General features: G+C 73.3%; 95 protein-coding genes and 5 pseudogenes (1 of these 100 only partly in view). 53 read left to right on the top strand and 47 right to left on the bottom strand.

The genetic code is table 11. The annotated features are described in order from the left end of the window. The 6 genes from ccrA to AB0G17_RS20040 all read right to left on the bottom strand — a co-directional run. Positions 1-1,104: the 5' portion of a crotonyl-CoA carboxylase/reductase gene (gene ccrA / locus AB0G17_RS20065; RefSeq protein WP_361384127.1), read on the bottom strand. Its footprint begins 228 nt before the window's first position; only the first 1,104 of its 1,332 coding nucleotides appear in the window; its start codon is at positions 1,102-1,104; its stop codon lies beyond the left edge, outside the window. Between the two features lie 172 nt (positions 1,105-1,276). Then, the gene (locus AB0G17_RS20060; protein ID WP_361384124.1) at positions 1,277-1,924 is read right to left on the bottom strand and encodes an NAD(P)-binding domain-containing protein; all 648 of its coding nucleotides are present in this window, start codon (positions 1,922-1,924) and stop codon (positions 1,277-1,279) included. A gap of 180 nt (positions 1,925-2,104) precedes the next feature. Next, on the bottom strand, positions 2,105-3,472 hold the full coding sequence (locus tag AB0G17_RS20055; RefSeq protein WP_361384121.1) for a replicative DNA helicase: 1,368 nt from the start codon (positions 3,470-3,472) through the stop codon (positions 2,105-2,107). Next, on the bottom strand, positions 3,469-4,938 hold the full coding sequence (locus AB0G17_RS20050; protein WP_361384118.1) for a hypothetical protein: 1,470 nt from the start codon (positions 4,936-4,938) through the stop codon (positions 3,469-3,471). The genes AB0G17_RS20055 and AB0G17_RS20050 overlap by 4 nt, the downstream gene beginning before the upstream one ends. 362 nt (positions 4,939-5,300) lie before the next feature. After that, positions 5,301-5,654 (bottom strand): helix-turn-helix domain-containing protein, encoded by a 354-nt coding sequence (locus tag AB0G17_RS20045; RefSeq protein WP_361384115.1) that lies wholly within the window; start codon positions 5,652-5,654, stop codon positions 5,301-5,303. 536 nt (positions 5,655-6,190) lie between these two features. Beyond that, positions 6,191-6,394 (bottom strand): hypothetical protein, encoded by a 204-nt coding sequence (locus tag AB0G17_RS20040; RefSeq protein WP_361384112.1) that lies wholly within the window; start codon positions 6,392-6,394, stop codon positions 6,191-6,193. 241 nt (positions 6,395-6,635) lie between these two features. On the opposite strand from AB0G17_RS20040, the gene AB0G17_RS20035 reads away from it, so the two are divergent. Beyond that, complete coding sequence (locus AB0G17_RS20035; protein WP_361384109.1) at positions 6,636-8,045, top strand: multicopper oxidase domain-containing protein; 1,410 nt, start codon at positions 6,636-6,638, stop codon at positions 8,043-8,045. A 184-nt stretch (positions 8,046-8,229) separates the two neighbouring features. Further along, positions 8,230-9,849, top strand: coding sequence for an FAD-dependent oxidoreductase (locus AB0G17_RS20030; protein WP_361384106.1), 1,620 nt, complete (start codon positions 8,230-8,232; stop codon positions 9,847-9,849). Here the strand turns inward: AB0G17_RS20030 and AB0G17_RS20025 are convergent. From AB0G17_RS20025 to AB0G17_RS19995, 7 genes are all read right to left on the bottom strand, one after another. Then, entirely contained in the window at positions 9,836-10,645 is an 810-nt protein-coding gene (locus AB0G17_RS20025) for a cyclase family protein (RefSeq protein ID WP_361384103.1), read from the bottom strand. The two genes, AB0G17_RS20030 and AB0G17_RS20025, sit on opposite strands and share 14 nt — an antisense overlap. Before the next feature lie 4 nt (positions 10,646-10,649). Then, entirely contained in the window at positions 10,650-11,903 is a 1,254-nt protein-coding gene (locus AB0G17_RS20020) for an FAD-dependent monooxygenase (RefSeq protein ID WP_361384100.1), read from the bottom strand. Between the two features lie 28 nt (positions 11,904-11,931). Continuing rightward, positions 11,932-13,170, bottom strand: a complete 1,239-nt coding sequence (locus tag AB0G17_RS20015; RefSeq protein ID WP_361384097.1) for a ketosynthase chain-length factor — start codon at positions 13,168-13,170, stop codon at positions 11,932-11,934. Beyond that, positions 13,167-14,432 (bottom strand): beta-ketoacyl-[acyl-carrier-protein] synthase family protein, encoded by a 1,266-nt coding sequence (locus tag AB0G17_RS20010; protein ID WP_361384094.1) that lies wholly within the window; start codon positions 14,430-14,432, stop codon positions 13,167-13,169. The genes AB0G17_RS20015 and AB0G17_RS20010 overlap by 4 nt, the downstream gene beginning before the upstream one ends. Beyond that, positions 14,429-15,190 carry an alpha/beta fold hydrolase gene (locus AB0G17_RS20005; RefSeq protein ID WP_361384091.1) on the bottom strand — a complete coding sequence of 254 codons (762 nt, stop codon included), beginning with the start codon at positions 15,188-15,190 and terminating at the stop codon, positions 14,429-14,431. The genes AB0G17_RS20010 and AB0G17_RS20005 overlap by 4 nt, the downstream gene beginning before the upstream one ends. 232 nt (positions 15,191-15,422) lie before the next feature. After that, complete coding sequence (gene rfbB, locus AB0G17_RS20000; protein WP_361384088.1) at positions 15,423-16,406, bottom strand: dTDP-glucose 4,6-dehydratase; 984 nt, start codon at positions 16,404-16,406, stop codon at positions 15,423-15,425. 116 nt (positions 16,407-16,522) lie between these two features. Then, entirely contained in the window at positions 16,523-17,326 is an 804-nt protein-coding gene (locus AB0G17_RS19995) for an AfsR/SARP family transcriptional regulator (protein ID WP_361384085.1), read from the bottom strand. A gap of 500 nt (positions 17,327-17,826) precedes the next feature. Between AB0G17_RS19995 and AB0G17_RS19990 the strand changes: the two genes are divergently transcribed. Further along, a complete protein-coding gene (locus AB0G17_RS19990; protein WP_361384082.1) occupies positions 17,827-19,332 on the top strand; it encodes a methyltransferase domain-containing protein in 1,506 nt (501 codons plus the stop codon). 183 nt (positions 19,333-19,515) lie between these two features. Here AB0G17_RS19990 and AB0G17_RS19985 read toward each other — a convergent pair whose 3' ends face one another. Both AB0G17_RS19985 and AB0G17_RS19980 read right to left on the bottom strand, forming a co-directional pair. Further along, entirely contained in the window at positions 19,516-22,725 is a 3,210-nt protein-coding gene (locus AB0G17_RS19985; protein WP_361384079.1) for an amino acid adenylation domain-containing protein, read from the bottom strand. Positions 22,726-22,804: 79 nt separating this feature from the next. Next, positions 22,805-23,263, bottom strand: coding sequence for a nuclear transport factor 2 family protein (locus AB0G17_RS19980; RefSeq protein ID WP_361384076.1), 459 nt, complete (start codon positions 23,261-23,263; stop codon positions 22,805-22,807). 190 nt (positions 23,264-23,453) lie between these two features. On the opposite strand from AB0G17_RS19980, the gene fabG reads away from it, so the two are divergent. Genes fabG through AB0G17_RS19960 form a run of 4 tightly spaced genes read left to right on the top strand, consistent with a single transcriptional unit; the run spans position 23,454 to position 27,839 of the window. Continuing rightward, positions 23,454-24,239: a 3-oxoacyl-ACP reductase FabG gene (gene fabG / locus AB0G17_RS19975; protein ID WP_361384073.1), complete on the top strand. Its 786-nt coding sequence runs from the start codon at positions 23,454-23,456 to the stop codon at positions 24,237-24,239. A gap of 60 nt (positions 24,240-24,299) precedes the next feature. Beyond that, a complete protein-coding gene (locus AB0G17_RS19970) occupies positions 24,300-25,247 on the top strand; it encodes an aromatase/cyclase (protein WP_361384070.1) in 948 nt (315 codons plus the stop codon). Then, positions 25,240-27,075 (top strand): AMP-binding protein, encoded by a 1,836-nt coding sequence (locus tag AB0G17_RS19965; RefSeq protein WP_361384067.1) that lies wholly within the window; start codon positions 25,240-25,242, stop codon positions 27,073-27,075. The genes AB0G17_RS19970 and AB0G17_RS19965 overlap by 8 nt, the downstream gene beginning before the upstream one ends. Continuing rightward, on the top strand, positions 27,072-27,839 hold the full coding sequence (locus tag AB0G17_RS19960; RefSeq protein WP_361384064.1) for an SDR family oxidoreductase: 768 nt from the start codon (positions 27,072-27,074) through the stop codon (positions 27,837-27,839). The genes AB0G17_RS19965 and AB0G17_RS19960 overlap by 4 nt, the downstream gene beginning before the upstream one ends. A gap of 76 nt (positions 27,840-27,915) precedes the next feature. Here the strand turns inward: AB0G17_RS19960 and rfbC are convergent, their stop codons facing one another. Next, positions 27,916-28,521, bottom strand: a complete 606-nt coding sequence (gene rfbC, locus AB0G17_RS19955) for a dTDP-4-dehydrorhamnose 3,5-epimerase (RefSeq protein ID WP_361384061.1) — start codon at positions 28,519-28,521, stop codon at positions 27,916-27,918. A gap of 104 nt (positions 28,522-28,625) precedes the next feature. Here rfbC and AB0G17_RS19950 point away from each other — a divergent pair, with 104 nt between their 5' ends. The 4 genes from AB0G17_RS19950 to AB0G17_RS19935 are packed head-to-tail and all read left to right on the top strand — an operon-like array spanning position 28,626 to position 32,896. Beyond that, positions 28,626-29,627, top strand: a complete 1,002-nt coding sequence (locus tag AB0G17_RS19950; RefSeq protein ID WP_361384057.1) for a Gfo/Idh/MocA family oxidoreductase — start codon at positions 28,626-28,628, stop codon at positions 29,625-29,627. 28 nt (positions 29,628-29,655) lie between these two features. Beyond that, on the top strand, positions 29,656-30,867 hold the full coding sequence (locus AB0G17_RS19945; protein WP_361384054.1) for a nucleotide disphospho-sugar-binding domain-containing protein: 1,212 nt from the start codon (positions 29,656-29,658) through the stop codon (positions 30,865-30,867). Next, positions 30,864-31,373, top strand: coding sequence for a PH domain-containing protein (locus tag AB0G17_RS19940; RefSeq protein ID WP_361384051.1), 510 nt, complete (start codon positions 30,864-30,866; stop codon positions 31,371-31,373). Before AB0G17_RS19945 ends, AB0G17_RS19940 begins: the two co-directional genes overlap by 4 nt. Further along, a complete protein-coding gene (locus AB0G17_RS19935) occupies positions 31,370-32,896 on the top strand; it encodes a PH domain-containing protein (RefSeq protein WP_361384048.1) in 1,527 nt (508 codons plus the stop codon). Before AB0G17_RS19940 ends, AB0G17_RS19935 begins: the two co-directional genes overlap by 4 nt. On the opposite strand, the gene AB0G17_RS19930 is transcribed toward AB0G17_RS19935, so the two are convergent. Then, positions 32,848-34,080, bottom strand: coding sequence for a nucleotide disphospho-sugar-binding domain-containing protein (locus AB0G17_RS19930; RefSeq protein ID WP_361384250.1), 1,233 nt, complete (start codon positions 34,078-34,080; stop codon positions 32,848-32,850). The genes AB0G17_RS19935 and AB0G17_RS19930 overlap by 49 nt on opposite strands. Positions 34,081-34,082: 2 nt before the next feature. Then, positions 34,083-35,261, bottom strand: coding sequence for a nucleotide disphospho-sugar-binding domain-containing protein (locus tag AB0G17_RS19925; protein ID WP_361384045.1), 1,179 nt, complete (start codon positions 35,259-35,261; stop codon positions 34,083-34,085). Positions 35,262-35,420: 159 nt separating this feature from the next. Here AB0G17_RS19925 and AB0G17_RS19920 point away from each other — a divergent pair, with 159 nt between their 5' ends. After that, on the top strand, positions 35,421-36,554 hold the full coding sequence (locus AB0G17_RS19920; RefSeq protein ID WP_361384042.1) for a polysaccharide pyruvyl transferase family protein: 1,134 nt from the start codon (positions 35,421-35,423) through the stop codon (positions 36,552-36,554). A gap of 60 nt (positions 36,555-36,614) precedes the next feature. Here AB0G17_RS19920 and AB0G17_RS19915 read toward each other — a convergent pair whose 3' ends face one another. From AB0G17_RS19915 to AB0G17_RS19900, 4 genes are read right to left on the bottom strand one after another with little or no spacing between them, the layout of a single operon-like run. Further along, positions 36,615-37,925 (bottom strand): nucleotide disphospho-sugar-binding domain-containing protein, encoded by a 1,311-nt coding sequence (locus tag AB0G17_RS19915; RefSeq protein WP_361384039.1) that lies wholly within the window; start codon positions 37,923-37,925, stop codon positions 36,615-36,617. Between the two features lie 41 nt (positions 37,926-37,966). After that, entirely contained in the window at positions 37,967-38,797 is an 831-nt protein-coding gene (locus tag AB0G17_RS19910) for an ABC transporter permease (protein WP_361384036.1), read from the bottom strand. Continuing rightward, positions 38,794-39,792, bottom strand: coding sequence for an ATP-binding cassette domain-containing protein (locus AB0G17_RS19905; RefSeq protein ID WP_361384033.1), 999 nt, complete (start codon positions 39,790-39,792; stop codon positions 38,794-38,796). The genes AB0G17_RS19910 and AB0G17_RS19905 overlap by 4 nt, the downstream gene beginning before the upstream one ends. Positions 39,793-39,838: 46 nt before the next feature. Further along, the gene (locus AB0G17_RS19900; RefSeq protein WP_361384030.1) at positions 39,839-41,617 is read right to left on the bottom strand and encodes an FAD-dependent monooxygenase; all 1,779 of its coding nucleotides are present in this window, start codon (positions 41,615-41,617) and stop codon (positions 39,839-39,841) included. Positions 41,618-41,731: 114 nt separating this feature from the next. Here AB0G17_RS19900 and AB0G17_RS19895 point away from each other — a divergent pair, with 114 nt between their 5' ends. From AB0G17_RS19895 to AB0G17_RS19885, 3 genes are read left to right on the top strand one after another with little or no spacing between them, the layout of a single operon-like run. Next, positions 41,732-42,763 carry a class I SAM-dependent methyltransferase gene (locus AB0G17_RS19895; protein ID WP_361384027.1) on the top strand — a complete coding sequence of 344 codons (1,032 nt, stop codon included), beginning with the start codon at positions 41,732-41,734 and terminating at the stop codon, positions 42,761-42,763. A 17-nt stretch (positions 42,764-42,780) separates the two neighbouring features. After that, the gene (locus tag AB0G17_RS19890; RefSeq protein WP_361384024.1) at positions 42,781-43,992 is read left to right on the top strand and encodes an acyl-CoA dehydrogenase family protein; all 1,212 of its coding nucleotides are present in this window, start codon (positions 42,781-42,783) and stop codon (positions 43,990-43,992) included. Beyond that, a complete protein-coding gene (locus AB0G17_RS19885; protein WP_361384021.1) occupies positions 43,985-45,034 on the top strand; it encodes a methyltransferase in 1,050 nt (349 codons plus the stop codon). The genes AB0G17_RS19890 and AB0G17_RS19885 overlap by 8 nt, the downstream gene beginning before the upstream one ends. Before the next feature lie 76 nt (positions 45,035-45,110). On the opposite strand, the gene AB0G17_RS19880 is transcribed toward AB0G17_RS19885, so the two are convergent. Further along, on the bottom strand, positions 45,111-48,356 hold the full coding sequence (locus AB0G17_RS19880) for a BTAD domain-containing putative transcriptional regulator (protein ID WP_361384018.1): 3,246 nt from the start codon (positions 48,354-48,356) through the stop codon (positions 45,111-45,113). Positions 48,357-48,509: 153 nt separating this feature from the next. On the opposite strand from AB0G17_RS19880, the gene AB0G17_RS19875 reads away from it, so the two are divergent. After that, the gene (locus tag AB0G17_RS19875; RefSeq protein WP_361384015.1) at positions 48,510-49,883 is read left to right on the top strand and encodes an NDP-hexose 2,3-dehydratase family protein; all 1,374 of its coding nucleotides are present in this window, start codon (positions 48,510-48,512) and stop codon (positions 49,881-49,883) included. A 41-nt stretch (positions 49,884-49,924) separates the two neighbouring features. Here the strand turns inward: AB0G17_RS19875 and AB0G17_RS19870 are convergent, their stop codons facing one another. After that, positions 49,925-53,041, bottom strand: coding sequence for an amino acid adenylation domain-containing protein (locus AB0G17_RS19870; protein ID WP_361384012.1), 3,117 nt, complete (start codon positions 53,039-53,041; stop codon positions 49,925-49,927). A gap of 180 nt (positions 53,042-53,221) precedes the next feature. Here AB0G17_RS19870 and AB0G17_RS19865 point away from each other — a divergent pair, with 180 nt between their 5' ends. The 6 genes from AB0G17_RS19865 to rfbH all read left to right on the top strand — a co-directional run bounded on the left by AB0G17_RS19865 (position 53,222) and on the right by rfbH (position 59,987). After that, positions 53,222-53,980, top strand: a complete 759-nt coding sequence (locus AB0G17_RS19865; protein WP_361384009.1) for an SDR family oxidoreductase — start codon at positions 53,222-53,224, stop codon at positions 53,978-53,980. Between the two features lie 37 nt (positions 53,981-54,017). After that, the gene (locus tag AB0G17_RS19860; RefSeq protein ID WP_361384006.1) at positions 54,018-55,061 is read left to right on the top strand and encodes a ketoacyl-ACP synthase III family protein; all 1,044 of its coding nucleotides are present in this window, start codon (positions 54,018-54,020) and stop codon (positions 55,059-55,061) included. 19 nt (positions 55,062-55,080) lie between these two features. Continuing rightward, positions 55,081-56,292, top strand: a complete 1,212-nt coding sequence (locus AB0G17_RS19855; RefSeq protein WP_361384003.1) for a nucleotide disphospho-sugar-binding domain-containing protein — start codon at positions 55,081-55,083, stop codon at positions 56,290-56,292. Between the two features lie 10 nt (positions 56,293-56,302). Then, positions 56,303-57,646 (top strand): NDP-hexose 2,3-dehydratase family protein, encoded by a 1,344-nt coding sequence (locus AB0G17_RS19850; protein WP_361384000.1) that lies wholly within the window; start codon positions 56,303-56,305, stop codon positions 57,644-57,646. Then, a complete protein-coding gene (locus tag AB0G17_RS19845; protein ID WP_361383997.1) occupies positions 57,646-58,563 on the top strand; it encodes an NAD(P)-dependent oxidoreductase in 918 nt (305 codons plus the stop codon). The genes AB0G17_RS19850 and AB0G17_RS19845 overlap by 1 nt, the downstream gene beginning before the upstream one ends. Positions 58,564-58,688: 125 nt before the next feature. After that, positions 58,689-59,987, top strand: a complete 1,299-nt coding sequence (gene rfbH / locus AB0G17_RS19840; RefSeq protein WP_361383994.1) for a lipopolysaccharide biosynthesis protein RfbH — start codon at positions 58,689-58,691, stop codon at positions 59,985-59,987. Positions 59,988-60,045: 58 nt separating this feature from the next. Here rfbH and AB0G17_RS19835 read toward each other — a convergent pair whose 3' ends face one another. Next, a complete protein-coding gene (locus AB0G17_RS19835) occupies positions 60,046-61,305 on the bottom strand; it encodes a nucleotide disphospho-sugar-binding domain-containing protein (protein WP_361383991.1) in 1,260 nt (419 codons plus the stop codon). A gap of 5 nt (positions 61,306-61,310) precedes the next feature. Further along, positions 61,311-62,573, bottom strand: coding sequence for a nucleotide disphospho-sugar-binding domain-containing protein (locus AB0G17_RS19830; protein ID WP_361383988.1), 1,263 nt, complete (start codon positions 62,571-62,573; stop codon positions 61,311-61,313). Positions 62,574-62,737: 164 nt separating this feature from the next. Here AB0G17_RS19830 and AB0G17_RS19825 point away from each other — a divergent pair, with 164 nt between their 5' ends. The 8 genes from AB0G17_RS19825 to AB0G17_RS19790 all read left to right on the top strand — a co-directional run bounded on the left by AB0G17_RS19825 (position 62,738) and on the right by AB0G17_RS19790 (position 69,271). Next, entirely contained in the window at positions 62,738-63,382 is a 645-nt protein-coding gene (locus AB0G17_RS19825; RefSeq protein ID WP_361383985.1) for an SDR family NAD(P)-dependent oxidoreductase, read from the top strand. 14 nt (positions 63,383-63,396) lie between these two features. Continuing rightward, positions 63,397-64,632 (top strand): nucleotide disphospho-sugar-binding domain-containing protein, encoded by a 1,236-nt coding sequence (locus tag AB0G17_RS19820; protein ID WP_361383982.1) that lies wholly within the window; start codon positions 63,397-63,399, stop codon positions 64,630-64,632. Between the two features lie 51 nt (positions 64,633-64,683). Then, entirely contained in the window at positions 64,684-65,364 is a 681-nt protein-coding gene (locus tag AB0G17_RS19815; protein WP_361383979.1) for a TylF/MycF/NovP-related O-methyltransferase, read from the top strand. Then, complete coding sequence (locus AB0G17_RS19810; protein WP_361383976.1) at positions 65,365-66,123, top strand: NAD-dependent epimerase/dehydratase family protein; 759 nt, start codon at positions 65,365-65,367, stop codon at positions 66,121-66,123. 21 nt (positions 66,124-66,144) lie between these two features. After that, complete coding sequence (locus tag AB0G17_RS19805; protein WP_361383973.1) at positions 66,145-67,617, top strand: FAD-dependent monooxygenase; 1,473 nt, start codon at positions 66,145-66,147, stop codon at positions 67,615-67,617. A 31-nt stretch (positions 67,618-67,648) separates the two neighbouring features. Continuing rightward, on the top strand, positions 67,649-68,716 hold the full coding sequence (locus tag AB0G17_RS19800) for a glucose-1-phosphate thymidylyltransferase (RefSeq protein ID WP_361383970.1): 1,068 nt from the start codon (positions 67,649-67,651) through the stop codon (positions 68,714-68,716). A 78-nt stretch (positions 68,717-68,794) separates the two neighbouring features. Further along, a complete protein-coding gene (locus tag AB0G17_RS19795; protein ID WP_361383967.1) occupies positions 68,795-69,052 on the top strand; it encodes an acyl carrier protein in 258 nt (85 codons plus the stop codon). A gap of 30 nt (positions 69,053-69,082) precedes the next feature. Then, on the top strand, positions 69,083-69,271 hold the full coding sequence (locus AB0G17_RS19790; protein WP_361383964.1) for a DUF6059 family protein: 189 nt from the start codon (positions 69,083-69,085) through the stop codon (positions 69,269-69,271). A 93-nt stretch (positions 69,272-69,364) separates the two neighbouring features. On the opposite strand, the gene AB0G17_RS19785 is transcribed toward AB0G17_RS19790, so the two are convergent. Then, on the bottom strand, positions 69,365-70,354 hold the full coding sequence (locus AB0G17_RS19785) for a helix-turn-helix domain-containing protein (protein ID WP_361383961.1): 990 nt from the start codon (positions 70,352-70,354) through the stop codon (positions 69,365-69,367). 238 nt (positions 70,355-70,592) lie between these two features. Here AB0G17_RS19785 and AB0G17_RS19780 point away from each other — a divergent pair, with 238 nt between their 5' ends. The 3 genes from AB0G17_RS19780 (at position 70,593) to AB0G17_RS19770 (ending at position 74,973) form a co-directional block, all read left to right on the top strand. Further along, the gene (locus AB0G17_RS19780) at positions 70,593-72,368 is read left to right on the top strand and encodes an alpha/beta fold hydrolase (protein WP_361383957.1); all 1,776 of its coding nucleotides are present in this window, start codon (positions 70,593-70,595) and stop codon (positions 72,366-72,368) included. 219 nt (positions 72,369-72,587) lie between these two features. Next, positions 72,588-73,775 carry an MBL fold metallo-hydrolase gene (locus AB0G17_RS19775; RefSeq protein WP_361383954.1) on the top strand — a complete coding sequence of 396 codons (1,188 nt, stop codon included), beginning with the start codon at positions 72,588-72,590 and terminating at the stop codon, positions 73,773-73,775. Positions 73,776-73,917: 142 nt separating this feature from the next. Next, entirely contained in the window at positions 73,918-74,973 is a 1,056-nt protein-coding gene (locus tag AB0G17_RS19770; protein WP_361383951.1) for a hypothetical protein, read from the top strand. A 37-nt stretch (positions 74,974-75,010) separates the two neighbouring features. Here the strand turns inward: AB0G17_RS19770 and AB0G17_RS19765 are convergent, their stop codons facing one another. The 3 genes and pseudogenes from AB0G17_RS19765 to AB0G17_RS19755 form a co-directional block, all read right to left on the bottom strand. Continuing rightward, positions 75,011-76,300 (bottom strand): ParB/RepB/Spo0J family partition protein, encoded by a 1,290-nt coding sequence (locus AB0G17_RS19765; RefSeq protein WP_361383948.1) that lies wholly within the window; start codon positions 76,298-76,300, stop codon positions 75,011-75,013. After that, the gene (locus tag AB0G17_RS19760; protein ID WP_361383945.1) at positions 76,297-77,595 is read right to left on the bottom strand and encodes a ParA family protein; all 1,299 of its coding nucleotides are present in this window, start codon (positions 77,593-77,595) and stop codon (positions 76,297-76,299) included. The genes AB0G17_RS19765 and AB0G17_RS19760 overlap by 4 nt, the downstream gene beginning before the upstream one ends. A 1,419-nt stretch (positions 77,596-79,014) precedes the next feature. Then, positions 79,015-79,110: pseudogene (locus AB0G17_RS19755) on the bottom strand (RNA polymerase subunit sigma-24); the annotation flags it as partial. 783 nt (positions 79,111-79,893) lie between these two features. Between AB0G17_RS19755 and AB0G17_RS19750 the strand changes: the two are divergent. The 4 genes from AB0G17_RS19750 to AB0G17_RS19735 all read left to right on the top strand — a co-directional run bounded on the left by AB0G17_RS19750 (position 79,894) and on the right by AB0G17_RS19735 (position 84,730). Next, positions 79,894-80,826: a DUF4344 domain-containing metallopeptidase gene (locus AB0G17_RS19750; RefSeq protein ID WP_361383941.1), complete on the top strand. Its 933-nt coding sequence runs from the start codon at positions 79,894-79,896 to the stop codon at positions 80,824-80,826. Positions 80,827-81,750: 924 nt separating this feature from the next. After that, a complete protein-coding gene (locus tag AB0G17_RS19745) occupies positions 81,751-82,791 on the top strand; it encodes a bifunctional DNA primase/polymerase (RefSeq protein WP_361383938.1) in 1,041 nt (346 codons plus the stop codon). Beyond that, positions 82,788-84,332, top strand: coding sequence for a phage/plasmid primase, P4 family (locus tag AB0G17_RS19740; RefSeq protein WP_361383935.1), 1,545 nt, complete (start codon positions 82,788-82,790; stop codon positions 84,330-84,332). The genes AB0G17_RS19745 and AB0G17_RS19740 overlap by 4 nt, the downstream gene beginning before the upstream one ends. Continuing rightward, complete coding sequence (locus AB0G17_RS19735) at positions 84,329-84,730, top strand: DUF6009 family protein (RefSeq protein ID WP_361383932.1); 402 nt, start codon at positions 84,329-84,331, stop codon at positions 84,728-84,730. The genes AB0G17_RS19740 and AB0G17_RS19735 overlap by 4 nt, the downstream gene beginning before the upstream one ends. Before the next feature lie 70 nt (positions 84,731-84,800). On the opposite strand, the gene AB0G17_RS19730 is transcribed toward AB0G17_RS19735, so the two are convergent. Further along, positions 84,801-85,280 (bottom strand): carboxymuconolactone decarboxylase family protein, encoded by a 480-nt coding sequence (locus AB0G17_RS19730; RefSeq protein WP_361383929.1) that lies wholly within the window; start codon positions 85,278-85,280, stop codon positions 84,801-84,803. 273 nt (positions 85,281-85,553) lie between these two features. On the opposite strand from AB0G17_RS19730, the gene AB0G17_RS19725 reads away from it, so the two are divergent. The 5 genes from AB0G17_RS19725 (at position 85,554) to AB0G17_RS19705 (ending at position 89,613) form a co-directional block, all read left to right on the top strand. Beyond that, positions 85,554-85,757 carry a hypothetical protein gene (locus tag AB0G17_RS19725; protein WP_361383926.1) on the top strand — a complete coding sequence of 68 codons (204 nt, stop codon included), beginning with the start codon at positions 85,554-85,556 and terminating at the stop codon, positions 85,755-85,757. A gap of 887 nt (positions 85,758-86,644) precedes the next feature. Then, positions 86,645-88,081, top strand: a complete 1,437-nt coding sequence (locus tag AB0G17_RS19720; protein WP_361383923.1) for a glycosyl hydrolase — start codon at positions 86,645-86,647, stop codon at positions 88,079-88,081. A 77-nt stretch (positions 88,082-88,158) separates the two neighbouring features. Continuing rightward, on the top strand, positions 88,159-88,338 hold the full coding sequence (locus AB0G17_RS19715; RefSeq protein WP_361383920.1) for a CopG family transcriptional regulator: 180 nt from the start codon (positions 88,159-88,161) through the stop codon (positions 88,336-88,338). 16 nt (positions 88,339-88,354) lie between these two features. Continuing rightward, complete coding sequence (locus AB0G17_RS19710; RefSeq protein WP_361384247.1) at positions 88,355-88,699, top strand: VOC family protein; 345 nt, start codon at positions 88,355-88,357, stop codon at positions 88,697-88,699. Positions 88,700-88,743: 44 nt separating this feature from the next. Then, positions 88,744-89,613: a class I SAM-dependent methyltransferase gene (locus AB0G17_RS19705; RefSeq protein ID WP_361383917.1), complete on the top strand. Its 870-nt coding sequence runs from the start codon at positions 88,744-88,746 to the stop codon at positions 89,611-89,613. 43 nt (positions 89,614-89,656) lie between these two features. On the opposite strand, the pseudogene AB0G17_RS19700 reads toward AB0G17_RS19705, so the two are convergent. The 9 genes and pseudogenes from AB0G17_RS19700 to AB0G17_RS19660 form a co-directional block, all read right to left on the bottom strand. Next, a pseudogene (locus tag AB0G17_RS19700) lies at positions 89,657-90,237 on the bottom strand (response regulator transcription factor); the annotation flags it as partial. 126 nt (positions 90,238-90,363) lie between these two features. Further along, complete coding sequence (locus AB0G17_RS19695; RefSeq protein ID WP_361383914.1) at positions 90,364-91,488, bottom strand: GNAT family N-acetyltransferase; 1,125 nt, start codon at positions 91,486-91,488, stop codon at positions 90,364-90,366. Next, complete coding sequence (locus AB0G17_RS19690; protein ID WP_361383911.1) at positions 91,485-92,129, bottom strand: lipopolysaccharide biosynthesis protein; 645 nt, start codon at positions 92,127-92,129, stop codon at positions 91,485-91,487. The genes AB0G17_RS19695 and AB0G17_RS19690 overlap by 4 nt, the downstream gene beginning before the upstream one ends. After that, a complete protein-coding gene (locus tag AB0G17_RS19685; protein WP_361383908.1) occupies positions 92,126-93,361 on the bottom strand; it encodes a glycosyltransferase in 1,236 nt (411 codons plus the stop codon). Before AB0G17_RS19685 ends, AB0G17_RS19690 begins: the two co-directional genes overlap by 4 nt. Positions 93,362-93,501: 140 nt before the next feature. Continuing rightward, a pseudogene (locus AB0G17_RS19680) lies at positions 93,502-94,176 on the bottom strand (polysaccharide deacetylase family protein); the annotation flags it as partial. A 22-nt stretch (positions 94,177-94,198) separates the two neighbouring features. Continuing rightward, positions 94,199-96,013: a lipid II flippase MurJ gene (locus AB0G17_RS19675; protein WP_361383905.1), complete on the bottom strand. Its 1,815-nt coding sequence runs from the start codon at positions 96,011-96,013 to the stop codon at positions 94,199-94,201. Then, positions 96,010-97,386 (bottom strand): O-antigen ligase family protein, encoded by a 1,377-nt coding sequence (locus tag AB0G17_RS19670; protein ID WP_361383902.1) that lies wholly within the window; start codon positions 97,384-97,386, stop codon positions 96,010-96,012. Before AB0G17_RS19670 ends, AB0G17_RS19675 begins: the two co-directional genes overlap by 4 nt. 2 nt (positions 97,387-97,388) lie before the next feature. Next, complete coding sequence (locus AB0G17_RS19665; protein WP_361383899.1) at positions 97,389-98,876, bottom strand: exopolysaccharide biosynthesis polyprenyl glycosylphosphotransferase; 1,488 nt, start codon at positions 98,874-98,876, stop codon at positions 97,389-97,391. Further along, a complete protein-coding gene (locus AB0G17_RS19660; protein ID WP_361383896.1) occupies positions 98,873-99,997 on the bottom strand; it encodes a glycosyltransferase family 4 protein in 1,125 nt (374 codons plus the stop codon). The genes AB0G17_RS19665 and AB0G17_RS19660 overlap by 4 nt, the downstream gene beginning before the upstream one ends. Positions 99,998-100,391: 394 nt before the next feature. On the opposite strand from AB0G17_RS19660, the gene AB0G17_RS19655 reads away from it, so the two are divergent. The 4 genes from AB0G17_RS19655 (at position 100,392) to AB0G17_RS19640 (ending at position 102,798) form a co-directional block, all read left to right on the top strand. Beyond that, entirely contained in the window at positions 100,392-100,604 is a 213-nt protein-coding gene (locus AB0G17_RS19655) for a chaplin (RefSeq protein WP_361383893.1), read from the top strand. 281 nt (positions 100,605-100,885) lie between these two features. Continuing rightward, a complete protein-coding gene (locus AB0G17_RS19650; protein ID WP_361383890.1) occupies positions 100,886-101,626 on the top strand; it encodes a hypothetical protein in 741 nt (246 codons plus the stop codon). Between the two features lie 292 nt (positions 101,627-101,918). Next, the gene (locus AB0G17_RS19645; protein ID WP_361383887.1) at positions 101,919-102,227 is read left to right on the top strand and encodes a hypothetical protein; all 309 of its coding nucleotides are present in this window, start codon (positions 101,919-101,921) and stop codon (positions 102,225-102,227) included. A 265-nt stretch (positions 102,228-102,492) separates the two neighbouring features. Continuing rightward, positions 102,493-102,798: a DUF5949 family protein gene (locus AB0G17_RS19640; RefSeq protein WP_361383884.1), complete on the top strand. Its 306-nt coding sequence runs from the start codon at positions 102,493-102,495 to the stop codon at positions 102,796-102,798. A gap of 94 nt (positions 102,799-102,892) precedes the next feature. Here the strand turns inward: AB0G17_RS19640 and AB0G17_RS19635 are convergent, their stop codons facing one another. Further along, a complete protein-coding gene (locus AB0G17_RS19635; protein ID WP_361383881.1) occupies positions 102,893-103,216 on the bottom strand; it encodes a hypothetical protein in 324 nt (107 codons plus the stop codon). Positions 103,217-103,639: 423 nt separating this feature from the next. Between AB0G17_RS19635 and AB0G17_RS19630 the strand changes: the two genes are divergently transcribed. Beyond that, a complete protein-coding gene (locus AB0G17_RS19630) occupies positions 103,640-104,281 on the top strand; it encodes a tyrosinase family oxidase copper chaperone (protein ID WP_361383878.1) in 642 nt (213 codons plus the stop codon). A 36-nt stretch (positions 104,282-104,317) separates the two neighbouring features. Continuing rightward, complete coding sequence (locus tag AB0G17_RS19625) at positions 104,318-105,196, top strand: tyrosinase family protein (RefSeq protein WP_361383875.1); 879 nt, start codon at positions 104,318-104,320, stop codon at positions 105,194-105,196. Between the two features lie 77 nt (positions 105,197-105,273). On the opposite strand, the gene AB0G17_RS19620 is transcribed toward AB0G17_RS19625, so the two are convergent. The 5 genes from AB0G17_RS19620 to AB0G17_RS19600 form a co-directional block, all read right to left on the bottom strand. Further along, complete coding sequence (locus AB0G17_RS19620; RefSeq protein ID WP_361384244.1) at positions 105,274-105,420, bottom strand: chaplin; 147 nt, start codon at positions 105,418-105,420, stop codon at positions 105,274-105,276. Between the two features lie 242 nt (positions 105,421-105,662). Beyond that, a complete protein-coding gene (locus AB0G17_RS19615) occupies positions 105,663-106,982 on the bottom strand; it encodes a hypothetical protein (protein ID WP_361383872.1) in 1,320 nt (439 codons plus the stop codon). 211 nt (positions 106,983-107,193) lie between these two features. Next, a complete protein-coding gene (locus tag AB0G17_RS19610; protein WP_361383869.1) occupies positions 107,194-108,468 on the bottom strand; it encodes a cytochrome P450 in 1,275 nt (424 codons plus the stop codon). 223 nt (positions 108,469-108,691) lie between these two features. Continuing rightward, complete coding sequence (locus AB0G17_RS19605; RefSeq protein ID WP_361383866.1) at positions 108,692-109,087, bottom strand: hypothetical protein; 396 nt, start codon at positions 109,085-109,087, stop codon at positions 108,692-108,694. A 140-nt stretch (positions 109,088-109,227) separates the two neighbouring features. After that, positions 109,228-110,157: a sigma-70 family RNA polymerase sigma factor gene (locus tag AB0G17_RS19600; protein ID WP_361383863.1), complete on the bottom strand. Its 930-nt coding sequence runs from the start codon at positions 110,155-110,157 to the stop codon at positions 109,228-109,230. Positions 110,158-110,295: 138 nt separating this feature from the next. Here AB0G17_RS19600 and AB0G17_RS19595 point away from each other — a divergent pair, with 138 nt between their 5' ends. From AB0G17_RS19595 to AB0G17_RS19575, 5 genes and pseudogenes are all read left to right on the top strand, one after another. Further along, the gene (locus AB0G17_RS19595; protein WP_361383860.1) at positions 110,296-111,078 is read left to right on the top strand and encodes an NAD(P)H-binding protein; all 783 of its coding nucleotides are present in this window, start codon (positions 110,296-110,298) and stop codon (positions 111,076-111,078) included. A 56-nt stretch (positions 111,079-111,134) separates the two neighbouring features. Then, positions 111,135-111,467: a helix-turn-helix transcriptional regulator gene (locus tag AB0G17_RS19590; protein ID WP_361383857.1), complete on the top strand. Its 333-nt coding sequence runs from the start codon at positions 111,135-111,137 to the stop codon at positions 111,465-111,467. Next, on the top strand, positions 111,464-113,062 hold the full coding sequence (locus AB0G17_RS19585) for a helix-turn-helix domain-containing protein (protein WP_361383854.1): 1,599 nt from the start codon (positions 111,464-111,466) through the stop codon (positions 113,060-113,062). The genes AB0G17_RS19590 and AB0G17_RS19585 overlap by 4 nt, the downstream gene beginning before the upstream one ends. Position 113,063: 1 nt before the next feature. Next, a complete protein-coding gene (locus tag AB0G17_RS19580) occupies positions 113,064-113,633 on the top strand; it encodes a transcriptional regulator (protein ID WP_361383851.1) in 570 nt (189 codons plus the stop codon). A gap of 183 nt (positions 113,634-113,816) precedes the next feature. After that, positions 113,817-114,026, top strand: a pseudogene (locus AB0G17_RS19575) (ISL3 family transposase); the annotation flags it as partial. A gap of 73 nt (positions 114,027-114,099) precedes the next feature. Here the strand turns inward: AB0G17_RS19575 and AB0G17_RS19570 are convergent. Continuing rightward, positions 114,100-114,948 (bottom strand): annotated as a pseudogene (locus AB0G17_RS19570) (hypothetical protein); the annotation flags it as partial.

The following is a 114,948-nucleotide window of genomic DNA, read 5'->3' as shown; positions in this document are numbered from 1 at the left end:
GCACTCCCACGCCTCCTGGTAGTTGGCGGCGTGCGAGCCGATGACCCGCTTGAGGTTCATCCACAGATAGCGGTTGTCGAAGTTGTGCCAGGACCCGGAGTCGGAGCCGCAGGTCACCACGGCCCCGCCGCGCCGCACGACGTACACCGAGATCCCGAACGTCTTCTCACCGGTGGCGTCGAACGCGATGTGCGGGTCCTCGCCGAACGCGTTCCTGATCAGCCGGCCCAGCCTGCGCCCCCGGTCGGCCGTGCTCAGCCCGGGGTCGTCCAGGCCCAGTTCGGTCCGGTCGATCACCAGGTCACAGCCCAGTCCGGCCAGCCGGCGCGCCTTGTCGGCGCCCGAGACCACACCGACCGCGATGCCGCCCGCGTTGCGTACGAGCTGGACGGCGAAGGAGCCGATGCCGCCCGCCGCGCCCCAGATCAGGACGATGTCGCCCTGCTTGACGCGGGCGCCGTGCTCCCCCACCAGCATCCGGTACGCGGTCGTGGCGCACAGGGTGCTGGAGGCCGCCTCCTCCCACGTCAGGTGCGGCGCCTTGGGCAGCACCTGGTCGGCGCGGGCGACCGAATAGTGGGCCAGGCCACCGTAGTTGGTCTCGGCGCCCCAGATCCGCTGCTCGCCGCCGATCATGCCGTCCGCGTGGGTGGCGGGCTCCTGGGAGTCGACCCACGCACCGGCCACCACCACGTGGTCGCCCACCTTCCAGCGGCGCACCGCCGACCCCACCCGCACCACGACCCCGGCCGCGTCCGAGCCGATCGCGTGGAAGGGCTGGTCGTGCCGCTGCTCAAAGCCGCCCTGCTCGCCCAGCTGGGCCAGGAAGTCGAACGCCGGGCGCGGTGTGAACGTCGCGGACGCCACCGTGTGGTGGTTGACGGAGCTGGCCATCGTGGCGATCAGGACCTCGTCCGGAGCCAGCTCCGGCATCGGCACCGGGCCCACGTGCAGCGACTCGCGCACGTCCCGGTCGGCCGCGCCGCCGAACACGTCCACCTCGTCCTTGCGCAGATGGGCCGCGGTGTACTCGTACGGCACCACAGCACGCTCCAGCTCGCCCGGCGGGGCTCCGGCGATCACCGCTTCGGCCAAAGCGTCCATGGCAGTTCCCTCTCCCTCGGTCACGGCACCCAGCGCCGACGACGTTACGGGCGGCTTCCGCACGGCCCAACCCTTAGCTTTCGCGAGCCACCCCTATCGCTGTGAGCAGGGGTTACGCCCGTCCGCGAGCCGACGTCACACGCCGGCTCGCGGCCCGGGCCGCACCCGCGGGTCAGGCGCGGGCGACCGACAGGTTGAACTCCGGGCTCTGGAACGTGGTGTAGAGGCGTACGAACAGCAGCAGCGCGGCCTCGGTGGCACGGGCGCTGACCACGTCGCCGATGTCGAGGATCTGGGCCTCGCCCCAGCCGAACGACTTCAGCAGGTCGGCGACCTCCGCCTTGGCGGCCGCGTCGTCACCGCTGAGGAAGACGGTGTGGTGGCCCGGGATGCGGCCGGGGTCGACCATGACCTGCCCGGCCATGGTGTTGAGCGCCTTCACGATCCTGGCCTCGGGGAAGGCCTTCTGGAGCTGCTCGGCGACGCTGGAGCCGTCGGCCTGGGTGACGACGCCCAGGACGCCGTCCTTGACCTCCGTGGCGTTGGAGACGTCCACGACGACCTTGCCGCGCAGGTTGTCGGCGCCGGCCGCGGTGAGGACGTCCAGCGAGGCGAGGCCGGGCGCGGTGTTCACCACGAACTCGGCGCCGGCCGCGGCCTCGGCTATGCCGGTGAGAGCAACGCCGTGGTCCCCGGCCCACTGCGCGCCCGCGGAGTTGCCGGGGTCACGCGAACCCAGCGTGACCTCGTGACCGAGGGAGACAAGCTTGGGGGCGAGGACCTTGGCGACGTTGCCGGTCCCGAGCAGGGCGATCTTCATCTGGATAAGCCGTTTCTCTGAAAGATTCTGAAAGATGACGGTGCACGTGCTCTCGCGCCAACCCACGCAGTCCTGTTGATCTTCCCGAACCGGTCGCCCGCCCGGTTTCGGGCGTACGTGTACGCGTACGTGTACGTGCCGGGCCGGGCCGGGCCGGGATGACAGCACGCGGAGGGCGACCTACGCGAACGCGTCCCGGCTGCCGTGGAGCGAGGTCAGCCGTCCGTAGTGCCCCTGGAACGCGAGGTCGACGACCCGGCCCGCGGCGCCGTTGCGGTTCTTGGCGACGATCGCCTCGACCGTCCCCGCCTTGGGGCCGGTGTCGCCGCCGTCCCCGTCGAGCTCACGGTGCAGCAGCACGATCACGTTCGAGTCCTGCTCGATCGCCGAGGACTCCTTGAAGTCGCTGACCAGCGGACGGCGGCCCACGGAGCCCCGGTTGAACTGGGCGAGCGCGACCACCGGCACCCCGAACTCCCCCGCCAGCAGCTTCAGTCCGCGCGAGATGTCCCCCACCTCCTGGGCCCGCGTGGTGGCCCGCCCGGACCGCTCCGGGGTCAGCAGCTGGAGGTAGTCGACGACGACGAGCGCGGGCGGCCGCCCCTGCGCGGCCATCCAGCGGATCCGCGAGCGCAGCGTGCCCACCGTCAGCGACGGGGAGTCGTCCAGGACCACCGGGGCCTGCTGCAGCATCCCGGCGACCGCCGCCATCCGCTCCCAGTCCCGGTCCTCGACCCGCCGGCGTACCAGCCGGTCCAGCGGCACCGTGGCCTCCGACGCGAACAGCCGGGCCACCAGCTCCTTGCTGCCCATCTCCAGCGACGCCATCAGGACCGGGCGCGCCCGCCGCAGCCCCACGTGCGCCACCAGGTTCATCGCGAACAGCGACTTGCCGCCGCCGGTCGCGGCGCCGACCGTGATCAGCTGGCCGGGCTTGAGTTCCACCACCGCGTTCAGGTCCGGCCACGGGGTGTCGAGGGCGTCGGGATCGCTGCCCGCCTCCAGCTCGTCCACGAACTGCGGCACCAGATCGCCGAGCCACAGCCCACGCTGCTCACCGCCGTTGCCGGCCAGCCGCCGCAACTCGGCCAGGGTGGCCTCCGCCGCCTCCTCGGGGCTGTTGTCGAGCAGCCGGGCCCGCTGCAGGCCCGCGGTGAGCGCACGGATCAGATCGCGCCGTCTGGCCGCCTCGGCGACCTTCTCGGCGTAGTGCTCGGCATTGGCTGCCGTCGGCACCGCCTGCACCAGGGTGTGCAGATAGGAGGCGCCGCCGACCCGTGCCAGCGAGCCGCGCCGGCCCAGCTCGGCGGCGACCGTGATCGGGTCGGCCCGCACCCCGGGCCGGTCGTGCACGGCGAGAACGGCCCGGTAGACCTCCTCGTGGGCCGCCTCGTAGAAGTCCGCGCCGGAGCGCAGGACCGAGACCACCGTGTCGACGGCACGCGGCACCAGCAACAGGGCTCCCAGGACCGCCTGTTCGGCCTCCCTGTCATACGGTTCTTCGCAGCTGTGCGCGCTGCCGGCCGCGCTGCTGTCCGTGCTGTTCATGAGACGGGGCTCCTGTCGTGCCGCAGGGACCGGCCGAACGCCCCGACCCGCGCGGTCGGACAGCACAGGGGGCACGGGGCCGAGCGCTGGAAGCCGTCCTCGTCGCGCACCGTGCGCAGCCGGCTGACCGGATCGCAGTCGGGGTGCTCGCACCACGCCGCCACCGGCCGGGCCCGGTCCGCACGTCCCCCGGTCGCCTTGCCCCCGCTCGCACCTCCTTCGGCCGCACCGGCCGCCGGGGCCGGCCGCCGGTGGGGCAGCCGCCCGACCCTCACGGTCTCCAGGGTGAGTTCGTAGTTGTTGATGCCGTCCGGGTTCGACATCAGCTGGGCCCGCAGCACCTGATCCAGCTCCCAGCCCCGCTCCTGGGCCCTGGCGGCGAGTACGGGAGCGATCCGGGCGGCGCTCTCGGGAGCCAGCACCCACGGCCCCGACAGGGTCAGCAGGAGCTCGCGCGCCCGCTCCACCTGTGCGTGCGTCACCACCGCACCGGCGAGGCCGGCGTCGGCGGTGCGGTGCGCGTCGGCGGGGTAGGCGCTGCGGCCCGGGTACGGCTCCGGTGCCGGGGCGCGGCGGCGCGCGCGAAAGCGCGGCAGGTCCTCGATCCGGTCCCGCAGTACCGCGGCCGCCGTACGCCGTCCCGAGGTGCGCCGGGTCAGCTCCTCCACCAGCTCCTCCCCCAGGGTCCAGCCCTGGCGGGCCGCCGTGCCCGCGAGCAGGGCCGCGAGAGCGGCGGCCGTCTTGCGCCCGCACGCCCACCGCCCCGGCAGCTCGGCGAGGAACTCCTCCGCCGCAAAGACCTCGGCGGCGGAGGGCGGCAAGGAGCCGTCGGAAGCGGAGGAGGGAAGGGAGGAGGAATCCTCCTCCTCCCTATAGGGGGGAGTGGGGGGCAGGACGGCGTAAGGCGACTTATCCGCATTCTGGCGCTGTCCAGGCGAAACGCGGGTTTGCCGATCGCTGGTTTGCCGACTTCCGGAGCCGGTCGGCGGGTTTTCCGCATTCCGGCCCTGACCAGGCGAAACGCGGGTTTCCAGACTCCCGGCGAAGCCCCCCTGCCCCGGACCGCTGTTTTCCCGCATTCCGCCCCCGGCCTGCAGGGATCCGGCGATGCCCAGGTCGACGTACTGCTGGTTGTTGGCGGGGTTGCGGAAGACCCGGGTGATCCAGGTGGGCCGCTGCGTCTCCTCGTCGAAGACGGGCAGATGGGCGATGTGGCCCGCCTTCTTCAGGCGCCCCACGACCCCCGCGAAGCGGTCCTTGCCCATCTTCCAGCCCGCCGCCTGAAGGTCCTTGCGGATCGCGTCCAGGGTCGAGGGCAGCCGCGGGTCGCGCAGCAACAGGGCGGCGAGGACGCCGAGGTCCTCGGGCTGGAATCCGGCGGTCTCCACCACCACCCGGGTCATGACGACCTCTTCGGGCAGCTCCCAGGCCCGTTCCAGGCGGCTGCTGCTCAGGTCCTCGCTCATCGGGCACCGCCGAGCTGGCGGCAGGGGTGTGGGAGGTATGGGGGGCGTGGGCGGTACGGGTGGTGCGGGCGGTGCATGGTGGTCGTGTCCCCGGATTCGGGGAGCCATGAGGGAGCGAGCTGTCGGCCGCATCGGACCGGAGGAAAACGTCGGACGCGGCGTACAAGATGACGACAGATATGGAATCCCGCGGGGCGGGACGCGTATTCTGGCCGTCGGTGACCATGTGGGCCGTAAGGACCCCCGGGCTTCACCCGGCAGGGAGGTCACCCTCACTGCTCACGACTCGAAGGCTTGCAGTGCGTTGAGTCGATCGCTGGGAAGCGGTCTCCGTTGTGGCGACGGGGGCCGCTTCGGCGTTTCTAAGGCGGTTCGGGTGCCGGCGTCACGGCCCCGGCCGGCCCGTCCGCTGCGCCCGCCTGGGGGGACGCCTGCCCGTCCGCTCGTCCGTCCACGCCGGGCCGGGGGCGCTGCTCCCCGGTGACCTCGGGGAACTTCTCCGCCAGCCCCTGCAACAGGCGTACGTACAGCCGCCGATGGGGCTGACGGGGCTCGGCTCTGCCCTTCTCCCACCGCACCACCTGGATGCGGTGCACCCCGAGCGCCTCCGCGACCTCGGCCTGCGTCAGACACCCGGCCTGGCGCAGACGGGCCCGTACCTGAGGAGGCGGCAGAGCCGCGGACCGCGCGATCAGCGCGTCGACACGCTCGGACACGTCTTGTGACACCCCCCGTCCCCTCCGAAGCTGCACGATCGTCACTTTCAAAGCTACAGAGAAGGCCTGCTGCGCACGAGCAGTGCGCCGGGTGCGAGGTAATCAGCCAGTAACTGGCCGCGGCGGCGTCGGGTTGCCCGCGCCGGACGGCACGAGCAACCGCCGTGCCCGGCGCGAGGAACCGGGGAGCCCGCGTATGCCCGGAGTCTGCCGGACCTGAAGCCCACCGAGGAGCGACTGCTGCGCAATCAGGTCGACCTGGGCAACGCGTTCAAGCCGTACTTCGGCGAGAGAGCCGGGAACCAGCTGACCGCGCTGCTGCGCCAGCACATCCTCGGCGCGGTCGACGTACTGGTGGCGGCCAAGGCGGGCGACAAGACCAAACTGGCAGCGGCTGTGGACGCCTGGTACGCCAACGGGCAGGAGATCGCCGACTTCCTCAGCGCGGCCAACCCGAGGTACTGGCCCAAGGACAAGACCCGCGCACTGATGCTTCCGACGAAGCGGCGGGCCCGGGCCACGTGGAGGCCGGCCGGTCAGCGCTTCGGGGGCCTGACCCGCCCCTTCGTCACCAGCAGGTCGCAGTGCCACTTCGCGCAGGAACGGCTCTCGCCGTGCTGCTTGGCGGCGTCCAGACACGCGGCGTACGAGAACGGTGGCTGTGCCCGATGGCTCGCGGTGGGCGCGGCCTGGGCCGCTGTCGTCGTGGCGCCGCTCACGGCGCCTACGGCCGCTGCCACGGCCAGTGACGGCAAGTCGTCGCACCTGATCTCCTTGTCCCGCGGTGCTGATACGCCTGACCAACGACTCCCGCCTTCCGCGGTGACGTCGACGTACCCCCGAGTGGCCGCACGGACGGCTTCTGCGGGTCGGCTCTCGAGGCGGATGCGAAGCCGGATGGGAAGACTTGGCGCCCTCGATCCGGTGTCGGGCGCCTTCGTGCCCTGTGCGCGGGCGCCCGGCCTTGTGCAAGGAGCCCCGATGCTGACCAGGCGTCAACTGTCCAAGCTGGGTGTGGCGGCCGCCGTCACAGCCGTGGCGACCGCGACCGGCGCGGCGAACCACCCCTCGCCCAAGGGCCCGTTCTCCGTCCCCCTGCCCGTGCCCTCCGTGCTGCGGCCCGAACTGCGCACCGCCACCCACGACATCTACCGCCTGGTGATGCGGGAGGCCCACACCCGGATCGCGTCGGGCGGCGACACCCGCATACGGGGGTTCAACGGCGCGTTCCCCGGCCCGACCATCAGGGCGAAGCGCGGCCGGCCCGTGATCGTCCAGCAGGTCAACCGGCTGGACACACCCGTCGCCGTACATCTGCACGGTGGCCATGTGCCGCAGCCGAGCGACGGGCACCCCATGGACCTGATCATGCCGGGCGCCTCACGGGCGTACCTCTACCCGAACGACCAGCCGGGCGCCACCCTCTGGTACCACGACCACGCCCACATGCTGGAGGCCGAGAACGTCTACCGGGGGCTGGCGGGCTGCTACATCCTCACGGACGAGGCGGAGGAGCGTCTGCCGCTGCCCAAGGGCCGGTACGACATTCCGCTGCTGCTGCGTGACGCCGCCCTCGCTGCCGACGGCTCCCTCGTGTACGACGTGCACGACATCGGCAAACGGTCGACGACCATGGTCAACGGCCGGGCCACGCCGTACCTTCGGGTGGCGGCCCGCAAGTACCGCTTCCGGCTGGTGAACGTCTCCAACGACCGGCCCTTCGCGCTCAAGCTCGGCGACGGCTCCCCGATCGTCCAGATCGCCTCGGACGGCGGCCTGCTGCCCGCGCCGGTCACTGTGGACAACGTCGTGGTGTGGCCGGCCGAACGGGCCGAGATCGTGGTCGACTTCTCCCGCCACCGGCCGGGAGAGAGCGTCACCCTGGACAACCTGGCCGCCTATCCGGGTGAGAATCCGCAGGTCATGCGCTTCGACGTGGACCGCACGGCCGTGGACCACAGCCGCGTGCCGGACCGGTTGCGGCCGCTTCCGGCGCTGCGCACACCCACGGTGGAGCGGGAGTTCGTGATGACCACCGACATGGCGCACGACCGCTATCTGATCAACGGCCGGCCCTTCGACATGGACCGGGTGGACTTCCGGGTGAAGGCGGGCGCGGAGGAGAGGTGGACCATCACCGTTCCTGAGGACACCTACGCGATGCCGCACACGTTCCATACGCATCTGGCCCAGTTCCGGGTGGTCGACCGCAATGGCAAGCCTCCGGCGCCCGAGGAGTCGGGGCTCAAGGACACCGTCGCGGTGCTGCCCGGTGAACGGGTCCGCGTCCAGCTGCGTTTCACCTCCTACACCGGGCGCTACCTCTACCACTGCCACATGATGGGGCACTCGGCGATGGGGATGATGGGCCAGTTCGAGGTGGTCCGCTAGGCGGGAAGGCGGGAAGGCGGGCCGGCACCAACGGGCGTCGAAGAGTACGCGAACGGCACGCGACGGCCTCGCCCGACCATGGGAGAGACCCTTGCAGGGGCCGATGACGCCGCCGCCCGAGCTTCCCCCGATCGGGCGGCGGCGTGTTTTGCGCCCCGCCCGATGACAGCCTTCGGAGCGCGACATGACGGACAGCCGGTCGGATCAGGTACTCGTGGTCGGGGCGGGCCCGGTGGGACTGGTCACCGCCCACGAACTCGCCCGGCGGGGCGTCGCGGTACGGGTGGTGGACGCCGCCGAGGGGCCGTCCGCGACCAGCCGGGCCATCGCCACCCACGCCCGCACCCTGGAGATCTACGACCAGATGGGCGTGGTCGAGGGCGTTCTGGCGCGCGGCCGGGAGCTGCGCGCCTTCACCATGCACCGGGGCGGCCGGCAGCTGGTGCGGATGGGCGCCGACTACAGCCGGCTGCCCACCCGGTACCCGTTCACCCTGATGATCCCCCAGGCCGCCACCGAGGAGGTGCTGCGCGAGGCGCTGGCCCGGCGGGGGGTGAAGGTCGAATGGGGCGTGCGGCTGGAGGAGTTCACGCACTCCGCCGAGGGGGTACGGGCAGTGCTCCGGCACGAGGGGCCACAGGCGGCGGCCGAGACCGTGGCGGTGGACTGGATGGTGGGCTGCGACGGCGGGCACAGCGTGGTCCGCAAGAACCTGGGCTTCCCCCTGATCGGTGACGCGAGCGAGACCTGGTTGATCGCCGATGCCGAGGTGGAGACCGAGGCCCGGCCCGACAGCATCCACTGGATCAGCGTCGGCGGCGGAACGGTGATGCTGGTGCCGTTTCCCGAAGAGGGGCGGTGGCGGCTGCTGGACACGGCCGACGCCGCCTACCGGGGGGACCCCGAAGAGGTGGCTCGGCGGTTCGCCGCCAAGCTGTCGGCGGGGCTCGGCACACCGGTGACGGTCCGCACCCCCGACTGGGTGTCCGTCTTCACCATCCAGCAGCGCATGGTGCCGTCGATGCGCGCCGGACGCGTCCTGGTCGCGGGCGACGCGGCGCATGTGCACAGCCCGGCGTCGGGGCAGGGCATGAACACCGGGGTGCAGGACGCCTTCAACCTCGCCTGGAAGCTGGCGATGGTGGTGCGCGGCGAGGCGGATGCCGCACTGCTCGACTCGTATCCGGCCGAGCGGGTTCCGGTGGGCGAGAAGCTGCTGGGCTCGACGGCCCGGGCCACCGCGCTGGTGGCGCTCAAGGGCCGGCTGCAGGATCTGCTGCTGCCCGTGGTGATGGGTGTCGTACGCAGGACGAAGCCGCTGAAGGGAAAGATCGAACGGAAGATCATGGCGGCGATGTCGGCGCTGGACCTGCGCTACCCCGACTCGCCGCTGACGCTGGCGGATCCGGCGGGCGGCGGACACGCGCCCCGGCCGGGCCAGCGGGTGGCGCTGGTGGACGGGGTGCGCGCCGCGGCCCCCGGCTGGTCGGCGTTCCTGGAGGAGCTGCGGGACCCGCGATGGACACTGCTGGTCGCGGGCGCCCCGGCCGACCGGGTGGCCGAGAGCTGCGGCGCCTGGCTGTCGGTCCGCGAGGTCGCCGACGCGGTGGCCGTTCCCGGTGGGCTGGCCGACCCCGGGCGGGCGCTGCGCGACGCCCTGGGGCTGTCCACCGGCGGCTGGCTGCTGGTCCGCCCCGACGGCTATCTGGCCGCCCGGGGCGGCGACTTCTCGGTGGCAGCCTTCGCGCGGGCGGCCGGGGCGCTGGGGCTGCCCGGCGCCGGGGGCGGCGTCACACCTCGATGACGGGGTGGGCGCCGGCCGGTTCGTCGACGAGGGCGACGGCCCGCGTCCAGCCCGCCCCCGCGCCGCGCAGCTTCGTCGGCAGGCAGGAGAGCCTGAAGCCGAACGGCGCGGGGAGGGCGTCCAGGTTGTGCAGGCGCTCGATCTGGCAGTACTCACGGCGGCGGCCGGCGAAGTGGGCGGGCCACAGGACGCCCCGGTCGCCGCTCTCGCGGAATCTGCTCAGCATGTCCCCGAACGGGGCGTCGAGGCTGAACGCGTCGGTGCCGATCACCTTGATGCCGAGGTCGAGCAGGTAGTCGACGGCCTCGCCGTCCAGGCCGGTGAAGTCCGTGAAGTAGCGCTGGGTGCCGGCGTAGCGCCAGGCCCCGGTGTGCAGGACCACGATGTCGAGCGGCTGCGGCTCGTACCCCACCTCGGCGATCTTCTTGCGCACCACGTCGGCGCCCGTGGCGCCGGTGGGCTGGTCCTGGAGGTCGAGGACGACGGCGGGCCTGAGGAACCAGTCCAGGGGCAGTTCGTCGATGGTGCGCGGTGTCCCGTACTCGGTCACGGCGGCGGAGCCGTAGTGGGCGGGCGCGTCGACGTGCGTTCCGGTGTGGCTGGTGAGCGTGAAGGTGTCGAGGGAGAGCAGTTCGCCGCCCGGCAGTTCGGCGGGGTCGAAGTCGATGCCGAAGTGCTCCTTCATCTCGGACGCCATGTGGTGGGCGCCCTCGGCGGGGCTGAGCACGTGGTGGACCACCGGGTCCGGTTCCCAGGCGGTGGCGTCGACGGGGCTGGAGAGATCGATGATGCGCATGGGCTCAGGCCCTCGCCTTCGGACTGTGGGGTGTGGTGAACAGATCGGTGCGTACGCGCACCGGGGCGCGGCCGTGGGCGATACGGCGGGTGAGGACGCCGCCCAGCGGGCTGCGGGTGACCAGGCCGGCCAGGAGGGGCCGCACGGTGTCGGCGACGGGGTTCGGCCGGGCGAGCATGACCTTGGACTGGATGGTCTGGAAGCGGAAGACGGCGTCGATGGCGCTACTCCGCAGGGCGGTGTACCCCTCCAGGGTCCGCGTCCCGCTCCCCGCGTCCTGGAGGGCGTCGAGGAGCACCGGGTGGAGCACCGCCGCGTCCTGGAGGGCGAGGTTGATGCCCTGGGCGCCGAGCGGGCTGTGGGTGTGGGCGGCGTCTCCGATCAGGACGAGTCCGTCGCGTACCCACTCGGCGGCGCGGCCCGCGAAGACGTCGAGGAGCTTGAGGTCGGCGAGCGAGCCGAGCTGGTCCTCGATCAGGTCGGCGAACTCGGGCAGGGCCGACGTGAGCCGTGCCTTGATGGCGGGAAGCCCCCGCGCCGCCAGCTCGTTCCAGCTGCGGTGCGGCACCGTCCAGCCGATCTGGAGCCGGTCGGGGTAGGAGCTGTGGACGAGGACGGCCTGGCCGGCCGCGCGGTGCACCCTGACCCGGTCGACGGTTCTGCCCGGGGCGTCCACCTTGAACCAGACGACGTCCTGGTCGAAGAGGTCCATGCGCCCGGCGTCGATCCCGGCCAGGCGCCGGGTGCGCGAGTACCGGCCGTCGGCGCCCACCACGAAGGAAGCCCGCACGGCGGCGGTCGCGCCGCGGGGGCCGTCGGCGACGACTGCGGTGAACCGCCCGCCCTCCCGCACCAGTTCGTTCACCCGGTGGCCGCCGAGGTAGGTGAAGGAGGCGTGCCGGCGGCAGGCCGTCAGCAGTTCCTCCAGGATGTGCTGCTGGCCGATCGCCAGCAGATGGGCGTGCGGGCCGCCGAGCCGCTGGTAGTCGATGTCGAGGAGCGTTCTGCGGCCGTCGATGAGCTGGAAGCCCCGGTGCGGCCGGGAGCCGCGGTCCCGGGCGGCACCGAGCACGCCGAGCTCGTCGAGGACGTCCATGCCGCCGGGCTGGAGGATCTCCCCGCGGAACTCGCGCCTGAACCCGGCGGCACGCTCGATCAGCGTGACCCGCACGCCGGAGCGCACCAGCATGAGGGACAGGGCGAGTCCGGCCGGTCCGGCTCCGACGACGCAGACGTCGGTGGTGTGGTGTTCGGTCATCGCTGGCTCCAGATCTCGGCGGGCCCGGTCAGTCGAGGGCGCTGACGACGACGGCGGAGTTGAATCCCCCGCGCCCGCGCGCCAGGACGAGGATGTGGCGCAGCCCGGTCCGCAGCGGCTTGCCGCAGACCAGGTCCAGCGTGTGGTGGGGGGCGGCGGCGGTGTGCACGGTGGGCGGCAGCACCTGGTGGCGCAGGGCGAACAGGGCGGCGGCCAGGTCGAGCGAGGCGCCGCCCGCCCCGAGGCGGCCGGTCATGGTCTTGGGCGCGGTCACCGGCACGCAGTACGGGCCGAAGATCCGGCGGATGGTGTCGGCCTCCTCCCGGTCCGCGGCGGGATCGCCGGCCGCGTCGGCGAAGACGGCGTCGATGTCCTCCGGTTCGATACCGGCATCGGCGAGAGCGCCTTCGGCGGCCCGGCCCAGGCCCCCGGAGGCACCGGCGCCGGGGGCGGGGTCGAAGGCGGTCGCGTACCCGGTGATCGCGCCGTAGCCGACGGCGCCCCGTTCCCGGGCACTGGCGGCGTCCTCCAGGACCAGCAGCGCCCCGCCCTCGCCCGCGACATGCCCGCGGGCGTCGGCGGAGAACGGCAGGTAGGCGGCCTCGGGCCGGTCCTCGTCGCTGAGCCGGCCGTCGGCCAGCCGGGCCGTCCAGCCCCAGGGGCAGAGCGCGGAGTCCACACCGCCGGTGAGCATGAGCGGGGTGCCGGTGCGCAGCCGGCGACGGGCCATGGCCACCGCGTCGAGCCCGCCGGCGTCGTCGCTGACGACGACGCTGCCGGGGCCGCGCAGCTGGTGGCGGATGGAGATCTGGCCGGTGTTCACCGCGTAGAACCAGGCGAACGACTGGTAGACGCTCACGTATTCGCCGCCCTGGCTCCACAGGGCCTGCAGCTCGCGCTGGCCGAACTCGAACCCGCCGGCGGAGCTCGCGGTGACCACGCCGACGCCGTACTCGGCCAGCTGGGCGGGGTCCGCTCCGGCGTCCTGGAACGCCTCGGCGGCGGCGTAGAGCGCGAGGCGGGTCATCCGGTCGGTCTGCGGCAGGAGGCGGCCCGGCAGGTGGTCGGCGGCGTCGAAGCCGGGCACTTCCCCGGCGAGCCGGGCCGGGTAGCCGTCGGCGTCGAAGAGGGTGATCGGGCGGATGCCGCTCTCGCCGCGCAGGGTGGCCTGCCACCACGCCTGGGTGCCCAGGCCGTTGGGCGCGGCCACGCCGACTCCGGTGACCACGGCGGTCGTCGTCCTGGCGGGGGCCGGGGCGGTGGTCATCGGTTGTCCTTTCCGGGGGAGGTGAGCACCATCGCGCTCTGGAAGCCGCCGAATCCGCTGCCGACGGTCAGAACGGTGTCGACGGTGCGCTCCCGGGCGACCAGCGGGGTGTAGTCGAGGTCGCACTCGGGGTCGGCTTCGTGGAGGTTGGCGGTCGGGGGGACCGTGTCGTGTTCGATGGCGAGGGCGCTGGCGGCGATCTCCAGTGAGCCGATCGCGCCCAGGGAGTGGCCGATCATCGACTTGATGGAGCTGATGGGGACGTCGTAGGCGTGGCTGCCCAGGCTCTGCTTGAACGCCGCGGTCTCGTGCCGGTCGTTCTGCTGGGTGCCCGAGCCGTGCGCGTTGACGTAGTCCACGGCGGTGGGGTCCAGGCGCGCCTCGTCGAGGGCCCACCGTATGGCTTCGGCCATCTCCTTGCCGTCGGGCCGCAGTCCGGTCATGTGGAACGCGTTGCAGCGGGTGGCGAAGCCGGAGATCTCCGCGTAGGCGCGGGCGCCGCGGCGGCGGGCGTGGCCGAGTTCCTCCAGGACGAACACGGCCGAGCCCTCGCCGAGGACGAACCCGTTGCGGGTGCGGTCGAAGGGGCGTGAGGCGGTCTCGGGCTCGTCGTTGCGCGGTGAGGTGGCCCGGATCGCGTCGAAGCAGGCCACGGTGATCGGGGATATCGGCGCGTCGGTGGCTCCGGCGACCATGACGTCGGCCGAGCCCTCGCGGATCAGCTCGGTGGCGTGGCCGACCGCGTCGAGTCCCGAGGTGCAGCCGGTGGAGACCATGGCCACCGGGCCCTGTGCCCCGGCCTGCCGGGCCACTTCGGCGGCCATGGAGCTGGGCACGAAGTAGTCGTACAGCCAGGGCACGGCCCGGGTGTGGTCGACCTCCCAGTTTCGGCCGAAATGGCTCACCCGTGCGTACTCGCGGTCCAGTCCGGTGGTGCAGCCGACCGCGCTGCCCAGGGTGACACCGGTGCGCGCCGGGTCGTACTCCCCGGCGATGCCGCTGTCGCGGACCGCCTCGTCGGCACAGGCCAGCGCGAACTGCACGGCCCGGTCCAGGCGTTGGGCCCGGTCGGCCGTGAGCCCGTGGGCCGCCGGGTCGAAGTCGCACTCGGCGGCGATCCTGGAGCGGAACGAGGAAGCGTCGAACAGCGAGATGGGGCGGGTGGCGGTGCGGCCCGCGGTCAGCAGCGACCAGAACTCCTTGACCCCGTTGCCGCCGGGGGCGATCACGCCCATGCCGGTGATGACGACCCGTCTGTTCACGATGCGGTCTCCCAACCGATGCTGCTGCTGTCATGTAGTGCCGATGCGGTGGCCCAGCCGGTGTTCAGGGGCTCCAGCACCTGGGTGAGGAGGTCCGTCAGCGGCTGGTCCCCCACGAAGTAGTGGTCGCCCGGGACGGTGCGCTCGGTGAGACCGGCGAGGGTCCACCGGGACCAGCCGGCCATCGTCGCCGCGTCGGCCAGCGGGTCCGCCTCCCCGCTGACGGCCAGCAGCGGCACGTCGGCGGGCCGGGCCGCGGCGCGCAGCGCCCGGGCGAGGGTGAGGTCGTCGCGGAGCACCGGGAGCACGTACCGGCGCAGCACGGCGTCGGGCAGCGTGCGGGCGCTGGAGTGGCTGATCAGTTCCAGCAGCGCCTCCTCCCGGGGTGCTCCGGTGCCGAGGACGGGCACCGGAGCGTCCGGGGGCTGCGAGGCGCCGATGACGGCCAGCCGCGGCGGCTCGGCGGCGAACCGCCGCCACTGCGCCGCGATGTGCTGGGCGATCAGGCCGCCCATGCTGTGCCCGTAGAGCGCGTACGGACGGCCGGGCCGGTGGTCGACGACGGTGCGCAGTTCGCTGTGGAGCGCGGCCACCTCGGTGATCCGCGGCTCCCCGAAGCGGGCGTCCCGGCCCGGCAGCGGCACGGCGACGACCTCGACGCGGGGGCCCAGCCTCTGCTGCCAGGCGCCGAACGCCAGGCTTCCCGCACCGGCGTGGTGGAAGCAGTACAGCCGCAGCCGCCCGTCGTCGTCAGTCACTTCGCGCCCCTCCCTCGCGGGCCCGGTGGGGCCCGACACGGACACCCTGCCCCGGGCCGTTCGAGCTCGCTTCGAGGGGTTTTGAGGTCATGGAGGGACGGTGAAGACGCGCGCGAGCGCGGTGCGGCAGGAGAGCGTGCGGCATACACTCACGCGCAGTGGTCCGGCGCGGGGGCCGGGCCTTCACACGGGGAACCTCATGACGCACGTCTCATGGACCGCGGCGGCCGGGTCAGCGCTGCGCGCCCGCCGATGTCCGCAGCTTCTCCCACCAGTCGGGATGGCTGCGGTACCACTCCACGGTCTCGGCCAGCCCCTGCTCGAACGGCACGCGCGGCCGGTAGCCGAGCTCGCGGCGGGCCTTGCTGTCGTCGAGCGCGTACCGCCGGTCGTGGCCGAGGCGGTCGGCGACCTGGTGCACGCTGCTCCAGTCCGCGCCGCACAGCCGCAGCAGCCGGTCGGTCATCTCCCGGTTGGTCAGGGCCGTTCCCGCGCCGATGTTGTAGACCTCGCCGGCCCGCCCCCTGGTGAGGGCGGCGTGGATGCCCTGGCAGTGGTCGTCGACGTGCACCCACTCGCGGACGTTGTTCCCGTCGCCGTACAGGGGGACGCTCTGCCCCGCCAGCAGCCGGGTGACGAAGAGCGGGATGAGCTTCTCGATGTGCTGGTACGGCCCGTAGTTGTTGCTGCATCGGGTGAGGCGTACGTCCATGCCGTGGGTGGCGGCGTAGGCCAGGGCGATCAGGTCGCCGCCCGCCTTGGCGGCGGCGTAGGGGGAGTTGGGCCGTAGCGGCCACTCCTCCGTCCAGACGCCGTCGTCGATCGATCCGTACACCTCGTCCGTCGACACCTGGAGGAACCGGGGCACCTTCGCGAGCAGGCAGGCGTCCAGGAGGCACTGGGTGCCGCCGACGTTGGTGCGGATGAACTCGGCGGCGCCGTACAGGGACCGGTCGACATGGGATTCCGCGGCGAAGTTGACCACGGCGTCCTGGTCCACGACGAGACTCCGGATCAGCTCCGTGTCACCAATGTCCCCCTCGACGAAACGCAGCCGGGGATGACCGACGGGAATGTTCGCCAGGTTTCCCGCATAGGTCAGTTTGTCGACGACGGTGACATACGCGTCCTCGTATCCCTCATATCCGCCTTCGAGCATCGTACGGACGTAGTGCGAGCCGATGAAGCCGGCTCCTCCGGTGATGAGAATCTTCACGCCGCCACCTTTCGAAAAAGTGTTATGCAGGGCTCTTCTATTTGCACTGCAGGGGAGCCGAAGCAAATACTCCGGAGCGACCGGCACGACGGTCGCTCCGGAGTGCTGGCCGCTATCTATGCGGTGGTGCCGAGCGTGAGCGCGTCGCGCTGAAGACGCTGGAGCTCGGGCGAGGGAGCGAGGCCCAGCTCGCGGTCGAGAATCCGGCGCAGCGATTCATAGGCCTGGAGGGACTCGCCGCGTCGGCCGGACCGGCTCAGGGAAAGAATCAGCTTGCCGTGGAACCATTCGTTGAGCGGATACAGGGTGACCAGCGACCGCAGCTCGGCGATGAGCGCGCGGTGCCGGCCCAGCTGCAGATCGGCCTCGATGCGCAGCTGGGTGGCGTGGATCCGCTCCTCCTCCAGGTGCGCGATGCTGCCTTCGAGCAGGCGGCCCGCGGGCACGTTGGCCAGTGCCGGTCCGCGCCACAGCTGCAGCGCCTGGCGGAGCACCTGGCCCGCCTCGGCGGGCTTGCCCGCGGCGAGCAGCGCGCGCCCGCGGCTGGTCAGCCGCTCGAAGTCATGGAGGTCGAGCTGGCCCTGGCCGATGTTGAGCAGGTAGCCCGGGGGCCGGGTGATGAAGAGCTCCTCGGCCCGGGGCCCCACCTCGCGGGCGAAGAGCTTGCGCAGGTGGTAGATGTACGTCTGCGCCGTGGTGACCGCGCTGCGCGGCGGCCTCTCACCCCACAGCTCCTCGATGAAGGAGGTCGTGTCCACCACGTGGTTGGCACGAAGGATCAGCAGGGCGAGAACGCCCCGGACCTTCGGGGCGGTGGGTGTGCAGCTGAGGTCGTCCTGGAGGACTTCCAGCGGTCCGAGCACTCTGAACTTGAGGTCGCGCGGCTGGATTTCCTGCACGACGGAACCCTTCATCGGCATGACGCCATTCCCCCATTCGTGAAGCTGGTCAAGCTTCCTTGCGGACCGGCCGCGGCTGGTTGGACCGCGAATCGCGAACCAGCATCCTTTCACCCTGGAGGACCTCTCCCCGCTCCAGAAAGCAACGTCGGGTTCGGCGACTTCCAGATTAGTTGAACAGAAACCGGCTGCTCGCCCGAGATTAGCCCAGCAAAAAATGGATGGCAAGCGATCTCTACAGCCTTTGGAGGCGGCTCCAAAGGCGTCCGAATCGACCGGTCCAGCGTGGGCAATTTTCCACTTTGCCCCGTTTGAAGAGACACGCTTCAGAGTCGACGGGTCACCGGTAGTGAGAAGGCCGGAGAGAGGGAACCCGGCTCGAATGCGGCACTAAGAGGGCTTTAAGCAGCCTCGAAAACCCTTAGGGATATTAAGACTCCGTTTTTACTCGGACCGGTTTGTGCGCAGCACGGGAAGGTGCTAATGAACCGGACCCGCGAGGCCCCTCGAGAGGTGGACCCATGACCGACACCGCGCCGCCCGCCCCGGTTCCGCAACCGGCCGCGGCACAGCCCCCGGACGCCGCGCTCGCCGCCGCCGTGCTCGCCCGGCATCCCGAGGTGGCCCAGGTCGCGGTGGTGCCCGGCGGGACCGACGCGCGGGACGGCACCGCCCCGACCCCGGCGACCGCCCTCGTGGTGCCGCGCCTGGACCGCGACCGGGCCCGCCAGGAACTGCGCCTGCTGTGGAACGCCGTCGCCGACAGCACCGCGGCCGGGGCCCCGGCCTTGGGGACGGACTTCGACACCAGCGGCTGGACCAGCAGTTACACCGGAGCGCCGATCCCCGAGCCGGAGATGCGCGAATGGGTGGCGCACTCGGTGGCCCTGCTGCGCGAGGCGGAACCCGCCACCGTGCTCGAACTCGGCTGCGGCACCGGCCTGCTGCTGCTCCGCATCGCCCCGGACACCCGCCGCTACGTCGCCCTCGACCTGTCGCGCCCCATCCTCGACGGCCTCGCCGTCGCCGTCGGGCGGGCCGGGCTGAGCCAGGTGGAGCTGCACCAGGGCGAGGCCACCGGGGCCGAGCGCTTCGCCGGGGCCGGATTCGACCTGGTGGTCTGCAACTCCGTCGTGCACTACTTCCCCGACGAGGAGTATCTGCGCACCACGGTGGCCGCCGCGGTACGGGCCGCCGGGCCCGGCGGCCGGGCGGTCGTCGGAGACGTACGGGACCACTCCCTGGCGAAGGCGTTCCACGCGTCCGTGGTCCTGGCGCAGGCCGAGGGCGGGGCGACGGGCGACGCGCTGCGGCAGGCGTGGCGCCGGCGGCTGCGCGAGGACCCCCAGATGTCCGTCGCGCCGCAGTGGTTCACCGCCCTGGCCGCGGGGGACGGCGAGGTGTCCTGCGCCGAGGTGCGGCCCCGGCGCGGGGCGGCCCGCAACGAGATGAACGGCTTCCGGTTCGACGCCGTGCTCCACCGGGAGGCGCGCCTGCTGGACATCGGCGACTGGCGCGAGTGGTCCGCCGCGTCCCTGACGGTGGACGCGGTGGACCGGCTCCTGGCCGGCCGGCCGCGCGCGCTCGGCCTGCTGGGGATCCCCAACGCCCGTACGGCGGGGGCCGCCGCGGTCGCCACCGCGCTCGCCGGCCCCGACATCCCCTCGGCCACGGAGCTGCGCCGCCTCTCGCGCTCGCACGACGGCGCGGGCGTCGACCCGGAGGCGCTGTTCGCGCTGGCGGCCCGCCGGGGATACCGGTGCCACCTCAGCCGGGCCCGGGGCGCGGCCGACGGCTCCTTCGACGCGGCCTTCCTGCCCGAGGGGGACGGCGTGCGGGGCCTGCTCCCCCGCTTCCCGCGCTCTTCCGGCGGCCCGGCCGGAGCGCAGGTGACCGAACCGGTGGTGCAGCGGGTGCTCGGGCTCGCGCGCAAACGGCTGGTGCCGCGGCTGCGCGCCCTGGCGGAGGCCGAACTGGCCCCCGCACAGCGCCCCGAGCGGTATGAGGTCGTGCCCGAGCTGCCCTGAGCTGCGGCCGGGCCGGTGCCGGGAGACCGAGTGGGGGGAGCGGCGGCGCCGCTCCCCCCACTCGGCCGTTCGGTCCCTTCGGTCCGTTCGGCCCATCCAGTTCGTTCGGTCCGTTCGGTCCGTTCAGTTCGTTCGGTCCGTTCGGTCCGTTCAGTTCGTTCGGTCCGTTCGGTCCTGCACCGGCTACCCCAGCGCCAGGCGCTCCAGAGCCGCGATGTCCGTCTTGCCGTTGTCCGTCACCGGCAGCCGGTCCACGACCGCCCACAGCGCGGGCACCGCGTGCGCGGGCAGCACCTGCGCCATGAACTGCCGCAGCTCGTCGACGAGTTGGTCCGCCGGATCGGCGACGACGGCGGCGAGCATGCGCCGGGACTGCGGCCCGTCGCCGACGGTGGCCACCAGCGAGTCGCGGACCGCCGGGTGCGCGGCGAGCCTGCCCCGTACCTCTTCGAGCTCGATCCGGTAGCCGCGGATCTTGACCTGGTGGTCGCGGCGGCCGAGGAAGCGCAGCCGGCCCTCCCCGTCCCAGCGCACCAGGTCGCCGGTGCGGTAGACGCGCCGGGTGTCGTCGGCCGGGACCGGCCCGAACGCGGCGCGGGTGCGCCGCTCGTCACCGAGGTAGCCGTGCGCGACCCCGTCGCCCAGCACGCACAACTCGCCCACCGCGCCGGGCGCGACCAGTTCGCCCCGGTCGTCCAGGACCAGTACCCCGGTGCCCGCGACGGGGCGCCCGATCGGCACCGGGGAGCCCGCCTCGCACACGTCGTCCATGTGGTGCACCGTGGTCAGCGTGGTGTTCTCGGTCGGCCCGTAGCCGTTGCTGACCCGCAGTCCCGGGTAGCGCTCCAGGAGCGTGCGCACCTGCTCCGGCGGTACGACGTCGCCGCCCGCCATGACCTGCCGTACGGCGGCGAAGGCATCGGGGCGGTGCTCGACCACCAGCCGGAACAGCCCCGCCGTCAGCAGGGCCACGGTGATGTGCCGCTCGGTGAGGAACTCCGCGAGCTCCGCGGCCGAGACCGGCCGCTCCGGGTAGGCCACGACGGTGGCGCCGGTGGCCAGCGGCACGAACAGCTCCACCGTGGAGACGTCGAACGACAGCGGGGCCAGCCGCAGAAAGCGCTCGCCCGGCCCGGTGCGCAGCGCCTGACGGTCCGCCAGCAGCCGTGCCACACCGCGCTGCGGGACCTGGACCGCCTTGGGCCGCCCGGTCGATCCGGAGGTGAAGGTGAGGTAGGCGACCCGCTCCGGGTCGGCCGCCGCGGCGGGCGGCGCCGCCGTGTCCGCGTGGGAGCCGGCCGGGTCCACCGGCTCGACGCGCGCACAGCCCTCGGGGGCGAGCGAGGCGAGCAGGCGGGCGTGGTCCCCGGAGCCGAGGACGGCCTTCGGCCCGCAGCCGGCGAGCATGTCCCGGAGGGTCTCCGGGGGGTACGCGGTGCCCAGCGCGGTATAGGCGGCGCCGAGCCGCAGGACGGCGAGCACGGCCACCGCCTCGGCGGCCGACCGCTCCACCGCCACCACCACGTGTTCCCCCTGCCCCACCCCGGCCTCGGCGAGGCGGGCGGACTGGGCGACGGCGGCCTCGTACAGCCGCCGGTAGGTGAGGCTGGTCCCCGAGGCGGGGTCCTCCACCGCGACGAGGTCCGCGTGGTCGGCCGCGGCACGCTCGAAGCTCTGCCAGATCCCCTGCGCCGAAGAGACCGGAGCCCCTTCGCCCAGCTCGCGGATCAGCTCGTGCTGACGATGCGTCAGGCCCCGTACCCGGGCCAGCGGGAGCCCGGGGTCTGCCGCGAGTTCGACGAGCGCTCCCCGGAAGGAGTCGGCGAGCTCGGTGGCCTCGGCGAGCGTGAGCACCGAGGTGGCGTACTCCAGGGCGACCCGGGGACTGGCGCCCCACCGCTGCACGTACAGGGAGACGTCGGCCGCGGTGCCGCCGCAGTGCCCCTCGTGGATCGCGATGTCGAGTTCCGCGGCGCGCAGGTGCAGCGGCACCAGGTCGTCGTGGGCCGAGAAGACCGCCTGGACCAGCGGGATCCGGCGGTCGTCGGGCATGCCGCCGAGACCGGCCACCAGGTCCTCGAAGGGAACGTCGGCGGCCTCCAGGGCCTCGGTCAGAGCGTGCGAGGTCGCGCGCAGGTAGTCGGTGACCGGGGCGTCGTCGGCGAGTTCGCAGCGTACGGGCAGCAGGGCGCTGCACGGTCCGAGCAGCCGCATGATCTCCGAGCCGGCGCGCTCGGCCGAGGAGATGCCGACCAGCAGGTCGCGGGTGCCGGCACGGCGCCCGAGAGCCAGTGCCCAGGCGGCGAGCAGCACGACCGTGCGGCTCAGGCCGGTGCGCGCGCACAGGTCCTCGCACGCCTGGCGGGCCGCCTCGCCGATGCCGAAGTACAGCCGCTTGCCGGTGAAGTCGAACGACGCCGGGCGTACGAGGTCGCTCGGCAGCTCCAGCACCTTCGGCGCGTCGGCCAGTTGGGCCGTGCGCCGCGCCAGGAGCTGCGCGGTGCGGCCGGAGGCGGCCGAGCGCTCGGCGCGGGTGACGAGGAGGTCGGGCGAGGGCGAGGGCACCTCGTCGATGTCCGCGCCTTCCCGAAGCGCCTGGTAGAGCTGCGCGAACTCGTTCCAGAAGACACCCACGCCCCAGCCGTCCGCGGCCACGGCGTGGTGCAGGAACGTCAGCAGGTGGTGCTCGGGGCCGAGCGCCGTCAGGACGAACGCCACCGGGGGACGGCGGGTGGGCTGGAGGAACTGCTCGCTCACGGAGGCCAGATGGGAGTGCACCACCTCGACCGCGTCGTCGCCGTCGGCGGCCGACAGCGTCAGCCGGGTCACCGGCACATGCCAGCGCGGCAGGACCCGCCGCAGGTGGCGGCCGTGCTCGGCCACGTACACGGTCCGCAGCTCCTCGTGGCGGGCCACCAGGTGGTCCAGGGCCGCGTGCAGGGCCGGGCCGTCCAGCGGGCCGGTGAGTTCGGCGGTGACCATCATGTGCAGCGCCGAACCGCCGATGAACTGCTGGGTGAGCAGCATGCTCTCCTGGCCCGGCAGCACCGGCCGCAGCTCGTCGGCGGGCCGGTGCCCGACCACCGCGTCCGGGCCGGCCGGCGCCGGGCCGCCCGCCTCGGCGGGGGCCGTCGCCAGCGCGGCGGTCAGGACCTCGGCCAGCGGGACCAGACCGAGCAGCCGGGCCAGGTCGACGCCGACGCCGAGCAGTTCCTCCGCCTGGGCCACGAACGCGACGGCGCCCAGGGAGTCACCTCCCAGCGCGATGAAGGACCGGTCGGCCGCCTCGGCGCGCCAGGCCGGTCCGGGCTGCGTGCCGAGCGTCTCGCAGACGAGCCGTTCCAGCCGCTCGGCGCGGGAGACCGCGCCCGTGGACAGTGCCGCTTGGGTCATTCCTCGTGAGCCTTTCCATCCGCCGCAAAGAAGTTCGGAGCGTGCCGCGTTGGTGCCGCCGGTGCCCCGGCGGGCCACGTCATGCCAGGTCGTCGCGGGTGACCCGGCGGTCCAGGACCAGCAGGTCGCCGTCCTCGCCCCGGACCAGCGTGTCCTCGCAGACCGTGCTGCGGTGCAGGGCCGGCTCACCGCCGAGCGGCACCTGGAGCACCACGGCGTACGACCGGGCGCGCACCGTCGTGTCGTCGACGCGCTCGACGGCGAGCATGCCGAGCCAGTGCCGGTGCACCAGGCCCTGCTCGGCCAGCCGGTCCTGGGCGGCCTGGGCCGCGGCGCCGATCGCGGCCCGGCCCTCGGCGGGGGCGGGCAGGCCGTTGGCGGCGAAGACGCCGTCCTCGGTGAAGGTGGCCGCCCATTCGGCGCACCGGCGGGTGTCCAGCAGCTGCATCTGGCGGGCGTAGAAGTGCTGTACCTCGACGTACAGCTCGACGTCGGCGGTCTGGGCGGGCACCGTCGAAGCGGTCAGCGGACCGGGCACGGCAGATCCTTTCCTGGGGTGCGGCCACCGCGGTCGTGGGGGCCGTCAGACTCTGTCCGGGCGCATCCTGCTGAGCCGCCTTGGAGCGCGCTTCGAGCTCCCGTCGACGCCCCTGGCCGCGCCGCCCGCCGCCCGTCCGGCTCGGTCCCGCGTCGAACCCCGCTCGAAGCGCCGTTGCCAGGCTCGGGCCATGACGAACGAACAGCGCCGTGTCGCCCTGGTCACCGGGGCGACGAGCGGTATCGGGCTCGCTGTCGCCGAGGCCCTGGCGGGCTCCGGTGCACGGGTGTTCATCTGCGCGCGCAGCGCCGACACGGTGGCCGCGACGGTGCAGGCCCTCACCGACCGGGGCCTGGAGGTGGCCGGGGCCGCCTGCGACGTACGGTCGCGCGAGGACGTGGCGCATCTGGTGCGCACGGTCGTGGACCGCTTCGGCACCATCGACATCCTGGTGAACAACGCCGGCCGCAACGGCGGCGGGGTGACCGCGGACCTCTCGGACGACGTCTGGTACGACGTCATCGACACCAACCTCAACAGCGTCTTCCTGGTCACCCGCGAGGTGCTGACCACCGGCGGGATGCGCGACAAGGCGTGGGGCCGGATCATCAACATCGCCTCCACCGGCGGCAAGCAGGGCGTCGTCCTGGGCGCGCCCTACTCGGCCTCCAAGCACGGGGTCGTCGGTTTCACCAAGGCGCTCGGCAACGAGCTGGCCAGGACCGGTGTCACGGTCAACGCGGTGTGCCCCGGGTATGTGGAGACGCCGATGGCGCAGCGGGTGCGCTCCGGCTACGCCGACCACTGGGGCGTCTCGGAGGGCGAGGTGCTGGACCGCTTCGAGGCGAAGATCCCGCTCGGCCGGTACAGCACCCCCGAGGAGGTCGCCGCGCTGGTCGGCTATCTGGCCACCGACGCCGCCGCCCCGATCACCTCCCAGGCCCTGAACGTCTGCGGCGGTCTCGGCAACTACTGAGCACGCGCCCGCCCGGACCCATCCGGCCGGCGCACCAGCCACAACGAGGAAGAGAGCGCGGTGTCACAGCCCACGACGCACTTCACGGAACATTCGGTCTCCATCGCCGCACCGGCCGACATCACCTACGCACTGATCGCGGACGTGACGGGCTGGCCCCGGCTGTTCGCCCCCACCGTGCACGCGGAGCGGGTCTCGGGCGACGACGAGCAGGAGGTCATCCGGCTCTGGGCCCTGGCCAACGGCGAGGTGCGTACCTGGACCTCGCGCCGCCTGCTGGACCCCCGGGCCCGCACGGTCGCCTTCCGCCAGGAGGTCTCGCAGCCCCCGGTCGCCGCCATGGGCGGCGAATGGCGGATCACGGCGCTGCCCGACGGGGGCTGCGCCGTCGACCTGCTCCACGACTACGCGGCCGTCGACGACGACCCGGACGGCCTGGACTGGATCGAGCGGGCCGTCGACCGCAACAGCAGGGCCGAACTCGCCGCGCTGAAGACGGCGGCCGAGCAGCACGAGCGGACCGGCGAGCTGGTGATGTCCTTCGAGGACAGCGTGGACATCGCGGCCTCCGCGGCCGAGGTGTACGCCTTCATCGACCGCAGCGACCTGTGGCCCGAGCGGCTTCCCCACGTCTCGCGCCTGGAGCTCACCGAAACCGTTCCCGGGCTCCAGCTGATGACCATGGACACCCGCTCCCCCGACGGCACCGTGCACACCACGGAATCGGCGCGGGTCTGCTTCGAGGACACCCGTATCGTCTACAAGCAGACGCGGGTGCCCGCCATCATGACGGCCCACACCGGGGAGTGGACGTTCAGGCCCACCGCCGACGGTGTACGCGCCACGTCCCGGCACACGGTGGCCATCAACCCCCACACGGTGCGCGACCTGCTGGGCGAGTCGGCGACCGTCGCCGACGCCCGTCAGGCCGTACGCAGCGCACTGGGCACCAACAGCCTGGCCACCTTGAACCTCGCCAAGACGCACGCGGAGTCGGACCGTGGCTGAGGACCGGGCGCCGTCCGGCACGGTCGACGGGCTGCTGGCACGGGCCGCGCGCCGCCATGGGGACCGCGTCGCCGTGCGCGGCACGGCGCCCGGCTCCCTCTCGCTGACCTTCGCCGAGCTCGACGCGGCGGCCGACCGGTGGGCCGCCGCCATCCAGGCGCTGATCGGGTCGGACGGGCAGAACGTGGCGCTGGCCTCGCCGCTGGACCCGGCCTTCGCCGCGGCCTTCCACGGCATCGTGCGCAGCGGCAACGTCGTCGTCCCCGTCAACCCGCTGCTGCGCGCCGGTGAGCTGCGCCATCTCCTGGGCACCACCCGGGCACGGCTGGCCGTCGTCACCGACGCGATCCGCGAGGAACTGCGCCCGCTGCGTGCGGAACTGCCGTATCTGGGCGACGTGGTGCTGCTCGGCGAGGAGTGGCCGCAGGGCCGCCCGGCCGCCGTCGCCCACCCGGCGGACACCGCCTGTCTGCATTTCACCAGCGGGACGACCGGACTGCCGAAGGCGGCGGTGCTCAGCCACGCGAACCTGCTCGTGAACGCCGGGCAGATCGCCCGCGCACACGCCCTGGACGACGGCTCGGTCACCGTCAACCACCTGCCCAAGTACCACCTGATGCACCTGAACTCCGCGTTGAGCGCGGGCGCCACCCAGGTGCTCTGCCCCGATCCCGACCCGGTGGCGGCGGTGCGGGCGGCGAACACGCACCGGGCGACGCACTACTACAGCATCCCCGTACGCCTGAACCGGCTCGCCGCCGACGCCCGTCTGCCGGAACTCGCCCTCGACACCGTGCGGCTGATCGCCTCGGGCGGCTCCGCGCTGGGCGCCGCGTCCGCCGCGGCCCTGCGCGACCACTTCCGCATCCCCGTGATCCAGGGCTACGGACTGGCGGAGACGTCACCGCTCACCCACAGCGACGGGCCGCGGTCGCCGCGGCCCGGTTCGGTGGGAACCGTGGTGGAGGGGACCGAGTGCCGGATCGTCGACCCGGAGACCGGCCGTGCGGTGCCGGTGGGCGAACGCGGCGAGGTCCAGGTGCGCGGCCCGCAGGTCATGCGCGGGTATCTGGAGGGGCCCTCGCCCCTCGACGCGGAGGGCTGGCTGGCCACCGGTGACATCGGCCGGGTGGACGAGGACGGCTATCTGTTCCTGGTCGACCGGATCAAGGACGTCTTCAAGTGTGACAACTACCTGGTCTCGCCGGCCGAGGTGGAGCGGGCCCTGAGCGCTCATCCCGCCGTCGCCGACTGCGCGGTGGTCGACCTGCCCGATCCCCTCAGTGGCGCGGTCGCGGCCGCGCTGGTCGTCCTGGCCGATCCCGCCGCCTCTCTCCCTGCCGTGGTGGCGGAGGTGAACGCGGCTCTCCCCTACTACCAGCACGTCCGGCACGCCGAGCCGGCGGACGCGGTTCCCCGGTCCGCGAACGGAAAGATCGAGCGCAGACAGCTGCGCGAGGAGCTCATGCAGCGGCGGGCACCCGTCCCGCCCCGTCCCGGAGGTAACGAAGTGTCAGATTCGCCCCAGCCGACCATCGCCGTCACGAAGTTCACGGTGAAGGCGGACACCGCCGAGTTCGAGCAGGCGTTCAAGGAGCACGCGGAGTTCATGCGCAGCCGCCCCGGCTTCCAGCGCGCCCACCTGGTCCGCTCGGCGCGCACGCCCGAGGTCTACGTCAACGTGGGGTACTGGGACGACACCGCCTCCTACCTCGCGGTGCTCCAGTCCGAGGAGTTCCGCTCCCACCTGGGGCTGTTCGCCCGCCTCGCCGACGTCGAGCCGTTCCAGGGGCCGGTGGTGTCCACCCTGGAGCCGGGCGCGGCATGAGCGAGCCGACGACCGGCAGCACCCTCGGCCTGGAAGGGCGCACCGCCGTGGTCACCGGCGGCACCCGGGGCCTGGGCCTGGCCATCGCGCGCAAACTGGTCGCGTGCGGCTGCGACGTGGTCCTGGGCTACGGCAGCAGCGACGAGGACGCGGCGCGTGCGCTGAGCAGCCTCGACGGCCTCAAGGGCGGCGCGACGGCGTTCCGGGCCGACCTGGGCGAACCGGACGCGGTGGACAGGCTGCTGGAAGCGGTACGGGAGCGCCACGGCCGCCTGGACGTCTTCGTCCACAACGCGGCGACCTGGACCCCGATGCCGGCGACGGCGGCCGACCACGCGGCCCTGCACACCGACATCGCCACGGCGGTGGACCCGCTGCTGCGCGCGGCGGCCCTGCTGCCCGGTCTGATGCCGCCCGGCGGGCGCATCGTCGCCGTCTCCAGCACCGGTGCGCGCCAGGTCGTGCCCGGATACGTGAGCCTCGGCCTCGCCAAGGCGGCGCTGGAGTCGCTGGTGGGCTATCTGGCGGTGGAGCTCAGCAAGCACGGCATCGCCGTCAACGCGGTCTCCACGGCCAAGCTCGACAAGGACCCCGGCGCGGCCAAGGGCCCCGTGGAGGCGGCCCTCGCCTCCCGGACCCCGGGCGGCAGGCTGACGGTGCCGTCCGACGTCGCCGACGTGGTCGCGCTGCTGTGCACGGACGAGGCGGCGTGGCTGCGCGGCCAGGTCGTCACGGCCGACGGAGGTCTGGGCCTGCGCCCCTGACCACGCCGGGTGCGGGTATGCCGCTGGGCCCCACCCCCCTCGCGGGGTGGGGCCCAGCGGCATACCCGGCACCCCGTCAGCCCTCGGTGCGCATCCGCTCGTACCAGGCGAGGCACTCCTCGTAGGTGGGCAGCAGGCCGGCCCGCGCGGCCTGCGCGACGGTCGGCGCCTCGGCGTCCTTGCGGGACATGACCGGGACACCGTCGGTGTCCCACGGCAGCGCCAGCTCGGGATCGAAGGGGTCGATCTCCAGCGGGGTGCCGGGCACATAGGCGGTGGAGCAGAGGTAGCCGACACAGGCGTCGTCGGTCAGCGCGACGAAGCCGTGCCCCACCCCCTCCGGAACGAACACGGAGGCACCCTCCTCGGCCCGCAGCACATTGACGTCGTGCACCCCGAAGGTGGGCGACCCCAGGCGGATGTCCACGACGATGTCCCTGACCGCACCGCGATGGCAGGTGACGACCTTCGCCTGCCCCGGCGGGAGCAGCACGCTGTGGATGCCCCGCAGCACCCCGCGGCGGGACACCGAGTAGTTGATCTGTCTGGGCGTGAAGGAGCGGCCGATCGCCTCGGGTACGTCCGAATCCTTGAACGCCTCGTAGAAGCTGCCGCGCTCGTCCAGCAGGAGGCGGGGACGCAGCAGATAGCACCCAGGCACGGTCAACGGGTGGATCTCCATGACCGGGAGGCTACGGACGTCCCCTTGAGGATCGGACAAGGCCGGTGCGTGCGGCACCCGTTCCTTGAGGACGGCTCGAAGCCGGCCGGGCAGCATCCGGTGCCATGACGGACAAGGACGACGACGAGCGGCGGCCGGTACGGCTGGGAGTGCTGGGCTGCGCGGACATCGCGTGGCGGCGCACCCTGCCGGCCGTGGTGGCACAGCCGCTGGTGGACCTGGTCGCGGTGGCCAGCCGCGACGCGGACAAGGCGGAGCGTTTCGCGGAGCGGTTCGGCTGCGCCGCGGTCACCGGGTACCAGGAGCTGCTGGAGCGGGACGACATCGACGCGGTGTACGTGCCGCTGCCCGCGGGGCTGCACGCACAGTGGATCGAGGCGGCCCTGCGGGCGGGCAGACACGTCCTGGCGGAGAAACCGCTGACCACGGACGCCGCCACGACCGCGCGTCTGGTGGACCTGGCGCGCGGACGCGGGCTGCTGCTCATGGAGAACTTCATGTTCACCTACCACGCGCAGCACGCCGAGGTGCGGCGGCTGGTCGCCGACGGCGCCATCGGCGAACTGCGGGCGTTCTCCGCCGCGTTCACCATCCCCGAGCTTGCCGACGACGACATCCGCCACCAGAGCGCGCTCGGCGGCGGCGCACTGCTCGACGTCGCCGGCTACCCGGTGCGGGCGGCCGAGCTGTTCCTCGGCGACGGGCTGGAGGTCGTCGGCTCCGTCCTGCGCCACTGCCCCCGGCGGGGCGTCGACATGGCGGGCGCCGCGCTGCTGCGCACCCCGTCCGGGATCACCGCCCAGCTCACCTTCGGCATGGAGAACGCCTACCGGTCGTCGTACGAACTGTGGGGCAGCACCGGGCGGATCACCGTGCCGCGCGCCTTCACCCCGCCCCCGGACCACCGCCCGGTGATCCGCGTCGAGCGGCAGGAGGGCACCCGGGAGATCACCCTGCCCGCCGACGACCAGTTCGCCAATGTCGTCCGGGCCTTCGCCCGCGGTGTCCTGGACGGCGGCACGCTGCCCCACGCGACCGGACACGGCCCGGACGCCGCCGTACGCCACGCCTGCCTGGTCGACGAGATCCGCCGGCTCGCCTCCTGACCCCCCCTGCGCCCCCAAGGACTTCGACATGCGCATTCTGTTCACCACGTACGCCGCCCGGCCGCACTTCTATCCGATGGTGCCGCTCGCCTGGGCCTGTCTCAACGCCGGCCACGAGGTACGGTTCGCCAGCACCCCGGAGCTGATGGACACCGTCCACGCCTCCGGCCTGCCCGGTGTGTCGGTCGGGGCCGACATCGACGCCGACTCCTGGTACCGGCGCGGCACGTTCGTCCCCAAGCCGGCCGCCGACGACGAGTCGGAGGTCGACGTCTGGATGCGGGTCACCGACCAGCTGGCCGAGAAGCAGTTCAGTGTCTGCGAGCACATGGCCGACGACCTGGTGGACTACTGCCGCCAGTGGCGCCCCGACCTGATCGTGCACGACCCGGTGACCTTCGCGGGCCCGGTGGCCGGACAGGTCCTCGGCATTCCCACGGTGAGTCATCTCTACGGCCTCGCCCGGCTGCTGCGGCTGGACATCAAGGACTGGGTGGGCACCGAGCACCGCCCCGGCTATCTGGACCTCTTCACGCGCCGGGGCGTCGAGCCGCTGCTGCACCCCGAGGCCTGGATCGACCCCTGCCCGCCGGGGCTGCGCTGGCCCGGGCAGCGCGAGATCGACCGCGTCCAGATGCGCTACATCCCCTACAACGGCCCGGGCGCCGAGCCGTCCTGGCTCTCCCGGCGGCCCTCGCGTCCTCGTGTCCTGGTCACCTGGGGGACCTCGCAGCAGAAGAAGCTGGGGGTGGGCATCATCGAGCTGTTCGCGGAGATCACCCGCAGCGCGGCCTCGCTGGACGCCGAGGTCGTCCTGACCGTCGGCGCCATGGAGCCCGAGCACCGCGCCCACCTCGGCGATCTGCCGGACAACGTGCGCACCGTCGACTGGATCCCGCTCGGCGCCCTCGTGCAGAGCTGCCAGGCCATCGTGCACACCGGCGGCACGGGCGTGATGATGACCGCCGCGGCCTACGGGGTGCCCCAGCTCGGCATCACCAAGATTCCCGAGGGACGGTTCAACGTGGAGCGTCTGGTCGCGGTGGGGGCGGGCCGCCATCTGCCGCAGGACGAGGTCGACACGGCCGGTGTGCGCTCGCACGTGTCGGCGCTGCTGGAGGACGCCTCCTACCGGGACGGCGCGGCCGCGCTGCGCCAGGAGATCGAGGAGCAGCCGGGGCCCGCGGCGGTCGTCCCCGCGCTGGAGCGGATCGTCGCCGAGGCGGGGGCCGCGCGGTGACGGCCGGCACGACCGCGGGCCCGGTGCTGCGCAGGCCCGGTAACCGGCTGGAGCGGCGCGCCGTCGGCTACTGGACCGTGCGCGCGGCCGCCGCCTGGCTGCTGCTGCTCGGGGCGCAGGGCCTGTGGTCGCTGTTCGGGCCCGACGGGCACGGCACGCTCCGCCAGGCCGCGCTCGCCGCGACCGCCGTGGCCGGCGCCGCGCACACCCTCGTGATGCCGTCCTGGCGCTATCGCGTGCACCGCTGGGAGGCGGCCCCCGAGGCGCTCTACACCCAGACCGGCTGGCTGGTGGAGGAGCGCCGGATCGCACCGGTCTCGCGCATCCAGACCGTCGACACCGCACGCGGCCCGCTGGAACAGCTCTTCGGCCTCACCAACGTCACGGTCACCACCGCCTCGGCGGCCGGTCCCCTGGTCATCCAGGGGCTCGGCCACACGGCGGCCATGGAGCTGGCGGCCTCGCTGACCCAGCGCGCCCAGCTGGCGAAGGACGATGCCACGTGAGCACCCCTCCCCCCGCTGATCCGACGCCTTGGCGGCGGCTGCACCCGAGGATGCTCGCGGTGCAGCCCCTGCACGAGTTCGTCCGCGCGCTGCCCGTCCTGATGGCGATGCTGGTCGTGGGCCTGAGCACCGGAAACGGCGAACAGTGGTCCCTGCTGGCCTCGGTGGCCACGATCCTGCTCGGCCCGGTGCGCTGGTACACCACCGCCTACCGGGTCACCGCGGACCAGGTGCAGCTGCGCCGCGGGCTGCTGCGCCGTGAGGTGACCTCGGTGCCGCGCGAACGGGTGCGCAGCGTCGACGTCACCGCCCACCCGCTCCACCGCATACTGGGCCTGGCCCGGGTCGAGATCGGCACCGGCAGCGCCGATCGCGGCGCCGAGCGGCGCCTGCGTCTGGACGCGCTGAGCGCCGCCGACGCGGACCGGCTGCGGGCCGAACTGTTCCGCGCGGGCTCCGCGCGGCCCGAGGCCGGGGCGCTGGTCGCCTTCCGGCCCGGGTGGCTGCGGTACGCGCCGCTCAACGTGGGCGGCCCCGTACTCCTCGCGCTGCTCGCCGCGCTGCTGCACGAGATGCGCCTCGACCCGTGGCACACGGCTCCCGCGCATGCTCTGGCGGACCGGCTGAGCGGCAGCCATCCGTGGAGCGGTGTGCTGGAGGCGGCGCTTTTGGCCATCGCGAGCACCATGGCCGCGTCCACGCTGTTCTACGCCGTGATGTTCGGCAACTTCCGGCTCTCCCGGCTGCCCGACGGCACCCTGCGGACCGCGCACGGCATGCTGACCACCCGGACCGTCACGGTCGAGGAGCGTCGCGTCCACGGCATCGAGATCGGCCGGACCCTGCCCGTACGCGCGCTGGGCGGGGCCAGGTGCGTGGCGATCACCACGGGGGTGCGCCCGGGCCGCGGCGGCGGCGCGCTGATGGTGCCGTCGGCACCGGTGGACGAGGTCCGCCGGGTGGCGCGCGCCGTGCTGGGCACGCCGGATCCCGTGGACTGCGCGCTGGCCCCGCGTCCGCGGCGGGCGCTGCGGCGCCGGCTGGTGCGGGCGCTGCTGCTGGGCGTGGCGGGGGCCGCGCTCTTCACGGCGGCCGTGCGGTGGTGCGCGGTGCCGGTGTGGCCGTGGCCGGCCGTGGCCCTGCTGCTGCCGCTCGGTGCGGCGGCGGCGCTCGACGGGTACCGGGCGCTGGGCCATGCCCTCACCGGCCCGTACGTGGTGGGCCGCTCGGGTGTGCTGGTGCGGCGTCACTGGGCGCTGTCGCGCCGGGGTGTGGTCGGGCTGCGGCTGCGCGGCTCGTACTTCCAGCGGCGGGCCGGTCTGGTGACGCTCATCGCCACCACCGCCGCCGGACGCCGCCGTTACGACCTGCCCGATCTGGCCGTGGACGAGGCGCTGCGGGTGGCCCGGGAGCTGGTTCCGGGCCTGCTCGACCCGTTCCTGGAACCGGCCCCGGACGGGTCCGCGCCGACGGCTCAGACGAGCGAGGCCAGGACCGGTACGAGCTCGGCCGGAGCCGGCTGAGCGGCGATCTCGGCGGCCAGGGCACGGGCCTGCTCGCGGAACCCGGTCCCGGCCGCGCCGTCGTCCCCGGCGGTCAGGCCGGTGACCGCGGCCGCCAGGGCGCCGGGGTCGGTCTGGTCCGCGCCCTGCAGCACCATGCCCACCCCCCGCCGGGCCAGTCCCGCCGCGCAGTCCGCGAGGGCGGGGTGCGGCGGGGGCAGCAGCAGCTGCGGCACACCGCGGGCGCAGGCGGTCATCGCGGTGCCGGTGCCACCGTGGTGGATCACCAGGTCGCAGGAGCCGAACAGCGCGTCCAACGGCGCCCGTTCGACGATCCGGAACCGGTCGGGCAGCGGCTTGAGCAGCGGGCGGACCGTCTGCGGCACGGTCATCACCACCTCCGGGCCGGTGTGCGGCAGCAGGGCCCGGGCGACGGCGTCGAGCCGCGCCGCCAGGTCGCCGCCCTCGATGAAGTCGGCGCCCGACTGGGCCGCCTGGCTGCCGAAGAGCCCGAACGTCACGCACACCCGGCGCCGCTCGGCCCGGCGCGCCCACGGCGGTATCGGCTGGGCGCCGTTGAACGGGACGAACCGGACCGGCCGCACACCCGCCGGGGCATCGAGCCTCAGGCTCGGCGGGCAGGGGTCGAGGGTCAGCGCGGGCTCGGGCAGTCCGCGCGTCGCGCCGAGCCGGGCCGCGGGCTCGGCCAGCAGCGCACGGGCCCGCGCGATCGCGTCGGCGCTCAGCGAGTCGGGGCCTCCCCAGCGCTGGACGACGGCGGGCACGTCGAGAACGGCCGCGACGACCAGGCCGGTGAACTCGATCGGGTCGCACAGCACCAGGTCGGGGCGGAACTGCCGGGCCGCGGCGAGGAATCCGTCGACCACCCGCCCCACCCGCACCTGCCAGGGATGCCCGCCGGCCGGCCAGGCCCGCCCCGCGAAGGCGCGCCGCTGCCCCGAGGTGAGCGCCTGCGCCAGACCCCCCGGTCCCGGGTCCGTCCCGGCGGTTGGTGCGGCGGCCTCCGTGCCGGGGGCCGGCACCGGCAGCTCCGCCGCCTCGGCGGCGGGCAGTCCGGCCCGCCGGGCCGCCTGAGCGACCTCGGCGCGCCCCACGACCAGCACCTCGTGCCCGGCCGCCCGGGCCGCCCAGGCCATGGGGACCATACAGAGCAGATGGCTCGGCGCGAGCGCCGCGACGAGCATCCTCACCGGGCACCCGACCCGGCAGCGAGGGCCTCCAGTTCGGGCACGAGCGCGGCCGGTGCGGGCAGCGTGGCCATCTCCTCGGCGACCTCGCGGGCGCCCGAGCGGTGAGCCGGGTCCTCCAGAAGCGCGCGCACCGCCCGCCGGATCGCCGCCGGGTCGTCCTGGGCGGCGGGGTCGGTGAGCTCCAGGGCGGCGCCCCTCTCGCGCAGCCGGGCGGCCCAGAGCGACTCGTTGCCGATCTGCGGCAGCACCAGCTGCGGCAGGCCGAACGCGCAGACGGTCAGCGCCGTTCCGGTGCCGCCGTGGTGGACGACGAGCTCGCAGGTGTCGAGGAAGAGATTGAGCGGTACGGGTTCCACGACCCGGGTGGAGGGCCCCACCGGCCCGAGTTCGCCGTGGTGGGCGGCCGGCAGCGTCACGACCGTCTCGACGTCCTCGATGCCCTCCAGCGCGTCCACCACGGCGCGGAACAGCGGAACACCGTTGAGCGAGGCGGTCAGTCCCCCCAGGGTGACGGCCACCCGGCGCCCGTGGGCGGGCTCGGCCAGCCACTGCGGCAGGGTGCCCGCGCCGTTGTAGGGGACGTAGCGCACCGGGGTGGCCCCGGCGGTGTCCGCGCCGCGGACCGAGGGCGGGCACGAGTCCAGGACCAGGCTCGGCCCGGGGAGTTCGCCGGTGAGCCCGTGGCGCGCGAAGCGGGCGCCGAGCAGGTTGCGCGCCATGCCCAGCACCTCGTCGGCGAACGGGTCGATGTCCCAGCGGTGGTGCACCACCGGGACGCCGAGCACCCCGCCCACGAGCAGCGCGCTGAACTCCATGGGGTCGCTCACGACCAGGTCGGGCCGCCAGTCGGCGGCGAACTCCAGGTACTCCTTCATCAGATAGCGGGCGTGCATCAGCCAGGGCATGGCCAGGGTGAACGGAGTCTGGTCGCTCACCTGCGCCCGGCCCGCCTGGTTGGGCCTCTTGCCCGGGGGCAGCTTGGCCGTCAGTGCCTCGACGGCGTCGTACAGGTCCCCGATCGCGAAGGCGGGCAGGCCGGCCGCGAGGGCGGGCGCCACGATGTCCGGCTGCCCCACGACCAGCACCTCGTGCCCCGCGGTGCGCAGGGCCCAGGCGAGGGGGACGATCGGTGTGAAATGGCTGGGCACCGGTGTGGCCATGATCAACACCCGCATGGGGCCTCCTCAGGGGCGGAGGGCAGCCCCCTCCGTACGGCAGATTCCCCCGGAGTATCCGGGCGCCCCTTCGACGCGCGTTCGAGAACGCGCGCCGGTCGGTCCCCCTTCGAACCGGCCTCGAAGAGGGTGTGAGCGGATGGGATCATGGTGGATCGAGTGCGACCTGTGTACTACCTGGTCTCCCCCGCGGGGATTCCCAACTACGGCGACGAGCTGATCGCCGCGAGCTGGCTGCGCCACCTCGCCGAGGCGGCCCCGGACGCCGACGTCGTGGTGGACTGCATCGGCCCCGAGGCGGCCGCCGCGCGGCTGGGCGCCCTGCATCCGCGCGCGCGGTTCGTGAACGGCCTGTGGCAGCTGTGCGTCCTCAACTGGTCGCCGGATCCCGCCCGTACGGCCGAGGCGGTCGAGGCCGCCGTGCGCGACCCGGACCGCAGCCCGGAACAGGCCGGGGCGCTGCGGCTGCTGCGCCGCGCGGAGGTGGTCCACCTGCTCGGCGGCGGTTTCATCAACGCGATCTGGGCCCCCTTCGCCGGCCTGCTCGCGGGGATCACGACCGCCACCGGGCTCTCGGGCGGGCGGGCCGCGATGACCGGGCAGGGGCTGTGGCCGCCGGCCGAGGGCGCGAGCGGTCTGATCCGCTCGCTCGCCGGGCGGTTCGCGGTCATCGACGTGCGGGACGCGGCCTCGGCGGAGCTGCTGGAGGCCGGGCCCGCCACGCAGAGCTGCGACGACGTCTTCCTCGACGCGGGCCCCCACCTCTACGACGACGGCGACGGCGTACCGGACGTGATGGTGAGCGTGCAGTCGCTGCTCGCCGACGGCGACCCGGACCAGCTGCTCGCCTTCGTCGCCAAGGTCGTCGGCGCCTGGGGCGCCGAGCGGGTGGGTCTGCTCGAGTGCGCGCCCGACCAGGACGCACAGATCCTGGAGCAGGCACGGGGGTTGCTGCCCGAGGTGCGCACCTACTCGATGGCGCGGGTGCTGGAGCGGGGCCTGCCCGTGCGCCCCGGACAGGCGTGGCTGACCACCCGCTTCCACCCCCATCTGGTGGCGGCCGCGGGCGGCGCGTCCGGTGTGGCGCTGAGCATCCGCCCGGACTACTACGGCACCAAGCACGGCTCGCTGATCGACGGCGGCTCCAACTGGCGGCTGCTGGAGGGTCTGGGCGCCCCGGACGCGATGGCGGTGCCGGACCGGCCGGAGAGCGGCGGCTACGCGCCGCAGACGCTCCAGCGCCTGCGCGCCGCCAAGCGGGCCGTCGCCGACCGCGTCTACGGCACCCGCTGAGACACCGTACGCATCAGGGCCGGCCCCGCAGTGGGGCCGGCCCTGACTCATGTCCGTCCGTCACACGGCGGCCACGGACTCCGTCAGCTGCCGCAGGACCTCGCTGGGGGCGGGTGCGAGGGCCATCTCGGCCTGGAGCCGGCCCGCCGCCGCACGCGGGGCGGGATCGTCGAGGAGGACGGCCAGCGCCGCGCGGAGGGCGTCCGGCCGGGCGGTCAGCCCCTCCAGCGCGACGACGGCCCCGGTCGCGGCGAGCCGCCGGCTGAAGGCGATCTGATCGCTCGCCATCGCGAGGGAGAGCTGCGGCACGCCCGCCACGGCGCCGTTCATCAGGCAGTTGTCACTGCCGTGGTGGACCAGCACGTCGGCCTCGGGCAGCAGCAGGTGGAGCGGGAAGTCCTCCAGCACCCGCACCCCCTGGGGGAGCGGCCCGAGCGCCCGTACCTGCTCGGGCGCCGCGGTCAGCACCACGTCGGCGCCGAGCGCCGCCGCGCCCTCCACCGCTTCGCGCAGCGCGGGTACGTCGGGCCCGTAGATGCCGGTGGCGGAGCGGCCCCACACCACGCAGACCCGGGGGCGCGTCCGCCGCTCCAGCGTCCAGGCCGGCAGCGCGCCGGGACCGTTGTACGGCACGTAGCGCACGGGCATCCGCACCGCGTCGCCGAGCGGCGGTACGGCCGACGGGGGCGAGGGGTCGATCACCCGGGTGATGCGGTCACGGCCCCAGGCCGGTACCCCGGGCCGGGCCATGTTGTTCACCAGATCACGCAGGGCCAGGTCGAGCCCCAGCTCCTCGTCGACCGTCCCGAACAGGCCGGGCGCGCAGTACACGCTCTCCACGCCCAGCTCGTCGGCCACCAGGGCGCCTTCCTCCGCCAGTACGTCGTGGCAGACGAGCTGGGGCCGCCAGGCACGGGCGAACTCCCGGGTGCGCAGATGGCTGATCCGCACGGCGTCGCCGTATTCACCGGTGAACGCCTTCTGTGCGGCGGCCACGTCGAACTCGTCCAGACGGGACACGCGTTGGCCGGTGACCGGGTGCAGCGGCAGCCCGGGCAGAGCGGCGCGTCCCTCCGCCACCTGGGCGTAGAGGTTCAGCCGCGCCATGTACATCATGTCGGGGCTCTCCAGCACGGGCACCGGCACCAGCCCGGCCCGGCCGATCGTGTCCGCCTGGGCCGGGGCGCACACCACCCGCACCTCGTGGCCCGCCGCCTGCGCCGCCCAGCCGAGCGGGATCATGCAGAAGTAGTGGCCGGCCCAGTTCGACGTCGTGAACAACAACCGCATGGTCGCCTCCAGCACAGCGTTCGGTACCAGGCCGGGTCCGGCCGGAGTGCGGCCGGACCCGGCGTCGAAGGAACAGGTCAAGGAACAAAAGGGAAGGAGAAGGGGGATGAGAGGGGCGCGGCTCAGCGGCGCCTGGCGATCCCCCGGACGGCCAGCGGGGCGAACACCGCGGCCACCACCAGCGAGGAGAGCAGGGTGTAGCAGACCGGCCGGGCGACCGCGCCGCCCAGGAGCAGGCCGCGCTCGGCGGCCGCCAGCCAGGTGACCGGGTTGACCTTGACAAACGCCTGGAGCCAGCCGGGCATCGTGTCGGTGCGGGCGAAGGCGCCGCTGATGAAGGTGAGGGGGATGGTGCAGAGGAAGGAGAGCATCTGCACCGTCTCGGCCGACTTCACCGACAGGCCGATCGCCATGGCCAGCCAGGCCAGGCCGAAGGAGAATCCGGCGAGCAGCAGCACCCCGTAGCCCAGGTGCCACCAGTGGGTGTGGACCCGGAAGCCGAGCGAGAAGCCGACGATCAGGACCAGCACGAGCGCCCACATCTGGAGCACCAGGTCCGCGAAGTAGCGGGCGAACAGCGGGGCGAGGCGGGAGATCGGCATGGAGCGGAACCGGTCGAAGACGCCGCGCGAGACGTCGCCGAAGAGGGCGGGCGCGCTGCTCATGGCCGCGAACACGGCGTTGTAGCCGAGCACTCCGGGCACCTCGTACTGCAGGTACTCATGGCTGGATCCCGCCATCTGCCCGCCGTAGATGTACGTGGAGAGCATCAGGAACAGGATGGGCTGGATGCCCAGCAGGAACAACGGCTCCGGGTTGTGCCGGATCTGGGTGAGGACACGCCAGGTCAGGGCCCTGGTGTGGCGGAAGGCCCGGAGCGGGCCGACGCGGCGGGCGCCTTTCTTGGCGGCGGCGGGGAAAGTGGCCGACGGGGTGAGGACGTCGGTGGTCATGCGGCGGTCTCCTCGCTGTGTGCGGCCGGGCCGGTGCCGGGCCCGGCGTCCTTGTCCTGCTGGGCGTCGGCGGCCGGGCCGCCGACGATGGCGAGGAACGCCTCGTCCAGGCTGGGCTTGCGCAGTCCGGCCTCGTCCAGCCGCAGCCCCGCCTCCTCCAGCCGGCGCAGCACCGCCGACATCAGTGCCCCGTCGGCCGAGGGGACGACGACCGTGCCGTCCTCCTCGGCCGCGTCGGGTGCGAGCGGGCGGACGGCGGCCAGCATCGCCGCGAGGTCGTCCGGGTCGTCCGGCCGTACGACGAGCGTGCGGTCGCCCACCCGCGCCTTGAGGACGGCGGCGGTGCCGCGGGCGGCGACCCGGCCCTTGTCGATGACGATGAGGTCGTCGGCGAGGCGGTCCGCCTCCTCCATGTACTGGGTGGTGAGCAGCACCGCGGTGCCCGCGTCCGCGAGCCGGCGCACCGAACGCCACAGCTCGATACGGCTCTTGGGGTCGAGCCCCGTGGTGGGCTCGTCCAGGAAGAGCACCTGCGGCCTGCCCACCAGGCTCGCCGCCAGGTCGAGCCGGCGCCGCATACCGCCCGAGTAGGTCCGTACCGTACGCCGGGCGGCGTCGGTGAGCCCGAACTCCTCCAGCAGCTGCGCCGCCCGCTGCCGGGCGTCGGCCCGGCTCATCTCCAGCAGCCGGGCGACCAGGATGAGGTTCTCGGCGCCGGTGAGGTTCTCGTCGACGGCCGCGTACTGTCCGGTGAGCGCGATGAGCCCGCGTACCTGGGCCGCCTCGCGCACCACGTCGAAGCCGCCGATCAGGGCCCGTCCCGCGTCCGGTTTGACGAGGGTGGACAGGATGCGCACGGCGGTCGTCTTGCCGGCGCCGTTCGGTCCGAGCAGACCGAGCACCTGTCCCTCGCGCACCGCCAGGTCGATGCCCGCCAGGGCCTCAACGTCGCCGTAGCACTTGGCCAGTCCCTCGGCGAGCAGTGCCTCTGTCATGGTGGTCCTTTCTCCTGTGCCGTTCCGCCCCGGATGGTCGCGGGGATCACTGATACGGCGCTGATACGGGGCTGACCGCGGGCCGGGCCAGCACGGCGGCGCAGACGGCGGCGAGCCGGGCGAGGTGGTCCGCGCCGCTGTCGTCGCCCGCCCGCCAGCACACGAACCCGTCCGGCCGCACCAGGACGGCGCCGCTGTCGAAGACCCCGTGGGCCGCGGCCCACCCGCCGTCCACGTCGCGCAGCGCCTCCCCGACGCGGTGGACGCGGACGCCGAGGCCGGGATCGAGGCGGCGCCCCGCGTCGGCCCACCGCCCGCCGCGCTCCGCGCACATCAGCACGAAGGCGCTCCGGTACAGGTCCAGCGTGGACAGCCGGACGCCGTCACGTTCGAGGACGTGGTGGGGGGCCCGGGTGCCGGGTTCGCCCGTGAACTGAACGGCGGCCGCGGGTACCGGCTCGCCGGGGTGCTCCGCCAGCACGGCCTCGGAGCGGTAGCGGTGGCCCAGCACGGCGGCGAGCGGGTGCGGCGCGGGGCTGTCCTTCCCGGCGGAGAGGTCCTTCCCGGCCGGGCTGTCCTTCCCGGCGGGGGCGTCCTTCCCGGCGGGGGCGTCCTTCCCGGCGGGGGCGTCCTTCCCGGCCGGGCTGTCCTTCCCGGCCGGGCTGTCCTTCCCGGCGGGGCTGTCCTCCCGTCCGCCCGAGCGCCGGCGCATCTGCTGACGTACCGACTGCTCTGTGGCGGCGAGCGCCACCGGACGGCGCTCCTGCTCATAGGTGTCGAGCAGTCCCGCTCCCGCGGTGCCGCGCAGCAAAGCCGCCAGCTTCCAGGCGAGGTTGTGCGCGTCCTGGATGCCGGTGTTGCCGCCCAGGCCGCCGGCCGGCGCCATCACGTGCGCCGCGTCGCCCGTGAGCAGCACCCGGCCCTCGCGGTAGCGGTCCGCCGTCCACGAGGCGAGCTCCCAGGTCTGCACGCTCACGCCCGGAGCGTCCAGGTCCCGCAGGAGCTCCGGCTGAGGGCAGGGCGCCCCGACGGCGGCCCGGATCAGCTCCAGGCAGCGGGCGGCGGTGAAGTCGGCGGCGCTCTCGCCCCGTTCGGGCCGGTAGGGGACCATGAGGACCCAGCGCTCGGGGTGGTCGAGCCGGGTGAGCATGGTGTGGGCGACGGGCTCGTCCAGGTAGCACAGCGCCAGCGGACGCCCGCGCAGCGGCCCGGAGAGGTCGGCCCGGAAGGGGATGTTGGCGTAGTGGGCGATGCTGCCCACGCCGCTGGTCCTGATGGAGAGGGCGGCCCGCACCGGGGAGCGGTGGCCGTCGGCCGCCACCAGATAGCGGGCCCGCACGACGTGCCCGGTGTCATCTCGCAGGTCGCGCAGGTGCACGCGCACTCCGTCGGCGTCCTGCTCGAAGGTCTCCAGCCGGGTGGCGAACCGCAGCCGCGCGCCGCGCCGTTGGGCGTGGGTGCGCAGGACTGCCTCCACCTCGGGCTGGTCGACCAGCACGGGCGCGGTCGGGCTGATCGCCGTGAACGCCCCGGCCGCGGGGCGTGCCGCCCGGAAGAGCTCCTCGCCCGTCAGGGTGCGCGCCTGGGCGATCTGCGGCAGGTCGCGCAGGACGGAGGCGGGGGCCGCGCGCAGCGCCTCCTCCACACCGGCGGCGCGCAGCACCTCCATCGAGCGGAGGTTCAGTCCGCGCCCGCGCGGCAGCCTCGACGGCTCCCGGCGCTGTTCGACCAGGAGCGTGCCGACACCCTGGTCGGCCAGGAAGAGCGCGAGGGACAGGCCCACCAGCCCGCCACCCGCCACCACCACTTCGACATTGCTTTCCATGCCTGCTTCCCGTCACGTGAGTCACCTGCCCGAGCAGGGTGACGTGCGGGCTTCGAACGTGCTTCGAAGCGGCGCCGCAAGGATGTGCTCGCCCCTCAGTCACGGAAGGTAGCCATGACCCAGAACGAACTGCCCGGCGTCGATGTCCGGCAGCTGCACGACATCGCCCGCGGCTATGTCAAGACCGCTCTGCTGCGCACCGCGTTCGACCTGCGCCTCTTCGACCCGCTCGCCGAGGGCCCGCTGACCGCGTCGGCTCTCGCCGAGCTCAAGGACACCGACCCGCGGGGGATGCGCATCCTGCTGGACGCCCTGGCCGCGATCGGCCTGCTGTACGCCGAGGGCAACACCTACGCGCTGCCCGCCGGCGGCGAATCCCTGCTCGTCAGCACCGGCTCGCAGTTCTTCGGCGGCGCGGTGCGGCTCGGCGCGAGCGACTGGGAGTGGGACGCGCAGAAGAACCTCATCGACGCGGTGCGCCACGGCGGGACCGTCGCCGACACCCACGCGCTGACCCCCGAGTTCGACTACTGGCAGGAGTTCGCCACCAGCACCTCCTGGTTCAACAACGGCGCCGCCGAGCTGATGGCCGATCAGCTCGTCCCGTGGTCCAAGGACCGCGAGAGCGTCGACGTCCTCGACATCGCCTGCAGCCACGGCAGTTACGGATTCACCTTCGCGCAGCGCGAGCCGCGGGCCACCATCACCGGCCTGGACTGGCCCAGCGTCCTGGAGATCACCCAGCAGCACGCGGAGCGGCTCGGTGTGGCCGACCGCTTCAAGACCCTGCCGGGCGACATGTTCAAGACCCCGCTCGGCGGCCCGTACGACATCGTGATGCTCACCAACGTGCTGCACCACTTCTCGCGGGCCGAGGCGGTCGAGCTGCTCAAGCGCGCGGCCACGGCGGTCAAGCCGGGCGGCCGGATCGCGGTCGTCGGCCACACCACCGACACCGATGACACCCCGCACACCAACCCGCTGCCGTACATGTTCTCGGTGATCATGCTGGTGCAGACGCACAGCGGCGAGACCCACTCCGTCGACACCTACAAGGACATGCTCACCGAGGCGGGCTTCGTGAACCCCACCGACCACCGCGCCGAGAAGGCCATGCACCGGCTGTTCCTCGCCGAACGCGCCTGACCGGGAAGGATGCGCTCATGCCGCAGACCGGACCCGCCGCGATGACCACCGCGCGGCACCCCGCACCAGAAGGCGGCGGGCTGCCCGCCGCCGCCGGCGCGGCCCGGCCCGTCGTGGCCGGCCACGCACGCTCCGCCGACCGCGAGCGGGTGCTCGCGCCCGAAGCCGTACAGGCGATCACCGCGGCCGGGTTCGCCCGGCACTTCGTGCCCCGGCGGTTCGGCGGCGCGGCCGGCACCTTCACCGACTTCGTCGGCGCGGTCACCGAGGTCGCCGCGGGCTGCACCAGCGCGGGCTGGTGCGCCGCCCTCTTCGCCTCGCACGCCCGGATGGCGGCGTATCTGCCCGCCCGGGGCCAGCAGGAGATATGGCGCGAAGGCCCCGACGCCCGGGTGTCGGCGGGGTTCGTCCCGACCACCACCGCCACCGCCGCGCCGGGCGGGTGGCTGCTCGACGGCTCCTGGAACTTCATCAGCGGGGTCGACTTCGCCGACTGGATCCTGCTGTCGGCCTGGGAGCTTGACCCGGCCGAGAAACGGCTGCGGTTCTTCGCCGTGCCGCGCGCGGCCTGCGAGGTCCAGGACACCTGGTTCACCGTGGGACTGCGCGGCACGGGCAGCAAGACCGTGGTCCTCAGCGAGGTGTTCGTCCCCGAACACCGCTCGTTCTCCCAGGCCGTGCTGCTGGCGGGCACCGCGCCCGAGACCGAGCCCGCCCGCTGCCACGCGGTGCCCTTCCGCCTCGTCAACGGACTCACCATGGTGACGCCGGCGGTGGGCGCGGCGCAGGGGGCGCTGGACGCCTGGTCGCGGTGGATCGCGCGCAAGAGCGAGGTCCTCATGGGCCGCACCGTTCCGTCCGCCGAGAAGGCGTCGGTCCAGGCCGCCCTCGCCCGGTCCTCGGCCGCCGTGGAGACGGCCGCCCTGCTCATCGGGCGGATCGCCGCCACCGCGGACGCCGCGGGCGAGGTCACACCCGACGCGGTCCCGCGCAGCCACCGCGATTACGCGATCGTCGCCGAGTCCCTCCAGGACGCGGTGGACCGGCTGCAGCGGGAGAGCGGGGCACGCGGCCAGGCCGAGGGCAGCCCCGTCGAGCGGGCCTGGCGCGACGTCCACGCGGCGGGCAGCCACGCCGCCCTGCAATTCGACAGCAACTGCGCGGTGTACGCCCGGCACACGCTGGGCGCCTACCCGCCCGCCACCAAGGAGGCGGCCTCCCATGGCTGACCAGGTCCCGGCCCCGGCGTCCGGCACACCGGCCCCGCTGCGCCTGCACGCCCTCGCCTACAGCCTCGGCGTCACGGCCGCCGTGACCGCCGCCGCGCGGCTCGGGCTCGCCGACGCGGTCGGGGAGGAGCCCGTGCGGCCCGCCGAGCTCGCGGCGGCGGTGGGCGCCGACGAGGAGGCGCTGGTCCAGCTGCTGCGGGCGCTGGTGTGCCACGGCGTCTTCCGGGAGGCCGAGGAGGGCGGGTACGCCCACACCGAGCTGTCCCGGCTGCTGCGCACCGACGCGCCCGCCAGCCGCAAGGCGATGGCCCTGCTGGCGGGCGCCCCGTTCGCCTGGCGGATCTGGTCCCGCCTCGACGACGCGGTGCGCACCGGCGAAAGCGTCTTCCCCGGCCTGTACGGCAAGCCCCTCTTCGCCCATCTGCACGAGGACGAACCGGAGCTGGGCGCGCTCTTCGACCGGGCGATGGCGAAGTCCGGCGAAACGTCGGCCGTGGCGGTCGCGGCGGCGCTCGACCTGGCGGGCACGGACACGGTCGCGGACATCGGTGGCGGCCACGGCACCCTGCTGCGGGCGCTGCTGGAGCGCCATCCGGCCCTCAACGGCGTGCTGTTCGACCTGGAACAGGTGGTGGCCCACGCCGATCCGGTGCTGCGCGAGGGCGGTGAACTCGCCGGCCGCTGCCGGCTGGTGAGCGGTGACTGCCACATCGAGGTGCCGGTGACGGCCGACGTCTACCTCCTCAAGGGCGTCGTGCACATGTGGAACGACGCCACGGCCGTCGCGGCCCTGCGCACCCTGGTGCGCGAGGCCCGCCCCGGCGCGCGGGTGGTCCTCGTCGAGCAGGTCCTCGACGCCACCGACAACCCCGAGATCGCCACCGTGATGAATCTGCTGATGCTGGTCAGCCAGGGGGGCCGGGAGCGCACGGCGCGGGAGTTCCGCACGCTGCTGGAGCGGGCGGGCCTGGAGTTCCGCTCCATCACGGCGACCGGCTCGGTGGTGCGTCTGATCGAGGCCGTGGTCCCCGGCGCGAGGTGACCTGGGGCCTGGCCGGGCGGATCCGGTCGCCCGCGAAGTGCCTTCGCCTTTCGGATCCGGTTGCCCCGGCCGCGGTTCAGCGGCCGGCCGCCGCGGCGAGCCGGCCGGCCCAGGCCTCGGGGCCGGCCGCCGCCGCGGCCGTACCGGCCCGGTAGGCCGCCTCCAGCGCGGGCCCGGCCGCCAAGTCCGCGCAGCGGGCCCGTATCCGCACCGTGTCGGGGTGGGTGCGGCCCGCCCGGCCGGTCAGACCGTCCCCGACGCCGAGCAGGCCCATGGCCCGCTCGGCGTAGCCGTGTTCCTGGGCGATGTCGGCGCCGAGCCGGGCCACGGCCGCGATCAGGCGCGGGTCACCCAGGTGCAGGGCGTGCGTCATCGCCTCCGCGTACCGCTCGGCCGCGCTGGCCGTGCGCCGCTCGGCCACGTCGATGTGCCCCTGCCCGCACAGCGTCAGGGCGAGCTGTTCCGCGTCGGGCCACCCGGTGGTGCCCGACGCCGCGGGGCCGCCGGCGAGGACGGCCGCGGCGCCCGCCGGATCGCCCTGCCAGCGCACGACGTCCGCCAGCGCCCAGCGCACCCGCGGCACGCAGCGGGTGATGCCGAACCGCCGGGCCGTCTCCAGGGCCCGCTCCAGCTCACCGCGCCCGCCGGCCATGTCGCCGCCGCGGGCGCGTTCCCCGCCCAGCCGGGCCCGGATGGTGACCTGGTCCTCCAGCGCGCCGAGCTCGACCGCCAGATGGAGCGCGTCCTCCAGCAACTGCGCCGCCTCACCGGGTCCCTCGGCGGTCGCGGCGATCTCGGCGAGGGCGCTCAGAGCCTGGATCTGTGCCCACCGCTCCCCCGCCGCGCGGGCCTCGCGCAGCGCCGCCCGGTAGTGGTGGCGGGCCGTGTCCGCGTCGCCGCGCACGGCGTGCAGATGACCGCAGTTGAGGTGCCCGCACGCCCGGGTCCACGGATTGGCCTCGCGCGTGAGGCGGTCCATCGCGTCCAGCGCCCCGGCCGGGTCCTGGTCGAGCATGTGCAGCATGGCCTGGAACGCGGCGAGTTCGGGACGCTCGGGCGCCCCGGGCGGGCGGGTGTGCCGCGCCAGTTCCATCCACTGCCGGATCCCGGCCATGGCCTCGGACACCGGGTGGGCGGTGGCGGCGGGCGCCAGGGCCGACATGATCAGTACGAGGGCGCGGGCGTCGGCGGGGGTGTCCTCGCCCGCGACGGACAGGGCCCGGGCCGCCCGTTCCGCCGCCTCGATCTGCTGCCCGCTCAAGAACCAGTACCAGCCGAGCGCCGCCACCATCCGTACCGCGAGGGCGCCCTCGCCGGCCTCCACCGACCAGTACAGCGCCGCCTGGAGGTTGTCCTGCTCGGCGCGCAGGCGGCCCAGCCAGACCACCTGGTCGGCGCCGAGGAGCTGCCACTCGGCCGACTCCGCGAGTTCCAGGAAGTACCGGGCGTGCGCGGCCCGCACCGCCTCCCCCTCACCGGGCGGCAACTGCTCGCGCAGGTACTCGCGGATGCTGCCCAGCATCCGGTAGCGCGCCTGCCCGCTGGTCTCGTCGAGGAAGACCAGCGACTTGTCCACCAGCGCGGTGACCAGATCGAGGACCCGCTCGGGCGCCACCCCCGCCCGCGGCGCCGAGCAGACGCGCTCCGCCGCCTCCAGGGTCGCCCCGCCGGCGAAGACCGCCAGCCGGCGGGCCACCAGGCGCTCCTCGGCGCCCAGCAGCTCCCAGCTCCAGGCGACGACGGCGTCGAGGGTGCGGTGGCGGGCGGGGTAGCCCCGGCGGTCGGCGGTCAGCAGCCGGAAGTGCTCCTCCAGGCGGGCGGCGATCTGGGCGGGCGACAGGGCCCGCAGCCGTGCCGCCGCCAGTTCCAGGGCGAGCGGCAGACCGTCGAGCCGACGGCATATCCGGGCCAGGTCGGCCGCGTTGGCGGCGTCGGCCGCGAACGACGGGCGTATCTCGCGGGTCCGCTCGGCCAGCAGGCGTACGGCCGGGCTCGCGGCCACCTCCGCCGCCGCGGCGCCGAAGGGCGGCACCGGCAGCGGACCCAGCGGCAGTACGGCCTCGCCGGCGACGGCGAGCGGCTCACGGCTGGTGGCCAGGACCCGCACCCCGGGACAGGCGGCGAGCAGCTCCTCACCGAGCCCGGCCACCGCGTCGAGCAGGTGTTCGCAGTTGTCGAGCACCAGCAGCAGGCGCCGGTCCCCGATGAGGGCCGCGAGCCGTTCGCGGGTGGCGCCGACGGCGGGCGCCGGGGCGGACAGCACCGCCGGGCCGCCCGGTTCGAGGGCGTCCAGCACGCTCTGCGCGACCCGGTCCGGGTAGCGCAGCTCCGCCAGGTTCACCCAGCGCACCCCGTCGTCGAACCGGTCGGCGAGGACGTGTGCGGCCTCGGTCGCGAGCCGGGTCTTGCCGATGCCACCGGGGCCGACGAGGGTGACCTGGCGCCGCTCGGCCAACAGGGCGGCGACCCGGGCGAGTTCGGCCTCGCGGCCCAGGCACGCGGTGAGCCGGGCCGGGGCCCCGGTGCGTACGGACACCGCCGGGGCCGCGGCACCCCGGCGGGCCGGCCCGCCGGGCGCCGGCTCGCCGCGCAGGACCGCCAGATGGATGTCCGCGAGCTCCTGGGAGCAGTCGATGCCGAGCTCGGCGAGGGCGCGGCGGGTCTGCCCGTACACCTCCAGGGCGTCCGCCTGCCGTCCGGCCGCGCGCAGGGCCAGCATCAGCCGGGTCGCCCATCGTTCGTCGGTGGGCGCGGCGGCGGCGAGCCGTTCGAGCTCGGGCACGGTCTGCGCGGCCCGGCCCACCGCCAGGTCCGCGTCGATCCGCGCGGCCAGGGCGGACCACCGCAGTTCCCGGGCGTGCGTGGCGGGTGCCAGGGTGAACGGGGCGCCGGCGGCCTCCGGGAACGCCTCTCCGCGCCACAGCTCCAGCGCCCGGCGCAAGGTGGCCGCCGCCAGGTCGGGCCGGTCGGGCAGCTGCTCGCGGCCGAGCGCGGTCAGTTCCTCGAACCGCCACAGGTCCACGGCCTCGGGTCCGACGCCGAGCGCGTACCCCGCCAGGGTCGAGTCGACGGGCAGCTGGGGGGCGAGCCTGCGCAGCCTCGACACCAGCGCCTGCACGGCGTTGAGCGGATTGGCGGGTGTGGCGGTGTCGCCCCACACGTCGTCGATGAGCCGCTGGCGGGCCACCGGGCGGCCGCCGGCCAGTGCGAGGCGGATCACCAGGGTGCTCAGGCGGGTCCCCGGCAGCAGGACCTCGTTGCCCAGCGGGTCGCGGACCACCAAGGGGCCGAGGACCGCCACCCGGATGCCGGCCTCCGCCATGGTGCCCGCCCCTCCTCGGCTCTGTTTCCGGCTGGCGACACTACCGGATGCGTCCATGCCCGCCGGGGCCTGCTCGGCCTGGATTCGAAGGTCCCTCGGCGCCGCTTCGTTAGGTTCCGTCTCGGCCGTCGCCCCGAGGACAAGGTCAGCAGCATGCCCATTTCTTCCACGGAGTCCGCCCCCGCCGACCTCGCCGGTCCGTACGGGCGGATCGCCGCCTCCGCACGCGCGGCGGACAGCCCCGTGATGCCGAACGCGCGCTTCGACGCCTGGTTCGCCGGCCGCCGCCGGCGAGGCGTCTTCCAGGTGACCCGTATCCCCTTCGCCCGGCTGTCGAACTGGAGCTTCGATCCCACAACCGGCGCCCTGGCGCACGACAGCGGCCGGTTCTTCTCGGTGGAGGGGCTGCGGGTCGAGGCCGACGACCCGATCGGCAGCTGGGAGCAGCCGATCCTGGTGCAGCGCGAGATCGGCATTCTCGGCATCCTGGTCCGCGAGTTCGACGGCGTCCCGCACTTCCTGATGCAGGCGAAGCTGGAACCGGGCAACACCGGCGCGGTGCGGCTGTCGCCGACCGTCCAGGCCACCCGCAGCAACTACACCGGGGTGCACCGGGGCCGCACCATCCCCTACATCGAGCATTTCGTGGAGCCGCGCGGCGGGCGTCTGCTCGTGGACAGCCTCCAGTCCGAGCGCAGCGCCTGGTTCCTGCGCAAGCGCAACCGGCACATGGTCGTCGAGACCCTCGACGCCGTCCCGGACCACGAGGACTTCTGCTGGCTCACCCTGGGCCAGCTGCGTGCCCTGATGCACCGGGACAACGTCCTGAGCATGGAGGCGTGCTCGGTGCTGGCCTGCCTGCCGGGCGCGGCCGGCCCCGACGACGGCCGCGCCCTGCACCGCCTGGAGGAGGTGACGAGCCGGCTGTGCGAGATCAAGGCCCGTTACGAAGTGGCGCAGCACCGCGTCCCGCTGCGCGACACCGCGTCGTGGCGGCGGCTCGACGACGAGATCTCCCGCCCCGACGGCAAGTACTTCAAGGTCATCGCCGCCGAGGTGCACGCCGACAGCCGGGAGATCCTGCACTGGTCGCAGCCTCTGCTGGCGCCGGCGCCCGGCGGCCACGCGGTCCTGCTGACCCGCAGGATCCACGGCGTGCGCCATGTCCTGCTGCACGCCCGGGTCGAGGCGGGGGCGCTCGACGTCGCCGAGTTCGGCCCGACCCTGCAGTGCACCCCGGACAACTACCGCGACGCTCCCGCCGGGCGGCGCCCGCGCTTCCTCGACCACGTGACGTCCGCGCCCTCGCCACGGGTGCTCTACGACGCCGTGCTCTCGGAGGAGGGCGCCCGGTTCCACCACGCCGAGGTCCGCTACCGGATCATCGAGACGGGCGACGAACTGGCCGATGTGCCCGACGAGTTCGTATGGGTGACGGCCGCTCAGATCGGCCGTCTGCTGCGGCACGGCTACTACCTCAACATGCAGGCGCGCACCCTCGTCGCCGTGCTGCACTCGCTGGACTGACCGGTCTGCGGCCCCGTACGGGACGGGGCCGCGGAACACGCTCAGCGCACCAGGGCGCCCAGCTCGGCGACCTCGGCCACCAGCCGGGCGGCCAGCCGCTCGGCGTCGGCGCGCCCCATCACATCGGTGCGGTAGCGCAGCAGACCGCCCAGGTCCGGATGCGGACGCAGCTCCAGATGGAGCTCGGGCACCCAGGTTTGGGGAGCCACCCGGATCTGCTCGCCGTGCAGGCCGGCGACGATCTCCACCCGCGGCGGCGGCACCTCCTCCAGGGCGAAGTACGCCTGGAGCAGCGGGTGGCGCCGGAATCCGGCGGGCACGTCGGGCAGTTGGAGGTCGATGGACAGCAGGGGCGCGCTCATCGCCTCGCGCAGCTGCCCGGCGGCCTGGCGGACCAGCTCCCGGGGCTCGGCGGCCGGGGTGAGGCGCAGGGCGAGCATGCTCGCGTAGCAGCCGATGGACTGCGCGGAGTCCGGTCCGAAGCGGCCGGCCACCGGGGTGCACACCGCGAGGTCGTCCGCGCCCGTGTGGGCGCGCAGCACCCGTGCGAAGGCGGCCAGGAAGACGGCGCTCGCGGTGCCGCCCACCGCGGCCGCGGCCCTTCCGGTGGCCGACATCAGCTCCTGGGTGAGCTCCAGCTCCACCTCGGCGGCCGGTCCGTAGCGTGCGATGCCCGACGCACCGGGGAACCTCAGCCAGTCGACCCCCGCCACGCGTTCGCGCCAGGACCGGGCGGCCGCCTCGCGGCGGGGCGCCTGGTCGCGTGTCTGGGCCCGGTAGGTGGCCAGGAAGGAGGGGGCGGGGCCGTCGAAGGCGGGCCGCCCTGCGGCCAGCGCCCGGTAGGCGGCGAACAGGTCGCGCCAGAACAGCCGGGTCGACCAGGCGTCGAAGGCGATGTGGTGCCCGACCACGGCGAGCAGCCACTCCCCTTCCTCGGTCGCCGTCAGCCGGGCCCGCACGGGCAGTGCGCCGCGCAGCGCGAACGGCGCGGTGAGCCAGCGGCGTACCTCCTCCTCGGCGCGCGCCCGCGGCGGCGGCGGGCCCTGGTCCACCCGCAGCAGGCCGGTGGCCCGCTGCGGGGGCAGCACCTCGGCGCTGGGGCCCGTCCGGCCCGGCCCGAAGCGGGTCCGCAGCACGTCGTGGCGGGCCACCACGGCGTCGAAGGCGGCGTTCAGCACCGCCGGGTCCAGCTCGCCGCGCAGGACGAACAGCATCGGCATGACGGACTCGTGGAGGTCGGGTTCGTCCTCGGACATCCGCCAGAACTTCTCCAGCGAGAACAGCGCCCCGTCCGCCCCCGCGTCCAGCGCCCCGTCCGGCGCCGTCTGCCGGGCCGCTGCCTCCCCCGGCGCGTCCTGCGGCCGGGGCCCGTCCTCGGCGAGCCGGGCCAGTACGGCCCGCACGGTGCGGCCCTCCAGGACGTCCACCTCGCTCACCGGGCGGCCGAGCAGCCGGGCCAGCCGGGTCGCGATGCGGATCGCGGTCATGGACGTCGCCCCGTGGTCGAACAGGTCGTCGTCGGGGCCGACCCGGTAGCCGAGCAGATCCCCGGCCACCGACAGCGCGGTCCGCAGGGTCTCCCCGTCATCGGCGCGGCCGTCCTCGCCCGCCCGGGCCGGGCCGTGGGACGCGGCCGGGACCAGGGCGGGCAGCGCCCGGTGGTCCACCTTGCCGTTGGGCAGCTTCGGCAGCCGGTCGACGACCGCGATGCGCTCGGGCACGGCTGCGGCGGGCAGTGCCTCCCGGGCGGTCTTGGCGACCACGTCACGGTCGGGCAGCGGGCCGCCCTCGGCGCTGACGACGGCCGCCAGGCCCGTGGCGCGGCCGGCGGCGTCGCTCAGGGCGAGCACCACGGCCCGTCTGACCGCCGGGGCCCGTTCCAGTACGGCCTCGATCTCCGCGGGCTCGATCCGCACCCCGCGGATCTTGATCTGCCGGTCGCGGCGCCCGACGAAGACGAGCCGCCCGCGCGCGTCCCGCCGGGCCACGTCGCCGGTGAGGTAGACGCGGCGCGGCGCGCCGTCCAGCTCCAGGACGACGAAGTGCCGGGCGCTCTCCCCGGGATCGCCGAGGTAGCCGAGCGCGAGCCCGTCCCCGCCGATCACGATCTCGCCGGCCGCGCCGTCGGCCACCGGCCGCCGGTCCTCGTCCAGCAGCCAGACGTCCGTGCCGGGCAGGGGCCGGCCGATGGGGAACTCGGGCTCGGGCCGTGCCGCGTCCAGCAGGTGGGCCGTGGTGAAGGTGGTGGACTCGGCGGGCCCGTAGGCGTGCACGAGCCGGATGTCCCGGTGGTGGCGCAGCAGCGCCGTCAGATGACGGCCCGAGTGCCGCTCCCCGCCGGTGATGAGCAGGTCGAGCCCGGCCAGGCAGTCGATGTCGTCGTCGACGAGCGCGTTGAAGGCGACGGTGGTGAGGAAGAGCGTGTTGACGCCCTGGGCGACCGCCGCGCGGATGCGCGCACCGGTGGGGTGGGCGCCGCCCGACAGCACGACCGTGCCGCCGCGCAGCAGCGGCACCCACAGTTCCCAGGCCAGCAGGTCCCACGCGGTGGAGCCGGTCTGGTAGGTCACCATGCGGCCGGGCGGCACACAGTCGGACTCCTGCGCCAGCCGCAGCACCCCGCGGTGCGAGGCGACGACGCCCTTGGGGACGCCGGTGCTGCCGGAGGTGAAGAAGACGCAGAGGGGCTCGTCCCCGGTGGCGGGCGCCGCGGCCGGCCGGGCGGGCGCGCCGCCGCTCGCGCGGGCCACCTCGGCGAGGGCGACGGTCCTGGCCCCCGCCACCGGCGCCTCGTCGCTGCCGGTGAGGCACAGCCGGACCTCGTCCAGGCCCGCGATCCACTCGTATCTGCCGCGCGGCCAGTCGGGCGGGACGACCGTGTACGCCGCCCCACAGCCGAGGATGCCCAGCAGCGCCACCACGGTGTCCGCCGTGCACGCCGCGCGGACGGCCACGACGTCGCCCGGGCCCACCCCGAGCCCGGCCAGCGCCGCGGCGCCGGCCTCGGCCCGCTCGGCCAGTTCCCGGTAGGAGGTGTCCGTGCCCTCGAAGCGGAGCGCGGGCTCCTGCGGCGAGCGCCGTGCCCGGGCGAGGACGCGTTCGTACAGCGACTCCCCGTCGGGGTGGCGACTGGACGCGGACGGTTTCTGCCTCTCCATGGCGGCCTCCTTGGCAACGGTCCCGGTGGGCGGTCCCGGCTCCGGGTCAGGGCGGATCCTCGGCCATGGCCTTCAAGCCGCCGTCGAATCGAATCCGGCTGGACCGGGTCTCGAACCGCGGCCCGCAGGATCGCGGGAAACCGCAGCGGACCGCGCCGCCCCGTCCTTCGGAGGAACACCGTGGATCTTGGCCTTGCCGACCGGGTCGTCCTGGTCACCGGCGCCACGCGAGGCATCGGCCTCGCCACCGCGCGCGCCTTCGCGGCCGAGGGCGCCCGGGTGGCGCTGACCTACCACGGGGACCGGGAGGGCGCCGACCGCCTGGTCGCGGAGCTGGGCGGCGGCGAGCGGGCCCTGGCGGTCCGTTACGCCCTGGACGAGCCGGGCTCGCCCGAGGCGGCCGTCGCCGACGTGGCCCGGCGCTGGGGCGGGGTGGACGTGCTGGTGGCCAACGCCTACCGGCGCGGCCCGCGGCGCGGCCCCGCCGTCCGCTTCGAGGACGTACCCGCCGACCAGTGGCGGGCCACGCTGGACGACAACCTCGCCGGTACGGTCCGCACCGCCCAGCTCGTCCTGGGGCACATGCGCGCCCAGGGGTGGGGCCGGGTGGTCCTCGTCTCCTCGCACATCGCCACGCACGGCCGCCGCGGCCAGGAGGTGTACGGCGCGGCGAAGGCCGCGCTGCACGGGCTGGCCCGCAGCCTGTCCTGGGAGGCGGGCCCGGACGGCGTCCTCGTCAACACCGTGGCGCCCGGGCTGACCCTCACCGAAGGGGTGCTGGGCGCGCTGCCGCCGGCCCTGCGCGAGCAGGAGCGCGAGCGCACCCCGACCGCGCGGCTGTCCGAGCCGGACGCCGTGGCGGCGGCGCTCGTCTTCCTGGGCTCGGCGGCCAACACGAACATCAGCGGCCAGCTGCTGCACGTCGACGGCGGGCGCTAGGGCCGCGTCGGCCCGGCCCACTCACGGGGAGAGAACTGTGAAGGTTCAGGACATCTACATCGACTCCGTCGGCCTGTACGTGCCCGCGACGGTCGACTCCGCGCACGCGGTGGCGCAGGGCCACTACGAGGCGGAGGCCTACGAGGAGACCGGGCTCACCGGGGTCGCCGTCTCACCGGGCGTCTCCGGCCCCGACATGGCGGTCATCGCCGCCGAGCAGGCCTTCGAGCGCGGTGTGCGCACCCGCTCCGACATCGACGCGCTCTTCCACTCCTCGTGCTTTTACGAGGGGCCGGACGCCTGGTGCGCGCAGAACTACGTGCAGCTGCAGACGGTGGGCCGGGCGACCGGACGCAGCGTCCCCGCCTTCGAGGTCCGGCACGGCTGCAACGGCATGTTCGACGCTTTCGAGCTGGCCGTCTGCTATCTGCGGGCCGCCGAGGACCGCGAGAGCGCGCTGGTCACCCTCGGCGACAACCTCGACTCGCCCCTGGTGGACCGGTGGCGCTCGGCGCCCTTCCAGCTCATCGGGGACGCGGGGGCGGCGGCGGTGCTCTCCAAGCGCGCGGGCTTCGCCCGGCTGAAGTCGGTCGGCACCGTCCTCGTCCAGGAGCTCGAGGCGCTGCACCGGGGCAGCGAGCCGCTCTTCCCTCCGCCCGCGACCACCCGCGCCCCGCTCGACCTGGGCAAGCGGTCGCGGGACTTCTTCACGACCACGTCCTACGCGGACTTCAACCGCCACAGCCTCGAGGGCTTGCGCACCCTCGTGGACCGGCTGACCGACGAGGCCGGCATCACGCTCCAGGACGTCGCCCGGGCCTCGTACATGAGCGTGTCCCGGGACTTCACCGAGCAGCGCCTGATGATGCCGCTGGGGCTCGGGATGGAGAAGTCCTGCTGGGAGTACGCCAGGGGCGTCGGCCATCTCGCGTCGGCCGACCACCTCGCGGCCCTGGACCATCTGCTGCTCACCGGGGCGCTGGTGCCGGGCGACCACATGCTCATGGTCGGCCTGGCGTCCGGGCTGTCCATCGCCGGCGCCGTGGTCGAGATCCTTGCCACCCCGCCCTGGCTCTCCTGACCGGCCGGAGGCCTCGACCATGCGCATCCTCTTCGCCACCTGGGCCGCACCCGGCCATCTGTTCCCGATGGTGCCGCTCGCCTGGGCCGCCCGCGCCGCCGGGATCGACGTACGCGTCGCGGCGCCCCCGTCCTGCCAGGACGCCGTGCGGCGCACCGGGCTGCCCGGCGTCGCGATCGGCCCGGACACCCCGCCCGAGCGCAAGGGCCCGGCCCGTAACACCAAGTCCTGGGGCAGCGACCGGCCCTGGCCCGACGGCTGGACCGCCCGGCCGGAGCTGCTCGACGACTGGCAGACGACCGTCCTCGACTACACGGCGGGCAAGCAGGTGGCCGCCGCCGCGACGATGACCGACGACCTGGTCGCCTTCGCCCGCTGGTGGCGGCCCGACCTGGTGGTGTGCGACGCGCTCTGCTTCGCCGGGCCCGTCGCCGCGGCGGCCGTGGGGGTGCCGCACGTCGTCAAGGGCTGGGAGCTGGGCACGCTGCTGCGCGCCGAGCGGGCGGGCCGGCGGGGCGACTGGCTGCCCGGCTACGCCGAACTGTTCGAGCGGTACGGGGCTCAGCCCCGGGAGTGCGCCGCCCATCTCATCGACACCGCCCCGCCCGCTCTGCACCTGCCCGAGTCGTTCGAGGTGCGCCGCACCCCGATGCGGTACGTCCCCTTCAACGGCGCCGGGACCGCGCCCGCCTGGCTGGCGAAGCGGCCCCGGCGGCCCCGGGTGTGCGTGACGAGCGGCGTCGCGCTCGGCAGCTACGACCCGGCGACCGCGGCCCGGGTGACCGGCGAGCTCGCCCAGGCGGTCACCGGACTCGGTGTCGAACTCGTGGTCGCCGCCGGGGCGGGCGGGGGCGGGGCGGCAACCACCGTGCCCGGCGCCCGTGTCGCCGAGTCGGTGCCCTTCCATCTGCTGCTGCCCACCTGCGACGCGGTGGTCCACCACGGCGGTGCGGGCACGGCCATGACCGCCGTCGCCTGCGGTGTGCCCCAGCTGGTCCTGCCGCAGTCCCCGCCCTACGCGGAGATCGCCCACCGGGTACGGCGGGCGGGCGCCGGGACCGTACTCGACCCCGACAGCGACCCCGCCGCGGTGCGCGACGCGCTGGCGCGGCTGCTGGAGTCCGAGCGCCACCCGACGGCCCTGGCCCGGCTGCGCGCCGAGATGGACGCGATGCCCACGCCCGCCGAGACCGTCATCGCCCTGGAAGCCCTGGCCCGTGAGGGCGTGTGAGGAGAACATCGTGTCGTACGACGGCGTCGTGACGTCATCGGAGCAGTTCCACCGCTGGTTCGCCGAGCGCGGCCGGGCCACCGACTACCGGGTGAAGGAGGTACCGCTGGACCGTCTCACCGGATGGCACACCGACCCGGACACCGGGAACCTGGTGCACCACACCGGCCGCTTCTACACGGTCGAGGGCGTCCAGGTGAGCGTGCGGGACGGGGCGAGCTGGTCGCAGCCCATCATCGTGCAGCCGGAGATCGGCATCCTGGGCGTGCTGGCCAAGGAGTTCGACGGGGTCCCGCACCTCCTGATGCAGGCGAAGATGGAGCCCGGCAACATCAACACCCTCCAGCTGTCGCCCACCGTCCAGGCCACCTACAGCAACTACACCCGGGTGCACCAGGGCAACCCCGTGCCGTATCTGGAGCACTTCACCGACCCGCGCCGCGGGCGCCCGCTCGCGGACGCCCTGCAGTCGGAGCAGGGTTCGTGGTTCCTCGGCAAACGCAACCGCAACCTCATCGTCGAGACCACCGAGGACGTGCCGGTCCGGGACGGCTTCCGCTGGATATCCCGGGCGCTCCTGGACGAGCTGCTGGCCGTCGACAACCTGGTCAACATGGACGCGCGCTGTGTCCTGGCCGCCCTGCCCCCGGCACCCGCCTTCGCGGCGCCCGACGAGGACTCCTTCGCGGGGGCCCTCGCCCGCTCCGCCACGGCCCCCGCGCACCCGGCGACGCTGCTGAGCCGGTTCACCGCCCTCAAATCGCGCCGGCAGCTGACCCGGCGCCGCATCCCGCTGCGCGAGGTGGCCGGGTGGCACCGCACGGCGGACCGGGTCGTCCACGACGGGGGCCGCTACTTCTCCGTCCTCGGCGTCGACGTCGAAGCGGGCGACCGCGAGGTCCCCAGCTGGTCGCAGCCGCTGCTCGCCCCGGCGAGCCGGGGCCTGATCGCCCTGGTGACCCGGCGCGTCGACGGTGTGCTCAAGGTGCTGCTGCAGGCGCGCACCGAGGCCGGCACCTTCGACACGATGGAGCTGGGGCCCACCGTCCAGTGCGCGCCCGCCAACTACCCGGCGGGCGGCCCGCCCCGGCCTGCCTTCCTCGACGAGGTGCTCCGGGCCCCGGCCGGGCACATCCGCTTCGACGCGGTCCACTCGGAGGAGGGCGGCCGGTTCCACCACGCCGAGAACCGCTACCTCGTGGTCGAGGCGGACGACGCCTTCCCGGTGGACGTGCCCGAGGGATACCTGTGGGCGACGCTCGGCGAGGTCTCGGAACTGGTGCGCCACGCCCACTACCTGAACGTGGAAGCGCGGTCCGTCCTGACCTGCCTGCATTCGCTGCGGACACCGTGATGAGACGGGTGGTGGTGCTGGGCGGCAGCGGATTCCTCGGCCGCCACATCTGCCGCGCGCTCGCGGCCTCGCACTGGGACGTGGTGTGTGTGGGGCGCCGTCCGCACGGCGCGGGCGCTGTCCGCTGCGTCCGGGCCGACCTGGGTGACGCGGACGCCGGCGCTCTCGCCGCGCTGCTGGCGCGGGAGCGGCCCGCGGTGGTCGTCAACGCCGCCGGCGCGGTGTGGGGCGCCACCGACGCGCAGATGACCGAGCTCAACGCGGTGCTGGTGGAGCGCCTGATCGACGTGGCGGGCGCACTGCCGGTGCGGCCGCGGCTGGTGCAGATCGGCTCGCTGCACGAGTGCGCGCCGTCCGCGCCGCCCGGGCCGGGGCCCGCCGAACCGGCCACCGTCTACGCCCTCTCCAAGGCCCGGGCCACCCGCGCCTTACAGGCCGCGTCCGAGGCCGGTCTGGTCGAGGCGGTGGTGCTGCGCGTCTCCAACACGCTCGGGGCCGGCGCCCCGGCCGGCAGTCTGCTCGGCGGTATCGCGGACCGGCTCGCGGCGGCGGACCGGGCGGGCGGCACCTGCCGGCTGGAGCTGCCGCCGCTGACCGCGCGGCGCGACTTCGTGGACACCCGCGACGTGGCCGACGCGGTGGTACGGGCGTGTGCCCGCGCCGCCGCCGACGGCCGGGTGCTGGAGGTCGGGCGCGGCAGCGCCGTCGGCGTACGCGCCCTGATCGACGACCTGATCGCCGTGAGCGGCGTACCCACCGCGATCTCGGTGCGCTCCCCCGCATCCGGCACGACCGCCCGCAGCTCCTCGCTCGGCGAGCAGCGGGCGGACATCCGCGCCATCCGTGAACTGCTGGGCTGGCAGCCGCGGTTCACGCCACGCGACGGCCTGGTGGCGCTGTGGTCGGCCGCCCGGTGACCGCTGACCGCCGCCTCGCCGAGGCGTCGAAGCAGTCTCGAAACCACCGGTCCATGGTGGTGGTCCCGGTGGTCCGAAGCCGCCGCCCCTTTCCTCTCCGGAAGGCTCCCAGGAAGTGACGTTGCATGAGTGAGGCAAAGACACAGATCCTCGACCTGGTGCGCAAGTACCACCAGGAGACGGCCCGGCACGCGTTCGTCCCGGGCGTCACGCCGATCTTCCCGTCCGGCGCGACACTGGACGAGGACGACCGGGTGGCCCTGACCGAGGCGGCCCTGGACATGCGCATCGCGGCCGGGACCAGCTCGCGCCGGTTCGAGCGGGAGTTCGCCAAGCTCTTCGGGCTGCGCAAGGCGCACATGACCAACTCCGGTTCCTCCGCCAACCTGCTGGCCCTCAGCTCCCTGCTCTCGCCCCAGCTCGGCGACGTGCGGCTGCGCCCCGGAGACGAGGTGATCACGGTCGCGGCCGGCTTCCCGACGACCGTCAACCCCATCATCCAGAACGGGCTGGTCCCGGTCTTCGTCGACGTGGAACTGGGGACGTACAACACCACGCCGGAGCGGATCGCCGAGGCCATCACGCCCAGGACCCGGGCCATCATGATCGCGCATGCGCTCGGCAACCCGTTCCAGGCCGAGGAGGTGGCCCAGCTCGCCACCGAGCACGACCTGTTCCTCATCGAGGACAACTGCGACGCGGTGGGCTCGCTCTACCGGGGCAGGCCGACCGGTTCGTTCGGCGACCTGGCCACCGCCAGCTTCTATCCGGCGCACCACATCACCACCGGTGAGGGCGGCTGTGTCGTCACCGGCAACCTGGGGCTGGCCCGGATCGTGGAGCAGCTGCGCGACTGGGGCCGGGACTGCTGGTGCGAACCGGGCGAGGACAACACCTGCTTCAAGCGGTTCGACTACCAGCTGGGCACCCTGCCCCACGGGTACGACCACAAGTACATCTTCACCCACGTGGGCTACAACCTGAAGGCCACCGACCTGCAGGCCTCCCTCGGCCTGAGCCAGCTGCGCAAGGTCGCGGAGTTCGCCGAGGTGCGCAAGCGCAACTGGCAGCGCATGCGGGACGGGCTCGCCGACGTCCCCGGGCTGCTGCTGCCGCGGGCCACCCCGGACAGCGACCCCAGCTGGTTCGGCTTCGTGATCACGGTGCGGCCCGAGGCGCCCTTCACCCGGCGGCAGTTGGTGGACTTCCTGGAGGCCCGCAAGATCGGCACCCGCCGCTTCTTCGGCGGCAACCTCGTGCGTCACCCCGCCTATCTCGACCAGCCGCACCGGGTCGTGGGCGAACTGACGAACGCCGACATCATCACCGAGCACACCTTCTGGCTGGGCGTCTATCCCTCGCTCACCATCGAGATGATCGACTACGTGGTGGCGTCCATCAAGGAGTTCGCCGCGTCGGCGTGAGGCGTCCGTGCACCGACGACCCGGTGGCCCGCCCCCCGACCGGGGCGGGCCACCGGGCTCAGCTGTGCCCGGCGACGGGCAGGTCGGCCGCGTCGAGGTGCCCGGTGCGGGCGAGCAGCTCCAGCGGCGCGACCAGCTCCGCGGGGGCGGGCTGCGCCGCCACGGCGGCACGCAGTTCGCCGGCCGCCGCCCGCAGCCGCGGTCCGGCCAGCACCTCGACGGCGGCCCGCCGCGCCTCGGCCGGACCGGTCCGCAGCGCGGGCAGCGACAGGGCCGCGCCCGTGGCCGCGATCCGCTCGCTCACCACGCTCTGCTCGTCCGTGAAGGGCAGGGCGAGCTGCGGCACCCCCGCCGCCGCCGCGGTCATCAACGCGTTGGCGCTGCCGTGGTGGACGACCGCGTCGCTCTGCTCCAGCAGCAGGCTCAGCGGAAAGTCCTCCAGCGTCCGCACGCCGGGGGGAAGCGGCCCCAGGGCGCGCCGCTGCTGCTCGGTGGTGGTGAGGACGACTTCGGCTCCCTCCTCCAGCACCGCCTCGATCGCCGCGCGCAGCGGCGGGATCTCGGTGGCCTCCGCCGCGGCCGACGTCCCCACCAGCACACACACCCGGGGCCGGGCCCGCTCCCGCAGGAGCCAGCCGGGCAGGTGACCCGGCCCGTTGTAGGGGACGTAGCGCAGCGGGATGCGCAGGGCGGAGCCCATCGGCACCGAGACCGTGGCCGGCGAGGCGTCGACGGCGTACGCGACATGCCCGGTGTGCCACCGCGGCCTGCCGTAGCGGGGGAAGGAGGCGGAGGGGTCGCCGTCGCCGAGGTCGATCCCGGGCTGTGTCTCGGCCGTACCGAACAGGCCCGGCGGATGGTAGACGGCGGGGCATCCGGTCAGCTGGGCCACCAGCGCGCCCTCCGGGGCGGTCAGGTCGTGCACCACGAGATCGGGCCGCCAGCGCCGGCCGAAGGCCACGGCCCCGTCGTAGCTGCGCCGGATGCTGTCGTGCGCGCTCTCCTGGAACCGGGGTGCCTCCGTGGCCACGTCGAACTCGTCCAGCGAGCGCACCGGCCGCCCGGTGTAGGGGTGCAGGGGCAGCCCCGGACGTGTGCCCGCCACCGCTTCGAGGTAGCGGAACATCCGGCCCATCGTCGTCATGTCGACCGCTTCGAGCACCGGCACGGCCGTCAGACCGGCCCGGCCCACGTGTGCGGCCTGGGTGGGCGGGCAGGCCACCCGCACCTCGTGCCCGGCGGCCTGCAGGGCCCAGGCGAGCGGCACCATGCAGTAGTAGTGCCCGCGCCAGTCCGAGGCGGTGAACAGCACTCTCATCCGGCTCACCCCCGGGTCCCGAGCGCCGCCGGATCCAGCCGGCCGGTACGGGCGAGCTCCACCAGGGGCGCCACCAGGTCGGCCGGTGAGGGCTGGGCGGCGAGCCCGGCCGCCACCGTGCGGGCCGCCGCCCGCAGCCCCTCGTCCTCCACCACGGCCGTCACGGCCCGGTGGATCTCCTGCTCCGTCGCCGTCAGCGCCGACAGGGCCAGCGCGGCGCCGCCGCGGGTGAGGCGTTCCCTGAAGACGGGCTGATCGATGCTGAGGGTGAGGCACAGCTGGGGCACCCCCGCGGCGAAGGCGTTCATCGCGGTGCCCGCGCCGCCGTGGTGGACGACCGCGTCGCACGTGGCGAGGAGCAGGTCGACGGGGAAGTCCGACAGCACCCGCACCCCGTGCGGCAACGTGCCCAGCGCGGCGACCTGTTCGGCGCTCGCGGTGAGCACCACCTCGGCGCCGGTGGCGGCGGCGGCCTCCACCGCGTGCCGCAGCGCGGGCACGTACGGCCCGTACATCGCGGTGGCCGAGTAGCCCCACAGCACGCAGACGCGCCGGCCGGCCGGCGGCTCCAGCAGCCACGGCGGCACGATCCGCACACCGTTGTACGGCAGCGGGCGCACCGGGACGCGCAGCGCGGCGCCGTGCGGCGGGAGCGCCTCCAGGGGCGAGGGGTCGATGACGTACTCGATCTGGTCCCGGCTCCACGGCTTCGCGCCGTGCCGGGCGAACGACCCGGTCGGGTCCTCCAGGCCGGTCTCCAGCACCGGATCGGTCTCGGCCGCGCCGAACAGTCCCGCCGAGTGGTAGAGCGCGGGCACGCCCGCGAGCCGCGCGGCCAGGGCGCCCTCCGGGGCCATCATGTCGTAGACCACGAGGTCGGGTCGCCATGCCCCGGCGAACTCGACGGCCGCGTCGTAGGAGCGCTCGACCCGGGCGCCCGCGTCCTGCCAAAAGCGCGCGGTCTCCGCGGCCACGTCGAACTCGGCCAGGTCGGCGACCGGCCGGCCCGTGACGGGGTGCAGCGGCGGGCCCGGCAGCGGGCTCGTGCCGTCCACCGCCTCCTGATAGCGGATCAGCCGGGTGCAGTACGTCATGTCGGGTCCGTCGAGGACCGGTACCGCCGTGAGCCCCGCCTCGCCGACCGCCCGGGCCTGGCCGGGCGGGCAGGCCACGCGCACCTCGTGCCCGGCGGCCTGCAGCGCCCAGCCCAGCGGCACCATGCAGTAGTAGTGCCCGCCCCAGTCGGAGGCGGTGAACAGCACTCTCATCCAGATCTCCCGGCTCGTCGTGTCGGGCGGGCAGCCTTTCGGGCGCGCTTAGACGTCCCGTAGAAGGCACGTCGAGGCGGGTGGCGGGCCGGGAGAGACCGAAGCGATCGGGCCTTGCCGCAACCTATAACGCGGCTCGAAGGCGTGAACCTAGGTTCTGCGCCATGACGGAGTTGTCGTTGGACGCCAAGGTCGCGGTCGTCACGGGCGCCGAGACCGAAATCGGCGCGGCCGTGGCCGCGGAACTGGCCCGCAAGGGCGCGGCGGTTGCCGTGCAGTACCTCTCATCGTTCGCACGGGCGAAACAGGTGGTACGGAGCATCGAGGAAGCCGGCGGGCAAGCCGTCGCGATCAAGGCCGACCTGCAGGACCGCGCCCAGGCCGAGTTGCTGTGCAAGAAGGCGGGCGGCGCGTTCGGAGACGTCGACGTCCTGGTCGTGACCGACCTCGCCTGCCCGGCCCTGCCCCCGGACGCCGGGCCCGACCCGGCGGCGGAGCTCACCGACACGGTGCGCGCCCGCCTCCTGGACTGCCTCGCCCCCATCTACGCTGCCCTGCCCGCCATGGTCGGCCGGGGCAGCGGCACGCTCGTGTACGTCGGCGACACGGCGCCGCACGGCGCGGGCACCCCCGACCCGGCGCGGGCCGTCACCGGTGCGGCGGTGCGGGCCGCGCTGGAGAACATCGCGCTGGAGTACGGCTCGTTCGGCATCCAGACCCACTCGCTGCCCGCCGACTCGGCCCGCGGCATCGGGCACAACGTGGCACTGCTGGTCGCCGAGGGCTCCCCGGCCCCGGCGCCGGCGTGAGCGCGGGGGCCGGCATGCGCGTGCTGTTCACCGCCACGAACTGGAAGGGCATCTACTTCTGCATGGTGCCGCTGGGCTGGGCGCTGCAGGCCGCCGGGCACGAGGTGCGGGTGGCCTGCGCCCCCGCCCAGGCCGAGGCGATCGGCGCGGCCGGGCTCACCGCGGCGCCGGTCCTGGAGGGCTTCGAGCTGATGCGGGTGGAGCGGATGTCGCGGTACGCGGCCGCGGTGCGCTCGCCCGGCGCCTTCGCGGCGGTGCCCCCGGTCCACCCGGAGACCGGACAGCCGGTGGCCGACTACGGCGAGTACGACGTGGCCGCGCACGAGGAGGACTTCGCGCGGCGCTACCGCGCGACACTGGGCCGCAACTGCGACGCGGCGGTGGAGTTCGCCCGCGCCTGGCGGCCCGACCTCGTGGTGCACGACCTGATGACCCCGGAGGGCGTCCTCGCGGCGCTGGCCACCGGCGTGCCGTCGGTCTACCACTCGCCGGGCATGTTCGGCAGCGTCGAGGCGAGCCTGCACGACCCGACCGGCGCCTTCGCCCGCCACGGAGTGCACGGCTGGGACCGCTCGCAGATCGCCTACGCCATCGACCCCTCACCCGACGAGCTCGCCCCCGACATGGGCACCGCCCTGCGCCTGCCCGTACGGTACGTGCCCTACAACGGCCCCGGAGCGATGGAGCCCTGGCTGCTGGAGCGGCCCGAGCGGCCCCGGATCTGCATGATCTGGGGCAACTCCGCGTCGGGCATCTTCGGCACCGGCGTCCCGGCGCTGCGCCATGCCATCGACGCGGTCACCGCGGCCGGTGCGGAGCTGCTGCTGACCGTGGCGCCCGAACAGGCCGCCGCCCTGGGCCCGGTCCCCGACGGCGTACGGCTGCTGAGCGACCACCCGCTGCATCTGCTCCTGGAGCACAGCGACGCGGTCATCCACCAGGGCAGTGTCAATCCGATGATGACGGCCGCCGGGCTGCCCCAGCTGGTGCTGTCCCTGACGGACGATCAGATCGAGATCGGCCGCCGGTTCGCGCGCGGCGGCTCGGCGCTGCTGCTGCCCGGCCTGACGGCCACCGCGGAGCAGATCCGCGAGGCCGTGACCCGGCTGCTCACCGACAGCGCGCTGCGCACGGCGGCGCTGCGCGTCAAGAGCGGCATCGACCGCCACCCCACGGCGGCCCGGCTGGTGCCCGCGCTGGAGCGGCTGGCGCGCACCGGCACGCTCACCGCCGAGGACCTCCCCCGGTAGCCCCGGCGGGCGCATCACCACACGACCACCCACGACAGCGAGGAAGAACCAGTGACGACGATCAACGGTGCGCCCCGGCACGACACCCTGGAGGAGCTGTACCGGTGGCTGCTGCGCGAGCACGGCGAGACGGTCGACCCGGACCGCCTGGGACACGTGCGCACGGAGGTCGAGCGGGTCGTCGCGGCGAAGGTGCCCGGCGCGATAGTCGAACTCGGCTGCTTCCGGGGCGCGATGACCCTGTGGATCCGCGCCGTGCTCGACTCCCTGGGCGACACCCGGCCGGTGCACGTCTTCGACTCCTTCGAGGGGCTTCCCGACACCACGGAGGAGGACGAGATCGTCATGCCGCTCGGCGCGATGTCGGCCGGGCAGGCCGAGGTCCTGGCCACGTTCGAGGCCTGGGACAGGACACCGCCGGTGATGCACCCCGGCTGGTTCGAGGACACCCTGCACACCGGGCTGCCCGAGCAGATCGCCTTCGGCTACCTCGACGGCGACCTCTACAGCTCGACCGTGGTCTCCCTCGCCGAGTGCGTCCCGCGCCTGGCCCCCGGCGGCTCCGTGATCCTGGACGACTACGCCGACCCGGAGGCCAACCCCCGTACGGTGGTGAAGTTCCCCGGCGTCAAGCTCGCCTGCGACGAGTACTTCGGTGTGCCCTCCCCCGTCGAGGTCCTCATCGGCGAGGGCGACCTCGCCTACGGCCGCTACCTGCGGGCGCAGTCCTGAATGGACGTCATCGGGACGGGGTTCCTCGCCGGACATCTCTCCACGATCGCCGACGCCCACCCGGGCGTGGTCGTCGCGGCGGCCGGGGTCTCGGCGGCACAGCACACCTCGGCCGCGTCGTTCCGGCGGGAGACCGCTCTCGTCGACGACCTGGTACGCCGCTGTGCGCGCAGTGGGGAGCGGCTGGTCTTCTTCTCCACCGCCTCCAGCGGCCTGTACACCCGGCCGGGACAGCCGGGAACCGAGGACGGCCCGGTCTGGCCCACCACCCCCTACGGACGGCACAAGCACGCCCTTGAACAACGGCTGGCGGCCTCGGGCATCGACTGTCTGACCCTGCGCCTGGGCCATGTGGTGGGGCCCGACCAGCCACCCCACCAGCTGCTGCCGGCGCTGACGGCGCAGGTGCGGTCCGGCCGGGTACGGATCTTCCCGGGCTCGCGCCGCGATCTGATCGACGTCACCGACGTCGTCACGATCATCGACGCGCTGCTCTGCGCCGGCACCAGCCGCACCACCGTGAACGTGGCCTCCGGCTGCGCGGTCCCCATCGAGCGGATCGTGCGCCACATCGAGGCGCGGCTCGGCACGGCGGCGCACTGGGACCACGGCTCCCCGGCCGTCACCCAGGACATCAGCACCGCCAAGCTCCGCGGCCTCGTACCGCGGGTGGACCACATGGCCTTCGGCCCCGACTACTACCGCCGGGTGCTCGACAAGTACCTCTGGGCGGCCCCGGCGGCCGGCCCCTTCCCGTAACTCTGCTGTGAGGAAACCGAGATGGTTGATGTGATCGTGGCCGGCGGGGGGCCGGTCGGGATACTGCTCGCCTGCGAACTGCGGCTGCACGGCGTCGACGTCGTGGTCCTGGAGCGCTCCGAGCGTCCCAGCCCCCACTCCCGGGCCTTCCGGCTCCAGCCGCGCACCATGGAGATGCTCGACTACCGCGGCCTGGCGGACCGGTTCCGCGAGGACCGGCTGGAGTGGCCCAAGGCCCACTTCGCCGGGCTGAGCCCCCTGCTCGACCTGGCCCAGCTGCCCGGCGCCCACCCCTACTCGCTGCTGATCCCCCAGGTGGAGACGGAACGGCTGCTCCAGGAACGCGCCGACGAACTGGGCGCCGAGGTACGGCGCGGACACGAGGTGACCGGACTCGTCCAGGACGCCGACGGCGTGCGGGTCCAGGTGCGGGGACCGCAGGGGCCCTACGACCTGACGGGGCGCTTCCTCGTCGGCTGCGACGGCGGCCGCAGCACCGTGCGCAAACTGGCGGGCATCGACTTCCCCGGCACCCCGGCGGCCGTCACCGCGCTGCTGGGCGACGTCCTCATCGACGACCCGGCCGAACTGCCCTCCGGAGTGCCCGGCACCACCCGCACCGCCGACGGACTGCTGATGTGCGTCGCCCTGCAGGCTCCCGTCGTCCGCGTCCTGACCACCGAGTTCCGGCCGCCGCAGGACGGCGACGACCCGGTCCGCCTCGACGACCTGCGCGAGAGCATCGCCCGGGTCATCGGCAAGCCCGTCGCCATCCGCGAGCCGCGCTGGCTGTCGCGGTTCAGCGACGCCACCCGCCTCGCCGAGCACTACCGCCTCGGGCGGGTCCTGCTCGCCGGCGACGCCGCCCACATCCACTTCCCCATCGGCGCCCAGGGGCTCAACCTGGGCCTGCAGGAGGCCATGAACCTCGGCTGGAAACTCGCCGCCGAGGTCCGCGGCACCGCCCCCGAGGGGCTCCTCGACACCTACCACGCCGAACGCCACCCCGTGGCGCGACGCGTACTCCAGGAGACCCGGGCCCAACTGGCGCTGATGAACCCCGATCCGCGCACCGACCCGCTCCGCGAGGTCTTCGGCGAACTCCTCGCCCTGCCCGAGGTGAACGCGCATCTGTCGGCCCTGGTCGCGGGCACCGACGTGGTCTACCCGCCCGGCCCGGACGCCCACCCCTGGGTGGGCCGCAGCGCGCCCGAGCTGACGCTGAAGAGCGACGACGGCCACGGCCGCACGGCCGAACTGCTGCGCACCGGCCGCGCGGTGCTCCTCGACCTGACCGGCCGCGGCGCGTTCGACGACATCGCCCGGCAGTGGTCCGGCCGGGTCGACGTGGTGCGGGCGGCCACCCTCCAGGAGGAGGCCGCCGAGGCCCTTCTCGTCCGCCCGGACGGTCATGTCGCCTGGGCCGGGGCGGCCGCCGCGACACCGGAGCTCCTCACGGCCCTGCGCACCTGGTTCGGGCCCGCCCGGCGGTGACCGTGTCACCCCTCAATCCACGGAGAACGACATGAAAGCCCTGATTCTGTCCGGCGGTACCGGCACGCGTCTGCGCCCCTTCACCTACTCGATCCCCAAGCAGCTCGTGCCGGTGGCCAACAAGCCCGTGCTGCTGCACTGCCTGGAGAACGTGCGCGCGATGGGCGTCACCGAGGTCGGACTGATCGTCGGCGGCCAGGAGGAGCAGATCAGGGCCGTCGTCGGTGACGGCTCCCCACTGGGCCTGGAGATCACCTACATCCCGCAGCACCTGCCGCTGGGCCTGGCGCACTGCGTGCAGATCGCCCGTGACTTCCTCGGCGACGACGACTTCGTGATGTACCTCGGCGACAACATGCTCATCGGCGGCACCACCGAAGCCGCCAAGGCGTTCCAGGAACAGCGTCCGGACGCCGCTCTGCTGGTGACCGAGGTCCCCGACCCCCGGCAGTTCGGCGTCGCCGAGGTCGACGCCGAGGGCCGGGTCCTCGCCCTGGCCGAGAAGCCCCCTCACCCGCGCAGCAATCTCGCCCTCATCGGGGTCTACTTCTTCACTCCCGCGATCCATGAGGCGGTCGCGGGCCTGCGGCCCAGCGCCCGGGGCGAGCTGGAGATCACCGACGCGATCCAGCGCCTCGTGGAGGACGGCCGCGCCGTGTCGGCCGAGCGGTTCACCGGCTACTGGAAGGACACCGGCAACGTCGAGGACATGCTCGACTGCAACCGGGTCCTGCTGGACGCCCTGCGCTCGCAGGGCCCGTACGCCGGAGTGGACCCGGACAGCGTGCTCACCGGCGAGGTGGTGCTGGGCCCCGGCGCCGAGATCATCGCCTCGCGGGTGGAGGGCCCGGTCGTCGTGGGGGCGGGCACTGTGATCCGCAACAGCCACATCGGCCCGCACACGGCGGTGGGCCGCGACTGCGAGCTGACCGGCACCGGCATCAGCGACTCGATCGTCCTGGAGGGCGCCTCGATCCGCGACGTCCAGGGCATCCACGGCTCGCTGATCGGGCGCTGGGCGGACGTCCAGGCGGGCACGAGCCTGCCCCGCCGCAGGCTGCTCGTCGGCGACCACTCCCAGATCTCCCTGTCCGCATGACCGCGCACCGCATCCCCGCACCGCATGCCCGCACCGCATGACCCCGCACCGCATCCCCGCACCGAAAGAGGAAACCCCATGAACGACTTCACCCTCGACCACCTCAAGCGCTTCATGCGCGAATGCTCCGGTGGCGAGGACCCGGCGGGCCCCGACGCCGACGTCCTGGGCGAGAACTTCACCGAGCTCGGCTTCGACTCCCTCGCCCTGCTCCAGATGGCCTCGCTCATCGAGCGCGAGTTCGGCGTGGCCCTGCCCGACGAGGGACTGCACAAGCTCGACACCCCCCAGAAACTCATCGACCTCGTCAACGAACAGCTCGGCGCCCATGCGTGACCCGTCACGGCCGCACGGTCGGAGGTGTGCATGTCCTGGCGGACCCGCTGGCTGCTGCGCCACTGCGTGGTGAGCGTCATCCGCAACTTCGCCGCCCTGGGACGCTGCTACCTCGGCCCGCACGACCAGGAGCCCGACGAGATCGACCCGTTCCCCTTCCACTCCTCCCGGTTCCTGGACGCCCCTCCCCCCGGCCACCCCGAGCGTCTCGTCCCCTGAAGCCGCTCCCGGCCCCAGCTCCCCCCGTTCCCGGTGGCGCGGCGGACCCCGGTCCACCGCGCCACCTCGCCGTTTCCAACCGCCCGGAGGCTCTTACGCCGCCCGGTGGCCCTGTACGCCCGGAGGCCGCCTGCGCGGGCGCGGGGTGTCCGCGATCGGGCAGTCCAGAGGCGTCAGGACCAGCGTGATGCGGGTCAGGCCCAGCGGGCGCAGGGGTTTGGGGGATTCTTCCAGCAGGCGGCAGACGCGTAGGCCCGTGCGCGGGTCCGGGTGGCGCAGGATGTGGACGGGGCCCTCGTGGTGGACGAGGTCGGCGCCGGCGTCCAGGACCCAGCGGGGCAGCGCGGCCGCGTACAGATCCCGCAGGCCGGGATGGCGGTGGACGTCACCGCGCAGCGCCCGCAACTCCGGGTCGCGCTCGTGCTGTTCGAGGCCGGAGGCGAGCTGGGCCAGCATCGACATGCGCCAGTTGGGGAGGTCGGCCAGGACCGTGGACGCGTCGGGGTGGAAGAGGCCGAAGCGGAGGAAGTTGGTGTCCGGCATGGCCGTGGGGTGAGGGCCCACCTCGTGGAAGAGGTCGTGGTACGCGCGGTTGGCGCTCCGTACGTTCCAGCGGTGGTCGATGAGCAGGCTGGGCAGCGACAGGGCGTCCATCATCACGGCGTAATCGGCCAGGTACGCGGTCGTGGCCCGGTCGGGCGCGCGGTCGTCCGGGGTGTGCGGGCGGGGGGCCGGGGCCCGGTCGACCGCCAGGCGGAAGAGGCGTTCGCGCTGGTAGTCGGACATCTCCAGGGCGTCGGCCAGGGCGAGGAGTTTGGGCTCGGCCCACTCCTTGACGCGGCCGCGCTCCCAGTTGCCGTAGGCGCGGCAGCTCAGCCCCAGCCGTTCGGCCACGTCCTCCTGGCTGAGATGGAGGTGGTCGCGGCGGCCCCGGATGAAGTCCTGGAGGCGGAGGCTGCGGCCGGTGCGGGCACTTTGCGGGGCGGCGGGGGCGGTGGGAGTGGCGGGGGCGGTGGCTGGGGCGGTGGGGGCCGGGCCCGTGGTGCGTAACCCTCGTAACGGCTCTGCTGCCTCGCGGTTCACTTCGTCCCCCTCGTGGTGGCCTGGCCGGGCGGCGGTGGGTCAAGTCCGCTTGTGCTACGGAGAGTTGACTCACCGTCATCGCATCTCGCGATCCTGCAACTCCTGTCCCTTCCATGTCAACTTCCCTTTGCCTCCATGCAAAGCGGACTTTCGGTCACCGGTGGTTTTCGCGTATCGCGGCGGTTAGTCTCACGGCTGCTGCCGACAGTGCCTGGGCGCGGTGCGAAGAGGGGGTACGGTGGCCGACTGCCGTGAGCTCGATGTGGTTCTGGGCCGGGTGACGGAGCTGATCGGGCGGCTCGGTCTGCTGCCCGGCGCCGTGCTGGACGTGGCCGCGCTGTCGTACGCCTGCGGGGTGCCCGAGAGCGATGTGCGGATGCTGCTGCGCGGGAAGGCGGTGGCGGACGAGGGGGTCGCCACGCGGGTGCGCCAGCGGCTGGCGCTGCTGGTGCGCACCCGTCGGCGCGGCAGTGACCACGTCGTACGGCCGTTGCGGGGCGCGGCGCCGCACACCCAGGCCGAGATCGCCCTGGGCATCGGGGTCACCACCCAGGCGCTGAGGTCCTACCAGAGGCCCGACAACCCCGGCCTTCCCAGCGTCCCTACGCTGATGAGCATCAGCGCGTGGTTCCAAGTGCATTCGGGCTGGCTGACCGAGCCGGGCGAGGGCGCCCTCGCCCGGGTGCTGCGCGACACCCTGCGGGAGCTGGAACAGCGGGCCGCCGAACGCGAGATGGAGCAGTTGCTGCGCGACCAGGGGGCGCGCGCGCATGCGTTGCGGGCGGTGGGGAGCCTGTCCGCGCACAAGCTGGAGGCGTTGATGACGCTGCTCGCGCCGGAGCTCGGGCAGCCGGCGTCGCCGGACCTGGGGCAGCTGGCGTCGTCGGACCTGGGGCAGTCGGCGTCGTCGGACCTGGAGCAGCTGGCGTCGCCGGACCTCGGGCAGTCGGCGTCGCCGGACCTGGGGCAGTCGGCGTCGGACATGGCGGAAAGCCGTCGGTCGGACCCCGGCGTCGCGCCGCTCGGCTGTTCCCTGCCCGTGGGGGCCGCGCACGGGTTCCCGGTCCGCCATCAGCTGGTCGACGTCGTGGGCGGTCACCGTATCCATGTGGCCTCGCAGGGCACGGGGCCGCTCGTCGTGCTGGTCCACGGCTTCCCCGAGAGCTGGTACGCCTGGCGTCACCAGATGGCGGCGCTCGCCGGTGCCGGGTACCGGGCGGCCGCGATCGACGTGCGCGGGTACGGCCGTTCGTCGAAGCCCGGCGCGGTGCGTGACTACCGGATGCTCGCGCTCGTCGGTGACGTGGTCGGCGTGATCCAGGCGCTGGGCGGGGAGCCCGCCGTGGTCGTGGGCCACGGCTGGGGTGCCGGCATCGCCGCCCACACCGCGCTGCTGAGGCCGTCGCTCGTACGGGCCGTCGGGCTGCTGGGCATGCCGTACGTACCGCGCAACGCCCATGCGCCCCTGGGGGCGTTCACCTGGCTCGGCCCGTCGGACACCGAGTTCTGCCTGAGTTACTTCCAGCGGGCGGGGCGGGTGGAGGCGGAGATCGAGCCGGATGTACGGGGGTGGCTGCGCGGGTTCTACGCGGCGCTGTCCGGGGAGGCCGGGGGCGACGGCCGGGTCTTCGAGATCCCCTCGGGCGGGCGGATGCGCGACGCCTTTCCCCTCTTCCAGCCGTCCTGGCTCACCGACGAGGCGCTGGACCACTTCGCCGGTGAGCTCGAACGCGGCGGTCTGGCCGGTCCGTTGGCGTGCTTCCGTACCTCGGAGACCGACTGGGACGATCTGGCTCCGTGGACCGACGCGCCGGTGCTCCAGCCCGCGCTGTACATCGGGGCGCGGTTCGACGGGCCCTCGCTGTGGCTGGCCGACGCGGTCAAGGCCTTCCCGGACACGCTGCCCCGCGCCACCACGTACATGATCGAGGACTGTGGGCACTGGATGCAGCAGGAGCGGCCGGGCGAGGTGAACGCGGTGCTGGTGGAGTGGCTGCGGGGGCTGCCCGGCTGACCCGGTGGACTCCCGGTGGGGCCGGTGGACTCCCGGCTGACCCGGTGGACTCCCGGTGGGGCCGGTGGACTCCCGGTGGGGCCGGTGGACTCCCGGTGGGGCCGGTGGACTCCCGGTGGGCCCGATGGGGCTCCCGGTGGCCCGGTGGGGGTCCCCGGCGATCCCCGGCGGGTCTCCCCCGCCGGTACGGGCCCGCAGCGCCGCGCGCAGAATGCGGGCATGCGCATTCCTTCCGAACTCGTCCGGCTCGACGGCCAAGTCCACGCGTGGCTACCGCAGTTCCCCGGCACCTGGGGCATGGCGAACTGCGTCGTGGTGACCTCCGAGTCCTCCGAGTCATCCGAGTCCTCCGAGCCCTCCGAGTCCACCCACTCCCCCGGCTCCCCCGGCTCCCCCGGCTCCCCGGGCTCCCCGGGCTCCCCGGGCTCCGAGATCCTGCTGGTGGACACCCCGTACACCGCTCCCCTGACGCGGGCGCTGGCGGCGGCGGCGCGGCGGGTGGCCGGGCCCGGTGCCCGGGTGTCGACGGTCGTCAACACGCACGCCAACGGCGACCACAGTTACGGCAACGGCCTGTTCCCGGACGCGGAGATCATCAGCACCGACGCCAATCTGGCGCATCTGTGCGCGGAGCCCACCCCGGGGCAGTTGCAGGCGATGCTCGACGGGTGCCGCGACGAGGTCGCCTTCGAGCGGTATCTGCTGGCGCACTTCGGGCGGTACGACTACGGCGGCCTCGAAGTCGCCCCGCCCACCCGGACGTTCAGCGGCCGCCTGGACCTGCTGGTCGGGTCGACGCCGGTGGAGCTGTACGAGGTGGGGCCCGCGCACACCGCCGGCGACCTCGTGGTGCACCTGCCCGCGAGCGGGGTGGTGTGCGCCGGGGACGTGCTGTTCGTCGGGGACGTACCGGTGCACTGGGCCGGGCCGCTGAGCGGGGTGATAGGAGCCTGCCGGCGGATCCTGGACCTCGACCCGCAGGTCGTGGTTCCGGGGCACGGGCCGCTGGTGGGGCCGGCGGAAGTGCGCGCGTACATGGCGTACATGGAGGAGCTGCGGGGGCGGCTGCACGCCCTGCACGGCGCGGGCGTGGACGTCGAGGAGGCGTCACGGGTGCTGCTGCGGGAGCACCGGCGGCCGGGGCTGGGGCTCTGGGAGCGGCTGGGGGTGCTGGCGGCGGTGGAGTACCGGCACCTGGGCGGCGTCGAGGAGCCGATCAGCCTGGTCGAGGTGCTCGCGTCGGCGGTGCGGCTCGCGCCCGACTGCGTACCGGCGGCGGTGGCTTCACGCCGGGAGCTGATGGCGGGGCTGGCGGGTCTGGCGGGTCTGGCAGGTCTGGCAGGTCTGGCGGAGCCGGCGGGAGACGAGGACGAGGACGAGGACGGTGTGAAGGTGAGGGCGGTGTGAAGGTGAGGGCGGGCTGACCGGTTCTCGTCGGGAAATCCCGCTTCCGGAAACGCCGGTTCCTGGTCAAGGGCCCTCTCCCCCGGTAGGGATCGTGTACGACACACACCGCTGCGCGGTGGAAGCCACGGGGGAAGGGAGATCCATGCGCAACCTCACGTCGCCGGGTCGGAGGATCGTGTACGAGAGCCGGGCCGTCGTGTACGAGACGCGCTGGGACGGCGATCCGGAGTGGGAGGGCGGACTGCTGTTCAGCGGTCTGGCACCGGCTCAGCGGCAGGCGGAACACGCCTATCTCCGCGAGACGGGCACCCCGGGCATCCCGGGCGCCTCGGCGGGCCGCGCGGGGCGGCTCGTCTGGTCCCGGGACGCGTCGCGGGACGCGTGGAGTCTGTTCGACGGGGGTGAGCGGACGCCGGTGTCGGTCAGCGCGCGGGCCGTCCATGACGAGCCGCCGGTGCCGGCGACCGTGACGCGGTGGCGGACGTTCGCGCTGACTCCCGGCCCGCCCCGCAGCCATCCCGCCACTCCCCCGGCCGGCGCGGGCGCCGCGTACGGGACGCGCGGGGCGCGCGGGGCGCACGGGACGCGCCGGGCGCGGGTTTCGGCCGTGTCGTCGGTCGAGGAGCTGCTGGCCCGTTTCCGTGACCGTCCCGGCCTGTCCGAGTCGATGTACGCGCTGTGCGGCTTCGACATCTCATGCCGTGACCACGGAGAGACACTGACGACCGTCTCGGGCGCCCCGGTGGAGGGGTTCGCCGGGGACGACGTCGGCGGTACGTACTTTCTCTACGGCGACCCGGACGGGCAGCCCGCCGTGGTGTACGCGAGCCCCGAGGGCGAGGGCGGGCTGATCGCGGACAGCCTGGCCGACGCCCTGGCCATCGTCGTCGGACTGCCGGGCTGGCAGGACTGCCTGCGGTTCTCGGCGGGCGGCAGCCTGACGGCCATGGAGGCGGCGGCCGCGTACCTGGAGAACGATCTGCGCCGGGTCGAGCCCCACCTCACGGCGCGCCGCGCCCGGCTGGCCGGTGCGCTCTCCCTCCACCTGCCGCCCATCCCCCAGCTGCTGGCACGGCTGCAGGACGCGGTCGCCCGGACCGTACCGTCGTACGTACTGAAGACGGCCCAGGGCGATCCGTACGCGTCCCTGTTCGGAACGCTGCTGCCCACGGACAACCCGGGCTGGAGCACGCCGTAGGGCTGCCGTGCGACGGCGTGACAGCCCTGGGCCGCAGTCAGCCGGCGCTGGCCGACTGCGTGGTGTCGGCTTCCCTGGCTGCTTCCTCCTGGAGACGTTCCAGCATGCGGTGGCGTTCGGTGGAGGTCATCCGTGAGATGGCGATTTCGGCGCAGGCGACGCCGTCGTTCCACGGCATCTTGACGACGGGCCTGGCACCGGGGCCGGAGTTGGCTTCGGGGCGGGGGGCCGGGAGGTCGTTGCCGTTGCCGGTGCCGTGGGAGGGGATGGGGTTATCACGGCGTGATAGGTCAGGCGCTCCCCCGGTGGCCGGACCGCGCCCGGAGTCGGTCGCCGCCTTCGAGCTATCACGGCGTGATAGGTCGTGCTCCTTCGTGGGGTTATCACGGCGTGATAGGTCGGCTGCGTCGTCGGGTTCGGTTCGCGGGTACAGCTCGACCTTCTCCCCGCGCGCCAGGGCGACGACGGCCGACGTGCTTTCGTACGGGGTGCTTTCGTACGGAGTGCTGTCGTACGGGGTGCTCTCGTACGGAGTGCTGTCGTGCGGGGTGGGGTCCGTGGTGGCCGAGGGGTTATCACGGCGTGATAGCTCCGTCGCCCGGCGAGCCGCCTCGCGCCGCTCGTCCGCTGCGGCGGCGCGGGCGTCGGCCTGTTCGCGCTGCTGGTCGGCGGTGTACTTGGACAGGTTCCGTACGTGCTCGACCTTGCGGCGGCCCTCGACCAGGTCGGCCTGGAGTTCGGGGGTCAGGTCCAGGACGGACAGCTTGGAGGAGATGGTGGACTGGGCGATGCCGAGCCGCTTGGCGGCGCGGTTCTGGGAGCCATAGAACTCGACGAGTTTCTTGAGCGCGTTCGCCTGCTCCAGCGGGTTCATGTCGTCGCGGTGGACGTTGGCGACGAAGGCCGCTTCGAGGAGCGCCTCGTCGGTGGAGACGAGGGCGTTGTCGACGCTGACCCGGACGGTCGGCGCGCCGGCGAGTTTGGCGGCGGCCAGACGGCGGTGGCCGTCGATGACGATGTAGCGGGTGTCGGGGTCGAGGTCGGCCGCACGGTCGGGGCGTTCACGCAGATAGGCCTCGACGGAGGCGACCGTGATCGCGTTGATGAGGCCGATCTCGCGGATGCTGTCGGCGAGACCGTCGAGGTCGCGCAGTTGCTCGCGCGGGTTGTCGGGGTTCTGGCTGATGCGGCCGACGGGGAGCTCCGTCGGGTCGGGGACGCCGGCGGTCGGGGCGACGGTCACGGCGCCGATGGCGGCGCGCCGGGCGGAGACCGGCCGGGCCTGGCCGAACGACGAGCCTGCTCCGAGGTCCTTGGCTTTGCTCACTTGCTGATCTCCCGGGCGAGGGCGCGCAGCCCGACGGACTGGTCGCAGCGCGGGGCGTACGACAGGAGCGGCCGCTTGACCCGTACCGCTTCCTTCTGTTCTTTCAGGTCGCCGATGACGCCGACGACGCGTGGGTCCTTGATGTCCATCCAGGACTGGAGGGAGGAGGTGGCGATGTACCCGCGCCGGGCGTCGTAGTGGTTGACGACGATGCCGAGGTAGTCGAGTTCGAGCGCGAGGTCGGTGCGCATGTCCTCTATCTGCGACGTCAACAGGTCGTAGGCGTCCGCGCTGCTGTCCTCGGCCTGGACGACGATGAGCGCGCCGGAGTTGCCGGGCACCTCGTCGGGGCGGCGGCGTCCGTAGTAGGCGGCGGCGTCCATGCTCAGGCCGAGGCTGGGCGGGCAGTCGATGAGGATGACGTCGTAGTCGGCTTCGAGGGGAGCCAGTGCGCGTTCGAGGGCGGCTTCGCGGGCGCGCACCGAGGCCAGGCGTACGTCGAGGAGGAAGGCGTCCGTGCAGGCGGGCAGGAGGTGGAGGCGCTCGCCGAAGCGGGCCTCGTCGATGGCGACGATCACGTCGCGCAGGTCGCCCTTGGCGTCGCCTGCCATGTGGTTGGTGAGCGAGTCGCCGCCCATGGGCAGGGGTTCCTGGCCGAGCTGCTTGGTGAGGTGGCCCTGCGGGTCGAAGTCGACGAGCAGGACGCGCTGGCCGAGGCCGGGCAGGTCTTCGAGGGCGAGCGGGTCGTAGCGGTTCGCGCTGTCGGCGGCGCCGTTGGCTGCGGCCGCGTCGGCCTCGTTGCCTTCGTTGGCTTCGTCGAGGAGGGCGGCGAAGTGCTTGGAGACGCGTACGGGCATGAGGACGGTGGGGTCCTCGGCCAGGGCTTCGCCCGTCCCGGCGGTGATGGCGGTCTTGCCGACGCCGCCCTTCTGGTTGCAGACGACGATGCGCCGCACGATCGCCGGGCGCCGGACGGCGGGGGCGGGGTGGTGGTCGAGCCACACCTGGACGGACTGGGCGAGGCCCTGGATGAGGGAGACGCCCCGGTCCTTGCAGTCGGCCCGGAAGCCGGTCCACTGGGCGGCGGGCAGGAAGGTGGCGAACGATTCGGCGCCGGAGGTTTCGATGGGGGAGAGGTTCGAGCCGAGGCTGCGCCAGGTCGTGATGCCCGTCTCGACGGCTTCCTGGATGTCGACTCCGAGCTGGGCCGCCCGGATCTTCAACTCCTGGCGGAGCCGCAGGGGGAGCTTCGAGACGACCTTCTCCCGGTCGCTTCTGTTGGCAGGTGAGGTCATGAACGTAACCCTACTAACGTCGGAGATCTTTTGATGGACCGACACGTTAGCTTTCTGGCTTTGGTGGCGGGGGAGTGGGGGCAGTGGGGGAGCCGAGTTATCACGGCGTGATAGGTCGTCCCGTCCGGAAGCCGGGCTATCACGCCGTGATAACTCGGCTCCCTCGCCTTGGTTGCGGCCGCTGACCTATCACGCCGTGATAAGTCGGGCTGGCGGTTCGTCCGGCGCCGGACTCGATGCCCAGGGAACCTCGGGGTGTCTGCCCGCAGCATCGGGGCGCGGGGAGGGCGGGGCGTTCGCCGGGACGGGTCGACCGCGAGCGCGCCGCGCAAGTGGGGGAGGGCGAGCGGGGCCCAGACGTTCTCCAGTCGGCCAGGACTAAACGGGCCGTGCGGTCAAGGGCCATCCAGCGCAGGGTGTTGTGCGGGGCGCGGCCGTCGGGGGAGAGGGGCGAGCAGGTTCCATGAGCGGTCGTGGGCGTACGCCACGTGTGTAATGCCGTCGACGGCCGTCGACGGCCTCCTGCCAGCTGCCGGGGATCTCCTCACCGGGCCGCGCGTTGAGGGGCCACGGGGGATCCTGGCCGAGTCCGTACCGCCACAGGGCGATGCCTGCGCGTCCATGCCGAACAGGCGGGCCACGTCTTCGAGGAGGTCGGCGGTCGGTGCTGCGCGTAGCGCCCGGACTCCAGGCGCCCATAGGTGTCCGGGGCGCGGTGCAATAGCTGGTCGGTCTGAGCCCGGGAGAGGCCGGGGGCGTGCCCGCCCTGTCGGGTGAACCGGCGCAGGCCGGGGCCCTCGGGTGCGATGCATGCGAGGGGTTCGCGCAGCAGGCCGTGCAGAGCAACCTTGTCCATGAAACGTGTTCCCCATGCGTGGGCAGCCCCCGCCAGGGGTGGCGGCCGCTGCGGTGAGCTGCGCCAGCGCGGGGATCAGCAGCCCCAGGCGGAGTCACGCCGCGCGCGGTGCGCAGCGCCCCGGGCCGACAGCGGGGCTGCGGGTGTGGCGCGTGTTACGGCCGTTGCCGTGGGTGCCATGGGTGCCTCGCGGCGCTGCATCAGTGCTTCCTCTTGTATGCCGTCGCGCGGCGGTGGGGGAGGGGGGCGGCCTCCCCGCCGTACGGAACGGATCGAACACCGGCCGTCTGTGCGAGCGTTTTGGGCCAGGGCTAGGGCTGGGGCCAGGCGTCGGGGGCGCGGGCGGGGCCCGTTCAGGCCCACCGGCACGCTGCCTGGTCGGACAGGCGGCGATCAAGCGGTCGCGGCTGCGTCGGTGCGCCGGGCGTACGAACGCGGCGCACCGACGGGGGCGAGCCAGGTGGAGAGCCAGGTGGAGAGCGACAATCCGGCGCGGCACAAGGACCGTCTGCCGCCGAAGGCGATCGAGTTGTACGGGCGGATCACCCGGTACGAGCCCCTCGCGCCTGTCGCCTGGTGACCCGGACCAGACACGCGCGCCGGTCCCGCACCGACGCGAGGTCGACCCCGGCCCACCGTAGCCAGGTCTCCTGCAGGACACCCCGCAGCCGAGCCGGTCCTGGCCCGGCTGCGCGAGCGGGGCCTGGTGGCGGTCGACGCGGATCTGCGCGGACATCCCGATCGCCCCGGGCCGCAGGAGGCGGCCCGGCGCCAACTGGACGCGGATCTGCGGGAGATAGCGGCGCCGGCCACGCGGATGGCGGCGATACCCGAGGCCGCGGACGAGCTGAGCGTGCACGTCGAGCGGGCCAAGTGGCGTTCGGGGGCGCGGTTCGATCCTGACGGAGCCGGGGCCGGTCAACGCCCGTATCGAGCAGGCGATCAGCCAGGCGCGGGGCGAGTTGCTCACCGCCCCGCCGGGCGGTCCGCGCAGCCGGGAGCTGCTCGCCATCGCCATGGACCGGGACAGCCGGGAGCCGGAGAGGACACTCCGGAGCCCCTGTTCATCTGCGAGCCGGTGGGGGCTGGTCGCGCAGTGCCCCGCGCCCCTGAAGGCAAAGGACGGCTCGGCCACCTTGCAGCCCTCTGGCGTGCGCGGCTTCGGTCCGTACGTCCGCTGTCACGGGGGAGTGCCATCCGTGCGCATGCCAGAACCGGCCGTGCAGGGCCTGTCGTCGGGCTCTGCCGGGTATCGCGCGGGGCCGGGTATCCGAGCCGGGGTACTCGGACGCTGCCGAGTCTCGGCGCACCTCCCATGCCCCCGCTCCGACGTGCCCGGCGAACGCCCCGCCCCGCATGCCCCAGCGTGGACGGTCGCTCGAAAGGCGGCCCGGATCCCCGAACTGCTGACGAAACGTTCCGTCAGCACCTTTAATGCGCCTATGCGCAGATGGGGGAGCGGCAGAAGCGGAACAGTCCTGTACGGCCGGGCCCGGGCCGGGGCCCGGCTGCGCGCAGGGCTCGCCTGCGCCCTGCTGACACTGAGCGCGGCCGCCTGCGGGCCCTCGGCCACCTCGTCCGCCTCGGGCGCGCCCGAGGACGACAAGGGCCGCCCCACGCCCCGTACGGGCTTCCCCATCCGCTACGAGCCCCCCTCCGCCCCCGACCGCGCCAACGCCGCCTTCCTGCGCGGGCGCAGAGTGCTGGAGCAGACCTCGGCCGCCGTCGACTCCTTCGTCGACTCCTTCGGCCCCGCCGTACGCCTCGGCCGGACAGGGGGAGTCGCGGTGGTCGCCCGCTCCTGTGGGGGCGAGGGCTCGGCGTACGATCCCGGGGCGCGGCGGGTCGAGATCTGTTACGACGACGTGGCGCAGGAGCGGGCGCTGTTCGAGGGCGCGGGTGTGCGGCCGGCCGACGACGAGGTCGCCGCCGTGCTGGCGGAAACGTTCTTCCATGAGGCCGGGCACGCCCTCGCAGACGTCCTCGGCCTGGACCTGGGCGACCGGGCGGAGGAGGACGCGGCCGACCAGTTCGCGGCCCTGATGCTGATCCGCGGGGGCGCGGCGGGGGAGCGGCAGTTGCGGGTGGCGGCCCGGGAGTACGAGCTGTCGGCGGCCGGGGACGCGGGTAGGGGCCCAGCGGAGGGCCCAGCGGACGAAGGAGGCCGGGACGAGCACTCCTCGGACCTCGTCCGCGCCACTAACCACCTCTGCTACCTCTACGGTGCCGACCCCGCACGTAACGCAGGCCTGCGGGGCAAGGGGCTGCTCACCTCCGAGCGGGCCGGTCGCTGCGGGGAGGAGTGGCGTGGAGTACGCGAGGCCTGGCAGAAACGTCTCGCTTCGGTCGCCGCGCCCAGCGACCGAAGCGACTGAGCCGACCGAAGCCACCGGAGCGACCGGAGCGACCGAAGCCACCGGAGCGACCGGAGCGACCGGAGCGACTGAGCCGACCGGAGCGACTGAGTCGACCGAAGCGACTGAGTCGACCGAAGCGACCGGAGCGACTCAAGGCCAAGGAAGGCAAAAAGAAGGCCCAGCAGCACGGAGACCGGCCGGGGTTGCGGTTGTCGTAGCGACTGAAGCGACCGAAGCGACTGAGGCCCGAACCTCTTGGCGTGTCCCGGACCAGTCGGGGAAGCAGGTGCGGCGCTCGGTCGCTTCAGTCGCTACGACAACCGCCCCGTGGAGTGCTTCAGTCGCTGCCGTTCGGTCGCTCCGCGCGCGTTCAGTCGCTGATTCGGGCGGCGAGGGTGACGGGTTCCGGGGGCTCCAGGGCGGGCAGCGACTGAAGCGAGCGACCGGGAGAGGTTCGGTAGCTGTTCAGTCGCTGCGCCAAAACCCCAGGTCAGATGATGTTTCATCGGACAATCAGCGACTGAAGCGACTCAAGCTCCTATGTTCCCCGGGAACTCTGTTTTCCGCCCTCGTGTGCGTGTGCGTTGGATAAGTAGGGGGCTAGAGTCGCTTTGAGTCGCTGAATGATCTCTCACAACCACCTGGCCTGCTGTTTTGGGCAGCACTGAGCGCAGCGACTGAAAGAATCTCAGTCGCTGGCCTTCAGTCGCTCCCGCCGGGTTCGGTCGCTGACTGTCCCATCATCGAAACGGGAGACGGGTTTTACGTGGCCCTGCGCCACACCGGCCACAAGCTTCGCTAACCTATGTTCGTCGTTGAGTCGCTTCAGTCGCTGAGTAGGGGAACCACATGACTGCTGAGCTGCGGTTTTCTCGCAGCGACTCAGAGCAGTCGGCCCCAGAGCCTCTGGTCGCTGCGCCCTCGGTCGCTCAACCCCTGCTCATGGCCCGCTGGTGTGCTTCCCAGGACTGGCCGGTGCACCCGCTCGCGCCGGGCCGCAAGACTCCGGTGGCCAACTGCTCGCGCTGCCGCCGGCCTGGCCATCGTCATGACAACTGTTCCTGCATCGCGATCGGTCGCTGGTGCCACGGCTTCCGCGCGGCCACGGTCGACCCGGCCCGTATCGACAAGTGGTGGGGTGCCAACCCCGACCTCGGCGTAGGCGTAGCCTGCGGCGCCGCCCGCCTCGTCGTCATCGACATCGACGACCACCCCCAGCCGCTGCCGGGCCGCGACCGCATCCTGCCGGGCATCCCCATCCCGGACCAGGTCGATCTCACCGGCCTGACCAACGGCTTCCACTCCCTGGGTGTCCTCGCGGCCCTGCGCGGCCACAACAGCCCCGCGGACGACGCCTCGACCCTGCGCGTGCGTACGCCCTCCGGCGGGCTCCACGTCTGGTACCGGGCCCCCGAGGACGGCCGCCGCTGGCACTCCTCGGTCGGGCAGGGCGGCCGGGCCTCGCTGGCCTGGCAGGTCGACGTACGGGCGCACGGCGGCTACATCGTGGCCCCGGGCACCGTGACCCCCGCCGGGGTCTACACGCCCCTGGAAGGGGCCAAGGAGCCTTCCCTGCTGCCCGCCTGGCTCGCCGGGGAGCTGTCCCGTACCGGACATCTGCGCTCCCAGCGCGTCCCCGCCGCCAAGCCCCAGCCGGATCCTTCCCCCGCCCGACGGGCCGTCATCGCGGCGGGCGGCGGCCGCGACCGGGCCGCCAGGGTCCTGGCCTCCGCCCTGGCCGAGGTCGCCGACTGCGCCTCGGTGCCGGAGGGCGCGGGCTTCACGGACAAGCTGAACCGGGCCGCGTACACCGTGGGCGGGCTGGTGGCCGCCGGGTACCTGGGCGAGGCCGACGCCGAGCGGGTGCTGCTGGAGGCGGCCGAGTTCGCCCGCCCCGGGCAGGACCGCAGGGCCGCCCCGATCGTCCGCAGCGGCATGGCCGCCGGCTCGCGCCACCCCCTTCAGCTCCGGAGCCGCCCGTGACCGCCTCCGGCCAAGGCCGCAACGACGACGTGCTGTTCGACTTCGACCCGCAGACGGTCGCCTCGCAGATCCTGGCGCACTCCCAGGCCCCCGCGCCCGGCGGACTCACGCTGCCCTCTCAGAGCGGCGCTGAGAGCCGTACGGGGGCCCCTCAGGCCACCCACGCCGGGCTGCTGCCCGACACGCTGACCGACCGGGGCAACGCCAAGCTGTTCGTGAGGCTGTTCGCGGACGACTACCGGCATGTGCCGGGCCTGGGCTGGTACCGCTGGGACACCACCCGCTGGCAGCTCGACGAGGATGACACGGTGATGTGGGCGGCCGGCGACCTGGCCGAGAACATCGCCGACAGCGACCCGCGCGGCCTGTACACGGTCCAGGCGCTCCAGCAGCACCGCCGCCGGGCCCTGTCGACGGCCGGGATGAACGCGATGCTCGCGCAGGCCCGTTCGGCCCCCGGCATGGTGCTCAACGCGGCGCTGCTCGACGCCGACCCGTACGCCCTGTGCACGCCCGCCGGGATCGTCGACCTGCGCACCGGCCTGCTGCGCACCCCGGACCCGAACAAGGACTTCCACTCCCGCTCGACCTCGACCGGGCCCCGGCAGATGCCCACGCCCCGCTGGAACCGGTTCCTGACGGACACGTTCGGCGAGGACCCGGAGTCCGCCGAGATGATCGGCTTCCTGCATCTGCTGCTCGGCTACTCGATCACCGGGGACGTCGGCGGGCAGATCATGCCGTTCCTGTTCGGGTCGGGCAAGAATGGCAAATCGGTCCTGCTGGATGTGGTGATGAAGCTGCTCGGCGACTACGCGGACGCGGGTCCCCCCGGGTTCCTGATGGCCCGGCCCTTCGAGGGCCACCCCACCGACCTCGCCGAGCTGCACGGGCGGCGCGTCATCGTGTGCTCCGAGGTCAAGCCCGGCGACAAGTTCGACGAGGCCAGGGTCAAGCTGCTCACCGGCGGCGACCGCATCAAGGCCCGCCGGATGCGCCAGGACTTCTTCAGCTTCCAGCCCACCCACAAGCTCTGGCTGCTGGGCAACCACCGCCCCGAGGTCGGCACCGGCGGCTTCGCGTTCTGGCGCCGTATGCGGCTGATTCCCTTCGAACGCGTCGTCTCCGACGAACGCAAGATCGACAACCTGGCGGACGTCCTGGTCACCGAGGAGGGCCCGGGCATCCTGAACTGGCTGATCGAGGGCGCCCGCCGCTATCTGGGCGGCGACAAGGACCTCACCGGGCCCGAGCGGGTACGGATCGCCACGACCGTGTACGCGGAGACCGAGGATCACACCGGGCGCTTCTTCGAGGAGACCTGCGCCCTGCACCCCGACCACCGGGCGGAGCAGACCCGCCTCTACGCCGCATACCGGGCCTGGTGTCAGAATGAGGGGGCACCCGTCATCACCTCCCGCGCGTTCGCCGCGCGCGCACGCGAACTGGTCGGGCTGGCCTCGCCCAAGGAGATGATCTTGTCCAATTCGCGGAAGTACTACCCGGGCATCGGACTGCTCGCCGACGAGGAGAGGGCATGAGCTCCCTGATCACCGACGACGAGATCAGCCACGAGACCGAGCTGGTCTGGCTGGAGGACATCTCCGGTCTCGACTACGTACGCCAGAGCCTGGACCGGCTGCCCACGCGCCGCAGCAGGCCCGCCTACCACCGCGACGGGCGCATGGTCGGCTACGCGCTGCTGGGCCCCAAGGCCAAGGCGTCGCCATCCTCGGGCACCTGGCGCCGCCGCGTCTTCTGGGTGCTGCCGCACGACCGCGACAGCGAGCCCGACGGGCTGTACGCGACGGGCGCGCCCGCCGAGGCCATCGACCCGCGCACGCTCGCCCCGGGCAGCAAGGGCCGCAAGACGGAGCGCTCGGAGGGCGGGCCGCCGTCCTCGGCGATGCGCGAACTCGGGATAACGCTGCCGCTCTGAGACGCGTACGCGTACGAGGGCGCAGTCGGGTCGCCTACGAAAGCTCCGTGCGTGGGAGGAACGGCAGCGCCTACCAGCTCGCCCCGGCCGGCTGCCGCGTCGTCGCGTTGAGCCGGTTGAAGAGGTTCGTCAGGGCGATCATCAGGGTCAGGGAGGCGAGCTGACGCTCGTCGTAGTGGCGCGCGGCCTCGTCCCAGACGGCGTCCGGCACCGGGTCGGCGCGGTCGTTCAGCCGGGTCGCCGCCTCGGCCAGCGCCAGGGCCGCCCGTTCGGCACCGGTGAAGCAGCGCGCCTCGCGCCAGGCCGCCACCGCGTGCAGCCGCTCGTCGCTCTCCCCGGCCTTCTTGGCGCTGAGCACGCCGCCGTGGACACAGTACGAGCACCCGTTGATCTGGCTCGCCCGCAGATGCACCAGCTCCAGCGTCGCCTGGGGCACCCCGCCGCTCTTCGCGGCCTCGAACACGGCGAGCAGCGGCCGCATCGCCTCGGGCAGCACCACGGCGGGGTTGCGCATCCGGGTCGGGGGCGTCGTCGGGGCGGTCGCGGTCATGGAGTGCCTCCTTGTGCTCATCTCACGAAGACCAACGAGCCAGTACGGCAAACGGGACGACTCCGGTGCGACGAAACCGTCTTGGCCAACGATCCGCCGGCCCCGCCGGGCACGGAATAAGCCAGCAGGATCATCAACGGACGAAAACGGCAGCGGTTCCTGTCCGTGATGATTGATGGCCCGAATGGCCCGAATGGCCCATCGGGGCCGTGAACGGGCGCGCCGCACGGTATGGGTGTCAAGGACCCCTCCCGCGAATCCGAGGTGAGAGACATGCCGGAGCCCGAACGCGCCTGGCACCGACAGGCGTTCATCCCCGCCAGCCGCAGCGAGAGCGTCCCGCCGCCCGCGCCCGCCGCCGAGCCGCCCATCTACCGGGAGCTCGCCGCCGCCTGGGCCGCTCAGGGCCGCACCCTGCCGGGCGGCCCCGACCGCGAGTGGAAGGCACTGATGGCCCGCCCCTGCTGGCCCGTCTGACCTTGGCCCTGTCCGTACGTATGGGAGGAGTACGGGGAGCACGCGAAAAGGGCCGTATCACCGGTGACGGTGGTACGGCCCTTTTTCCCGCGGTCGGGCAGCGCCCAGCATGGCGATCCCGAACGGCACGGACCACGCGGTGGGCAGCCCGAGCGGCCCGTCGAGCCACTTGGCCCCGGCCGGCAGGAAGACCCCGAAGGCGGCCTCCAGCTGTCGACGCGCAGGCTGGTGCGCAGCAGGCCCGGGCCGGGGGCGAGGGGTGTTGCGGGGGATGGGGTGAGTTCCGGCGGTCAGGCCGAGCCTGGGTTGAGGCCTTTCGCGCGCTACGCGGTCAGGTGCGCGGCCAGGCCGAGGGCCAGAGCGGCGATGCCGGTGGCCGGGCCGATGGCGGCCTGCTTCCGGCGCCGGCCAGGGACACTGGCGCGGCCGCGTGCCCAGCCGTCTGCGGACTCCCTGGAGTCCCCGCCGGGCCGTGAGGGCCGGTCGGCCGGTCGGTCAGGAGGATGCGTGCGAAGGTGGGGAGGCGGCGGAACAGGGCCGGGTGGGCGGCGCAGAACCGGTTGCGGGCGACCGGGGCGACCGGGGCGTCCCCTGTGCGGTCGGCCTCGCCGCAGGGGGAGTGGGGACGGAACTCCCTTGCAGGGAGGGCCGGTTCGGTGAACGGGGCGGGTCCCAGGGCCAGTGCCACCGTCCGCGTGCGCATGCTCTCGCCGTCGGCGGTCACCACCTCGAGGCCGTCGCGGCCGTACGGGCGGACCGCGGTCACCGTGTGCGTACCCCAATTGGGGTATCCACGCATCTAACTGATTATCTTTCCGATCAGCGTAATAAGGATATTTTCCAACTGGGTATACAGGGTTAGGGGGACCCGTCGTGGAGGAGTGGACATGCGCCTGGGGAAGTACCGCAACGGAAAACACCGGCGGAAGATCCGGTCGGCCACGGCAACCTACAAAGCGGCGTGCGCGATTGTGGCGGCCGGTGCCCTCGTTTCGTGTCTCGCCCTTTCCCCGCCGGGACGCGACCCGGGGCCCGCGGGCGCCGCCGAACCGGGCCCGAAGCATCCCTCCACCACCTGGTTCGGCGCGTTCCTGGAGTCCGACGAACGGGGCGTGCAGCGGATCGGGGAGTTGGAGAAATGGCTGGGGGGAGCCGAACTGAGGGTGGGTCACACCTATCTGCCCGGAGGGACCTGGAGCGATATCGAGGGCCGTGCGCACTTCCTGGAGAGCTGGGCCCGCTGGCGGCGCCAGCGCGCCGACCGGCTTCTCGTGCTCAATGTGCCGATGCAGGCCCACAACGAGGAAGGCGTCTCGGACAACGGGGTCCGCCGACTCCTGAGGCAGGGTCAGGAGGGCCGTTTCGACGAGCATTTCAGGAAACTCGCCGAACGCCTGGTCGCGCTGAACATCCCGGACACGGTCATCGTGCTCGGCTGGGAGATGAACGGCACCACGTACACCCATCGCTGCGGGCCCGACCCGGAGGCCTGGAAGGCATACTGGCGGCTCGCCGTCACCGCGATGCGCTCGGTGCCCGGCCAGGAATTCCGCTTCGATTTCGCGCCGAGCCGGGGACGGGATGCCGTACCGTGGACGGAATGTTATCCCGGTGACGACGTCGTGGACGTCATCGGAATGGACTCCTACGACCAGCCGCCGGGCCAGAACTTCGACGAACAGGTCAAGGAACCGTACGGCCTGCAGCAGCACGTGGACTTCGCCGCCGCGCACAAAAAGGAGATCTCCTATCCGGAGTGGGGGCTTTTCCGCAACGGCGACAACCCCGAATACATGCGGCGCATGCTGCAGTGGATGGACGCGCACAAGCCGCTGTACAACACCATCACCGACTACTGCCCGCACGGGGTGTGGCAGTGCGACGCCAACCCGGAGGCGTCGCAGGTGTACCGGTCGGTCCTGTTCGGCCGCACGGACCCGACCCCGAAGCCGCCGGTGACGCCGCCGGTCACCCCGACACCGAAGCCGCCGGTCACCCCGCCGGTCACCCCGCCGGTGACGCCGCCGGTCACCCCGACACCGAAGCCGCCGGTCACCCCGCCGGTGACGCCGCCCGTGACGCCGCCCGTGACCCCGCCTGTCACCCCGACACCGAAGCCGCCGGTGACCCCGCCCGTGGCCCCGCCGGTGACCCCGCCGGAGATCCCGCCCGCGCCAAGCCCAGCCGTGCCCCCAGCCGTTCCCCCGGCGAAGCCGTCCGTGCCCCCGGCCAACTGCCGGCCGCTGGACCTCGGTCCCTGGATCGAGTACTGGCTCGGCGGCAAGCTCTGCCTCCGTTTCGACTGGTACTCCAGGAACCGGTGAGCCACCGAGAGTCGTGCCGTATCCGGCGTCCCGTGAGGTCTAGCTTGCTAGATCACTAGGATGCTAGCATCGGTCTCGTGGGTGATGAGGAAGTCAAGCAATTCAACGTGTACCTGCCGATCTCGCTGATCAAGCAGGTCAAGTACCAGGCCATCGAGTCGGGCACGTCCTTGTCGGCGCTGGTCGCCGACGCCCTGCGTGCCTATCTCGATGACCCCCATGGGACCGGACGGCAATCGACCGAGGGGAAGAACTGACATGGCGACCGAAGGAATGGCCACCGAAGGCATCGAGGCCGTCTTCCTGACGACCCACAACTGGGGCAGGGCGGCGAAGTTCTTCCAGACGCTCGGCTACGAGCTGGAGTTCGCGACGGACCACAACTCCGCGCTGCTGCGCAACGGCGACGGCGCGTACGTGTTCATCGCCGAGGTCCCCGAGGACCAGGAGCCCCAGACGCGGATCGTGCTGAAGGTGGCCGACGCGGACGCCTTCCGCCCCGATGAGGACCTCGACGTGGTCACGCCGTTCGAGGACACCCATTACGGGACCAGGGAGATGACCGTACGCGACCCCGACGGGCGCGTGTGGAGCCTGCAGGCTCCCGGCAAGAACTGATCACGCAGGAACGGAGGAGGGGCAACATCATGAGGGGGGACACCATGAAGGACGCGACAGCCGACGAGCAGATCGCCGCGCCGGACAACACCGCCGTACGGACCGCCCTGTGGCGGGCGATGCACGTTCAGGCCGACCCGGCCCCGCACGTCGTCGAGGACGAGATCGGTCTGCGGATCGCGGACCCCGGCGACGGCTGGCGCGAGCGCCCGGACATGGACCCGCACCGCACCAGCGGGTTGCGTGCGGCCATGGCGGCCCGCGCCCGTTTCATCGAGGACCTGATCACCGAGCAGACCGACCTCGGCGTCACCCAGTACGTCATCCTGGGCGCGGGCCTGGACACCTTCGCCCAGCGCAGGCCCGAGATCGCCTCCCGCCTGCGGATCTTCGAGGTGGACCAGCCGGGCCCGCAGGCCTGGAAGCGCCGCCGCCTGGCCGAACTCGGCTACGACATCCCCGAGTGGCTGCACCTGGTGCCGGTCGACTTCGAGGCGAACGAGAACTGGTGGGAGCGACTGGCCGCCGCGGGCTTCGACAGCTCCCGGCCCGCGGTCGTCGTCTCCACCGGCGTCACCATGTACCTCACCAAGGACGCCACCGCCGCCACCCTGCGGCAGATCGCCTCGCTCGCCCCCGGCTCGACGCTCGCCATGACGTTCCTGCTGCCGGCCGAACTCGTCGACGAGGCCGACCGCCCCGGCCTGCGGGCCAGCGAGGAGGGCGCCCGGGCGTCCGGCACGCCGTTCCTCAGCTTCTACACCCCGCAGGAGATGCTGCGACTGGCCCGCGAATCCGGCTTCAAGGACGCCCACCACGTCTCGGCGGCCTCGCACGCCGAGCGCTACTTCGCCGGCCGCACCGACGGTCTGCGCCCGTCGAGCGGGGAGGACGTGCTGGTGGCCACCGTCTGAGCGCCTCCGCGCACCTGTCGGGGAGGTCGGCGGCGTCAGCGGAGTCGCCCGGTGAGACGAGTCCCGTCTCGTAGGCGAGGACGACGGCCTGGGCCCGGTCGCGCAGGGTCGGTTCGGCGAAGATCCGGGCCACGTGGGTCTTCACCGTCGCCTCACTGAGCGTCAGTTCCCACGCCGGTTCGGCAGGGGAAAGACCCCGGCCCATGAGCGTCAGCACCTCGCGTTCGCGCGCCGTCAGGGCGGCCAGGTCCCGGTGGACGGCCGGCGTCGCGGGGCCCGGACCGGTGGCCGGGGCGCCGGAGGCGAAGCGCTCCACCAGGCGGCGGGTGATCGAGGGTGCGAGCAGGGCGTCGCCGGTGTCGACCAGGCGTACGGCGGCGGCCAGATGCGCGGGGGTGACGTCCTTGAGCAGGAAGCCGCTGGCCCGGCGGCGAGGGCGGCGTAGACGTACTGGTCGAGGTCGAAGGTGGTCAGCATGATCACCCGGCAGTCCGGGGCCTGCGCGAGGACGCGGCGGGCGGCTTCCAGGCCGTCCGTGACGGGCATCCGGATGTCCATCAGTACGACATCGGGCCGCAGCCCGCGCACGACGGCCACGGCCTCGGCCCCGTCACCTGCCTTGCTCCCGGCGGGTGTGGCGATCGCCGTCCTCGGCGCCCTGGTCCCGGCCCGGTCGGTGGCCCGGATGACCATCGCCTCGGTGCTGCACACCGAATAGGTCACCCGTCGGCACCGGTCTCCGGCTCCGGATCAGTGGCCGCCGGCCCGGCGCTCCCGCCACCCCCTCATATGACCCGCCGCCCACCGCCGCCCCCGCGCGTACCCGACGCACCACCACAGCAGGGGTGCCGCGCGGGTGCCGCGGGCCAGGAGGAAGCGCTGGTTGTGGAGGGTGTCGGGGCGCCAGTGGTGTTTGTACGGCTCGTTGCCGCGCAGCATGCTCAGTACGGCGCGGCCGCTGCCGTCGAGGCGGCGGGCGGAGGCGCGCATCAGCATCGCCGCCACGTCCACCTTGCGCTCGCGCAGGGCCGGGTGGGCACCGTAGAGGTAGCCGCCCGCCAGGGAAGGTGACTGGAGGGTGAGTTCGGCGGCGACGGTCTGGCCGTCCAGGTGGAACTCCGTCAGGACCGCCTCCCCCTGCGCCACCATCAGGCGTACCGACCGGGCCAGGTGCTCGGCGAACCGGGGGCGTACGTGTTCGGGAGTCACCCCGCGGCCGCTCCACTGCAACCGGTGCAGGGTGAGCAGGGAATCGAGGGCGGTGGCGACCTCCTCGGGTGGGACCGCCCGCTCCCGCACCCCCAGCGTGTCCACCTTGCGGAGTTTCGCGCGGACCCGCTGGGCCGCTTTCGCGGCGAGGCGGGTGAGGAGGTCGTCCATCGGGGCCGCGGGCAGCTCCAGGCACGCCGAGTCCGGCAGGCGGGCCCGCGCGCCGGGCCAGTGGGCGTGCAGCAGTTCGGCGGCGCCGCCCGGCCGCACCTCACGGAGATCGACGAGCGCGCCCCCCGCCGCCTCCCGCACCGCCGCCACCAGCGCCCGCGCCGCCTCGTCCCGGCAGCCGTCGTCCAGCAGTACGTCCGTGAAGTCGGAGATCGATCCGCCCAGCGGCACCAGGGTGCGCAGCGGGCGCAAGACCAGCCTCAGCGGGGCCGCCGCGACCAGTTCGCCGCCCCGGCGCACCACGACGACGCGCAGCCGGCCGGTCACGCCGTACGACATCCACCACGAGTGCAGCCAGGCGTGGCTCTGGAACGGGGTCGCCGTGCGGCAGCGCCCGTGCAGCCGCCGCCACTCGGGCGCCAGCGCCGCGAACCGGCCGGTGTCCGTGCACACTTCGGCCACCAGGGCGGTGGTCCCCGACGCGACGACCGTCACCGGGCGCCCCCGTACGGCATCCCGGCGGGCAGGGCCGGGGCGGGCACGGGCGCGGGCTCGCGCCGCTCGGGCCGTACGAGCAGGACCAGGCCGCCCGCCAGGCCCCCGGCGCAGCCGCCCACCAGGGCGGTGAGGGAGGCGGGCGCCGACGACGGGTCGACGGGCTTCGCGGCGCGCGAGAACTGGACCAGACGTACGCCCGTGCTCGACTCGGTGTGCTTGCCGTTGACGGTCAGCGCGCGCGCCACCGCGTTGGCGATGTCGGCGGCCTCGGCCGGCCGCTGCGAGGTGCCCGTGATGGCGATCATCGGCGCGTCCGGCGAGGTCGCCGTCTGCACATTGCGGCGGATCGTGTCGGCGGGGAGGCCCGCCCAGGCCTGGGCGTCGCCGATCACCGCTACCTGCGTCGCGACCCGGCCGTACGCCTGGGCGAAGCCGAGGGCGGTGGCGGGGTCCGACTTGCCGGTGGGCGTGACCACGACATAGCTGGTCGCGCTGTACTCGGCCGGCCGCGCCAGCCCGTACACGCCGCCCGCCACCGTGCCGAGCAGCGCGCACGCGGGCAGCGGCCACCATCTCGGCAGCGCCCGGGTGCCCCGGTGGGACCGCATCGGGCCACACGCCCTGCGGGATTCGCTCATGGTGCGCTCACTCCTGAGGTGACTGAGGTGACTGAGGGGTCCGAAGGGGCGGAGGGAACGTGCTTGCCGAGTACGGGAGTCGTGCCGTGCAGGGCCGCCTCGTAGACCGCCGTCAGGCGCGCCGCCGCAGCGGCCACCGTGTAGTGCTCCACGGCCGGGGGTACGGGGAGGCGTCCACCCGCCGTGTCGCGTACGGCCCGCAGGGCGTCGGTGAAGCCCGCCGCGTCGGCCCGTACCGCGCCCGGCGCCTGGCCGGGGGGCAGGTCGTCGACGGCGGGGCAGGTCGTGTAGACGACCGGGAGGCCCGCCGCCAGGGCCTCGACCACGGCGAGGCCGAACGCCTCGTCGGCGGAGGGGGAGGCGAGGACGTCCATCGCGGCGAGGAGGGAGGGCAGCGCGAGGCCCCCGCCCGGACCCCCGCCCGGACCCCCGCCCGCGCCCTCGTACGCGCCCTCGTACGCGCCCTCGTACGCGCACTCGCCCGCGAAGCACACCCGCCCGGCCACCCCGAGCCGTGCCGCGAGGGCCCGCAGCGCCGCCTCCTGCTCCCCGCCGCCCACCAGCAGCAGATGCGCGCCGGGCAGGTGGGCCAGGTCCCGGACCAGGGTGTCGAAGTGTTTGCCCGCGACCAGGCGGCCGACCCCGCCGACGACGAAGGCGTCCTGCGGCAGGCCCAGGAGGGTGCGCGCCTGGGTCCGCAGGACCGCGTCGAAGCGGAAGCGGTCCGCGTCGATGCCGTTGGGCACCACGTGGATGCGGCGGGCGGGCACGCCCCACTCCCGCAGCCGCCGCGCGATCGTCGCGGAGACGGCGACCGTGGAGGTGCCGAGCCGCTCCGACGCCAGATACAGCGCGCGCACCCCGGCGCCGAGCGGGCGGCCCTCGATGGTGGCGGCGCCCAGTGAGTGCTCGGTGGCCACGACCGCGCGCACCCCGGCGAGCCGGGCGGCGGCCCGCCCGTACAGGCAGGCGCGGTAGAGGTGGGTGTGGACCAGGTCGTAACGGCCCTGGCGGATCAGGCGGGTGAGGCGGGGGAGTGCGCTCAGGTCGCGGTTGCCGGTCATGCCGAGGTGTCTCACGTTCACCCCGTCGGCGGCCAGGCCTTCGGCGACGGCGCCCGGGTTGGTGAGGGTGACCACCTCGCAGGAGACGGGCAACTTCCTTACGAGTAGGCGCAGTTGCTGTTCGGCGCCGCCCACGCCGAGGCCGGTGATGACGTGCAGGACTCTCACGGGGCCTCCGGGTCCGGTACGCGTGCGTCGCTCCGCTCGATCGGTTCGCTCCGCTCGATCGGTTCGCTCGGTGCGCGCGGCGGGCCGAGCACCGCCGGGCGGTCCTCGGGGACGAACCCGGCCCCCGGTCCGTCCCCGGGCGGGCGGCGCCGCCAGCGGTGCAGCCGGCGTTTGAGGTGCAGGCGCAGCGCGGTGTCGTTCTCGCCGATGTGGATGCGGGGCAGGGCGTAACGGCCGGTCAGGGGGCCGGGGTCGATGGCGCAGGCGTAGCTGTAGCCGGCCGCGCGCACCGCGTCGAGGGCCCGCTGGTCGACCGTTCCGTACGGGTAGCAGAAGCCCAGTACGTCGCGGCCGGTCAGCGAGCGCAGCAGGGCGCGGCTCTCCTCGGCCTCACGGCGCAGGGTGTCGTCGTCGGCGGTGGTGAGGTCGGTGTGGAGCAGGCCGTGCGAGCCGATCTCCATGCCCCACATCAGGGCGCGCCGGATGCCTTCCTCGTCCAGGAGCGGGCGGCGCGGGCCGCGCGGGTCCCAGTCGTTGGCGCCGCCCAGGCGGCCGGGCAGGGCGAACACGGTGGCGGTGCAGTCGTAGCGGCGCAGCAGCGGCAGCGCCTCCTCGGTGAAGTCGGCGTACCCGTCGTCGAAGGTGAGGCCCACCAGACGGCTGCCGCCGCCGGCGGCGCGGGCCCGCAGCAGCCGGGTCATGCCGACGCCGAGCAGCCCCCGGGCGCGCAGCCAGCGCAGCTGGCGCTCCAGGCGGCGGGGGGTGACGGTGATGTTGTACGGGTCGTCGGCGCGGGCGCCGACCGAGTGGTACATCGCAGCCCACAGGGCAGGGGTGTCAACGGGCATGCCTCAGCCTTCGGGTGACGGGGCGGGACATCAGACGGAGCAGGGTCAGGAGGAGGGCGAGGGGGGCGAAGCCGCGTACGCGGGCGGCGCGGGCCAGGGCGAGGAAGACGGCCACGGCCGCGAGCGCGCCGGTGGCGATCGCGCCGTCGGGGTCGGCCACCCGGGCCGCGCACCACCAGCAGACGGCGGTGGCCCCGGCCCCGGCGGCGGTCAGTTTCAGCAGTTCGCCGCCGACCCGGCCCCGGGCGAGCCCGACCGAGCGGCGGTCGGTGCCGGCGAGCAGCAGCAGGGCGCCGGTGACGATGCCGAGCGCGTTGGCGGCGGCGATGCCGGGCGCGCCCCACAGCGGCGCGGCCCAGGCCCCGGCGGCGGCCGTCACCGCGAGGCACACCAGCATGGTGGCGGCCGGGTACCAGGTGGGGCGGGCCGCCGAGAAGTAGGAGCGGACCAGGACGCCCACCATGGTCTGGGCGAGCAGGCCCAGCGCGTACACGCGCATCACGGCGGCGGTCGCGGCGGTGTCGGCCGGGCCGAACGCGCCGCGCTGGAACAGCACCTCGACGATCTGCGGGGCGCAGCCGACGACGACGGCGGCGCCGAGCAGCACGATCGCCCCGGCCACCAGCAGGTCGCCCTCGACGCGCCGCCGGGCAGCCTCGGTCTCGCCCGCAGCCAGCGCCCGGGCGACCACGGGGAAGGTGACCGTGCAGAGCATCAGGGAGAGCACCATCGGCATCTGCGCCACTTTCTGGGCGTAGTTGAGGTGCGAGATGGCCCCGGCGGGCAGCGGCGCCGCGAGGTGGCGCTCGACGAGGGTCTGGCACTGGCGGCTGAGCGCGAAGACGACGACGGGGGCGACCATGGCCAGGCGCAGGGCGCCGGTGGACTGCTTCGGAGCGGAGTGCTTCGGGGCGGAGTGCTTCGGGGCGGAGGGTTTCCCGGGGCCGGGCAGCGCGCGGGGCGCGGGCAGTCTGCGGGGTCCGGGGCCCGAGTGCCGGCCGCGACGCCGGCCGCCGCGCGGGCGTGCGGCGCGCCCCAGCAGGCCGTGCAGCCATCCGTCGCCCCACGGTGCTCCGGGCCGACCCGTCCGCCGCATCCCCCGCCACAGCGACGGCGCCTGGGCCGCCACCATCAGGCAGCCGCCGGCCGCGACCCCGGCCGCCGCCGCCCGTACGCCCCAGTGGCCGCCGAAGGTGAGCAGGACGGCGATGATGCCGATGTTGTACGCCACGTAGACCGTCGCCGGGGCGAGGAAGCGGCCGTGGCCGCGCAGCGCGGCGCTGCAGTATCCGGCGAGCCCGAAGGTGAGCGCGCAGGTCGAGGTGGCGCGGGTGCAGTCGACGGCCAGCTGCGGCTCGGGCAGCCCGGGGGCGAGGAGCTCCACCAGGGCGGGCGCAGTCGCGATCAGCAGCGCCGCGACCGCCGCCAGCGCCAGCATGAGGCGGGGCAGGGTGGCAGCTACCAGCGCCCGGACCGGGTCGGGGCCGCCGTGCCCGCGTCGCACCGCCGCGAGGCTGAACGCCGGTACGAGCACGAGGGCGAGCCCGTCCTCGATGAGCAGCGTGGCCGCGATCTCCGGCACCGTCCACGCCACCAGGAACGCGTCGGTGCCGGTGTCCGCGCCGAAGACGTGCGCGAACGTCTGGTCGCGCAGCAGCCCGAGCACCGCCCCCGCCACCGTCAGCGTGGCGGTGACGGCGGCCGCCCGGGCCAGGAACCCCCCGGAGGGGGAGTGCGGGCGGTGGCCGTCGGTCTGACGGTCCGTCGGCGCGGGCCCGGGCAGCGTACGGGAGGCGTCGCTCATCGCCGTGCGGCCTGCCCGGCGCCGTCCCGGCGGCCCAGCGCCCACCACGCGGCCAGGCCGAGCGCGAAGGAGGTCAGGATGGTGGAGGGGCCGCCGATGTCGCCGTAGAAGAAGTCGACGAGGAGCCAGAGGAGCAGGCCGGTGGCCGCCAGCCCGCAGTCCCGGTCCCCGTGGTGGCCCGGGGCCCCGGCCGCCGTGTACAGGCGGCGCAGTGCGCACACGAGGAGCGCCGCCCAGCCCGCCACCAGCGTGCACACCCCCACCAGGCCCTGTTCGCTCAGGACCAGGAGGTACATGTTGTGCGGGGAGAGCAGCGGCTGGCGGCGGAAGGCGGCGCCCGCGCCCGCCGTGTCGCTGCCGGAGGACAGCGCGAGCGGGGCGTGGCTGTCGCGGTGGGCCGGGAAACCCTTGAGGCCGACGCCGGTCAGCGGCGACTCGCGCCACATCGCGGCGGCCGCGCTCCACAGCGTGTACCGGTCGGTGACCGACTGGTCGGGCGCGTCGGCCACTTGGGTGATGCTGCTCAGGCGCTGCTGGAGCAGCGCGGTCCCGGCCCCGGCGCCGCCCACCACGACCACGGCGAGCGCGACCGCGGTCACCGCGAGGCGCAGGGCCCGCCGTACGCCCGCCAGGAGCAGCACCACCACGCAGGTGACGGCCGTCGCGATCCAGGCGCCCCGGCTGAACGACAGCGCGAGCGGCAGGAGCAGCAGCCCCGCGCACACCAGCGCCGCCGGACGCCGGGCGCGGCCCGCGCGGGCGTCGGGGGCGAGCGCGAAGGCGGCCGCGGCCACCAGCCCGTAGGCGACGACGGTGGCCATGCCCATGATGTCGGAGGCGCCGAAGGTGCCGACCGCGCGGATGTCCTCGCCCATGTACGAGGCGCCGGTCACGGTCAGGTACTGGTGGACGCCCACCGCGCCCTCGAACAAGGCGAGCGCCACCAGCGCCGCGGTGACCACCGTGAAGTCCCGCCGGTCGCGCACCAGGAGCAGCACCGAGACGGGTACGAGGACGAAGATCTGGAGGTAGCGGGCCATCCCGGCGAGCGCCTCGCCCGGGTCCCCGGCCCCGGCGGCGGCCACCGCGATCCCGGCGGCGGCCACCGCGAACACCCCGGCCGCGAGCCGCGTCAGGGGCCGGGCTCCGGACCGCAGCGACGAGCCGAGCGCCCACAGGACGAGGACCCCGGAGGCGGCGTCCGCGAGCGTTCCGGTGCCCGAGTCCTCGGCGCCCGCGCCGCCCGGCGGCTCCACCGCGAGCAGGGCGAGGACGGCGAGCAGCGGCAGCAGGTGCGCGTGGCGGCGCACGGCGGCCGTCGTCAAGGCGGGAGGAGCTGCGGTCCGGGGCATCGCCGCCGCGGTCTCACCCATCGTCAGCTCCCCGTCGGACGTACCAGGGACGCCGCCGTGCGCAGCAGTACGCACACGTCCTGCCAGGGCGACCAGTGGTCGATGTAGTAGTTGTCGTACCGGGCCCGGTCCTCGATGGAGGTGTCCCCGCGCAGCCCCTCGACCTGGGCGAGGCCGGTGACGCCGACCGGCATCCGGTGGCGGGCCGGGTAGCCGGGGAGGGTCTGGCCGAACTGGGCGACGAAGTAGGGCCGTTCGGGGCGCGGCCCCACCAGGCTCATGTCGCCGCGCACCACGTTCCACAGGTTGAGGAGCTCGTCCAGTGAGGTCAGCCGCATGATGTGGCCGGTGCGGCTCATCCGCGCGTCGTCGGCGACGCTCCAGCGGGTGGCCGCCTCGTGGGCGTCGGTGGGGCGCAGCGTACGGAACTTGCAGAGCGTGAAGGGGCGCCCGTCGCGTCCCACGCGCTCCTGGCGGAACACCACGCCGGGTCCGTCGCTGGTGCGCAGCAGCACCGCGCACACCGCGAGCACGGGCGCGGCGAGCAGCAGCGCCGGCAGGGCCACACACAGGTCGAGCAGCCGCTTCACGGCGAACCCGGGACGGCTCATGCCGGCCGCCTGCACCCGGCGCACGGGGAACCCGGCGAGCTGGGCTCCCCGCACCGCCCCGCCGCCCGCCCCGGGGGCGCGGGTGTCGACGTACCACAGGGCGCAGCCCCAGCCCTCCAGTTGGCGCAGCAGTACGGAGTGGGAGTGGTCGGCGGCGTCCGGGTCGGTGAACAGGATGTCGCGGACGCTGTTCTGGATGACCGCGCGCTGCACCTCCTCGATGGTGCGCAGCACCGGCACCCCGGTCGGTTCGGGCACCGGCTGGAGCACCGGGACCACGACGCCGACGGGCCGGATCCCGCCCTGCGGGCGCCGCCCGAGCGCGGCCGTCACCCTGAGCGCCGCCGTCGCCGGGCCCACCACGAGGGCGGAGCGCGGCGAGCGCGCCGCGCTCCGCCTGCGCACCCCGTACGTCCCGGCCCGCGCCGCCACGCTCACCGCCGTCTGCACGGCGCAGGAGGCGGCAAGGACCGAGAGCCCGAGCGCGGGTCCCGGCCGCACGGCCGCGAGGACGCACCACGCGACGGCCGCCCGGAAGACGATCGCGGGCACCTCGTCGAGGACGCCGCGCGCCATGGTGATCCCGCCCCCCCGGTACAGCCCGGCGTGCCCGTTCAGGACGAGCACGCACAGCATCAGCGCGGCGGCCGCCGGGCGCGGCAGTCCCGCGCCGCCGGCCGCCGCCCCGAGCAGCACGGCGCAGCCGTCCGCGGCCATCAGGAAGGTGTCCGTACGGGGCCGGGGCGCGGGCCGCGCGGGCAGCGGCGGCGGGGCGGCGGGCGCCCTGCCGGGCCCCGCCACCACCGAAACGGCCCCCGCCGCACCCCCGCCGCCCCGGCGCGGACCCGCCGGGGAAGGAACGCCCCCTCCTGGGGAGGGGACGGTGTTGTCCGCAGTCACTTGTTGGTGGGTTCCCTGCACTCGGAGCGCCGGGCGCCGGACAGTTCGCGGTAGAGGTCCGCGATCGCTTCCGCCGTCTGGCGCACATCGTGGGTGGTGGTCACGTGCTGGTGGCCCTGGTCGCCCAGGGCGGTGCGCAGCGGCGCGTTGACGAGCAGCGCGCCGACGGACCGGGCCAGCGCCTGCGGGTTGTCCGGCGGGACGAGGCAGAACAGCGCGTGCCCGGGCGGCAGGCTCTGTGCGGAGCCGCCCACATCAGTAACGACGACGGGTTTCTGGCAGGCCATCGCCTCCAGGGGCGCGAGCGCCATGCCCTCCCAGCGGGACGGCAGGACGACGACGTGGGCGGCCCGGTACCAGGGGGTGACGTCGTCGACGGCCCCGGCGAACAGGACGGACGGGGGCGCGGCAGCCCGCAGGGCCGCTTCGTCGGGGCCGTCGCCGACCAGGACGAGGCGGGCGGCGGGCAGTTCGGCGGACAGCGCCCGCCAGGCGTCGAGGAGTACGTCCTGGCCTTTTTGGCGGCACAGCCGCCCCACGCACACCACCAGTGGCGCGTCGGCGTCCACCCCGTCGAGCGCGGCAAGTCGCGCGCGCGGGTTCTCGCCGGGTGCGGGCGGGCGGTAGCGGTCGAGGTCGACGCCGTTGGGGATGACCACCGCGCGGGTACGGACCCCGGCGTGCTCGCCGGTGCGGCGCTCGCCCTCGCTGACGCAGACCACCCGCGCGGTCCAGCGCACCGCGGCCCGCTCCCACGCGCGCGAGGCGAGCGCGACGGGGCCGGTGACGGCCTCGAACGACCAGGCGTGCGGCTGGAACACGGTCGGCACCCGCCCGCGCACCGCGAGCCGCGCGGCCACCCCGGCCTTGGCGCTGTGCGCGTGGACGACATCGGGCTTGATGCGGCGGATGAGACGGGCGGCCCGGAGGGTCTCGCCGAGCAGGCCGGGCCCCGGGGCGCGGGCCGCCTCCCAGGCGTACGTGTCGGCGCCGAGCCGGGCCGCCTCCGCGCCCAGAGGCCCCGCGCCCGGGCAGGCCACCGACACCCGCATCCCGCCCAGGAGCTGATCCCGCACCAGATCGGCGACGACCCGGGCCACTCCGCCGTCGACGGGCTGCACGAGGTGCAGGACGTGTACGGGTCCGGGTCTGGGTACGGATCCGGGTCCGGGTCCGGCTTCGGCCTCGGGGAATTGCGGCTGCACGCGCAGTCACTCCGCTCATCTGAAGGTATTCGTGTAAGCGGACCGCCGAACGGGTGTCGTTCCCCCGGGTCGGTCACGGAATTCCGAATTGCTGAGCCGGATGGCTGAGCATCCGACTTACCGCCGTTTCGCTTGGTCAATGGGTGGGGAGCAACTGTAGCCGTATTCACCGGCGGGGACCGTCATGAATGCGTTTCGGAGTGTCCCATCGGGTGATCATCCGTATCCAATCGTAAACAGCCCCGTTGATGAAGCACCCAACTTTGGTGTGAAAGGAAAAAGTGATGAATCGAATTGTCGAGTCGTAGCAATGGTGGGTACGAGCGCCGCCGTCGTGGTGCTCGGCGCCGGTGTCGCGGGCCCCGGCAGCCACGCGGACGGCAAGGCGACCCACTCCCCGGGCGTCCTGTCCGGCAACCTCATCCAGGTGCCGGTCCACGTGCCCGTCAACGTCTGCGGGAACTCCGTCAACGTGGTCGGCCTGTTGAACCCGGCCTTCGGGAACGTCTGCAAGAACGACTGACGTTCCCTCACATCAGGCCGCACGGCCCTGCCGTACGCAGACCGCCCTTCCCCCGCGGGGGAGGGCGGTTTCGCGCGTCGGGGGCCTGCGGCGGCTGGGCCGTGCGGGGTGTCCCCGCACGATTGGCCCTACGGTCCGTCAGCTCGCCGCCACCGGTTCTCCCAGTTCAGGGACGTGAGGGTACGTCAGTCGATCACATGGTGTGATCATCCGGTTGCAGGCGTGTAGGTGCCCGCACATGGTGAGGGAAAACCTCCCCTCACCGAAGGAGACCCTCTTCCATGCGTGGTCGCGCCTCTCGTCGTCTCACCGCCACCGCCGTCTGCGCCGCGATGCTTTTCGGCGTCGCGGGTGCCACGGGCACCGCGATGGCCGCAGAAAAGCCCGAGGAGCGGCCGGTGGTCGCCCCGGCCGCCGTCGCCCCCCTGCCCCCCGTGCCGGGGCTCGATACGGTGCTCGCTCCGCTCAAGGCGGTCGGTCCGGTCGGGCCAGTGCTCGGCGCGGCGACCGAACTGCTCACCGCGGTGGCCAAGGGCGGTCTGTCCCCCGAGGCGCTCACCAAGCTGGTGGACGCCCTGAAGGACGCGATTGCCAAGCTGCTGGCGGCCCTCGCTCCGCCGGCCGCGGCGACGCCCCCGGCGGCCCTCGCTCCGCCGGCCGCGGCGACGCCCCCGGCGGCCTCGGTCGTCCCGCCCCCGGCGGCCTTGGTCGTCCCGCCCCCGGCGGCCTCGGTCGTTCCGCCCCTGCCGGTCCCGCCGCCCAAGCTGCCCGTGGTGAAGGCGGCGGCGCATCGCGCCCCGGCGGCCGCGGACCCCGTGGCGGACGCCGTGGCCCCGCTGCAGAAGGCCCTGGACCAGCTGGTCAAGGACCTCACGGCCCTCAATGTCCCTGGAGTCGTGGCCGATGCCAAGGCAGCGGTCGGCGCCCTGCTCAACACGCTCTTGAGCGCCGTGCTCGGCAGTGGCGTGCCCGGCCTGCCCAAACCGCCCCTGCCGCTCCCCCTCCCGCTGCCGGTCTCCTGAACGCACCACCCCCTTACCGCAGCCCACGCACGAGGCGCCGGAACCGTCCGGGACCGGCGCCTCGTGCTGTACGGCCGCCGGGATACAGCTGCCTGGATGCTGATAGGAAGATTCGTTTCGTACGAGTATCGGCGCGGCCCACTTCATACGAGTGGTCCGGCAACAATTTCCCGACTGCCGGGTTTCCCTCGGGCGGGGAGGTCGTTAGCCAAGAGGAAGCGCGTGACACTTCGAATAGCGCATACAGCGAACCGTAAACCGCGACGAAATGTCGCCTCCGGAAGGAATGATGATGAAGCCGATGAAGGTTGCCGCGATCGTTGCCGGTTCCCTGGCAGTGGTGGGGGCCGCGACCCCGGCGTTCGCGGCGAGTGGCTTCGGCGCCACCGGCACGCCCCCCACCAGCCTCAACGGCGGGCTGGAGGCGCTGGCGAGCCGGGCGTTCGCCGACCCCACGCCGACGATCGTCGAGATGCAGGCCCTCGACCCGCGCAAGAGCGACTCCCTGTTTCACACGGTGGGGCAGGCCACGGGCGGTCTGAACAAGACCAAGGGCATTGCCCCGGCGGGACGTCTCGGCGGCCTTCCGGTCGGCCACTGATAAATGGCGCAGAATTTCTTTACGGGGGTATGGGGATCGGGATTGCGTGGGTACGGGGCCGGGGGTCCGCCGTATTTCGGGAATCCCGGAAACGGGAAATTCGCCAGGGCCCGGTGCCCGGGTGGCGGGTCCGGACCGGGGATGGCGTGACGGGGCAGGGGACGGGCGCGGCAAGCGGCGCGTACGCCCGGGGCGGGGCGGGCCGGTATTCTGATTCGCCCTAACGAGTGCTCTTTGGTCCTGGTATCTCCCTGACGAGATCGGCGTGCCGGCCGGGACCGTCAACGACGCCGACCACGGGGCGACGATGCCGGTGACGCTCCTTCTGGAGGGCGGCCAGGTGTCTCTGACGATGCCTCAGCTCAAGGTCCAGTGCGCGCCACGCCCCCGGAGTGGATGGCGGCCGCGCAGGCCGAGGATGCCGCACTTCATCTTCGCCACCCGCGCCTGGCCCGAGGCGGTTCCGGGCAGGCCGGTCACCGAGGAGCTGCTGCGGGTGTTGGTGGGCGAGGAGGAGACGCTCACCAGCGCGGGCCACTGCGTCCTCCCGGTCCGCCGCCTGCGCAAGTAGCTCCCGCCGAGCCTCAGGGCGTACGGAAACGGCGTGTGCCGCGGACTTCGTCGTCCGTGGCACACGCCGTTCTCCTGGGCAGACCGGGTGGGAGCTAGAGCGCCCCGAACTGCAGGCCGAGAAGGCCTCCGCCGAGGTGGTCGTAGCGGCCCTCGTGGTCGCAGCGGCCCTCGTGGTTGTCACGACCGTCGTGGCCGTAGCCACCATGGTTGTCGTGACGACCGTTGTTGTCGTAGCGGCCGTGCTCCCGGTGGTCCTTGTCCTTGTCCTTGTCCTTGCATTTCTCGCCGTACCCGCACGAAAGTGCCGCCGATGCCGGGGTACGGGCCGTCTGGGGCGCTGCCTGGGCGGCGCCGGCGACCGGAAGGATCGCCACGGCGGACAGGGCGGCGGCTACAGCTATCTGACGAAGCGTCATTCTCAATGTCTCCTGATGTGGTGAAGGCGGACATCAAGGACGCTAATCTGACAAATCCCACTTGTCGCGCTGAGCGAGTGCGCAACTACTGCATGTGAGTGGTGAGGGCTGTCGACCCGTCAGAAGCCGACCGCGCCAAGAAGCGAGAAGCGCAAGGATCGGGGGGCGCGAAGGGGGCCCGGGGCAAACCAAGGCCCCGGAAGCGCGTAGGCCTCCGGGACCCCGGCAGGCGTTCATTCTCCTCTGCCCTACTCGGGGCAACGAGCGGCCGCTGGGAAGGTCACGGCCATCCGCCGGACCGACGCCAAGTGATCAATCGCGGCCGGAACGGTTTCGGAGCGGTCTCGTTGTCCCGAATGTCCCCTTGTGCATAATCAGCCCCGGGCTGTAAGTGATCAGCCCCGGGACAGAACGGAGACCCGTGTGATCACCGAAGACCCGGTGCCGCGGCGGCGCCCCGCCCTCAAGCGCCTTCGCCTGCCGCGCCCCGGCGCACTGTGGCCCGGCCGTCCCCGGTGGACGGCTCCCGCCTCCACCCGGCGCGGAGTGCTGCGCGGCCTGTTCACCCTGACGGTCGTCAGCTTCACCGGCGGCACCCTCGCCCGTATCAACGCCGCCCCCGCCCCCGGCGCCGAGGCCGACCCGGCCGATCCGGCCGAGCTCTGGCGCGACACCGGCGGCGAGGCGTCCGCCGTCCGCGCCGGCCTGCCCACCGCGTTCGACGAGAACTACCGGGGCCGCCGCATCCAGGGCCGCACGGTCCTCGCCGACCTGCACGCGCAGGCGGAGGCGGCGGCAGCGGCGATGGGCCCGGTCCCCGACCGCCCGCCGGGCACCCTCGCGGCGATCCCGCGCCCGGGTCCGGGCGGCAACAGCGCGACCTGCGCGGGGTTCGAGGCGCTCATCGACGGGCGCCATCTGCACCTGATGCGCCGCGCCGACGGCACGTACATCAGCTCGATGGACCACTACACCTCGTACGCGACACCGCTGGAGGCCGTCCGCGCGGCGGTCGATTTGCTGGGCCCCGCGCGTCTGGCCGCCACCCCGGTCCACGGCATGTGACGCCCCGCACCCGACAGGCCAGGTGAGACAACCCGCATGGTGTACATCCGCAAGAACCAGAAGAACCTCACGAAGGCCGAGAAGCGGGCCTTCGTCAACGCCGTCCTGGAGCTCAAGCGCCGGGGCAGGTACGACCGGTTCGTCCGCACCCACATCGAGTACTTCGTCGGCGACGGGGACGCGGGGCTGCGCGTCGCCCACATGGCGCCCTCCTTCCTGCCCTGGCACCGCCGCTTCCTGCTCGACTTCGAACGCGAGCTGCGGGCGGTCAACCCCCGCGTCACCGTCCCGTACTGGGACTGGACCCGGGACAGCTCGCCTGCGTCGTCGCTCTGGGCCGAGGACTTCATGGGCGGCAGCGGGCGCAGCGGGGACCTCCAGGTGATGACCGGGCCCTTCGCCTACCGGCACGGCCACTGGAAGATCGAGACCTCCGTGACCGAGGACCCCTTCCTCACCCGCGACCTCGGCAACGCCCTCGGCCGCGGCAACGACCTCGACCTGCCGCCGCGCGACGACCTCGACCGCGCGCTCGCCGACTCCGTCTACGACGTCCGCCCCTGGAACTCCCTGAGCCCGACCGGCTTCCGCAACAAGATGGAGGGCTGGACGGACGGCGCGGGCACCAACAAGCTGCGCACCCACAACCGCGTCCACCGCTGGATCGGCGGCACCATGATCGGCGGCGGCGCCGTCAACGACCCGGTCTTCTGGCTCCACCACGCCTTCGTCGACCTCATCTGGTCCCGCTGGCAGACCCGCCACCCCACGTCGGGCTACCGCCCCGACCGGCCGCCCGGCTCCGACGACCCCCAGCACCGCCGCGTCGCCGCCCTCAACGAGCGGATGCCCCCGTGGAACACCACCCCGGCGGAGCTCCTGGACCACCGCAGGATCTACAAGTACGCGGACTGACCGCTCGGCGCACACGCGTACGGCCCCCGGGAAGACCCGGGGGCCGTACGCGTGTGAACCGCCGTCGACGGACGAGCTCAGCGCTCGTAGCCTCCGTGCCCGTAGCCTCCGTGGTGGCCACTCTCGTTCTCGCAGTGGTTGCCGAACACCGGGTTCAGCAGGCCGACCACGGTGAGGGTGTTGCCGCACACGTTGACCGGCACGTGGACCGGGACCTGGATCAGGTTGCCGGACAGCGCACCCGGGGAGTGCGACGCTTCACCGCGCGCCCCAGCATCGCCGTGGCCATGTCGGCACCGCTCAGCGCCACCGCACCCGTTCCGGCGAGGATGGCGACGGCCTCGCGATACGAGACATCACGTTCTCCTTGTTGTTCCAACGCTTCAGGGCCCCCGCCGGCCGACGGCCACCGCGAAGCCGCAGTTGCCATGCCTAAACGCGCCCGGCGTGCAGAAGTAACGGAGGTTTACTGCGTCTGCTGGTGACGGGCCACGCGCCGGCGCAGCGCCAGCGCGCCTCCACCGGTGATCAGCAGCGCCCCGCCGACCGCGCCGACGAAGAGCGGCAGGCCGTCGCTGCCGGTTTCCGCCAGCTGCGGCGGCGTGCTGTGCTGGGGCGGCTTGCCCTGGTGCGGCGGCTCGTTGTCACCCGGAGGGGTGGTGTGGGTGGGAGTCCCCGGGTGGGTCGGCTCGGTGTGGGTGGGAGTGGGGTGGGGGTGCTTGGTCGGTGTGTGCGACGGCTTGGGGTGGTGGGAGGGGTGCGGGCGGGGGGTGTCGCCGCCGTGCTCCTGGCCGTAGTCGTCGCCGTAGTCGCCACCGGTGCCGTTGTCGTGCCCGTACTCGTGCCCGTAGCCGGGGCGGTCGTGGTCGCGGCCGTCGTGGTCGTCGCGGCCGTAACTGTCGCGGCCGTAACCGTCGCGGCTGTCGTGGTCGTCGCGGCCGTAACCGTCGCGGCTGTCGTGGTCGCCGCGCGCGCCTGATGCGGAGTCAGCGCCGCTGCCGGCCTGGTCGTCGCGGCCGTAACCGTCGCGGGCGTCGTGGTCATCGCGGCCGTAACCGTCGCGGTCGTCGCGCGGGCCCGATGCGGAGTCAGTGCCGCTGCCGGCCTGGTCGTCGCGGCCGTAACCGTCGCTGCCGTCGCGCGGGCCCGATGCGGAGTCAGCGCCGCTGCCGTCGTGGTCCTCGCGGCCGTAACCGTCGCGGCTGTCGTGGTCGTCGCGCCCGTAACTGTCGCGGCTGTCGTGGTCGTCGCGGCCGTAACTGTCGCGGCTGTCGTGGTCGTCGCGCGGGCCCGATGCGGAGTCAGCGCCGCTGCCGGCCTGGGAGTCGGTTTGGGGAGCGGCCTGGGAGTCGGTTTGGGGATCGGCTGGAGCGGCTTGGAGGTCGGCCTGGGGGTCGGCTTCGCGATCGGGCTGGGGGTCGGCTTCACGATCGGCCTGGGGAGCGGCCTTCGGAGCGGCTTGACGATCGGCCTGGGGGTCGGCTTCACGATCGGCCTGGGGGTCGGCTTGACGATCGGCTTGAGGAGCGGCCTGGGGAGCGGCTTGGGGGTCGGCTTCACGATCGGCCTGGGGAGCGGCCTTCGGAGCGGCTTGACGATCGGCCTGGGGATCGGCCTGGGGATCGGCCTTGGCGGCGAACGGTGCCGATGCCGTGCCCGGTGGCGTGGAGGAACGGTCCCCGACGGGATCGCCACTGGCCGCGGCTGCGCTGTACGCCGTGCCCAGCGTGGTGACGAGGCCTGCCACCAGGGCGGCCCGTGCGACAGAACCAGAGATGTTGTGCATGCCGAACAAACCCTTCGACGGGAATGCGGGAAGAAGAACTAGATGGTCATAGGAATACTCCGGGCATCGCGGGAAGGGCCGTATCCGTGGGCGTGTCCGTACGGGAGGGTGTGCGCGGCAACCCGTCTAGCGCAAATCGGATGATCTGTTCGGACCTACGAACCTACGGACCTATGCACCTACGGACCTACGCGTCCACGGGTCCAGGGGTTTATGGGCGCGGCCTCACCTGGTCTAACTTCGAGGCAAACGCACACCGCTGCGCGCGTACGCGGTTGTCGAAATTGGAATGCCCCAGCTCCGGCACGCCCACGGCGCGCAGGGCGAGCGGGCGGCTCAGCAGTTCACGCAACAGGGCTTTGATCTCGACACGGGCGAGATGGGCGCCCAGGCAGTAATGGGGGCCGCCGCCCCCGTAGCCCAGATGGGGATTGGGCCGCCGGGTGATGTCGAATACGTCCGGGCGGTCGAACACGGCCTCGTCGCGGTTGGCGGAGGCGTAAAGCAGCATGACCCGGTCCCCGGGCACAAAGGCTTGCCCGCCCAGAGTGTGAGGACGGATCACATGCCGCCGGAATTGAATGATGGGTGTGGAGACGCGGACGATCTCGTCCACGGCGCTGTCGGCGTACCGCTCGAAGTCGGAGGTGAGCAGTTCGCGCTGCTCGGGGTGGTCGGTGAGCAGGGCGAGCGCGTGCGCGATGGCGTTACGGGTGGTCTCGACGCCGGCGACCATGAGCAGCGAGAAGAAGGAGCCCAGCTGGCGGGTGCTGAGGGCCTGCCCGTCGACGTCGGCGCTGACCAGGGCGGAGATGAGGTCCCCGGTGGGCCGCCGGCGCCGCTCGCGCCCGAGCGCGGCGACGGTGAGCTGCATCCGGCCCAGGGCGCGCAGCCCGCGCCCGGGCACCCGGACGCGAGCCCGCAGCGTACGGGCGACCCCGGCGTTCTCGGAGGCCCGGTCGACCTGGCGGGCGATCTCCACCCGGCTCGGCTCGGGCACGCCGAGCATGTCGCAGATGACCTCGAAGGCCATGCGCGAGGCCGCGGCGGAGACGAACTCGTCGGCCCCGGTGGCCACGAGGTCGTCGACGATACGGGCGGCGAGGTCGCGGATCCCGCTCTCGGCGTCGGCGAGGACACGGGGGGTGAAGGCGCGCGAGACGACGCGCCGCAGCTGGGCGTGGCGCGGCCCGTCCAGGTTGACCATGGAGTCCCCGAACACCCCCCGCACCCAGCGCGGCGGCTCGGGCGCGGTGGCTCCCGGGGCACTGGCGAACACCTCGGGCAGCCGGCTGGCCTCGACGACGTCGGCGTGCCGCACCAGCGCGTAGAACCCGCGCTCGGGCCGCCGCCGCCCGGATCCGGCCCGCTCGACGAAGTAGGCGGGCCGGTCCAACTGCCGCAGCAGGGCGAAGGCTTCGAGGCGGCGTTCGCGGGGCAGTGTCCAGAACCGTGGATCGGCGAGATCGAATTCGACACCGTCCATGCGATTCACGTGATCCGTACCACCTGAACTACCCGTACCACCTGAACTACCCGTACTACCCGTACTACTCGCACTACCCGTACTACTCGCACTACCCGTACCAACGGACATGGCCCACCCGCCATTGAAGTCGCACAAAATGGAGGTCCGCCCCCGGGCGATCCTCGAGGGCGGAAAGATCGGGCAAGGGAAGGTGAGGCTTCCCCTGAAACTGCCCGCGAACTCAACTGACCAGGTCGTGCCTGGTCTTGGCGGCGTCAGTACCGGCCTTCACGGCATCCCCGACGGCCTTGGCCCGCTTGTTCAGATTGGGCCCGACAATCCCTTCGGCCACGGCCTCCGTCGCCCGCTGCCCGGCGACGGAGGCCGTCTGCGCGGCGCTGCTGATGGTCCGGCCGAGGTCAAACGCCTGAGCAGAAGGTGCCATTGCAGCCACCAACGCCGAGCCTGCCACGGCAGTGCTGAGAACTCGACATACATTCATGCCCGTACAACGCAATAGGCACGAAGAAGGCACGCCCGCGCGATGGGCGCGCAAGGCCCTGTCGCTCACCTCTTCCACGTGGCGCAGCACAGCAAGCCGGTGCCTGGCGCGCTTTGAGAGCTCGCGTTCAGTCAAACAGGTCTCCTAGATTCGAGAGACCCAACTGTCAACGATGTCCGTCAGTTTTGGACCTGGTCGGTGGGTTGGCGCAGGTCGGCCCGGCCCGGGTTCGCCGGGCCGGGCCGGGCCGGGCCGACCTGTGGTGGTCCCCGCCGTCAGACGTCCGCCACCGCGATCTCCAGTTCGCTCAGGCGGGCCGGTTCCGCGATGACGTCGATTTCGGTGATCGTGTCGTCGGCGAAGGTGAAGCGGAGCGCCACGCGCAGGCGGCCGTACGGGGCCATGGTGAGGCCGGCGGTTCCGTTGATCAGGGCCACGCCGGTGAAGCGGGCGCGGCCGATCGCGGCCATCGCGGCCCGGGCGACGGTGACCGCGCCGCCGAGGAAGATGGGCTCGGGGGAGGGGACGACCGCCTTGTCGGCGCGCAGGACCACGTCGGGGTGCAGGAGGGTGACCAGGGCTTCGAAGTTCCCCTCGCGCGTGGCGGCCAGGAAGGCCTCGGCGACCCGGCGGCGGCGGGACAGGTCGAGGTCGGGCGCGGTGGTGCCGCCCTTGACCCGGCGGCGGGCCCGGCTGGCCATCTGGCGGGCGGTGGCCGGGGTCCGCTCGATCATCGGGGCGATCTGGTCGAACGGTACGGCGAACATGTCGTGCAGTACGAACGCGAGCCGTTCCGCCGGGGAGAGCGTGTCGAGTACGACGAGCAGCGCGTGCCCGACCGAGTCGGCCATGACCGCTTCCTGCTCGGGGTCGGGCCGCCCCTCCTCCTGGTCGGGGCCCGTGTCGGCGTCGGGGGTCACCTCGTCCAGCGGGTCCTCGCCGCGGGTGCGGCGGGTGCGGAGCATGTTCAGGCACACCCGCGCCACGACCGTCGTCAGCCATCCGCCGAGGTTCTCGACGTCGCTGATGTCGGCGCGGCTCGCGCGCAGCCAGGCGTCCTGCAGGGCGTCCTCGGCCTCGCTGAGCGAGCCGAGCATCCGGTAGGCCACCGCCCGCAGATGGGACCGGTCCTCCTCGAAACGCTGAGTGAGCGTCAGAGTCTGCGCGTCTGTCTGCGTCTGTCCCTGCGTTATGTGCTCGTCCATCGGCCGCATTCCTCCGGTCACATTCCTCACGCGCGGTGTGTCAGAGAAGTACATCATCGGGAACCTGCTGATCTTCCTGGGGAGCCCAACGCCCATACCCCCAGACGTTCCATACGTGCGAGTCGAGGAGCAGCAGCGATGACGTCAACGATCCTGGTCACCGGTGGCACCGGCACGCTCGGCGGCCATGTCGTGCCGCTCCTGCTGGACGAAGGGCACCGCGTACGGGTGCTCAGCCGCCACGGCCGTGCCGTCGAGGGCGATGCCGTCGACGCCGACGACGTCGAGTACGTCCTCGCCGATCTGCTGCGGCCCGAGGGGCTCGGGCTCGCCGTCGAGGGCGCCGACATCGTCCTGCACCTCGCGGGCGGCCCCAGGGGCGACGACGAAGCCACCCGCAACCTCGTGGAGGCATCCACCCGCGCCGGGGTGCGGCACCTCGTGTACGTCTCGGTCATCGGCGCCGACCGCGTCCCGCTGGGCTGGTTCGGGGCCAAGCTGGCCGCCGAGCAGGCGGTGCGGACGTCCGGCATCCCGTGGTCGGCGCTGCGCGCGGCCCAGTTCTACGACCTGATTCTGCTGATGGCCCGGAAGATGACCAAGCTGCCGGTCGTGCCCGTCCCGGCGGGTCTGCGCTTCCAGCCGGTCGACGCGCGCGATGTGGCGGCCCGGCTGGCGGAGCTGACGATGGCCGCCCCGTCCGGCCAGGCGCCGGACCTGGCCGGGCCGAAGGTGTACGGGATGGGGGACCTGCTCCGTACGTACCTCGAAGCGCGTGGCACGCGCCGGCTGCTGGTCCCGGTGCCGATGCCGGGGAAGGCCGGGCGGGCGTACCGGGCGGGCGAGAACCTGTCGCTGGACGGCACGGCGATGCTCGGCGAACGGACGTGGGAGGAGTTCCTCGCCGAGCGACTGGGTTAGGCTCCATCTCGCTCTTTCATGCGGAAAACGCATCACCGCTTGGTAGGGTGGGGCGTATGGGAGGACTGGGGCTGGAGGAGTCGCTGCGGCTGACCGTGGCGGCGCTGATGCAGGCGACCGGCGAGTCGCAGCGGGAGCTGGCCGTGGTGCTGGGTCTGACGCAGACCCAGGTGTCGCGCCGTCAGGCGGGCACCACCGCGTGGAGCCTGCGCGACTGCGAGATCCTGGCCGCGCACTATGGGATCGGCTCCCTGGACCTGCTGGCCGGTCCGACCCGGGCGTGCGAGGCGCGGGCGCTGCGGACGGGCGAGAACGTGACCGCGACCGAGAGCGTGGACGTGGACGTGGACGTGGACGTGGACGTGCAGGACGGGGTGGCGAGGCGGTGAGCGACTTCGACGCGATCGATTCGCTGCTCGCCTCGGTCGGGCCCGAGGCCGCGCTCCCGGCGCCCGAGCAGCGCCTGCGGCTGCGCGAGGCCGCCCGCCTCTCGAAGGCGCAGGTCGCCCGCGCGCTCGGGGTGAGCCCGTCGACGGTCACGGGGTGGGAGACGGGCCGCGACCCGTCGGGCGAGCTGCGTACGCGGTACGCGTATCTGCTGGAGGGGCTGCGGGAGCGGCTGGAGGAGCCGGAGCGGGAGTCTGAACCTGAGCCGGAGTCTGAGTCTGAGCCGGAGTCTGAGCCTGTAGTCGCACCTGAGTCCGAGTCCGAGCCGGTGGAGGAGGCCGGGGACGACGTGGAGCAGCTCGCCGCCCCCGAGCCGTGCGTGCTGTGCGGGCGTCCGGCCCGGCAGCGGGTGGCGGGGTTCGCGCAGCATCTGGATCCGGCGGAGTGCGAGGCGGAGGCGGCGGGACCGGTGGCCCCGGCCCGTACGGAGAAGGCGTCCGATGCGCCGCAGCCCACGACGCGGACGACGAGTACGGCACGTACGACGAGTACGGCACGTATGCCACGTACGACAACGCATGCCCCAACGCGTGCCCCGGAGTCTCCCCACCCCCCCACCCGCCGGGCCTTCCAGCCCCCCCGCCCCGAGCCCTCCGACCTGGTCACGCAGGCCGTGCGCGGGGCCCTCGCCGAGCATCACGGGGACATCGACGCGGCCACCGCCGCGCTGGTCAAGCGGGCGATCCCGGACGCGATGCGGCTGCTGGACGAGTCGCGCAAGGGCGCGCGTTACGACATCATCGCCCACCCCTGGATCCCGGACGTGCTGCGCAAGCAGACGGCCAAGGGCGCCGACCAGATCTGGGAGGCGCGCCCCAAGTGGACGCGGCGCGAGCTGCCGCCGGGTGAGCACGAGGTGACGGCGCTGGACATCAACGGCGCGTACCTCTCCGCCCTGAAGACGCACCTTCCGCTCGGCCAGCTGGAGCACTCCACGGGGTTCGCGCACGACCGCCGCCGGGCCGGCGTACACCTGATCACGCCGCCGGCGTGGGAGCACGAGGACGTACTGCCGAACCCGATCGGCAACCGCGACGAGCCCGGCCCGCTGTGGGTGACCGAGCCCACCCTGCGGCTTCTGCAACGCCTGTCGGGACCGAAGTACGGTATGTGCCAACCTCCGGAGATCCACGAGTCGTTCACGTCCGGGGCGACGGAGAACCTCCTGGAGAAGTTCCGTATCGCACTGAAGGACGCCCGTGACGCGGCGATCGCGGACGGGGACGAGGTGACGCTGGAGTACGTGAAGGCGATGTACTCCAAGTTCGTCTCCACGATGGGGGAGTCGAACTACAACCGCGAGCTGTACCGTCCGGACTGGATGCACATCATCCGCTCGCAGGCGTTCGCCAACCTCTGGATGAAGGCGTACAAGGCGCACGAGGAGGGTCTGGCGGTGGTACGGGCGATGGGCACCGACGAGCTCCATGTGATCGGCGACTGGCGCGCGGTGTTCGCGGAGGGCCGGGGCGTGACGGAGGTCAAGGTCAAGGACACGTACACCGCTGGCGCTGTCTCTGAGGGCGAGGAGGACTGAAGTGCCGGAACACAGCCATGAGTTCGGCAAGTACGGGGCGCGCGGCATCAAGGGCAGCGAGGCCGTCTCCCGGGTCCTGGACTCCCTGGCGGGCGGCATCGCGACGCCGGTCACCGTCAAGCGAGGCCTGATGGCGCGGCTGCACTACCTGACGCGTACGCCGCACGCGTGGGCGGCGGCGCGCGAGGCGGGCCTGACGGTCACCGACCGTACGGTCAAGGCGTGGCTGGCGGGCGTCCGTAACCCGACGGCGGCGAACCTGGAGCGGATCGACAGGGCGTACTGGACGGTCCGCCGCCACAACGTGGCCCGCCACCTGCTGCGCCGCCTCAACGCGGCGGGCGGCACGCGCGTGGAGCTCCACCCCCTCAACCAGTCCCAGGTCCCGCGCCCGCGCCAGCGGGTGGTGGAGTACCGCGCCCTGAACGTACGCCGCTGGGACCGCATCGTCGAGGCGTGGGCGGCGGCGGACGAGGAGGCGCTGGACGGGGCGTGGACGGACGTCATCGAGGACCTGGGGTCGCAGTGGGGGCAGTACGAGTACGTCACGAATGTGGGGTTCGCGGCGTGATGCTGCGCGCCGGCTGCTCGGCTCACTTGGCCTCCACGCGCTCGTATCCGCGCTCGTAGAGCGGGCGGGGGCCGGGGTGACGCGGGTGTGCGTGACGTAGATCGGTCCGGAGGCGCCTGGTGTCGTGTCCGTGCCGAGGGTCCATTCCGCGTGGCGGATCACGGACCTCATAGTGTCCGCTCAACCACCCTCGACCGCTGGCATCAGGTCCACGGCCTGCTCGACCAGGGCGTGGGCCTGCTCGAATGCGCCCGCCGCCCGCAACTGGCCCTGAACACCGTCAAACGCTACGCCCGCGCCGACTCGCCCGAGCGCATGCTCCGGGTCCCCGAATACCGCGCCGGCCTCGTCGACCCCTACCGCGAGCACCTGCGCAAACACCGGACTGAGGACCGCAGTCCCCGTCAAGCACCGCGTCAATACCAAGACCAACGGGTCGTGCGTCAGATACGGGGGCGAGCAGGGTTCACCCTTCTGCGCCATCGCGTTCTTCTTGGATTGCGGCACTTTCCGTTACCGCTGAATGTGAGACGGGGCCGTTCATTTGGCCGACTCTGTCGTAGGCGAGGAAGCAGGTGCGTCGGTGGAAGGCTGGTCTGATGCCGGCGGCGGGGCAGAGCGGGTCGCAGACGGCGAATCGGATCCGGCTGTGGCGTGAGGCGGCGGCGCATTTGCGGCATGCGCTCGCGGGTGTGGTGGAGTTGGTTCCCAGGCCGGCGAGGGAGAGGATGAGCAGTGCTGAGCCGCCCCATCTGCGGTGGGGTGTGCGGCGGTCCTGTTTGTGTTCGGTGGCGGTGGTCAGGCGCCGGTAGAGGAAGCGGATAAATGCCCGGGCCAGTTGTAGAAGGATGAGGATGGCTCCGGCCAATGGGAGGAGCAGGAGCAGGATCTGGAGGGTGGCGGAGAGGATTCCCACCACTGGATTGCCTGTTGCGGTGGCGTTTTTGACCAGTGTCTCGGCCGTGGTCCATCCCGTCTCGATGAGTTCGGGGAGGCGGACGGCCAGGATGCTCAGCTGGACTGCGAGTGCGGGGATGACCACCAGCACCCAGGCGGTGACCACGATCTGGGGCCAGCGCTTGAGGGCCTGGAGCAGTTCGTCGGCCGGCTGTCGCAGGAGGGCCCGGTTCAGGATCGGTCTGATGTATTTGAACAGGTCGGGGATGCCGACGAGGTCGGAAATGATGTAGTACCCGTCGAAGCGGAGTGAGGGGATGAGTTGCTGCACGATTTCCAGGTTGATGGCCAAAATCGCCACCAGCAGGACGTGCCATCCGGTTCCGAGGTAGGTGAGGGCGAGTCCGATGACGAACAG

Source organism: Streptomyces sp. NPDC023838 (assembly GCF_040639555.1).
Taxonomy (GTDB): domain Bacteria; phylum Actinomycetota; class Actinomycetes; order Streptomycetales; family Streptomycetaceae; genus Streptomyces.
The sequence above is the reverse complement of the archived record's forward strand: the minus strand, read 5'-3'. Positions and strand labels throughout refer to the sequence as shown.

Bases quoted from the DNA above. Each gene is read 5' to 3' on its own strand.
- AB0G17_RS20060 (WP_361384124.1), bottom strand. From the start codon at position 1,924: ATGAAGATCGCCCTGCTCGGGACCGGCAACGTCGCCAAGGTCCTCGCC.
- AB0G17_RS20055 (WP_361384121.1), bottom strand. From the start codon at position 3,472: ATGAACAGCACGGACAGCAGCGCGGCCGGCAGCGCGCACAGCTGCGAA.
- AB0G17_RS20050 (WP_361384118.1), bottom strand. From the start codon at position 4,938: ATGAGCGAGGACCTGAGCAGCAGCCGCCTGGAACGGGCCTGGGAGCTG.
- AB0G17_RS20035 (WP_361384109.1), top strand. From the start codon at position 6,636: ATGCTGACCAGGCGTCAACTGTCCAAGCTGGGTGTGGCGGCCGCCGTC.
- AB0G17_RS20030 (WP_361384106.1), top strand. From the start codon at position 8,230: ATGACGGACAGCCGGTCGGATCAGGTACTCGTGGTCGGGGCGGGCCCG.
- AB0G17_RS20025 (WP_361384103.1), bottom strand. From the start codon at position 10,645: ATGCGCATCATCGATCTCTCCAGCCCCGTCGACGCCACCGCCTGGGAA.
- AB0G17_RS20020 (WP_361384100.1), bottom strand. From the start codon at position 11,903: ATGACCGAACACCACACCACCGACGTCTGCGTCGTCGGAGCCGGACCG.
- AB0G17_RS20015 (WP_361384097.1), bottom strand. From the start codon at position 13,170: ATGACCACCGCCCCGGCCCCCGCCAGGACGACGACCGCCGTGGTCACC.
- AB0G17_RS19995 (WP_361384085.1), bottom strand. From the start codon at position 17,326: ATGCCGATGAAGGGTTCCGTCGTGCAGGAAATCCAGCCGCGCGACCTC.
- AB0G17_RS19990 (WP_361384082.1), top strand. From the start codon at position 17,827: ATGACCGACACCGCGCCGCCCGCCCCGGTTCCGCAACCGGCCGCGGCA.
- AB0G17_RS19985 (WP_361384079.1), bottom strand. From the start codon at position 22,725: ATGACCCAAGCGGCACTGTCCACGGGCGCGGTCTCCCGCGCCGAGCGG.
- fabG (WP_361384073.1), top strand. From the start codon at position 23,454: ATGACGAACGAACAGCGCCGTGTCGCCCTGGTCACCGGGGCGACGAGC.
- AB0G17_RS19960 (WP_361384064.1), top strand. From the start codon at position 27,072: ATGAGCGAGCCGACGACCGGCAGCACCCTCGGCCTGGAAGGGCGCACC.
- rfbC (WP_361384061.1), bottom strand. From the start codon at position 28,521: ATGGAGATCCACCCGTTGACCGTGCCTGGGTGCTATCTGCTGCGTCCC.
- AB0G17_RS19950 (WP_361384057.1), top strand. From the start codon at position 28,626: ATGACGGACAAGGACGACGACGAGCGGCGGCCGGTACGGCTGGGAGTG.
- AB0G17_RS19945 (WP_361384054.1), top strand. From the start codon at position 29,656: ATGCGCATTCTGTTCACCACGTACGCCGCCCGGCCGCACTTCTATCCG.
- AB0G17_RS19930 (WP_361384250.1), bottom strand. From the start codon at position 34,080: ATGCTCGTCGCGGCGCTCGCGCCGAGCCATCTGCTCTGTATGGTCCCC.
- AB0G17_RS19925 (WP_361384045.1), bottom strand. From the start codon at position 35,261: ATGCGGGTGTTGATCATGGCCACACCGGTGCCCAGCCATTTCACACCG.
- AB0G17_RS19910 (WP_361384036.1), bottom strand. From the start codon at position 38,797: ATGACCACCGACGTCCTCACCCCGTCGGCCACTTTCCCCGCCGCCGCC.
- AB0G17_RS19905 (WP_361384033.1), bottom strand. From the start codon at position 39,792: ATGACAGAGGCACTGCTCGCCGAGGGACTGGCCAAGTGCTACGGCGAC.
- AB0G17_RS19900 (WP_361384030.1), bottom strand. From the start codon at position 41,617: ATGGAAAGCAATGTCGAAGTGGTGGTGGCGGGTGGCGGGCTGGTGGGC.
- AB0G17_RS19895 (WP_361384027.1), top strand. From the start codon at position 41,732: ATGACCCAGAACGAACTGCCCGGCGTCGATGTCCGGCAGCTGCACGAC.
- AB0G17_RS19890 (WP_361384024.1), top strand. From the start codon at position 42,781: ATGCCGCAGACCGGACCCGCCGCGATGACCACCGCGCGGCACCCCGCA.
- AB0G17_RS19885 (WP_361384021.1), top strand. From the start codon at position 43,985: ATGGCTGACCAGGTCCCGGCCCCGGCGTCCGGCACACCGGCCCCGCTG.
- AB0G17_RS19880 (WP_361384018.1), bottom strand. From the start codon at position 48,356: ATGGCGGAGGCCGGCATCCGGGTGGCGGTCCTCGGCCCCTTGGTGGTC.
- AB0G17_RS19875 (WP_361384015.1), top strand. From the start codon at position 48,510: ATGCCCATTTCTTCCACGGAGTCCGCCCCCGCCGACCTCGCCGGTCCG.
- AB0G17_RS19870 (WP_361384012.1), bottom strand. From the start codon at position 53,041: ATGGAGAGGCAGAAACCGTCCGCGTCCAGTCGCCACCCCGACGGGGAG.
- AB0G17_RS19855 (WP_361384003.1), top strand. From the start codon at position 55,081: ATGCGCATCCTCTTCGCCACCTGGGCCGCACCCGGCCATCTGTTCCCG.
- AB0G17_RS19845 (WP_361383997.1), top strand. From the start codon at position 57,646: ATGAGACGGGTGGTGGTGCTGGGCGGCAGCGGATTCCTCGGCCGCCAC.
- rfbH (WP_361383994.1), top strand. From the start codon at position 58,689: ATGAGTGAGGCAAAGACACAGATCCTCGACCTGGTGCGCAAGTACCAC.
- AB0G17_RS19835 (WP_361383991.1), bottom strand. From the start codon at position 61,305: ATGAGAGTGCTGTTCACCGCCTCGGACTGGCGCGGGCACTACTACTGC.
- AB0G17_RS19830 (WP_361383988.1), bottom strand. From the start codon at position 62,573: ATGAGAGTGCTGTTCACCGCCTCCGACTGGGGCGGGCACTACTACTGC.
- AB0G17_RS19825 (WP_361383985.1), top strand. From the start codon at position 62,738: ATGACGGAGTTGTCGTTGGACGCCAAGGTCGCGGTCGTCACGGGCGCC.
- AB0G17_RS19820 (WP_361383982.1), top strand. From the start codon at position 63,397: ATGCGCGTGCTGTTCACCGCCACGAACTGGAAGGGCATCTACTTCTGC.
- AB0G17_RS19810 (WP_361383976.1), top strand. From the start codon at position 65,365: ATGGACGTCATCGGGACGGGGTTCCTCGCCGGACATCTCTCCACGATC.
- AB0G17_RS19805 (WP_361383973.1), top strand. From the start codon at position 66,145: ATGGTTGATGTGATCGTGGCCGGCGGGGGGCCGGTCGGGATACTGCTC.
- AB0G17_RS19800 (WP_361383970.1), top strand. From the start codon at position 67,649: ATGAAAGCCCTGATTCTGTCCGGCGGTACCGGCACGCGTCTGCGCCCC.
- AB0G17_RS19795 (WP_361383967.1), top strand. From the start codon at position 68,795: ATGAACGACTTCACCCTCGACCACCTCAAGCGCTTCATGCGCGAATGC.
- AB0G17_RS19790 (WP_361383964.1), top strand. From the start codon at position 69,083: ATGTCCTGGCGGACCCGCTGGCTGCTGCGCCACTGCGTGGTGAGCGTC.
- AB0G17_RS19775 (WP_361383954.1), top strand. From the start codon at position 72,588: ATGCGCATTCCTTCCGAACTCGTCCGGCTCGACGGCCAAGTCCACGCG.
- AB0G17_RS19770 (WP_361383951.1), top strand. From the start codon at position 73,918: ATGCGCAACCTCACGTCGCCGGGTCGGAGGATCGTGTACGAGAGCCGG.
- AB0G17_RS19760 (WP_361383945.1), bottom strand. From the start codon at position 77,595: ATGACCTCACCTGCCAACAGAAGCGACCGGGAGAAGGTCGTCTCGAAG.
- AB0G17_RS19750 (WP_361383941.1), top strand. From the start codon at position 79,894: ATGCGCAGATGGGGGAGCGGCAGAAGCGGAACAGTCCTGTACGGCCGG.
- AB0G17_RS19745 (WP_361383938.1), top strand. From the start codon at position 81,751: ATGGCCCGCTGGTGTGCTTCCCAGGACTGGCCGGTGCACCCGCTCGCG.
- AB0G17_RS19735 (WP_361383932.1), top strand. From the start codon at position 84,329: ATGAGCTCCCTGATCACCGACGACGAGATCAGCCACGAGACCGAGCTG.
- AB0G17_RS19730 (WP_361383929.1), bottom strand. From the start codon at position 85,280: ATGACCGCGACCGCCCCGACGACGCCCCCGACCCGGATGCGCAACCCC.
- AB0G17_RS19725 (WP_361383926.1), top strand. From the start codon at position 85,554: ATGCCGGAGCCCGAACGCGCCTGGCACCGACAGGCGTTCATCCCCGCC.
- AB0G17_RS19720 (WP_361383923.1), top strand. From the start codon at position 86,645: ATGCGCCTGGGGAAGTACCGCAACGGAAAACACCGGCGGAAGATCCGG.
- AB0G17_RS19710 (WP_361384247.1), top strand. From the start codon at position 88,355: ATGGCCACCGAAGGCATCGAGGCCGTCTTCCTGACGACCCACAACTGG.
- AB0G17_RS19705 (WP_361383917.1), top strand. From the start codon at position 88,744: ATGAAGGACGCGACAGCCGACGAGCAGATCGCCGCGCCGGACAACACC.
- AB0G17_RS19690 (WP_361383911.1), bottom strand. From the start codon at position 92,129: ATGAGCGAATCCCGCAGGGCGTGTGGCCCGATGCGGTCCCACCGGGGC.
- AB0G17_RS19675 (WP_361383905.1), bottom strand. From the start codon at position 96,013: ATGAGCGACGCCTCCCGTACGCTGCCCGGGCCCGCGCCGACGGACCGT.
- AB0G17_RS19670 (WP_361383902.1), bottom strand. From the start codon at position 97,386: ATGGGTGAGACCGCGGCGGCGATGCCCCGGACCGCAGCTCCTCCCGCC.
- AB0G17_RS19655 (WP_361383893.1), top strand. From the start codon at position 100,392: ATGGTGGGTACGAGCGCCGCCGTCGTGGTGCTCGGCGCCGGTGTCGCG.
- AB0G17_RS19650 (WP_361383890.1), top strand. From the start codon at position 100,886: ATGCGTGGTCGCGCCTCTCGTCGTCTCACCGCCACCGCCGTCTGCGCC.
- AB0G17_RS19645 (WP_361383887.1), top strand. From the start codon at position 101,919: ATGAAGCCGATGAAGGTTGCCGCGATCGTTGCCGGTTCCCTGGCAGTG.
- AB0G17_RS19635 (WP_361383881.1), bottom strand. From the start codon at position 103,216: ATGACGCTTCGTCAGATAGCTGTAGCCGCCGCCCTGTCCGCCGTGGCG.
- AB0G17_RS19625 (WP_361383875.1), top strand. From the start codon at position 104,318: ATGGTGTACATCCGCAAGAACCAGAAGAACCTCACGAAGGCCGAGAAG.
- AB0G17_RS19615 (WP_361383872.1), bottom strand. From the start codon at position 106,982: ATGCACAACATCTCTGGTTCTGTCGCACGGGCCGCCCTGGTGGCAGGC.
- AB0G17_RS19610 (WP_361383869.1), bottom strand. From the start codon at position 108,468: ATGGACGGTGTCGAATTCGATCTCGCCGATCCACGGTTCTGGACACTG.
- AB0G17_RS19600 (WP_361383863.1), bottom strand. From the start codon at position 110,157: ATGGACGAGCACATAACGCAGGGACAGACGCAGACAGACGCGCAGACT.
- AB0G17_RS19595 (WP_361383860.1), top strand. From the start codon at position 110,296: ATGACGTCAACGATCCTGGTCACCGGTGGCACCGGCACGCTCGGCGGC.
- AB0G17_RS19590 (WP_361383857.1), top strand. From the start codon at position 111,135: ATGGGAGGACTGGGGCTGGAGGAGTCGCTGCGGCTGACCGTGGCGGCG.